This is a genomic window from Streptomyces griseiscabiei (assembly GCF_020010925.1).
GTDB classification, from domain to species: Bacteria; Actinomycetota; Actinomycetes; order Streptomycetales; family Streptomycetaceae; genus Streptomyces; species Streptomyces griseiscabiei.
Genome location: NZ_JAGJBZ010000001.1, coordinates 3,832,919 through 3,947,696 on the forward strand (window position 1 = coordinate 3,832,919; position 114,778 = coordinate 3,947,696).

Below are 114,778 nucleotides of genomic sequence, written 5' to 3' on the forward strand. Positions count from 1 at the left end.
GGCAACAACGAGCGGTTCATCGCGGACCAGAAGGCGAACCCGGACGCGCAGTCGGCGGCCCGGATCGCCAACCGCGAGGCGGTCATCGCCCAGATCAAGGTCCAGCAGGGCGCGTCGGACTGCGTCGTCGGGGAGTCGGCTCAGGGCTCCCAGGCGGCACAGCCCGCGCAACCCGCACAGCCGTCCGCGCCGGCCGCGGAGACCGGGGGGTCGGCTCAGGACCCCCAGGCTCCCGGGGGCGACGAGGCGGCCGGGAACGCGGGCGGCGCCGGTGACACGGGGAACGCCGGGGCCGGTGAGCAGGTCTGCAACGGGTCCACCGTCACCCTCTCGGGCGAGGGCGGGGCCCCGGCGGCGTCCAGCAACCAGTTCCCGGCCGGCACCAAGCTGCGGGTGACCAACCTGGACAACAACAAGTCCACGACGGTCGAGGTCACCTCGGTCTCCGGCAGTTGCGCGCTGCTGAACAACGCCGCCTTCGAACAGGTCCGGGAACCGGGCAAGTTCCTGATCCGCCGCGCGCTGATCGAGAAGGTGGGCTGACCTGACCCCGGTCGGCCGACCCCAATCGGCCGGCCCCGGTCCGCCTGAAAGGCCGGTCACCGCGCCCAGCGGTGGCCGGCCTCATGCGCGCCTTCGACCAGCGGCTCCGCCCGCATCGCCGACTCCCGTCGCGGGAGCGTGAGTCGTGCCACAGAGACACCAGGTAACACGGGGTTCACATTCGAGCAACGACCGGGAAATCGCGCGTTGACAGGCTGCCCGGCATCAGCGGCGTTTCAGTGCCGCAGCGCCGCAGCACCCGCACATGCGCCTAGTGACCCACCCCGAAGGATGTGTCCCGTGACCTTCAAGGCTGAGTACATCTGGATCGACGGCACCGAGCCGACGGCCAAGCTCCGCTCGAAGACGAAGATCTTCGCCGACGACGCCAAGGGTGCGGAGCTGCCGATCTGGGGCTTCGACGGGTCCTCCACCAACCAGGCCGAGGGGCACTCCTCGGACCGTGTGCTCCAGCCGGTCTTCTCCTGCCCGGACCCGATCCGCGGCGGCGACGACATCCTCGTGCTCTGCGAGGTCCTCAACATCGACATGACGCCGCACGAGTCCAACACCCGTGCCGCGCTGCGCGAGGTGGCCGAGAAGTTCGCCGCGCAGGAGCCGATCTTCGGCATCGAGCAGGAGTACACCTTCTTCGACGGCGAGCGCCCGCTCGGCTTCCCCAAGGGCGGCTTCCCGGCCCCCCAGGGCGGCTACTACTGCGGTGTCGGCGCCGACGAGATCTTCGGCCGTGACATCGTCGAGGCCCACCTGGAGAACTGCCTGACGGCCGGTCTCGCCATCTCCGGCATCAACGCCGAGGTCATGCCCGGCCAGTGGGAGTTCCAGGTCGGCCCGGTCTCCCCGCTGGAGGTCGCCGACCACCTGTGGGTGGCCCGCTGGCTGCTCTACCGCACCGCCGAGGACTTCGAGGTCTCCGCGACGCTGGACCCGAAGCCCGTCAAGGGCGACTGGAACGGCGCCGGCGCGCACACCAACTTCTCCACGAAGGCGATGCGCGAGGGCTACGACGCGATCATCACCGCGTGCGAGTCGCTCGGCGAGGGCTCGAAGCCGCTCGACCACGTCAAGAACTACGGCGCCGGCATCGACGACCGTCTGACCGGTCTGCACGAGACCGCCCCGTGGAACGAGTACTCCTACGGTGTCTCCGACCGCGGCGCCTCGGTCCGTATCCCGTGGCAGGTCGAGAAGGACGGCAAGGGCTACATCGAGGACCGCCGCCCGAACGCCAACGTCGACCCGTACGTCGTGACGCGGCTGATCGTCGACACCTGCTGCACCGCGCTCGACAAGGCCGGCCAGGTCTGAGCCACCCCGCCGCTCCACGAGGGCGCCCACCGTCACGGTGGGCGCCCTTCGGCGTTGTCAGTGGGGCATGCGATCGTGAGGGCATGAAGATCGACGGGGGCGACTCGCACGACATGTCCGAACTGGCCGTCAGGGTCGACACGGAGAACTGGGAGAAGCACGCCCGGATCACGGGCGGGCGGCTGCGTGAGCTGGTGCTCCGGATCGGGGACCACGGCGACCGCTTCCTGGTCGTGCAGCGGATACCGGACGTGCCGGACGTCTTCGTCCAGGTCTGGCACCAGCGGGCCGACGACGGCACGGCCGGCGAGTACCAGCTGGAGCACCGCGAGGGCCGCGACCGGTTCTTCGGGGCGGTCCTCACCGACCCCGAGCGGGTCGCCGAGGCCATGACCGGCTGGGCGCGGCGGGCGGCGGGCTGGGACACCGGCATCGAGTGGACCCCGGTCGAGCACGACGCCCCGGAGGAGGTGCCGGACCTCCCGGACGACGTACGGGACCAGGTCGAGGAGCGGGTCCGGGAGCTGCTGCGCTGCGGCTACGACGACCGGGCGCGGCTGAGCGAGACCGCCGAGGAGTATCTGGTCGACGGCGACGAGCGGCCCGTCTCCCCCGCGCAGGCCCGGCAGCTCGTCGACCGGCTCTGGGTGGAGCGGCTCGCCGAGCAGGAGACCTGGGACGGCGTCACCGACCCCGAGCGGCTGACCCGGGCCTTCGAGACGCTCCGGGCGGCGCACGGCATCACCGCCCGGGAGCACTTCACCTGCTGCCGCAGCTGCGGCATGAGCGAGATCGGCGCCGAAGGGCCGCCGGACGCCCCGGGGTTCGTGTTCTTCCACACGCAGTGCACGGAGGGCGCCGCCGCCGGGCACGGACTGATGCTGCTCTACGGCGGGTTCGACGGCTCCGCCGAGACCACCGCGGCGGTCGGACACCAGGTCGTGGCCGCGCTCGCGGCGGAGGGGCTGTCCACCCAATGGGACGGCGATCCCGGGACGGCGGTCGCCGTCACCCCGCTGGACTGGCGGAAACGGCTGGTGGGGTGAGGTCATGACACACCCCCGTCATGTCGAAGAAGCGTCCAAGCAGTGAGAGGAGACTCCTGCGGCGGGCGTGTGTCTGCTTCAATGGGGCCATGGCCAGCTTCCAGAACCGACGTGCGACGGGTCGCCATGACCTCGAGCCCTTCTGGCCTTCCCGTCAGCACCACGACTTCGACCGGGTGTGTTGCCGCGCGATGAACGCGCCGGCCCTCTAAAGCCGTACACCCCGGCCTTCGGTCGGCGCGGAACGACGTACGTCCCTCGGCGGGTCACCGACCACGAACTCGGTCGCCGAGGTCTCCCGGACGAACCTCTCGCGCGAAAGAGCTGACCTCTCATGGCGAACACCCGTTCACTGTCGACCGCGACCCCGCTGACCTCCGCGCCGGGCTCCGTCCCCGTCGCCGTCCCCGCCCCCGGCGCCGCCCCCCGGCACCGGCTGCGTGCCGTGGGGCGGGACGAGGTCGTGGACATCACCGACTTCCTGCCGCCGGGCGCGACCTGGCTGCCCGCTCCCCAGCACACCCTGCCCACGCTGCCGGGCCGGCCGCCGATGGTCGGGTACCTGGTGCTCGTGCCGGCGGACCAGCAGCCGCCGCCGGCGCCGTTCGCCGTCGCGGACGAGAAGCCGGACGGCCACCTCGGTGCCGGTGGGGACGAGCTGGTCCGCGTCGACACCGTGCAGCGCACGGCCCAGGTCGGCGGGCGGCCGCTCGACCTCACCTATCTGGAGTTCGAACTCCTCGCCCATCTGGTCGCGCATCCCAACCGGGTGCACACCCGCGACCAGTTGGTCACCACGGTGTGGGGCTACGGGCATGTGGGCGACGGTCGTACGGTCGACGTCCACATCGCCCGGCTGCGCCGCAAGCTCGGCGCGGAGTTCCGCCAGGCGATCCAGACGGTGCGGCGGGTCGGGTACAAGTACACGCCGCCGCTGAACCGCTGACCGACCGAGCGGCTGTGCCGCTGTGCCGCTGTGCCGCTGTGCCGCCGACAGCGGATCTCCTGAGAGCAGATTTCCGTCCGTGGCCGCCGCCCGGCGGGCAGAGTCGGCGGTATGAGACTTCTGATGCTGGGTGGTACGGAGTTCGTGGGTCGCGCCGTCGTGGAGTCGGCGCTGACCCGCGGCTGGGAGGTGACCGTCTTCCACCGGGGACGGCACGCGCCTTCGGCCGGGGTGCGGTCGTTGCTGGGCGACCGCACCGCACCGGACGGGCTCGCGGCGCTCGCCGCCGCCTCCACCGCCGGTTCCGGTTCCGGCGGGGGCGGGTGGGATGTCGTCGTCGACACCTGGTCGGCGGCGCCGCGAGCCGTCCGGGACACCGCGCGACTGCTGTCCGGCGCGGCGAAACGGTATGTATACGTGTCGAGTTGCTCGGTGTACGCCTGGCCCCCGGCCGCCGGGTACGACGAGGGGGCGCCCGTGGTGGAGGGCGCGTCGGCGGACGCCGGGCAGACGGACTACGCGCGCGACAAGCGGGGCGGGGAGCTGGCCGCCGTGGAGGCGTTCGGCGCCGACCGCTCGCTCCTCGTACGCTCCGGGCTGATCCTCGGGCCGTACGAGAACATCGGCCGGCTGCCCTGGTGGCTCGACCGGACCGCCCGGGGCGGACCGGTCCTGGCACCCGGCCCCCGGGACCTCCCCCTGCAGTACGTCGACGTCCGCGATCTCGCCGACTGGGTGCTCGGCGCGGCGGAACAGGAGCGGTGCGGCGCGTACAACCTGGCCGGTCCGCCGGGCATGACGACGATGGGCGAGCTGCTCGACGCCTGTGTGCGGGTGACCGGCGGGGCCGCCGAACTCCGCTGGACCGCACCGGAGTCGGTGCTCGGCGCCGGGATCGAGCCGTGGACGGGGCTGCCGGTGTGGGTGCCGGAGGGAAGCGAGCTGCATGACGCGCTGCACCGCGCGGACGTGTCCCGGGCCGTGGGGCACGGACTGCGCTGCCGGGGCGTGGAGGAGACCGTACGGGACACCTGGGCGTGGCTGAGCGGGCTCGGCGGAGTGGCGCCGCACCGCCCGGACCGGCCGCCGGTGGGACTGGACCCGGCGGTGGAGGCGAAGGTGCTGGGTCTCTAGGGCGTGGCAGGACCGACGCGGGGCAACGGCAGAACGGGCAATCGGCACGCGTGCGGCGGTTCTCGCGTATGTTGGCCAGGGCCGCCGAAAGGCGCCCTTCACGGACTCCGCCAGGGACCTTCACAGTGCACCCGCCGTAGGGGATCAGCAACTCCCGGTGTTTCATGGGGCGTTGAAACCAGTTTGTCCCACGAATCTCTCATCAATTTGTGAGTCGCCTGAACACTCCTGGGACTCGCCGCGTATTCGATGGAGCCGCTTCACTCCTGTCGGGCGCCTCGATGCCCCGCAAGGAAGTCAGAGGAGTTCCATGGGACGCAACACACGCAAACGACGTTCGCCGCTGGCCGTCCGGGCCATCGCCGCATCCGCGGCGCTCGCGGTCGCGGGCGGCGGCCTGGTCTGGGCGAACTTCTACGCCTCAGCGGGCGAGTCGAAGTCCAAGCAGAACAGCACGCTGGCCTCCGCGCAGGTGGCCACGATCGACTGCCCGGACGTCGGCCAGCAGCTGACCAACGTGCCCCAGAAGGCGCGTAAGAACGTCGCCAAGGAGTTGGCGCTGCTGGATCAGCAGGTCACCGAGGCCTACAAGCGCCTCGCGGACACGCGCCAGGCCCAGGCGGGGGATGCCGGCTTCGTCAACAACGCCATCATCGGCCCGCTCAAGTCCAAGCGGGTCGCCACCCTCGACCGGATCGGCATCAACATCCGGAACGCGGGCGGCAAGACCCCGCAGGGCATGGACCAGCTCGCCAACTGCCAGGGCGTCGCGGACCAGAACCAGACCAACGCCGGTGGCGGCCAGGGCCAGGGTCAGGGCAACAACGGCCAGGGCAACAACGGCAACAACAACAATGGCAATGGCCAGAACCAGGGCGGCAACGGCCAGGGCAACGGTCAGAACCAGGGTGGAAACGGCCAGAACCAGGGCGGCAACGGCCAGGGCCAGAACCAGGGCAACAACGGTGGCGGTCAGGGCGGCAACGGCCCGGTCGCGGCCGACTTCATCGACATCAACCAGGTCCAGCCGAACGGCGGCCCCAAGGGTGTCGGCGGCAACGGTCTCGCCGCGAACGGCGACGGCGGTTCGACGGGTACCTTCACCACGAACTGCGGCACCAACGACAACGAGCTCCGCAACTCGGACAACGTGATCGTCGCCCCCGGTGTCAGCAACGGTGCCCAGCACCAGCACGACTACGTCGGCAACCAGAGCAACAACGCCTTCGCGAGCGACCAGGACCTGGCGAACGCGCAGACCACCTGCCAGAACCAGGGTGACAAGTCGTCCTACTTCTGGCCGGTCATCCGTCTGCAGGACGGCTCGAACGACATCGACGCAGGCGCCCCCGGCGGTGGCCAGGACGGCAACGTCGGCAAGATCGTCGAGCCCAGCCAGGCCGAGCTGAAGTTCGTCGGCAACAAGCAGGGCAACGTCGTCGCCATGCCGACCGCGCTGCGCATCATCACCGGTGACGCGAAGTCCTTCGTCAACGGCCTGAACAACGCCAACACCAACTGGAGCTGCACGGGTCTCGAGGACCGTGTCGTGACGGACAAGTACCCGATCTGCCCGCAGGGCAGCTCCGTGGTCCGGACGTCCTTCTTCCAGAGCTGCTGGGACGGCCAGAACATCGACAGCGCCAACCACCGGACGCACGTCGACTTCGTCGAGCAGAACGGCAGCTGCTCCAACGGCTTCCAGGCCATCCCGCAGCTCCAGGTCCGCCTGGTCTACGACATCCCGGCGCCGTCCATCCAGAACGGGCAGCTGCAGAACGCCTACGCGATCGACTCCTTCCCGGACCAGCTCCACAAGGCGATCACCGACCACAACGACTTCATCAACTTCTTCGACCAGAACACGATGAACCAGGTGGTCGACTGCATCAACAGCGGCCAGGACTGCCAGTAGCAGCACTGACGCGGCAACGCGACACACGAGGAAGCCGGCGGTGGGATCTCCCACCGCCGGCTTTCGGTTTCCCTCGCGGCCGGCCGCCGTGACCGCGGTCAGCCGCTGTGGCCGCCCTTGTTGTGGCTGCCACCGGGGTTCATGTGCGCGGACCCCTCCTGCACCTCGCCGCCGAGCGCGCCCTGCAGCCCGCCCACGGTCTTCTTCTCGCCGACGGCGACCCACTTGCGGCCGACGAGGTAGTAGCCGCCGTAGTCCTTGGCACCGGCCAGCCACTCGGCCTGGCCGCGGTCGGTGGCGAAGGTCGCGAGGACGAACTTGCCGTCGAAGTCGCCGTCCTTGTTGGTGCACAGCGCCTGGCGGATCGTGTCGGCGTCCGTCTGCATGTCCGGCTTGCAGCCCACCTCGCCCGCGATGTGCTCCAGGGTCCCGGTCGCGGTCTTCGGGACGGCGGCCTCGGCGTCGTCGCCCGCGCCGCAGCCGGTCAGCATCAGCAGGGCGGCGACCGCACCGGCCGCGCTTCCCGCAAGGCTCTTCCTCGTCACACTCATCCGTTCCTCCGGGTCCGTTCCGGCGACGTGAACTCGCCAGCTCCGTGCGCACCGTTGTTCACGGACGGTCGTCCGGTTAGCGTGCCGCCACTGTCGACACAGGGGGCACACAGACATGAACAGTCCGTCGCGACGCACGGTGCTGGGCTCGGCCGGTGTCATCGGCCTCGGAACCCACCTGAAGTGGTCGGCCCCGGCCCACGCCGCTGAGAGCCCCGGCGAGGGCCCCGCCTTCGATACGGCTCCCGCGCGCTCCGCGCTCAATCGGCTGCTGCCCGGTCATGCCGGACAGTTCCGGCTCAGTCTGCTCGACCGCAGCGGCACCGTCGACCGGTTCCGTGTCACAGGCACCACCGGACGCGTCCAGGTGCGGGCCACCACACCGGCCACCCTGCTCATGGGCGTGCACTGGTACCTCAAGTACGTCTGCGGGGCGCACCTCGCCTGGAACGGCGGTCAACCGGACCTCCCGAAGCGCCTGCCCGCGCCCGCCCGGCCCCTGGAGAGATCCACCGCGCTCCCCCACCGCTTCGCGCTCAACGACACCAACGACGGCTACACCGCCCCGTACGCGGACTGGCCGTACTGGGAGCGCCAGATCGACCTGCTGGCGGCGCACGGCTGCAACGAGGTGCTGGTCGTCGCCGGTATGGAGGCCGTCTACCACCGGCTGCTCAAGGACTTCGGCTACTCCGACGAGGAGTCCCGGGCCTGGCTCCCGGCCCCCTCGCACCAGCCGTGGTGGCTGCTGCAGAACCTCTCCGGCTACGGCGGCCCCCTCTCCCCCGGGCTGATCGCCCGCCGGGCCGCGCTGGGCCGGCGGATCGCCGACCGGCTGCGCGAGCTGGGCATGTCCCCGGTGCTGCCCGGCTACTACGGCCATGTCCCCAAGGAGTTCGTGGAGCGCAACGGCGGGGACGCGCACGTCGTCCCGCAGGGCGTCTGGCACGGCTTCGAACGCCCCGACTGGCTCGACCCGCGCACCGACGCGTTCGCCCGGGTCGCCGCCTCCTTCTACCGCCATGTGAAGGACGTCTTCGGGAAGGCGTCCCACTTCAAGATGGACCTCCTGCACGAGGGCGGCACGGCGGGCGACGTACCGGTGCCGGACGCGGCGCAGGGGGTGGAGCGCGCCCTCCGGAAGGCGCGGCCCGGTGCGACCTGGGTGATCCTCGGCTGGCAGGAGAACCCGCTGCCGGAGCTGCTGGACGCCATCGACCGGTCGCGGATGCTGATCGTGGACGGTGTCTCCGACCGCTACGCCAGTGTCACCGACCGCGAACGCGACTGGGGCGGCACCCCGTACTGCTTCGGCACGATCCCCAACTTCGGCGGCCGGACGACGATCGGGGCCCGCGCGCACCTGTGGAACGACAAGTTCTTCGCCTGGCGGGACAAGGCGGGCAGCGCGCTCGCCGGTACGGCGTATCTGCCGGAGGCCACCGACCGCGACCCGGCGGCCTTCGAGCTCTTCTCCGAACTGGCCTGGACACCGCGGAAGCCCGACCGCGCGGCCTGGTTCTCCTCGTACGCCGACTTCCGCTACGGCGGCCGTGACGCCTCCGCCCGCGCGGCGTGGCGGGCGCTGCACGACACCGCCTACCAGCAGCGGGCCGTGGAGCGCAGCGACCCGCACGACTCCCTGTTCTGCGCCCGCCCCGACCTGGCCGCGAGCCGGGCCGCCGAGTACGCGCCGCGGACCCTGACGTACGACCCGGGCCGCTTCGACGCGGCCCTCACCGGGCTGCTGGGCGTGGCGGGCGGGCTGCGCCGCAGCCCGGCGTATCGGTACGACGTGGTGGACGTGGCCCGGCAGGCGCTGGCGCACCGCAGCCGGCAGTACCTTCCGCAGCTGCGGGAGGCCTACCGGCGGGGGGATCTCGCGACCTTCCGCGCCCTCGCCACACTCTGGCTGCGGCTGATGCGGCTGTCCGACGAGGTGACGGGCACGAACGGGGCGTTCCTGCTCGGGCCGTGGGTGAACGACGCGCGAGCGCTGGCGACGAACGACGCCGAGCGGGCGGAGTTCGAGCGGACGGCGAAGGTGCTGATCACGGTGTGGGGCGGGCGGGCGACCTCGGACGCGGGCACGCTGCACGAGTACGGCAACCGGGAGTGGAACGGCCTGATGGCCGACTTCTACGTGCCGCGCTGGCAGAAGTGGCTCGACGCCCTGGAGGACGCGCTCGCCACGGGGACCGCACCGGCGCCCGTGGACTGGTTCGCGTTCGAGGAGCCGTGGACGCGGGAGCGGAAGGACTATCCGCTGCGGCCGGTGGGGGACGCGTACCGGGCGGCGGCGCGGGTGCGGGACGTGCTGGCGCGGGCGCCGTACCAGGGAACGCTGACCGTCACCGCGGAGCCGCCGGTGCTGCCGCCCGGCGGGCGCGGACGGCTCTCGGCGGTCCTGCGGAACGTCAACGGGCTGCGGGCGACGGGGCGTGTGGACTTCGCGCTCGACGGGTTCGACGGAACGGCCGAGCCGGAGGGGCCGACATCGTTGCCGAGCGTCGCGGCGGCGGGCACGGGGACCGCGCGCTGGCGGGTGGGCGCCCCGGGGGCACCGCTGGACCGGCCGCTCCGGCCGCTGCCGTACACGCTCACCGCGGCGTACGGGCCCCGGGGCGAGGACCGGGTGGAGGGCCGGTTCGACGGGACGCTCTTCGAGGCCGGGCCGTTGGGGGCCGGGTGGAGCACGTACACCAGCAACGGGGCCGTGTTCGGGCAGCTGGGGTCGCGGTTCGCCATCGACGGGGGCGGGGCGGATCTGTGGCGGGGTACGTCGGAGTTCGGCACGGCGTATCGGGCGGGGGCGCTGCGGGAGGGTACGGCTGCCACGCTTCGGGTCGACGCGCAGGCGGCGACCGGGAACTGGGCCCGGGCGGGGATCGTCGTGCGGAACCGGCTGGGGACCGCCGGGGCGGCGGGGTTCCTGAATCTGGCGGTCACTCCGGCGAACGGGGTGGTGTTGTCGTACGACAGTACGGGGGACGGGACGCTGGACACGTATCGGCGGATCACGGGGGTGAAGGCGCCGGTGGTGTTGCGGTTGAGGCGGGTGGGGGTGGGGGCGTATGTGGGGGAGTTCTCCGTGGATGGCGGGGGGAGCTGGCGGGAGGTGGCGTCCGTGAGTGTGCCGGGGGCGGTGGGGGCGGGGCAGGATGTGGGGTTGTTCATGAGTGCGACGAACGGGGGGAGTGGGGGTCGGGGGCTGGTGGAGTTCAGTGGGTGGTCGCTCGCGTGACGGGGTGGGGGTGCCTGATGCGTCGGCGGGTGCGGGTCCGGTGGGGCTTCTCGCGCAGTTCCCCGCGCCCCTGAAAAGCACGGGCTGCGCCCCGTGCTTTTCAGGCCCGCCGCCGCTCGCCTTCCAGGGCCGCGGGGACCTGGTCTTCCAGGCCCGCAGGGGCCTGGTTTTCTAGGGGCGCGGGGAACTGCGCGAGAAGCCCCACCGGGCCGCACCCGCCGACGAATCCCGCACCCCCCGAGCTACCGGGCGCCCCAACCCATGACCATCCGACCATTCGCTCGTTTTGCTGAACGTGCAGTCACAGGATGTCGCCCCGCCCCCCGCCTCCTCCCGCGCCCAGGAGCGGCTCGTGGCCGTCGAGGACGCGGAGGCCGCGCTCGTCGAGCACTATCCGCGATTGGTCCGGCTGGCCTATCTGACGTTGCCGCCGAGCCTGGGCCGCAACCGCCGGGTGCTGACGGCGCACGCGCTGACGCAGCGGGCGTTGCCGAGGGGGCGCAAGTCCTCGGCGTCCCTCATCCCGGCGCAGGCGACGGGGCGCGAGCGCAACCCCGGGTACGCCTACGTCCGGCTCCAGGTCGTCCGCACCGCGCTGGAGGCGGGCCTGCCGCTGCGGCGCAGGGCGTGGCCGAAGCGCTCGCAGCTGCCGCCGCTGCTGCCGCAGGTGTGGGGGCTGCGGCTCTTCCCCCGCTCCGGCGGCGCCGACGAACTCGCCCTGGACCAGCGGCTGTCGGCGCTCTCCGCCCCGGCGCGGGCGGCCTATGTCCTACGGGGGCTGGAGAAGCTCCCGGACACGGCGGTCGGGGCGCTCCTCGAAGAGGTCGGCGTCGGTGATCCGGCCGCCGCGCTGCAGGAGGCCGACGCCGTCCCGGCGCAGGAGTACCCGCTGCTCTCCTCCCCCGAGTTCGACCCCTGTTCGCTGCACGCCCGTCCCACGGATCTGATGCGCCGCCGCCAGCACACGAAGGCCGCGCTGGCCGCCACGGCCGCGGTGGTCGTGTGCGGGGCGCTGCTCGGGCTGCCCGGCGAGGGGTGGGGGCCCGACGGCGCGGCGGCACCGCCGTACGCGCTGAACCCCGCGTCCCAGGCCGCCCTTGATCCCCAGCAGTTGACGACGGCCTCGGCCACGGCGTGGCAGGCGACGGGGCGGACCGACTTCACCACCTGGCCCGCGCGCGGCGATCTCGTCAAGGACCGGGCCCTGTTGCGGCGGGCCCTCGCGGTCTGGGCCCGCCCCGGCGAGTCCGTGCAGGTCGCGGTCACCCTCGGGACCCAGGCCGGTCCCCCGCCGGGCCCGCCGCAGCTGCTGTACGCGGGCCGGGTCGACAACCTCCGGGTCGTCCTCCTGCACGACGGTCTGCGCATCGCGCGGTACGCCGAGCCCTTGGACGACCCGGGCCTCGCCGCCCTGGACCTGACCCGGGTCGACGGGGCGACCGGCGCCGGCGCGAGCGCCCTGGTGCTGGGCCGGTCCGACGGCAACGTCCGCTATCTGACGGCGCCCTGGGTGCGCGGGGCGGCCGTACGGGATCTGGCGAAGCCCGAGGCGCCGGTGCGGAAGCTGGCGCTGACGAAGGACGGCACGACGGCACCGTTCGCCAGCCCGGCGCTGCGGACCGGGGAGTGCCGGTCGTGGGACGTGCTGCAGCTGACCGACGCCACGGGCGGTACGCGGCTGCTGACCGACCTGTCCGAGGTGACGCCGGCGGCGCTCACCGTGGGCCGCCCCTCGAAGGGGCCCGCCCGGGACGCCTCCGCCTCCCCCGCGACCTGGGCGCCCTTCGCCTGCTCCCTGGCCGCCGTGCGGTCGGGGGGCGTGCGGGCCGTGAACGCCTGGCAGTTCGCCCGGCAGCCGCTGCCCGACGGCAGCGGCCGGGCCGACTGGGTGTGCACCCGCACCGAGACCTGGCGGGGCGCGGGGACCCGGGCGATGACCCAGTTCAACACCCCGGCCGGCGCGTTCATCACGGCCGCCGCCGACGAGGTGCCCGCCTGCGGTCCGGCCGATCCGTACGTCCTCGCCGGCGGCCCCTGGAAGTCCGCCGCCGGTGACGCGTATCTGCTCGCCGCCGGCAGCAGGGGCACCGCCTCCCTCGAACTGAGCGGCGGGGTCAGCGGATCGGCGACGGGCAACCTCCTCGCCGTACCGGCCGAGGAGGGCGCGCAGGCCGAGTTGACGGGCAGGCTCGCGAGCGGCCGGGAGATCAAGGCGCTGCGGTCGGCCCCGTAGCCGAAGGGCCACTGGTCCGCACGGTGCGCACATCTCCATGTGATCCAGCCGTCGGCGGGCTGGAATCAATCGGTAAGGTGTTCGCATGCGAACCGGTGCGCGCCGCAGGATGGGTGTGGAGGAGCGGCGGCAGCAGTTGATCGGGGTCGCCCTGGAACTGTTCAGCCGGCGCTCGCCCGACGAGGTCTCCATCGACGAGATAGCGTCGGCGGCGGGCATCTCACGCCCGCTCGTCTACCACTACTTCCCGGGCAAACTCAGCCTGTACGAGGCCGCGTTGACGCGTGCCTCGGACGATCTCGCGACCCGGTTCGTGGAGCCCCGGGAGGGCCCGCTCGGTGCCCGGCTGCTCCGGGTCACCCATCGCTTCTTCGACTTCGTCGACGCGCACGGCCCCGGTTTCTCGGCCCTGATGCGCGGCGGTCCGGCCGTCGGCTCGTCCCGCACCAACGCCCTCGTCGACGGGGTGCGGCAGGCCGCGTATGTCCAGATCCTGTCGCACCTGGACCCGGAGGCGGACACCGACGCCGTACCCGCCCGCCTAGAACTCGTGATCCGTTCCTGGATCTCCCTCGCCGAGTCCACGGCCCTCATCTGGCTGGACGGCCGCCGTATCCCGAGGCGCGAGCTGGAGATCCAGCTCGTCCACGACTTCGCGGCCCTGGCGGCGGTGAGTGCCGCCCAGGACGAGGAGATGGCGGCCCTGCTCCGCCGGGTTCTCGCCGACGAGCCGACGGACGGTCCGTTCAGCGACCTGGCAGGGCGCCTGGTGGCGTTGGCCGGCTACTGAGGGGCATCGAACTTCCGGTACGAGGGGTCGAGGTCCCGCACCTCCGCCGACGCGTGCAACGCCAGTCCCACCGAGGGCTTCACATGCGCCCGGACCAGCTCCAGCACGTTCTCGGTCAGTGTCACCTTGGTGTCGTCGCTCCGCCCGGCGAGCAGCCCGAGCGTGACGTGGACGATCCCGTGGCCCTCCGTGTCGGGCCCGACCACCGTGTCCGCGGTCGGCCGGAACTGCGTCTTGCACGCCTCCGGCTTCGCGGCGGCGGTCCGTACGACCTCCTCGTGCAGGGCCTTGGCGAACGCGGGCCGGTCGAAGCCCTCGGCGAGGACGGCGGAGTAGTCAACAGTGATCTGCGGCATGAGGTCACCCTAACCGCAGCCGCAACGCCAGCATCGCGATGTCGTCCTCCCGGTCCCGGCCGAAGCAGTGCAGCAGGGTGTCGCACAGCGCGGCCGTCCCGGCCGGGGCGTCCGCCGCGGCGGCCCGCAACTGCTCCAGGGAGAGCGAGAGATCGATGCCCCGGGTCTCCACCAGCCCGTCCGTGACCATGAGCAGCCGGTCCGTCGGCCACAGCACCGTCTCCGTGGGCTCGGGCCGGTCGAGGCCCAGCCCGAGGAGCGGCCCGGCGGCCTTCACATACTCGGCCTCGCCGGAGTCGCGGACGATCAGCGGCGGGATATGGCCCGCGTTGGCGATGCGTACCCGTCCGGTGCCCGGCTCGACGAGGGCCAGGCAGACGGTCGCGGTGGCCTCGGGGTGGTAGTGCTGCAGCATCCGGTCGAGCCGCAGGGCGAGCGCCGCCGGGTCGGACCGCTCCACGCAGTACGCGCGCAGGGCGTGCCGGATCTCCACCATCACGGTGGCCGCGTCCAGCGAGTGCCCCACGACGTCGCCGACGGCGGTGAGGAGGCCGTCGGGGGTGGACAGGGCCGCGTAGAAGTCACCGCCGATCTCGGTCTGCCGGGACGCGGGCACATACCGGACGACGACTTCGAGGCCGGGGAACTCGGGCACCCGCTTGGGCAGGAAGCTGTGCTGGAGGGTGAGCGCGACATGCCGCTCGACCTGGTACATGAGCAGGGGCTGCGCGGCCAGCGCGGTGGCCTGGGCGAGCCGGGCGACCAGACCGGCGGCGTCCGACGCCGTGCTCCGGGCGCCGCGCACGGGGGTGGCGACGCAGACCGGCGTACCGCTCTCGGTGCGGGCGAGGACGAGCCGGGCGTCCTCGGTGACACCGGGCCGGAAGAAACCGGCGGGCCACAGGGGTGCGGGCACGACCGTGTCGTCGGGTCCGGGGTCGCCGTCGGTGACACCGCGGATGAGCCGGGCCACGGTCTCGTGCGCGCCGGCGTCGGGGAGGGTGGTGCGGGCGCGGGCCCGGGAGGTGCCGCTGTAGAGGTGGCCGTCCTCGCCGAGCACGAACACGGCGGCGGGCGAGCGGGTGAGCCGGGCGGCGCCCTCGGCGGCGGCCCCGGCCAGCTCCTCCAGGGTGCGGGCGGCCTGGACGTCGACGATGGTCTCGGAGAGCAGGGTGAGCCGTCGTACGAGGGCCTCCGCGCCGCCCCGCATCCGGGCGCCGCGGACGGCCGCGCGGACGACCGCCTGGATCTCCTCCGGTTCGGCGGGGACCGTGAGATAGGCCTCGCCGCCCGCGTCGAGTCCCCGGCAGCGGTCGCCGGGTGCGACGGAGGCGGCGGAGAAGTGGACGACGGGCAGGGCCGCCGTCGGGGGCCGGGCCTTGAGGCGGCGGCAGAGCTCGAAGCCGCTCATGTCGGGCAGGCCCACGTCGACCAGGGCCACATCGGGCAGGGCTCCCGAGCGGAGCCGCTGTTCGAGTTCGGCGAGGGCCTCACCGGCGCTGGCGACGGGGACGACGCGGTGTCCGGCCCGGCGCAGCACCGCGCCCATCGCGTACCGGCCGGCGGGCGCGTCGTCGACCACCATGACCGTGGTGCTTGCAACGTCGGCCGGCAGGCTCATGAGGCTCTCGTCGTCCCTGGAGGTGGGGTGGCGCGGGCCGTTCCCTCTCCGCCCGCGCCACCCAAACTAGCGCTCTACCGGTCGGACCGTGCGAAGACCGCCACGGTCCGCCCCGGAACGACGAACGTCCCCGATTCCACTTCGTACGACGAGTCCCGGACGGTAGAGTCCGCCCCCGCCTTCTGTACCTGGTGCAGGGTGTATCCCGTCCCGGCCAGTCCGGTCACGGTCTGCTTCCGCTTCTCGGGGGTCGCGTTGAAGACGACGACGAGGTCACCGAGTTCCATGGTGATCACGCCCGGGGTCTCGTCCTTGCCCGACAGCGGGAACGACAGCGCCGACTGCACCTGCCCGGCCGTGCCGAGGGAGAACACGTCCTCCGTCGTACGGATCCGCAGCAGGTCCCGGTACGCGGCCGAGGCCCCCTCGATCTGCTCGCAGCCGACCTCGACGGAGGTCAACAGGGGCTTGGCGTAGGGCCACTTGGACTGGTTGTCGGCCGCGAGGGGCAGCCCGCGGCCGAAGCCGTTGCCGCCGTCCCGGCAGTCCCAGTGGATCGCGTTGAACCAGTCGCCGCTGTCGTAGGAGTTGCGGTCGAGGGACTTGGAGCGCAGCAGGTCGGTGCCCGCCTGGGAGAGCGCCGGGCCCTGCGAGAGGGCGGCCGTCGCCATGGCGAGGACCTGCATACGGGCCCGGTCGGCGGCGCTCGTCGACTTCGGGAGCTTGAAGGCGAGCGCGTCGAACAGGGACTCGTTGTCGTGGGCGTCGACATAGGCGAGGGCGTCGCCGGGGGCGTCCGCGTATCCGGCGGCGGCCCCGTTGTAGTCGACCTCGGAGCCCTTGACCTCGTTGCCGTCGGTGTCGGTGAAGCGGTAGTCCGCGAGGTTGCCGCTGAGCCCGACCTTGATGAGGTCCTGGTAGTGCAGCAGCCGGGCCTTCTGCTCGGCCGGAGTGCCGTTGTCGTCCGAGGAGTTGGGCTCGGTGAAGAGGCCGGAGGCGAAGCCCTGGACGCCCGGGTCCTCGTCGAAGGGGCCGCCGCCGCGCACCGCGTCACGGGCCCGGTCGGAGAAGGTCGCGATGCCCGTCCCGGCCATGTTCTTCTGCGTGGCCTGGACGAAGCGCGCGTCGTCGGCGACCTCGCCGAAGTTCCAGCCCTCGCCGTACAGGATGATCCGCTTCCCGTCGACGCCGTCCTTCTCGAGGGTCAGCGCGTCGAGGGCCTTCCGTACGGCCAGGATGTTGGCCTTCGGGTGGTGGCCCATGAGGTCGAAGCGGAAGCCGTCGACCTTGTACTCCTTGGCCCAGGTGACCATCGAGTCGACGACCAGCTTGCCCATCATGATGTTCTCGGGCGCGGTGTTGGCGCAGCAGGTGGAGGTGGCGACGGAACCGTCGGCGAGGAGCCGGTGGTAGTAGCCGGGGACCACCTTGTCGAGGACGCTCTTGTCGGCCTGGCCGCTCGCCGGGGTGTGGTTGTAGACCACGTCCAGCACGACGCCGAGGCCGTCGTCGTTGAGCGCCCGCACCATCTTCCGGAACTCGACCGTGCGCCGTGTGCCGTCCGGGTCGGTCGCGTACGAGCCCTCGGGGACCGTGTAGTGGTACGGGTCGTAGCCCCAGTTGAAGGCGTCCTTCGCGGCGGCCTTCGCCACGCACTCCTGCTGCTTCTCGGAGTCGGCGGGGTACGCGGCGAGGTCGCAGTCGACGGTCGCCTGGTCGGCCTTCCGCTCGGGGACGGTGGCGATGTCGGCGACGGGCAGCAGATGGACGTACGAGGTGCCGGCCTTCGCCAGCTTCCGCAGATGCCTGGAGCCGTCGCCGCTCTTGTCGGTGAAGGCGAGATAGGTGCCCTTGTCCTTCTCGGGCACGGCCTTGTCGTCGATGGAGAAGTCCCGGACGTGCAGTTCCTGGATCTGCGCGTCCTTCAGCGGCACGGCCTTCGGCTTGGTGTACGACGACCAGCCGGACGGCGCCAGCGACTTGTCCGCCAGGTCGACGACGAGGCTGCGCTCGGAGTCGGCGGTCAGGGCGACGGAGTAGGGGTCGGTGACCTTGTTGGTGACGATCTCGCGGACGCTGGGCGCCCAGACCTTCACGACGTACCGGTAGGGCTTGTTCCTCCAGGACTTCTCACCGGTGACGGACCAGACGCCGGTGGCGTCGTCCCGCTTCATGGGGAGGGTCCTGCCGTCGAGGTCGAGCTTCACCGACTGGGCGGTGGGCGCCCAGACGGCGAGTGTCGGGCGGCCCTTGGCGAACGTCGGCCCGAGGTCGGCGTGCGCCGCCTTCCCGCCGTAGAGATCGTCGAGCACACCGGCGATCTGCACGCCCGTGGCCGCGAGCACGGCTCCGTTCGCCGTCCGCTGGGAGGCGACCAGCTGGCCGCGCAGGGCCTCGCGGACCCGGTCGCGGTCGCGGGGGTCGACCGTCCACGCGGTGTACGCCTTCAGATGCGGGAACCTCGCCTTCTGGGCGTCGGTGAGCGCCGACTTGGAAAGACGCAGCCACCGTTCGTCGGTGCTGGTGAGGGCACCGTCCTTCGCCTTGATCGAGCCGGTGCGGGAGTACAGCAGCTGGGTGGAGGCGGCGGTGTCGTTCCCGTTCCAGGCGACGGTGTTCCGGTCGATCCAGACCGCCTTGGAGGTGGTCAGGTCGAGGGCGGCGGCGGACCCGGCCGGCTGCGGGAGCAGGTACTTCTCCTGGCCGTTCAGCAGCCACACCTCGTACCCATGGGTCCTGAGGTCGAGCGCCTGGTCGGTGGAGAGGTCCTTCTCGTCCCCCTTGTGGATGATGTAGCTGAGGCTGGTGGCCCCGTCGGTGAGGGGTACCTCGAAGACCGCGCCGTAGGCGTCGGTCCGCACCGGCTCCAGGGGCTTCGACCAGTCCGTGGGGTTCGCGGCACCGGACCAGACGTGCAGGCCCCAGCCGTCGTAGTTCCCGTCGGCGCGGTGGTAGTGCAGGACGGCCTTGCCCTTGTCCTGCTCCGGGTGGTCGGCGGTGGGCTTCTCCGTGCGGACGGCTTCCTTGCCCTGCTCGACCCAGATCTCGCCCGTCCTCGTGACGTCGATCGACCGGTCGGCGGAGACGTCCTTGTTCCCGTCCTTGTCGATGACGAGGTAATTCACCTGGGAGGCCCCGGGCTTGAGCTTGACGTACGCGAAGGCGCCGTACGCGTCCCGCCCGGTGAAGTCATGGCCCTCCGGCCAGGTCGTCCCCTCCCCCTCGGCGATGTCGCCCCAGGCGTAGAGCCGCCAGTCGGTGTAGTCGCCGTCGGCCCGCTGGTAGTGGACGACCGCGTAGTCGCGCGAGGAGGCGGTGGGGGCCTCGGGGGCGGGCGGGGTGCCGGTGGTGGAGGACGCGGTGGCGCTCGCCGTGCGTCCGGTGCGGTCGATCACCACTGCCTTGTAGCGCAAGGCGGTTCCGGCCGCAATGTCCTCGCCGATGGTCTGGGTGACCTTGTAGGGGGCGTGGTCCGCCGATCCCAGCGTCCTCCACTCGCCGTTGCCGACCTGGGCGGCGAAGACGACGCGGTTGAGCTGTCCGCCTCCCCCACTCTCGGCTTCGCTCGAGCGGGAGGTGCCCCCATCATCGGCGACGATCTCGACCGTGCCGGTGGCGCCGGCCGCCGGGGCCTCAAGGGTGAGGGACGGCTTCGTCGCGGGCTTCGCGAGCTTGCCGGCGGCCTTGAGGACGATCGCGGAACCGGCCGGGACGGTGACGGTGATCTTCTTGTCCGTCCCGCTCGTCACCTTCCGGTCGGTCCCGTGGATTCCCTTGAAGACCATGCGCGGTGAACCGGTCGTGAAGGTCGCCGACCTGGCCTCGGCCGCGTTGTTGAAGGCGACGACGTACTCGGTGCCGGTCGCGGCGTCGGTCCGCGAGAAGGCGTAGACACCCGCCCCGTCGGCCGCGTAACGCTCGGTCTGGACGCCGTCCGCGAGGGCCGGGTGGGCCCTGCGGAGCTTGGCGAGGGCGCTGATCTGCCGGTAGAGGGGCGCCTTGGTGTCGTACGCGTCCAAGGCGTGCGTACGGTCCGTGCCGAGCTGGTCGTCGTCGAGGTAGTCGGCGACCTTGGAGGCGAAGAGCGTCTGCCGGGCGTCCTTGTCGCCGCCCGCGCCGGTGAAGCCCTGCTCGTCGCCGTAGTAGACGACCGGGTTGCCCCGGCCGAGGAACATCAGCTCGTTGGCGAGCTCGGCCTTCTTGAGCAACTCGGCGTCGCTCGCGTCCTTGTCGTCCTGCTTCAGGAAGGTCCCGATACGGCCCATGTCGTGGTTGCCGAGGAAGGTGACCTGCTCGTACGCGTTGGCCTTGTCGGTGGTGTACCGGTAGTCGTCCCCGAAGACCGAGGCGAGCCTCTGCGCGCTGCCGCCCTGGGAGACGTACGCCCGGGCCGCGTCCTGGAAGGGGAAGTCGAGGGTGGAGTCCAGGCGGCCCTGGGTGACGTACGGGGAGGTCACGGCCGTGTCGGCGGAGTAGACCTCACCGAACATGAAGAAGTCGTCGCGGCCCTTCCTCGCGGCGTACGCGTCGAGCGCGGTGGCCCACTGGGTCCAGAACTCCATGTTGACGTGCTTCACGGTGTCGATCCGGAAGCCGTCGATCCGGAAGTCCCGCACCCATTTCTCGTAGATCTTCTCCATCCCGGAGACGACCTCGGGGCGCTCGGTCCACAGGTCGTCCAGGCCGACGAAGTCGCCGTAGGTGGCGGACTCTCCGGCCCAGGTGGAGTCGCCCCGGTTGTGGTACATCGTCGGGTCGTTGAGCCAGGAGGGGACCTTGGTGTTCTTCCTGGCGGCCGGGACGACGGGGGTGCGGGGGAAGGAGTCCCGGTCGACACCCGGGAAGTCCTTCGTCCCGTCCGCGTAGGCGGCGTCGTCGAAGGGCTTTCCGTCCTTGGTCAGGTAGGGGAAGGCGCCCTTCGACAGATAGTCGTAGGACTTCTCCTCGTAGTCGACGACGTCGGCGGTGTGGTTGGTGATGACGTCGAAGAAGACCTTCATGCCCTTGGCGTGGGCCTTGGAGATCAGGGTCTGAAGGTCCTTGTTGGTGCCGAAGTGCGGGTCGACCTGGGTGAAGTCGGTGATCCAGTAGCCGTGGTAGCCGGCCGAGGCGTCGGCCCCCGTCCCCTGCACGGGCTGGTTCTTGAAGATCGGGGCGAGCCAGATGGAGGTCGTGCCCAGGCCCTTGATGTAGTCGAGGCGCTGGGTGAGGCCCTTGAGGTCGCCGCCCTGGTAGAAGCCCTTGTCGGTGGGGTCGTAGCCGGTGGCGAGGCGCGAGCCGGTGAGGCCGCCCTTGTCGTTCGCCCTGTCGCCGTTAGCGAAACGGTCCGGCAGGACGAAGTAGAACTGCTCGCGGGTGAGCTCGTGGCGGGCGGCGGTCTTCGCCAGCTTCGCGTCCGACGGAGGTGCGGGCGGAGTCGCGGCCCGGGCCGCGAGGGGCTGGACGAGCGCTGCGGTCAGCGCGGTCACGGTGACCGCGCTGAACCATCTCGGTATCACAGATGGACTCCTTGCGATGACGGCTCTGGTGGGTCCGACCCCGCGCGACCGTATCGCCGCCGAAAGGTTTTCAGCAAGAGTCTTGAAAGTAACGGTAAGTGCTTTCAGATGCCTTCGGGCGGCGGGGAAGGCGCCGACACCCCGCCCGCGCGTTGCCGGACACCGCAACGCGCGGGCGGGGGTGGGGAGGTGACGGAACCGTCAGCAGCTGGACTTGCCGCTGTAGATCGCCAGGGCCGTGTTGGAGCCGAGGGTGGCGGTGAACTGGCCCGAGCCGTTCACGGTGACCGTCGTGTTGTTCTGCACGTTGCAGTAGGTGCCGGCCGCGAGGGAGGTCTGGTAGGTGCGGCTGAGGCTGCCCGACTCGTGGTTGATGGCCACGAAGCCCTTGCCGCCGCGGCCGAAGGCGATCGCGTCGCCCCCGTTGTCCCACCAGTTGGTGACGGCCTCGCCGCGGGTGGCGTTGCGGAAGGGGACCATGCGCATGATCTCCGGCCAGGCGTGCTGGCACTTCCAGCCGTCCTGCCAGCAGGCGTTGACCGTGCCGCCGTTGGGCGGGCCCGCGTCGTGGTCGGTGAACTCGTAGCCGGAGTTGATGTCGGGCGCGCCGTACGGGTAGGCCAGCATGAAGACGTTCGCCATCGTGTAGTTGGCGTTGTCCTTGTAGCTGAGGGTGGAGCCGTTGCGCTCGGTGTCGTGGTTGTCGACGAAGACGCCGGCGACCGAGCTGTTCATGTACCCCCAGCCCTCGCCGTAGTTCTTGAGGTAGGCGAGGTTCTCGTTGTTGAAGACCCGCTTGAGGTCGAAGGCGTACCGGAACTCCTGCACGTCCCCGTTGCCCGTGTACTCGCTCGGCTGCACGGCCTCGCCGGCGCCGTAGATGGCCTCCTGCTTCCAGTACACGGACGGGTTGCTCAGCCGCGACTTGATGTTGGCGAGGTCGGCGGCGGGGATGTGCTTGGCGGCGTCGATCCGGAAGCCGTCGACGCCGTGGCCGAGCAGGGTGTTCATGTAGCCGGCGATGGCCGACCGCACGTACTCCTCACCGGTGTCGAGGTCGGCGAGGGTGACGAGCTCGCAGTTCTGGACGTTGGCGCGGTTGGTGTAGTCGCTGATGGTGGCCGTGCAGTCGTCGAAGTCGAAGGAGGAGTACAGGCCGGGGTAGTTGTACTTCGTGTACGACGAGCCGCCGGTGCCGGTGCCGCTGCCCGCCGACATGTGGTTGACGACGGTGTCGACGACGACCTTGACGCCGGCCGCGTGACACGTGTCGATCATGTTCTTGAAGGCGGTGGCGTCCCCGAGCCGCCCGGCGATCCTGTAACTGACGGGCTGGTACGAGGTCCACCACTGCGAGCCCTGTATGTGCTCGGCGGGCGGTGAGACCTGGACGTACCCGTACCCGTTCGGGCCGAGGGTGTCGGTGCACTCCTTGGCGACCGAGGCGAAGCGCCACTCGAACAGGACGGCGGTGACGTCCTTGGTGCCGGGGGGTGAGGCGTACGCGCTCCCCGTGGGCACCGCGAGCGCGAGCGACGCACCCGCGGCGAGGGCGAGGGCGCCGGAGAGGGTTCTGCTGGCCATGTGTGGGGTCCTTCTCCGTTGAAGGGGTCCGAAGGATCGGCCGACGGGCCCTGCGGATCGGGAGGGGCTGGGGACCCGGAGCGATCCGCGCGAGATCCGTTGCCGGTTCTTGCTGCAAGATGGCTGAAAACTTTCAACCGACAGGAAGGTACGAGTCCACTTGTCGAACGGTCAACCCTCCGGACACACCTTCTTCACGTCCTCGAAATCTCTTCACGGGGTGGGGTGTTGGGATGTCGGGGCGTCGTCGGTCCAGCCGTCCGCCTCGGTCCTGGCCCGGGTTCGGCCCGGTGGTGTCAGTGGTGGCGGTTAGTCTGCGCACGTGATCGAGACGACAGTTGACGACCGCCGTTTTCCGCCCGCTCTGGCCGAGGTGGCCGAGGTGGAGTTCGAGTTCGACGACGACGGTGAGGGCGTGGACTTCGAGCCGTACGAGGACTTCGAATCCGCCGAGGAGACCACCGACTGGCTGCGTGACTGGACGGGGAACCACGAACTCGACGGCGACGCCTACCGGCTCTTCGGAATGGACGGAACCGGCGGTCAGGCCGCCATCTGGTGCGCGCGGCCGGGGCGGCCCCTCGCCGAGCAGCCCGTGGTGTTCATGAGCTCGGAGGGCGAGTGCGGTGTGGTCGCCGGGGACCTGTCCGGCTTCCTGTGGGTGCTGGCCGATGGCATCGGACCGATGGAAGCCGCCCTGTACGACACGTACGACGTGCGTCCCGACGCGGTCCTGACCGCGCTCGCCGAGCGGCACGCGACCACCCCGCGCCGGCCGGCCGAGGAGATCATCACGGAGGCCAAGACCCGGTTCGCGCGCTTCGCCGCGGACCTCGACGAACTCTGCCGCCATCAGTAGCCGTTGTCGTTGCGATCTTGAGCGGTGTCCGTCATGAACATGGATGAATGGTGGGGGTTGGTCGACAGGGCTCGGGCCGCGGTCGGTGACCGCGCCGACGATCGTGACCTGCCGGATGATCCACTGCCTGCGGCGCTCGTCGATGTCCTTGCCACGCTGGAGCCGGCCGAGATCGTGGACTTCTACGTCAAGTACGTCGAAGTGGAGGATTCGGCCTACCACTGTTCGTTGTGCATGGCCGCCTATGTGATCGAGGGCAGCTACTCGGACGACGGCTTCATGGACTTCCGTGGCGGGCTGATCCTGCTCGGGCGGGACGTCTTCAGCCGTGCGGTGGCGCATCCCGATTCCCTTGCCGGCCTGTCCACGGTTGCCCGCATGAGCCGCGGCGAAGGGGGCTGGATCGGCTACGAGTCGGTGAGCTGTCTGATCTCGGATGCCTACGGAAGGGTCCAAGGGGAGACCGACTCACTCGATACGGCGGTCGCGACCGCGCTGAGCGGCATGGCGCGTCCGGAGAAGCCGCGGGGCGAGAAATGGAACGGGGACCCCGAGGACGAAGCACAGCTGAGGCGCCGCCTTCCACGGCTCGCGGCGCTCTTCCTCGACTGAAGTCGTCTGAATCGCCCTTGTCGCGGAAAGGCCCGCCACCCGGCCGAAGCAGGTGGCGGGCCCTCAGGTCCCGTCAGGGGGAAGCGGACGCGCTCAGCCCGTCGTCCACCACACCGTCGTGTCCCCCGGCAGCTTCGCCTCGTCGTCCGCCACCGTCACCTCGCCGGTGGCGATCAGGACATGGCCGTACGCGGGGATCGTGACCGCCTCGCGGGTGGTGTTCGCGACGCAGACGACGTCGCCGCGGCGGAAGGCCAGGACGCCGGAGGGGGACTTGAGCCATTCCACCGCGTCGCCGGCGCCGAGGGCGGGCTGTTCGCGGCGGATGGTGAGGGCCGTGCGGTACAGCTCCAGGGTCGAGTCCGCGACGCCGGTCTGCGCCTCCACGCTCAGGTCGGCCCATTCGGCGGGCTGGGGCAGCCAGGAGCCGCCCGCGCTGAAGCCGTACGACGAGCCCGTGCGGGTCCACGGGATCGGCACCCGGCAGCCGTCGCGGAAGCCGTCCTGGCCGGCGCCCCGGAAGTACGCGGGGTCCTGGCGCACCTCGTCCGGGAGGTCGACGACATCGGGGAGGCCCAGTTCCTCGCCCTGGTAGACGTAGGCCGAGCCGGGCAGCGCCAGCATCAGGAGCGAGGCGGCGCGGGCGCGGCGCAGGCCCAGTTCGCGGTCGCCCGCGAGGCGGATCTGGGTGCCGAGGCCCGGTTCGTTGGCGAAGCGGGTGGCGTGGCGGGTGACGTCGTGGTTGGACAGCACCCAGGTCGCGGGGGCGTTCACCGGGCGCATCGCGTCCAGGGTGCGGTCGATGACGGTCTTCAGCTCCGCGGCGTCCCAGTCCGTGCCCAGGTACTGGAAGTTGAAGGCCTGGTGGAGTTCGTCCGGGCGGACGTAGTTCGCGGTGCGTTCGATGGTCGGGGTCCATGCCTCGGCCACGAAGATGCGCTCGCCCGCGTACTCGTCCAGGACGAGGCGCCATTCGCGGTAGATCGCGTGGACGCCGTCCTGGTCGAAGAAGGGCATGACATCGTTGCCCAGCAGCTTCAGCTGGTCGTGGGCGCCGAGATCGGGGAGTCCGTCCGCCTTGACCATGCCGTGGGCGACGTCGATCCGGAAGCCGTCGACGCCCATGTCGAGCCAGAAGCGCAGGATGGAGCGGAACTCGTCGCCGACCGCCGGGTGGTCCCAGTTGAAGTCGGGCTGCTCCGGGGCGAAGAGGTGGAGGTACCAGTCGCCGGGGGTGCCGTCCGGTTCCGTGATCCGGGTCCAGGCCGGGCCGCCGAAGATGGACTCCCAGTCGTTGGGCGGGAGTTCGCCGTCCGCGCCCTTGCCCTGGCGGAAGTGGTAGCGGTCGCGCAGCGGGGAGCCGGGGCCCTCCGCCACCGCCCGCTTGAACCACTCGTGCTGGTCGGAGGAGTGGTTCGGGACCAGGTCGACGATGATCCGCAGGCCCAGCCCGTGGGCGTCGCGGATCAGCGCGTCCGCGTCCAGCAGATTGCCGAACATCGGGTCCACCGCACGGTAGTCGGCGACGTCGTAGCCGGCGTCGGCCTGCGGGGAGGCGTAGAAGGGGGACAGCCAGACGGCGTCCACACCCAGATCACGCAGGTACGGGAGTCGGGAACGTACGCCCGCCAGGTCGCCCATGCCGTCGCCGTTGCTGTCGGCGAAGCTGCGCGGATAGACCTGGTAGATCACCGCGTCCCGCCACCAGTCGCCGCGCTGGGCTTTGGCGGAGTTCGGTGCCGGGGCGGTGGCGTAGTGCTGCTGGCTCATGGCGTCCTTGGTACGTAACAGGGGCGTGGGGTCAGAGGTGTCGGTGTCGGGTGTCGTTCGAGACGGTCGCGGTGACAGCGGGGTCGGATGGTCACCGCGACCGCCTCGGGTCCGGGGAGGGGCGTCACCCCTTGGTGCCGCCCGCGGTGAGGCCCGTCACCAGGTTCTTCTGCACCAGGTAGAAGAACGCGGACACCGGTACGGCGACCAGGACCGCCGTCGCCGCCATCAGGTTGCGCTGGGCGTCGTGTTCGCTGACGAAGCTCTGCAGACCGACGGCGAAGGTGTACTTCGTGTCGGACAGCATGAACGTCGAGGCGAAGGCGACCTCGCCGAACGCGGTGATGAAGCTGTAGAACGCGGCGACCGCGAGCCCCGGCTTGGCGAGGGGCAGGATCAGCCGGGCGAACGTGCCGAAGGGGGTCAGCCCGTCGACGCGTCCGGCCTCGTCGATCTCGAAGGGGATCGTGTCGAAGTAGCCCTTGAGCAGCCAGGCGCAGTAGGGCACGGCCGTCGAGCAGTAGACGAGGACGAGGCCGAGGTAGCTGTCGACGAGCTTCAGTTCCGAGAGGATCTCGTACATCGGCACCATCAGGACGGCCACCGGGAACATCTGCGTGAACAGGAGCACCCACATGAACTTCCGGTAGCCCGGGAAGCGCATACGGGAGACGGCGTAACCGGTGGTCGCCGCGATCAGCACCCCGAGGACGGTGGTGCCGAGCGAGACGACGAGGGTGCTGACCAGCCAGTCGAAGAACGGTGTCTCCTGGAGCACGTGCGAATAGTTGGCAAGGGTCATTTTGCCGAAGATGCGCCCGGGATGCAGGTAATCGTCCTTGTCCGGGCCGAGGGACAGGAAGACCAGCCAGGCGATCGGGAAGAGCGCGGCCAGGCTCGCCACGATCAGGATGCCGTGGGAGGCGAGGGAGCCGGCGAGGCTGTTCTCGCCGCGTCGGCGGCTGCGGCGCGGGGCCGTCTTCGTCGTCGGCGTCGCGTCCGCCGGAGCCGTGGTCCCGACAGGGGTCGTGCTCGTGGTCGTACTCATGGGGGCTCCTGCCTCAGATCGCGAGCTGCTGCTCATCGCGGTTCAGCCAGCGGCGGTAGACGGAGGTGAAGACGATCAGGATGGCCAGCAGCAGGATGCCGTAGGCCGCCGACTGCGCGAAGTCACGCGGCTGCTGTCCGAAGCCGAGGTAGTAGGCCCAGGTCACGAGGATCTGCGCCTCGGGCGCGGTGTCGCCGAACAGCAGGAAGATGACGGCGAACTGGTTGAACGTCCAGATGATGCCGAGGAGGACGACGGTGGAGCTGACGGAGCGCAGGCCCGGCAGGGTGACGTACCGGAAGCGCTGCCAGGCGCTCGCGCCGTCCATCTCGGCGGCCTCGTAGAGGGAGGTGTCGATGGACTGGAGTCCGCCGAGCAGCGAGAGCATCATGAACGGCACCCCGCACCAGGTGTTGACCATGATCGCGGCGAACCGCTGCCAGAAGGTGTCCTCCAGCCACAGCGGGGCCGGCAGATGCAGCGCTTCGAGGGCGGTGTTGATGACCCCGCCGTCGGCGAGCATGAACCGCCAGCCGAAGACGGTGACGAAGGTGGGCACGGCCCACGGCAGGACCAGGATCAGCCGGTAGAGGGTGCGTCCGCGCAGCTTCTGGTTGAGCAGCAGCGCGAGACCGAGGCCGATGGAGAAGGTCACGGTGACGCAGAGCGCCGTCCAGACGATCGTCCAGACGAAGTGCGACCAGAAGCGGTCGTAGGAGGTGGGGCCCCAGAGGATGTCGGCGTAGTTGCCGAAGCCGATGAACTCGTAGGTCGCCTCGATGTGGTTGGCGCCGATCGTGCGCGCCGAGTTGAGGCTGTTGGCGTTGGTGAGGGTGAGGTAGAAGCCGCGCGCCAGCGGATACAGCACCAGGACGCCGAGCACGACGACGACCGGGGCGATCATCGCGTACGCGTACCAGTACCGCTGGTACGACTGCCTCAGACGCGTCAGCCGGCCGGGGCGCCCGCCCGGTTCACCTCGGCGCTTGCCGGTCGCTCGGTCGATGGCGACTGTCATCGTTCGACACCTTCTGGAAGATCACTGCCCATCACCGGCAGTGCGGGGGCTGGGACTGCTCTGGGGGACGGTCCGGTGGCCGCCGCGTCCGTCCCCCGAGGGCCGGGGCGGACGCGGCGGCCAACCGGGGTCACTTGCTGAAGTCCGGGACCAGCTTGGCGATCGCGGTCTCCGCGTTGCCGAGGCCCTTGTCCAGGGACTCCTTGCCGCCGGCGATCGCGAGCAGCTCGGTGTCGAGCGGGCCCCACAGGGAGCTGTACTCGGGCAGCTCGGGGCGCGGCTGGGCGGCGGCGAGCACGGTCTGGTAGCCGGCGATGCCCGGGTCGGCCTTGACCTCGGCGGTGTAGGCGTCGTCACGCGTGGGCAGCGTGGAGTTCTTCAGGGCGATGGTCTCCTGGGACTTCGCCGAGGTCATGAAGTTGACGAACTTCAGCGACGCCTCCTGCTTCGCCTTGTCCGAGCCGGCGTAGATCGACAGGTTGTGACCGCCGGTCGGGGCGCCCGCCTTGCCGGAGGAGCCCGCCGGGACGGTGGCGATGCCCAGGTTGGCCTTGTCCTTGAACGCGGCGCCCTTGTAGAAGTTGGTGATCTCCCACGGGCCCTGGATGATCGAGGCGACCTTGCCGTTGACGAAGGCGTCCTGGATGTGGGCGTAGGCGTCGGCGGTGGTGTCCGCCTTGTGCAGGCCCTTGCCGTCGAAGAGCTCCAGCCAGGTGCCGTACGCCTTCTTGGCCTCGGCGGAGTTCACGGTGATCTTCTTCTGCGCGACGTCGACGGTGTCGGTGCCGTCGCCGTAGAGGAAGGACTGGGCGTAGTAGGCCTGGGTGGAGCCCCAGTAGCCGTCGACGCCGGTCTCGTCCTTGACGGTGGCGGCGGCCTTCTTCAGGTCGTCCCAGGTCTTCGGGGCCTCGACGCCGGCCTTCTCGAAGAGCGCCTTGTTGTAGACGAGCGCGAGGGTGTCGGTGACGAACGGGACGCCGTAGGTCTTGCCGTCGTACTGGGCCTGCTTGATCAGATTGGGCTGGAACTTGTCCTGGTCCTTGAGGGCCTCGGTGCCGTCGAGCGGCAGGAAGAAGCCCTTCTTGGCGAAGGCGGGGGTCCAGCCGACCTCGGAGCGCAGGATGTCCGGGGCGCCCGTGGCGCCGGCGGCGGTGTCGAACTTGTTCTGCGCCTGGTCGAAGGGCACGTTGACGTACTTGACCTTGATGTCCTTGTTGGCGGCCTCGAACTCCTTGACCAAGGCCTTGTACGTCGGTGCCTCATTGGTGGCGTTGGAGGTGTCCCACCAGGTGATGGTGACCGGACCGTCGGCCGAGTCGCCGCTGTCGCTTCCGCCGCAGGCCGTCGCCGTGAGGGCGATCGACGCCACCAGCGCGGTGGCCGCTATGCCACGCCGCATGAGATCTCCTTGAGGGTGAAAGCCCGTGTGCCGGGCGGGAGGGCCCCGTCTGCCGTCCCGCCGAGTTGCCGCCGCGCCGTCGCCGCCGCCGGGCGTGGCCGAACGTAACAGCGTTGTAAGCGCGACGAAAGACCTTGCTGCAAAAAATTGCAACAACAGGCGATGGTTACCGGCCCGTGACCTGTGCTCGACTTGGCCGAAACCTGACATCAGGGCCGGTCAACTGGGGTCCACAGCACCATGCAAGACTCTGCAAGCTCTTGCCACCACCGACCGGGGCCGCCATCATCGGCCTGTCAGCGCCTTGCGAAGGCCACCCCTTCCGTATGCGGGGCGCCCCCACGGACACCGACCAGAATCACGAGGGACCGCGATGACGCAGCAGCCCGCGGCGGGCCGCATCCACGCCCGCACCCGGCGCAGGGCCGGTGGGCAAGCGCAGGCCCGGCCGGTACAGTCCAGTGCTGTGACCACACGGCTTGCCGACATCGCAGCCCAGGCGGGGGTCAGCGAGGCGACTGTCAGCCGCGTCCTGAACGGGAAGCCGGGCGTCGCCGCGACCACTCGCCAGTCCGTCCTGGCCGCCCTCGACGTCCTGGGCTACGAGCGGCCCGTACGGCTGCGGCAGCGCAGCGCGGGCCTGGTGGGCCTCATAACCCCGGAGCTGGAGAACCCCATATTCCCGGCCCTGGCCCAGGTCATCGGCCAGGCGCTGACCCGGCAGGGCTACACGCCGGTGCTCGCCACGCAGACCCCCGGCGGTTCGACGGAGGACGAGCTGACGGAGATGCTCGTCGACCGGGGCGTCGCCGGCATCATCTTCGTCTCCGGGCTGCACGCCGACACCTCGGCCGACATGCAGCGCTACGAGCAACTGCGCGCCCAGGGCGTGCCGTTCGTCCTCGTGGACGGCTTCTCCCCGAAGGTGCAGGCCCCCTTCATCTCCCCGGACGACCGGGCGGCGATGGCCCTCGCGGTGACGCATCTGGTGTCCCTCGGGCACACCCGGATAGGCCTGGCCCTCGGACCGAAGCGTTTCGTGCCGGTCCAGCGCAAGATCGAGGGTTTCGTGCGGACCATGCAGGACCAGCTGGGGCTGGCGGCCGCGACGGTCGAGTCCGAGCTGGTCCAGCACTCGCTGTACACCCTGGAGGGCGGCCAGGCGGCGGCCCTGGCGCTCATCGACCGGGACTGCACGGCGGTGGTGTGCGCGAGCGACATGATGGCGCTGGGCGCGATCCGGGCGGCCCGGCAGCAGGGTCTTCAGGTGCCGCGGGACGTCTCGGTCGTCGGCTTCGACGACTCCCCGCTGATCGCCTTCACGGACCCGCCCCTGACGACCGTCCGCAAGCCGGTCCCGGCCATGGGGCAGGCGGCGGTGCGCACGCTGCTGGAGGAGATCGGCGGGACTCCGGCGCCGCACAGTGAATTCGTGTTCATGCCGGAACTGGTGGTGCGGGGATCGACCGCCTCGGCTCCTGGGGAACGGAACCGTACCTGAACTCGTACCTGAGGCGGAGAAGTGGGGAACGATGCGATACGTACGGAGGAGAGTCCCCTCAGCCCTACCCCGACGGACGTGCGTGACGAACCCGACCAGAGGATGATCGGTGGGGTACCGCTTTTCTGGCAGACTCTGTGCCCATGGGTGACTCGACCGTGACGACACTGGAGGAAGGCCGGGAGCAGGCCGCTCCGCGGTCCGTCACGGATGCGCCGGGGCAGGGGTTCCTGCACCGGCTGAGGGTTCCGCGCAGGCCGCGTCTCTGGTTCGAGATCCTGCTGATCGCGGTGAGTTACTGGACGTACTCACTGATCCGCAACGCGGTCCCCGAGCAGAAGACGCAGGCACTGGAGAACGCCGACTGGATCTGGAAGGTGGAGCACCACCTCGGGATCGCGGTCGAGGAGACGATCAACCACTCCGTGAACTCGGTGACATGGCTGATCGTCGGCATGAACTACTACTACGCGACCCTGCACTTCATCGTCACGCTCGGTGTCCTGGTGTGGATCTACCGTAGCCATCCGGGCCGTTACGCGGCGACCCGTCTGGTCCTCTTCGCCACCACCGCCGTCGCCCTGGTCGGCTACTACTTCTATCCGCTGGCCCCGCCCCGGCTGATGACCAACGAGAACTTCATCGACACGGTCGTCGTCCACCAGACCTGGGGCTCGATGGCCTCCGGCGATCTGAAGAACATGTCCAACCAGTACGCGGCGATGCCCTCGATGCACATCGGCTGGTCGCTGTGGTGCGGGCTGACGATCTTCGCGCTGGCGTCGGTGCCGTGGGTGCGGGTGCTGGGCCTGCTCTACCCGGCCCTGACCCTCGTCGTGATCGTCGCCACCGCCAACCACTTCTGGCTGGACGCGGTCGGCGGCATGCTCTGCCTCGCCTTCGGCTTCGCGGTCGCCCGCCTCTGGTACGGCGCGCTGCCGTACGCCCTGCCGCGCCAGGTGGCGGGCCGGGGCGGGGAGCCGGAGCTGGAGCCGGTCAAGGCCTAGGGCCTGTCTTCACATTCCCGCCGTCGCCCGGAGGGCGGCCCCGCGGCGTCAGGTGCGTGCTCTCGGCGTGCCGGGCCCTGATCCGCGTACTGGACGTACTCGGGTCAGGGCCCGGTGCGGTGAGAGTGCGTGCATGGCGTCGCGGGGCAGGCGGGAATGTGAAGACAGGCCCTAGCCGTGCGCCCGGGTGCCGTGTGCCCTTGTGGCGCCGGCCACGGCGGCCCCGAGGCCTCGGCGGCCTCCCGCAGCGCCTTGACGAACGTCCGCAGGGCGGGCTGCGGCGGAGCCGTCGCGCGGACGGCCGCGTGGATCGAGCGCCGGGGTTGCGGGCCGGTGAACCGGCGTACGACGACATCCGGGTGCGGGCTGCCCAGGCCGAGGCGCGGGACGAGGCCGACGCCGAGGCCGGCGGCGACGAAGCCCTGCGCGGTCGCGTAGTCCTCGCTCTCCACCGCGAACCCGGGCCGGAACCCGGCCTCGGCACATGCCTCCAGCTGCGCGTCCAGACACGGGCCCGGCCACTCGCTGCCGACCCAGGGCTCGTCGGCGAGGTCGGCCAGGGCGAGGGCGGGCCGGTCGGCGAGGGGGTGCCCGGCCGGCAGGACGGCGAAGTAGGTGTCGTCGAGCAGATGCAGCAGCCGTACGCCCTCGGGGTCGGCCCCGCGCGGCCGTACGACGAGCGCGAGGTCGGCGCGGCCCTCCTTGACGGCCGGGAGCGGGTCGCCGGGGTCGATCAGCTTCAGCTCGATCCGTACGCCGGGGTGCTCGGCGCGCAGCCGGGCGACGGCGGGGGCCACGAGGGGAGCGCCCGCCGTGGCGAAGTAGCGCACGGCCAGCCGTCCGGTGCGGCCCGCCCGCAGATCGGCCAGCGCGGTCTGCGCCTCGGCGACCTGCCGGCCGATGGTGTCCGCGTACTCGGTGAGCAGCAGTCCCGCCTCCGTGGGCCGCACCCCGCGCCCGACCCGCTCCAGCAGCGCGGTCCCGGCCTCCTTCTCCAGCGCGGCGATCTGCTGGCTGATCGCGGAGGGGGTGTAGCCGAGGGCGGTCGCCGCGGCCGTCACCGAGCCGCTGGTCACCACGGTCCTGAGCACCTGCATACGCCGCACGTCGAGCATCATGCGGCCATCTTAAAGGTGAGCTTAAAGGTGTGTGTACGATCCTTCGCTTGTCCTTATGTGTTCCGGTGCCCGACCGTGGAGCACATGCCTCTCTCGTCGACTCTCCGCATGGCCGTGCTCGCCCTCCTCTGGGGCTCCGGCTTCCTCTGGATCAAGCTCGCCCTCAACCACGGCCTGTCCCCGCTCCAGATCACGGTCGCACGGTGCGCGCTGGGCGCGGGGGTGCTGCTGGCGGTGGCCCTGGCCGCGCGCCAGCGGCTGCCGCGCGACCGGCGGACCTGGGGCCATCTGCTGGTGGCGGCCTTCTTCTGCAACGCCCTCCCCTTCGCGCTCTTCAGCATCGGCGAGCAGACCGTCGACTCGGGCACGGCCGGCGTCCTCAACGCGACGACCCCCCTGTGGGCCCTGCTCCTGGGCCTCCTTCTCGGCACCGACCGCCCCCTCTCCCCCGCCCGCCTCACCGGACTGCTGCTCGGCTTCGCCGGAGTGCTGCTGATCTTCGCGCCCTGGCAGCGGGCGGGGCTGATGACCGGCGGGGCGCTCGCGCTGCTCGGGGCGGCCGTGAGCTACGCGGTGGCCTTCGCCTACATGGGCCGCCATCTGACGGGCTCCGACGCCCCGCTCGCCGTCTCCGCCGCACAGCTCCTGGCCGCGACGGGCTGGGCGGCCCTCGCCCTGCCCGCCGGGAGCACCGGTGCGACCGGGCCGGACCTCACCGCACTCCTCGCGGTGACCGTCCTGGGCGTCCTCGGCACCGGGGTCACCTTCTACCTCAACTACCGCCTGATCGCGGACGAGGGCGCGACGAACGCGGCCACGGTCGGCTACCTGCTGCCGGTCGTCTCGGTGGCCCTGGGAGCGCTGTTCCTCGACGAGCGGGTGGGTCCGCGGGTGATCGCCGGGATGGCGGTGGTGCTGGCGGGGGTGGCGCTGACACGGGTGCGGGTTCGGGTGCGGCGGGAGGGGCGCGTGCCGTCGCCCCGGCCGGTCTCGGCCCCGGCGACGGCCACGGCCACGGGCGACCGGGCGGTCGCGCCGCGGTGAGGGCCGGGTCCGGTGCGTCGGGCTAGGGCGCGTCCGGTACGTCGAGGTACCGGGCCAGTACCGTCATTCCGGCCGGCAGCGCGACCAGGTAGCCGACGAGGAGCGCGATGCCGCCGTCGGCCACCGTGGGAAGGGCCCGGTGCGTGGCGGCGGCCCCGAGCAGGCTCACCGTCACCAGCGTCGCCAGGGCCGCGGCGACGGCGAACCGGCGCGGGGGGCGCCCCGCTCGGTACAGCTCGGCCGCGGGCCCGACCGCGGCCATGCTCGATGTGAGCGCGGCGAGATGAGGGTCGGGCAGCCACCCGAAGAACCACCCGACGAGCGCCACGGCTCCGTACAGCGCGAGACCGGCGAGTTCCAGCAGCACGGTGGAGGCCACCGGTTCCGACGACACCGCCGCCGCCCATGAGCGGCGCCGCGCCGAGCCGTTCCCACCGTCCTCGCCACCCTGTTCGTCGGCCACAGCGGCAGAGTAGTCGTGGACACGACGAATGGGGCCCGCCGGGACAGCCGTACCTGGCCTGCCGACCGGCCGACCGGCGCTTCTTCCGGGCACTCCGGCTAGGCTCATGCCCGTACGACCTTGATCGATCGGCCTTGATCGATCGGCCTCGGCCGATGGAGTCGGGTGACCGGGTGGGCGGATGACTGCAGTGATCGATGCGCGGCTCGATGGGCGGGCTCGATCCGACGGGAGGCCTGGATGATGACGCCGGGGCGCAGGAGCAGTACGTACTCGCGACTGCTGCGGCACGGTTTCACCGATCCGAGCGCCGCCGAGCGGCTGCTGGAGAGCGAGGAGCTGTCGGCCGTACGGAACGACCCGGTGCTGCTGGACGCGCTGGGGGCGAGCGCCGACCCGAATCTCGCGCTGCTGGGGCTCGTACGGCTGCTGGAGGCGCAGCCGGACCGTACGGCGCGGCGGGAGGTGCTGGACACGCTGACGGCGGCCAAGCCGCTGCGGGACCGGCTGCTGGGGGTGCTCGGCGCGTCCGCCGCGCTCGGTGACCATCTGGCCCGGCACGCGCGGGACTGGCAGGCGCTCGTCACGTACGAGGCGCAGGATCTGCACCCGGGGGTCGAGGAGTTCGAGCGGGGGCTCGCCGAGGCCGGCGACCCGGTGTCGCTGCGCGTCGCCTACCGCCGCTGTCTCCTCTCGATCGCCGCCCGGGACGTCTGCGGGACGACCGATGTCGCCCAGGCCGCCGCCGAGTTGGCCGACCTCGCCACCGCGACGCTGCGCGCGGCGCTCGCGATCGCCCGCGCCGCCGCGCCCGAGGACGCGGCGCTGTGCCGGCTCGCGGTGATCGCGATGGGCAAGTGCGGCGGCCACGAACTGAACTACGTCTCCGACGTCGACGTCATCTTCGTCGGGGAGACGGCGGACGGGGCCGACGAACAGCAGGCGATCCGGGCGGCCACCCGGCTCGCCTCGCACATGATGCGGATCTGCTCCGAGACGACCGTCGAGGGCAGCATCTGGCCCGTGGACGCCAATCTGCGGCCGGAGGGGCGCAACGGCCCGCTGGTCCGCACCCTCAGCAGCCATCTCGCGTACTACCAGCGCTGGGCCAAGACCTGGGAGTTCCAGGCCCTGCTGAAGGCCCGGCCGGTCGCGGGCGACCTCGACCTGGGCGAGGCGTACGTCGCCGCGCTGGAGCCGCTCGTCTGGCAGGCCGCCGAGCGCGAGAACTTCGTCCCCGATGTGCAGCGGATGCGGCGCCGGGTGATCGAGAACATCCCGGCCGCCGAGATCGACCGGCAGCTCAAGCTCGGGCCGGGCGGGTTGCGGGACGTCGAGTTCGCCGTCCAGCTGCTCCAGCTGGTGCACGGGCGCGGGGACACGTCGCTGCGCAGCGGGACCACGCTCGACGCGCTCGGCGCGCTGGCCGCCGGCGGCTATGTGGGGCGGACGGACGCGGCCCAACTGGACGCCGCGTACCGCTTCCTGCGCTCGATGGAACACCGCATCCAGCTCTACCGGCTGCGCCGCACCCATCTCGTCCCCGAGGACGACGACGACCTGCGGCGCATCGGCCGTTCGCTCGGCCTGCGCACCGACCCGGTCGCCGAGCTGAACCGCGAGTGGCGGCGCCACGCGGCCGTCGTACGGCGGCTGCACGAGAAGCTGTTCTACCGCCCGCTCCTCGACGCGGTCGCCCAACTCGCGCCCGGCGAGACCAAGTTGAGCGCCGACGCGGCCCGTGAACGGCTCGTCGCCCTCGGCTACGCCGACCCGGCCGCCGCCCTGCGCCATCTGGAGGCGCTGGCGTCCGGTGTCTCCCGCAAGGCGGCCATCCAACGCACGCTGCTGCCCGTGCTGTTGGGCTGGTTCGCGGACTCCGCCGACCCGGACGCGGGCCTGCTCAACTTCCGCAAGGTCTCGGACGCGCTCGGCCGGACCCCCTGGTATCTACGGCTGTTGCGCGACGAGGGGGCCGCCGCCGAGAACCTCGCCCGGGTCCTGTCCGCCGGCCGTCTCGCCCCCGACCTCCTCATGCGCGCCCCCGAGGCCGTCTCGCTGCTCGGCGACGGGGACGGTGTCGCGGGCGGCGCCGGCGGGCTCGAACCCCGCACACGCGCCCACCTGGAACAGGAGATCCTGGCCGCCGTGAACCGCGCCGACGGCGCGCAGCAGGCCGTGACGGCGGCGCGGGGCGTCCGCCGCCGCGAGCTCTTCCGTACGGCCGCCATGGACATCGTCGGCTCCTACGGCACCGAGGCGTCCCCCGCGACCGCGGACCAGGGCGCCCTGGTCGACCTCGTGGGCGGCGCGGTCTCCGACCTCACCGCCGCGACCCTCGCGGGCACCCTGCGGGCGGTGGTCCGCGACGGCTGGGGCGACACCCTCCCCACCCGCTTCGCCGTCATCGGCATGGGCCGCTTCGGCGGCCATGAACTGGGCTACGGCTCCGACGCCGACGTCCTGTTCGTCCACGAGCCCCGGGAGGGCGCCGACGAGCAGGAGGCGGCCCGCGCCGCGAACACGGTCGTCTCCGAGATGCGCCGTCTGCTCCAGCTCCCCAGCGCCGACCCGCCCCTCCTCATCGACGCCGACCTCCGCCCCGAGGGCAAGACCGGGCCCCTCGTACGGACGCTGAAGTCGTACGAGGCGTACTACCGCCGGTGGTCGCTGGGCTGGGAGTCACAGGCCCTGCTGCGCGCCGAACCGGTCGCCGGGGACGAGGAGTTGGGCCGCCGCTTCATCGAACTCGTCGACCCGCTGCGCTATCCGGCGAACGGGCTCGGCGACGACGCCGTGCGCGAGATCCGGCGCCTCAAGGCCCGGATGGAGTCGGAGCGGCTGCCGCGCGGCGCCGACCCCACCCTGCACAGCAAGCTCGGCCGCGGCGGGCTGTCCGACGTCGAGTGGACCGTCCAGCTTCTCCAGCTCCAGCACGGCCGACGCGAACCGGGCCTGCGCACCACCCGCACCCGCGAGGCCCTGGCCGCGGCCCGCGAGGCGGACCTGGTGAGCGCCGAGAACGCGGCCGTCCTGGACGAGGCCTGGGTCCTCGCCACCCGCGTCCGCAACGCCGTCATGCTCGTCCGCGGCCGCGCGGGCGACACCTTCCCCTCCCACGGCCGCGAACTCGCCGCCGTGGGCCGCTACCTGGGCTACGTCCCCGGCCACGTCGGCGACATGCTCGACGACTACCGCCGGATCACGCGGCGGGCTCGGGGGGTGGTGGAGGAGTTGTTCTACGGGGGGTGAGTACGGGCGGACCGCTCGCCCGCGTCCGGTATCCGGTGACCGGTGACAGCAGGAAGTGACGGCCCATGTCGAACCCCAGCGCCCCGCGGACCCGGCTCGACCCTCGACCCTCGACCCCCGCCACAGCGATCCCGCCGCATTTCCGTACGGGGCCGCAGGAGCGCAGGGCGAGGAATCTCGCGATGAACCGGCACGTCGTGCTGACGACCGGGACGAACACCTGGGACGCGGGGTACGACCTGGTGGTGGAGGGCGAGGCCGTACGCGTCACGGACGACGGGCGGCTACGGGAGCCGGCCGCCGCGTGGCAGCGAAGTACGGCAGTCTCTGGCGCTTCGACGTACGGGACGGGTGTTTTCAGCACGGCGCCGGGTCGGCTTTCGTCTTCGCGGTGGCGCCCGCCACGGTTTTCGGCTTCGGTAAGGGTGAGCCCTTCAGCCGGACGCGTTGGCGGTTCGGCTGAGGTGCAGAGGTGACAGGTGCACAGGTATGGCGCACAAGCGTCGGTGACTTGGAGGACCAGGGATGCAGTACACCCTCGAAGTGATTCCGCTGCCCGTGAGCGACATCGACCGGGCCCGGGACTTCTACCGGGACAAGGTCGGGTTCCATGTCGACATCGACCAGGAGGTCATGCCGGGCATGCGGATCGTCCAGCTGACTCCGCCGGGCTCCGGCTGTTCGGTCGCGCTCGGTGACGCCATCTGGGACATGGCCCCGGGGTCCAAGCCGGCCCCCGGCTCCTACCAGGGCCTCCAGCTCTGCGTCGCCGACATCAAGGCCGCCCACGCCGAACTCCGCGAACGCGGCCTCGACGTCTCCGAGCCCGTCCAGTACGCCCCCGACGACGGCGCCACCTTCATGTACTTCAAGGACCCGGACGGCAACGGCTGGGCGATCCAGGAGTACCGGCGCCGGGTCACGGAGCCGCTGCACCAGCTGCTGACGGACCTGGCGGAGGCGGCGGAGAAGCAGGGGTAGACCCGCCTCAGGGGTAGAACGACCCCTGGGGTCAGGCCCTTCCGAACAGGTACATCCCGACGATCTTTCCCTTGATCGCCACCCGTTGCCCCGACGACATCCACTTGTCCCGGGACTCCTCGCCGAGCTGGACGTAGAGGTACTGGGCGGTGTGCAGCCGCCAGCCCACGTCCTCGATCCGCGAGAGCAGGTCGCTGCGGGGAGCGGGCGGCGACCCGGGGTCGTCGGTCCCGAGCGCGGAGCGGACCGGGGCCGACCGGTGCAGGTCCAGTCCGGTGCCGCCGTACGGGTTCAGGCCTCCCGCCTCACGCTGGTCGATCTCGGTCTCGAACCAGCCGTCACCGCGTACGTACGCCTCGCGCGCCCGTTCGAGAATGGGCTGCCACAGGCTCTCGACGTACTCGTCCCACTGCCGGGCGGCCTTCGCCTCCCGGGCCTCCCCCTGGGCCACCAGCTCCGTCTGCCGGCTCTGCCACCGCTCCTGGAACCCCATCGGTCCCCCTCATGCTCCGGGCGACGCCCCGGTCACCGTGATCCGGGGCCCACCGCGGGGCCGGCGGTCCATGACCACCGGCCCCGCGGCGTGAAAACAGCGGTCCCCCCACCGGGACCCACAGCACCGGGCCCTACAGCACCGGCAGGTTCTTCCGCAGCTCGAAGGCCGTGACCTCGGAGCGGTACTCCTCCCACTCCTGACGCTTGTTGCGCAGGAAGAAGTCGAAGACGTGTTCGCCGAGGGTTTCGGCGACCAGGTCGCTGCGTTCCATGAGGGTCAGGGCCTCGCCGAGGTTCTGGGGGAGCGGCTCGATGCCCATCGCGCGGCGCTCCGCGTCGGAGAGGGCCCAGACGTCGTCCTCGGCGCCCGGCGGCAGCTCGTAGCCCTCCTCGATGCCCTTGAGGCCGGCGGCCAGGAGCATGGCGTACGCCAGGTAGGGGTTGGCGCCGGAGTCCAGCGAGCGGACCTCGACGCGGGCCGAGCCGGTCTTGCCGGGCTTGTACATGGGGACGCGGACCAGGGCGGAGCGGTTGTTGTGGCCCCAGCAGATGTACGAGGGGGCCTCGCCGCCGGCGCCGGCTGTGCGCTCGGAGCCGCCCCAGATGCGCTTGTAGGAGTTGACCCACTGGTTGGTCACGGCGGCGATCTCGGCCGCGTGCTTCAGCAGGCCCGCGATGAAGGAGCGGCCGACCTTGGAGAGCTGGTACTCCGCGCCGGACTCGTAGAACGCGTTCCGGTCGCCCTCGAAGAGGGAGAGGTGGGTGTGCATGCCCGAGCCCGGGTGCTCGGAGAACGGCTTCGGCATGAAGGTCGCCTGGACGCCCTGCTCCAGCGCCACCTGCTTCATGACCAGGCGGAACGTCATGATGTTGTCGGCCGTGGAGAGCGCGTCGGCGTAGCGGAGGTCGATCTCCTGCTGGCCCGGCGCGCCCTCGTGGTGGGAGAACTCGACCGAGATGCCCATGGACTCCAGCATGGTGATCGCCTGGCGGCGGAAGTCCATGCCCACGTTCTGGGGGGTGTGGTCGAAGTAGCCCGAGTTGTCGGCCGGGGTCGGACGGGAGCCGTCCGTCGGCTTGTCCTTCAGCAGGAAGAACTCGATCTCGGGGTGGGTGTAGAAGGTGAAGCCCAGGTCGGAGGCCTTGGCCAGGGCCCGCTTCAACACATACCGCGGGTCCGCGAAGGACGGGGAGCCGTCCGGCATGAGGATGTCGCAGAACATCCGGGCGGTGCCGGGGGCCTCCGCGCGCCACGGCAGGACCTGGAAGGTCGACGGGTCCGGCTTGGCGATCATGTCGGATTCGTACACCCGGGCGAAGCCCTCGATGGCCGAGCCGTCGAAGCCGATGCCCTCGTCAAACGCCTGTTCCAGCTCGGCGGGGGCCACGGCGACGGACTTCAGGAAGCCCAGCACGTCCGTGAACCACAGGCGTACGAAACGGATGTCGCGCTCCTCCAAGGTACGGAGCACGAACTCCTGCTGCTTGTCCATCTTCCGCTTCCACCCATTCCTTGCTGGTCAGGCCGCCTTGCTCCCGAGCCACGGGAGGCGGTCGGGCACCTGAGCATCCCACCACAACACCATTTCACGCGCGTTGCGCACCTTGATCGACAGAGCGACCTCCGGTCGAACGCCCGGCGTACACGAGGTGTACGTCCCGCTCCGCGGGAGTACCTCGCGCTCGGCCGCTCAACCGCTCTGCCGCCCATATTGCCTGCTCGCGCCGACATCCGTAACGCCCGTGTCGTTCCGTGGGCGGACCGCGGGGCCGGCGAGGCAGCATGGGAGGCGGGATCCCTCGTTTACGAGAGGGAGCGGATCAAATTACGATCAGTCGATCCGACCGCTTCACCCGTCTCACCAGACCCACCTGACCAGACCCACGGTCAGGCCCACGGCTAGACCCGTCTGACTGTCCGACCATCCGATCCATCCCCCACTAAGGACACACCCCATGGCCGCCAAGACCAACAGCAGCGCGGAGCGCAAGGCGCGCATCGAGGCGATGCGTCGCGCCGAGCGTTCTCGTGAGCGCCGGAACCGGATCCTCATGACCGGCGCCAGCGTGCTGACGGTCGCCGGCCTCGTCGTGGGCGGGACGGTCCTGATCCGCTCGCAGGCCGACGACAACGGCAGCGACAGCGTGGCCAGTGACTCCAAGTCCTCGGGCAAGTGGAAGACCGGGTCGGACGGCGTCAAGACCTGGAGCACCAAGCTCACCCAGAACCATGTCACCAAGAGCGTGAAGTACCCGATGGAGCCCCCGGTGGGCGGTGACCACAACCCGGTCTGGCAGAACTGCAACGGCGACGTCTACGACGAGGCGATCAAGAACGAGAACGCCGTGCACTCCCTGGAGCACGGCGCGGTCTGGGTGACGTACAACAGCAAGGCCTCCGAGGCCGACGTCAAGGCGCTCGCGGAGAAGGTCAAGAAGACCCCGTACACCCTGATGAGCCCGGTCGACGACCAGAAGGACCCGATCATGCTCAGCGCGTGGGGGGCCCAGCGCACGGTGACGAGCGCCACCGACCCGAACCTGGACAAGTTCTTCGAGACGTACGTCCAGGGCAAGCAGACCCCCGAGCCGGGTGCCGCCTGCACCAACGGCGTCTCCTGACGACGGCGGCACTGGCACAGTGGGAAGCATGAAGCACATCGGTTGGATCGCCTCCGGGGCCGCGGCGGTACTCGTCGCGGCCGGGGCGATCACGTACGCGGTCGCCGACGGCGACGAGTCCGGGCTGAAGGCCCCCGCCGCCGACTCCGCCGACGCGGGGTTCGCCCGGGACATGGCCGTCCATCACCAGCAGGCCGTTGAGATGTCGTACATCGTGCGGGACCGCACGGACGACGAGGAGGTCCGGCGGCTCGCGTACGACATCGCGCAGACGCAGGCCAACCAGCGCGGCATGATGATCGGCTGGCTGGATCTGTGGGGTCTGCCGAAGGTGTCCTCGCAGAAGCCGATGGCCTGGATGGGCATGGAGGGGATGGCGTCCGGCGAGGACGGGGCGCTGATGCCGGGCATGGCCACCAACGCCGAGATGGAGAAGCTCGGCAAGCTCAACGGCAAGCAGGCCGAGATCTTCTTCCTCCAGTTGATGACCGACCACCACCAGGGCGGCATCCACATGGCGCAGGGCTGTGTCTCCAAGTGCACGGTCGGTGTGGAGAAGAAGCTCGCCCAGGGCATGGTGAACGCCCAGGAGTCCGAGATCTCCCTGATGACGGGGATGCTCAAGGAGCGGGGCGCCGCGCCGCGGTGACCCGGTAATTCCGGTACGCGCACGGCTCTTTGGGGCTTCCATACGCTTCCATACGTGCGCTTGGGCGGTTCTTGGTCCAGCCGTGTCCGCGCCCATTCCCTGGCATGAACGGTTCATCGCGAGAGTTGCGGCAACCGCATTCCAGGGAGTTCATCCATGCGAACCAAGAGGTACGGGCGTGCCGCGCTGCTCGCCGCCGGTGTGCTCGTGCTCGGCATCCCCGCCGCACACGCCTCCACCGCCTCGGCCGACCCCGGCCGGGACACACTGCAGGGCACCAGACCCGCGTGGGCCACGGCCCGGGCCGACGCGGGGGCCACCGCCGACAGTTCCAAGGTCTCCGCGCGCGTCTATCTGGCGGGCCGGGACGCGGCGGGGCTCGCGGCGTACGCCAGGGCCGTGTCCGACCCGGCGTCGAAGTCCTACGGGAAGTTCCTGAGCGCCGCCGGGACCCAGGCGCGCTTCGGGGCGAGCGCGGCGCAGGTCACGGCCGTGCAGAAGTGGCTGACGGGCGCCGGGCTGACCGTCACCGGCACGAACCGGCGCTATATAGCGGTGACCGGTGAAGTCGCCGACGCCGAGCGGGCGTTCGGCGCCCAGCTGCACAACTACCGCAAGGGCGGGCACACGTACCGCGCCCCGGCGAAGACGGCCTCCGCGCCCGCCGGTCTCAACGGGGCCGTGCTGACCGTGACCGGCCTGGACACGGCACCCCACCGGGCCACCCACGACGATCGACTCCCGCCGCCGGACACGGTGTTCCGCAACGCCGGGCCCTTCTCGTCGTACTACGGCTCGAACAGCGCGAGCGCGCTGCCCGACGCGTACGGCACGAAGATCCCGTACGCCGTGAAGGGGTACACGGGCAAACAGCTGCGGGCGGCGTACGGGGCCGGGAGCCGGACGGGCAAGGGGGTGCGGGTCGCCATCACGGACGCGTACGCCTCGCCGACGATCGCCTCCGACGCGGCCACGTACGCGCGGGGGCACGGTGACGCGGCCTACCGGAGCGGGCAGTTGAGGCAGGTGCTGCCGAAGCGGTACACGGCGACGGAGGAGTGCTCGGCGGCCGGCTGGTACGGCGAGGAGACGCTCGACGTGGAGGCCGTGCACGCGGTCGCGCCGGCCGCGGACATCACCTATGTCGGGGGCGCGTCCTGCCACGACGACGATCTGCTCGATGCGCTCGGGACGGTCGTCGACCGGCATCTCGCCGACATCGTCTCCAACTCCTGGGGCGACATCGAGGCCAACCAGACCCCGGACCTGGCCGCCGCCTACGACCAGGTGTTCCAGCTGGGCGCGGTCGAGGGCATCGGCTTCTACTTCTCCTCCGGTGACGACGGCGACGAGGTCGCCAACACCGGGACCAAGCAGGTGGACACCCCGGCCAACTCGGCGTGGGTGACGGCGGTCGGCGGTACGTCGCTGGCGGTCGGCAGGGGCGACTCGTACCTGTGGGAGACCGGCTGGGGCACGCTGAAGGCCAACCTGGCGGCCGACGGCACCGGTTGGACGGACTTCCCCGGCGCGTTCACCTCCGGCGCGGGCGGCGGGACCAGCCGGACCGTGCCGCAGCCCTTCTACCAGCGCGGGCTCGTCCCGAAGGCCCTCGCCACGGCCAACGGGGGCGCGCCGATGCGTACGGTCCCGGACATCTCGGCGATCGCCGACCCGAACACCGGGTTCCTGATCGGGCAGACACAGACCCTGCCCGAGGGCGGGCAGGCGTACGGCGAGTACCGGATCGGCGGCACCTCGCTGGCCGCGCCGGTGATCGCGGGCGTGCAGGCGCTGGCGCAGGAGGCGCACGGCGGGCGCCCGCTGGGGTTCGCCAACCCGGCGATCTACGCCCGGTACGCGGCCTCGTCGTACGGGACGCCCCACGGCGCGAAGGTGTTCCACGACGTCACCGACCGCCCCACGGCCGCCGCCGGGCTCGCGGTGGCCCGGGTGGACTTCGTCAACGGCTACGACTCCGGTGACGGGCTCGCCACCTCCGTACGCACCCTGGGCGCCGACAGCTCGCTGCACGCGGTGCGCGGGTACGACGACGTGACCGGGGTGGGCTCGCCCGCGAAGGGCTACGTGGAGTCGTACCGCCGGTAGGGAGCGGGCGAGGGGTGTGGGGCGCCGCGAACGTGGGGCGCCCCACACCCCATTGCGTCGCTCTGACGATTACACTGGACGACGTGCCTCAACTTCGTCTCGCCTTGAATCAGATCGACTCGACGGTCGGCGACATCGCCGCGAACGCCGAGGCGGTGGTCCGCTGGACCCGGCACTCCGCCGAGCAGGGGGCGCATCTCGTGGCGTTCCCCGAGATGGTGCTGACCGGGTACCCCGTCGAGGACCTGGCCCTGCGCGGGTCCTTCGTGGAGGCCTCGCGCGCCGCGCTGAGGTCGCTGGCCGCGCGGCTCGCCGAGGAGGGCTTCGGGGAGCTGCCGGTGATCGTCGGCTACCTCGACCGCTCCACGTCCGCCTCGCCGAGGTTCGGCCAGCCGGCGGGCGCCCCGCGCAACGCCGGGGCGGTGCTGCACCGGGGCGATGTGGCGCTCACCTACGCCAAGCACCACCTCCCCAACTACGGCGTGTTCGACGAGTTCCGCTACTTCGTACCGGGCGACACCATGCCGGTCGTCCGGCTGCACGGCGTCGACATCGCCCTCGCCATCTGCGAGGACCTCTGGCAGGACGGCGGCCGGGTCCCGGCCGCCCGGTCCGCCGGGGCCGGGCTGCTGCTCTCCATCAACGCCTCGCCGTACGAGCGCGACAAGGACGACACCCGGCTGGAGCTGGTCCGCAAGCGCGCCCAGGAGGCGGGCTGCACGACCGCGTATCTGGCGATGATCGGCGGCCAGGACGAGCTGGTCTTCGACGGCGACTCGATCGTGGTCGACCGGGACGGCGAAGTGGTCGCGCGGGCGCCGCAGTTCGCGGAGGGCTGTGTGGTCCTCGACCTGGACCTGCCCGCGGCAGCCGCCGACCCCGTGACCGGTGTCGTCGACGACGGTCTGCGCGTCGACCGGCTCGTGATCTCCGAGGAGCCGCTGCCCGCGTACGAGCCGGAGCTGGCCGGCGGGTACGCGGAGCGCCTCGACGACGACGAGGAGGTGTACTCCGCGCTGGTGGTGGGCCTGCGGGCGTACGCGGCGAAGAACGGCTTCTCGTCCGTCCTGATCGGGCTCTCCGGCGGTATCGACTCGGCGCTGGTCGCGGCGCTCGCGTGCGACGCGCTGGGCGCGCAAAACGTGTACGGCGTGTCCATGCCGTCGAAGTACTCCTCGGACCACTCCAAGGGCGACGCGGCGGAGCTGGCGCGCCGCACGGGCCTCAACTTCCGTACGGTCCCGATCGCCCCGATGTTCGACGCGTACATGTCGTCGACCGAGCTGACCGGCCTGGCCGAGGAGAACCTCCAGTCGCGGCTGCGCGGCACGCTGCTGATGGCGATCTCCAACCAGGAGGGCCACATCGTGCTGGCCCCCGGCAACAAGTCGGAGCTGGCGGTGGGGTACTCGACGCTGTACGGCGACTCGGTGGGCGCGTACGGCCCCATCAAGGACGTGTACAAGACGTCGGTCTTCCGCCTCGCCGAGTGGCGCAACCGGGCGGCGGCGGAGCGGGGCCAGACCCCGCCGATCCCGGAGAACTCGATCACCAAGCCGCCGAGCGCGGAACTGCGCCCCGGTCAGGTGGACACGGACTCCCTGCCGGACTACCCGGTCCTGGACGCGATCCTGGAGCTGTACGTCGACCGCGACCAGGGCGCCGACGCGATCGTGGCCGCCGGGTTCGACCGCGACCTCGTCGTCAAGACGCTGCGCATGGTCGACACCGCCGAGTACAAGCGGCGCCAGTACCCGCCGGGCACGAAGATCTCCCCGAAGGGCTTCGGCAAGGACCGCCGCCTGCCGATCACGAATCGGTGGCGGGAGCGGGCGTAGCGGGCGAGGGCGTAACGGGCGCGGCGGGGGCGGGCACCGCCGGGTCCGGTCCGGGGGCGGCCGGCCCCGTCGGTGACGGTGTGCGGTAGGCGCGCAGGGCGGGGTTGGCCGCGGCCACGGCGGCGATCGCCAGGGTCGCGGTCAGGCCGCCGGTGACCAGCGCGACGGGGGCGGAGGTGACCGACGCCAGCAACCCGCCGCGGAAGTTGCCGAGTTCGGGACCGGCGACACCGATGACGTGCTCCACGGAGGAGACGCGGCCCCGGTACGCGTCCGGGGTCTCCAGCTGGACCAGGGCGCCCCGGGTGATCACGGACACGGTGTCGGCGGCGCCGGCCACGGCGAGACAGCCGAGGGCGAGCCAGAGCGGTCCGGCCAGGCCGAAGCCGGCCAGTGCCAGGCCCCAGACACCGGCCGCCGTCAGCTGGACCAGGCCGCCCCGGCGCCACCGTGTCACCGTGCCGGAGAGCAGTCCGGCGGTGATCCCGCCGACCGCGACGGCGGACAGGAACAGCCCGAGGGTCCGTGGATCGCCGTCGAAGCGGACCTCGTTGACCAGCGGGAAGAGCGCGACGGGCATGGCGAGCAGCGTCGCGGACAGGTCGGTGGCCAGCGCGCCCCACAGCGTCGGGCGGCGCAGGACGATCCCCCGGACACCACGCTGCGCCGAGCGCTCGCGGCCCGCCGTCGCGGTAGGGCCCGCCGTTTCGTTGCCCTCGGGCCTCATGGCCGGCAGGCGGAGCACCGAGAGCACCGAGACCGCCACGGCGAGGGCCTGGGCGGCATAGGCGGCCGGGAAGCCCCAGCGGGCGATGACGAGACCGGCCAGCGCGGGGCCGGTGAGCATCGCCGCCTGGAAGGAGACATTGGCGAGGGCGAGTCCGGCCGCGACCTGGTCGGGGGGCAGCAGCCGGGCCGGGAAGGTGCGCCGGGCGGGGGCGCCGAGCGCGCCGCAGGCGGTCGCCGTGGCGACCAGGGCGAGCAGGAGCCATAGGTTCCGGTTGCCCGCCACGGCCTGGACGCACAGTCCGGCGGCGGCCAGGAGCTGCCCGGCGGTGGCGGCCCGCACCAGTGCCCGGCGGTCGACGGTGTCGGCCAGGGTGCCGCCGAGCAGCCCGAACAGCACCATGGGCAGCCCGGTGGCCAGCCCGATCACGCCGGTCCCCACCGGGCTGCCGGTCAGGTCCCAGACCTGGGCGAGCACCGCCACCATGGCCATCTGCCCGCCCAGTTGGGAGGCGGAGGAGCCGATCCACAGGGCGCGGAACGGCCGGCTGTCGCGCAGCGGACGGATGTCGAGGAACCGGTTCCACCGGCTCATCGCGGTGGCTCGGCCAGATGGTCGAGGACACGGCGGCGCATCGGCCGGCGTTCCAGCGCCCGCCGCAGCTCCTCGACGACGGCGGTCATCGCGTACGGGATCTCCGCGTCCAGTTCGGCGACCGTCGCGTGGGTGGCACGCCACTCGCTCTCCAGGAACGGCACCAGCGACCGGCCCCGCTCGGTCAGGTCGATCCGCCGGGTGCGGGCGTCGGGCCCGGGCTCGGAGGTCACCAGTCCTTCCTTGCGCAGGGCCGCGACGGTCTGGCTGACCGCGGAGTGCGAGCGGTCCAGGGACTCCGCGAGTTCACGGATGGTCAGGGGTCCGGTGTGGGCGAGGCGGATCAGCGGATAGGCGAAGCGCGGTCGTACGCCCTCGATGCCGCGCTCGACGTAGACCTGCTCGATCTCGGCGTCCATGGCGGCCAGCAGCTTGTGCAGCGCGTGCCAGGGATCGGGCACGGCGGTGGGGTCGGCTAATGTCACAGCACTAATATAACAGCGCTAATACAATAGCGCTGTGACAATCTGCCCGGGCGGGCCTCAGACCCGTACCGCCTCCGACTCCCCCGGCACATGGGACGCCACCACGCGCCCCGGCCGCGACGGGGCGACGGTCGTACGGCGGATGTCGACCGCGTACGCCACGCCCGCGACGGCCAGGCCGATCACCGCGAGGCCCGCGCCCACGACGGCCGGGGCCGTGGCGCCGAGACCGGCGGCGAGGGCGAGGCCGCCGATCCAGGCGCCGCCGGCGTTGGCGAGGTTGAAGGCGGCCTGGTTGGCGGAGGAGGCGAGGGAGGGCGCGGCGGCGGCCTTCTCCATGACCATCAGCTGGAGGGGCGAGCCGGTGGCGAAGGCGGCGACCCCGAGGAGCAGGACGGCCAGGGCGGCGCTCCACTGGGCGGACATCAGGGCCGGGAAGAGGGCGAGGACGAGGATCAGGGACGCGAGGCCGCCGAAGAGGGTGCCCCGCAGGGAGTGGTCGGCGAGACGGCCGCCGGCCAGGTTGCCGATGGTCGCGCCGACGCCGAACAGCGCCAGCAGCAGGGTCACGCTGGACCCGGCGTACCCGGCGGAGTCCGTGAGCATCGGCGTGATGTAGCTGTAGGCGGAGAAGAGGGCGCCGAAGCCGGCGACGGTGGTGCCGAGGGCGAGCCAGACGGGCAGGGAGCGCAGGGCGCCCAGTTCGCCGCGCAGTCCGGTGGAGGCGTGGGCCTCGGCCCGGTCGCCCGGCAGCAGGAGCGCCAGCGAGGCGATCGCCGCGAGGCCGATCGCGCTGACGCCGAGGAAGGTGATCCGCCAGCCGAAGTGCTGGCCGACGAGGGTCGCGGCGGGGACACCGGCGACGTTGGCGATCGTCAGGCCCAGGAACATCAGCGAGACCGATCGGGCCTTGCGCTCCGGCGCCACCAGGCCGGTCGCGACGACCGCGCCGACACCGAAGAAGGCGCCGTGCGGCAGTCCGCTGAGGAAGCGGGCGGCGAGCAGCCAGTGCTCGTCGGGGGCGAGGGCGGACAGCGCGTTGCCGACGACGAAGAGCGCCATCAGCCCGATCAGGACCTTGCGGCGGGGCAGACGGGCGGTGACGGCGGCGAGCAGCGGGGCGCCGATGACGACACCGAGCGCGTACGCGGAGACGAGGTGGCCGGCGGCGGGGATCGTGATGCCGAGGTCGGCGGCGACCTCCGGCAGCAGGCCCATGATGACGAACTCGGTCGTACCGATTCCGAAGGCGCCTACGGCGAGAGCGAGCAGGGCCAAGGGCATGGCGGGGAGACCTTTCAAAGGGTGCGGGAGGGCAGGGGGAGGGAAAGGAAGGAATCGGGTCGGTTCCATCGTACGTTCTATATGTTCACCGACGGAACAAACTCGGCCCCGTGATCTGTTCCCTCGGCCCTCTCCCCCGCCCCACCAGCGCCGTCAGCTCCCTGACGTGTCGAGCCTCACCCGTGCGCTCAGCCGTGCGACGACTTGTCCGAGGGCTCGATCGTCACCCGTGCCGCCACCGGCAGATGGTCGCTGCCGGTCTCCGGGAGGGTCCAGGACGCCGTCGGTTCCATGCCGCGGACCATGATCTGGTCGATCCGGGCCATCGGGAACGAGGCGGGCCAGCTGAAGCCGAAGCCGTTGCCCGCGGCGCCCTGGGTGGAGCGCATCTGGGCGGTGACGGCGTTCAGGGCGCGGTCGTTCATGGTGCCGTTGAGGTCGCCGAGGAGGGCGACCTGCTGGATCGGCTCGTCGGCGATGGCCTCGCCGAGCGCGTTGGCGCTCTTGTCGCGCTGGCGGGCGGTGAACCCGGCCTCCAGCTTCACCCGCACCGAGGGCAGATGGGCGACATACACGGCGACCGGCCCGTCCGGGGTCGCCACCGTCGACCGCATCGCGCGCTCCCAGCCGAGCTTGATGTCGACGGGCTCGGTGCCGCTCATCCGGTACTTGCTCCACATCCCGACGGTGCCGACGACCTCGTGGTACGGGTACGTCGCCGCCAGCGCCTTCTCGTACACCGGCACCGCGGTCTCGGTCAGCTCCTCCAGGGCGACCACGTCGGCGCCGGAGGAGGCGACCTCGCGGGCGGTGCCGGACGGATCGGCGTTGTCCGCGTTGACGTTGTGGGTGACGACGGTGAAGTCGCCGCCGACGCCGGTCTTGCTGGTGACGAGTCCGCCGAAGGTGTTCAGCCAGACGACGGTGGGCACCAGGAGCGCGATGAGCGCGGTCGCCGACTTCCGGACCAGCGCGAGGATCAGCAGCAGCGGGATCGCGACGCCGAACCAGGGCAGGAACGTCTCCGTCAGACTGCCGAGGTTGCCCACGGCGTTGGGGACCTGGGCGTGCAGCAGCATCACGAGAGCGGCGAGGACCGCGAGAACGGCGAGGACGATGCCGCGCCGCCAGATCCGCCGGTCCCCTCTCCAGCCGCCGAAGAGGCGGCCCAGCAGGCGCCGGAGCCGGGATCGTTCGCGGTCGTGGCCCGTGCCGCCGCCGCCCGTCTCCGTCATGTACGCCTGCGCCATACCGTCGCCTCACTGCCTGCCGTGCACTTCTTCCCCGCGACTAAAGACCCTAGGGGATGATCGCCGCGGTTCCCGCCGCCATCCGGCGGCCCATGGGTACGAGGACGAACAACCCGCTGTTCGGAGTTCCGAACCGGCGGACGGGTCACGCGGTCTGTAACGAAACGCGCACATTGAACGCGCCCACTGACTGTGACTCACTTCGCAGGCGGGCGCAGCCCTTCGAGCACCGTGTCGACGATGTTCGCCGCGAGATCCTCGGGGAGGGAGGCGTCCGGGCGCATGACCGTGCGGACGAGCATGGGGCCGAAGACGAGATCGCCGGCGAGGTCGATGTCGACGTCGGCGCGGAGTTCGCCGTTGTCGCGGCCCCGGCGCAGCACGTCGGCGAGGGTCCGGCGGCGGGGGGCGACGACGTCCGCGTGGTAGGCGTCCCAGATCTTGGGGCTGCTCTTCATCTGGGCGATGACGTTGTGCAGGATCGCCGAGGGGCGGTTGAGCAGTCCGCGCCTGCGGGCCGCCTCCATCAGGACGACGAGGTCGTCGCGCATGGAGGTGCCGGGCAGGACGGGGTCCGGGGGTTCGGCGGCGCGCAGCACGTCGACGAAGAGCGCCTCCTTGCCGCTCCAGCGGCGGTAGATGGTCGCCTTGCCGACACCGGCCGTGCGGGCCACGCGTTCGATCGACAACTCCGCGAGCGGGACGCCCTCTTCGAGGAGCTTCATCGCGCCTTCGAGGATGGACCGCTCCACGGCCTCGCTGCGGGGCCGCCCGCGCCCGGGACTGCCGTCCCGGACCCGCCCGTCTCCGGCATGACTCTCGGCGAGGCTCAAGGTCGACTCCGTCTCTGTGGTGGGGGCTCCGATTCTCCGTCAGTGGTCGGCGGCCACCAACTCCGGCTCCTCCTTGCCCTTTTGGCCGTCCTTGCCGCGTCCCGGCAGGAACACCGCCATGGCCACCGCGCCGAGCAGGGCGATCCCGGCCCCGCACAGGGCGGTCACATGCATGGCGTGCAGGAAGGCGTCGTGGGCGGGCTCGACCAGGGCCTCGCCCCGGGCGCCGAGCCGGGCGGCGAGTCCGAGCGTGGCCTCGATGGACTCGGCGGCGGCGTGCGGGGCACCGGCCGGCAGCTTGTCCTCGATGCCGCCGCGGTAGGCGGTGGAGAGGACCGAGCCGAGGACGGCGATGCCGAGGGCGCCGCCGACCTGGCGGAAGGTGTTGCTGAGCGCGGACGCGGAGCCGGCCTTCTCGCGCGGCAGGGCCTGCATGATGAGGACGCTCAGCGGGGTCATCACATGGGCCATGCCGACACCCATGAGGAAGAAGATGACTTCCAGCACCCAGATCGGGGTGTCCGCGTCCAGCACGGCGAACGCGGCCAGCATCCCGGCGATGAGGGTCATACCGGCCGTGCACACCGCGCTGTTGCCGAAGCGGTCCACGACGAGGCGGGCGCGGGGCGCGAAGACGAGCTGGGCGATGGCCAGCGGCAGCATCAGCAGACCGGTCTGGAGCGGGGAGTAGCCGCGTACGGTCTGGGTGTAGAAGACGGAGAAGAAGGTCACGCCCATCAGCGCGAAGAAGACCACGCCGATGACACCGATGGCGGTCGAGAAGACCTTGTTCTTGAAGAACGACATGTCGATGGACGGGTGGTCGCTGCGCTTCTCGAAGACGACGAAGGCGGCGAGGACCGCAAGGCCGGCCGCGATGGTGGCGAGGACCGTGGCGTCGGTGAAGTCGGCGAGCTGGCCGCCGCGGATGATGCCGTAGACGAGGAGCACCAGGCCGACGACGGAGAGCAGGACGCCGACGGGGTCGATACGGCCCGGGTTCGGGTCGCGGGAGTCGGGGACCAGCCAGAGCATCAGGCCGAGCGCGAGGGCGACGATCGGCACGTTGATCAGGAAGACCGAACCCCACCAGAAGTGGTCCAGCAGGACTCCGCCGGTGATCGGGCCGATGGCGATGGCGAGGCCGACGCCGCCCGCCCAGATGCCGATGGCCTTCGGCTGCTCGTCGCGCTCGAAGACGTTCATCAGGACGGCGAGGGTGGCGGGCATCACGAAGGCGGCGCCGAGGCCCATCACCGCGCGGAAGACGATCAGCTGGGCCGGGGAGCCCGACATCGCGGCGAGCGCGGAGCCCACCCCGAAGACGACGAGCCCGCCGAGCAGCACCTTCTTGCGGCCCAGGCGGTCGCCGAGGAGGCCCGCGGAGAACAGCAGGCCGGCGAAGACCAGTGTGTAGGCGTTGATCGCCCACTCCAGCTCGCTCTGGGTGGCGCCGAGACCGGTGGGCGCCGGGGTGGAGATCGTCTTGATGGCGACGTTGAGGATCGAGTTGTCGAGCACCACGATCAGCAGGCTCAGCATCAGCACACCGAGGATCACCCACCGGCGGCGGTGCACGGCCGCCGGTATGCGGGAGCGGGAGTCGTCAGGCCCTGCGGTAGTCATACGGTCGAGCGTAGACCTATTTCGATACGGGACCGTCTCGTATCGTAAATCCTTGGGAATCTTTTACCCGGCTCTTACGTGCCGGAGGTCCCGGCTCCCGCGCGCGGGCTGCCTGAACCGTCACACGCACCCGCCCTGGCCCTCCCCCGCCCGAGGTGCCACCATGGAAGCGGTCCGGGGACACCGTCAGGGTGCCTCGAGATGACATGAAGGAGCTGTAGCGATGACGCAGCTTTCGGCTGCCCAGAGCAAGTCCTCCGACGGCAGCAAGGCGCTGTACGGAGGCAAGGGCACACGCCGTATCACCGTCCGGGACCTCGCCCTCGCCAAGGAACGCGGCGAGAAGTGGCCCATGCTCACCGCCTACGACGCGATGACCGCGTCCGTGTTCGACGAGGCCGGCATCCCGGTCATGCTCGTCGGCGACTCCGCGGGCAACTGCCACCTCGGGTACGAGTCGACCGTGCCCGTCACCCTCGACGAGATGACCATGCTCTCGGCGGCCGTCGTACGGGGCACCGGCCGCGCCCTGATCGTCGGCGACCTGCCCTTCGGCTCCTACCAGGAGGGCCCGGTGCAGGCGCTGCGCTCGGCGACCCGGCTGGTCAAGGAGGCCGGGGTGGGCGCGGTCAAGCTGGAGGGCGGCGAGCGCTCGCATCGGCAGATCGAACTGCTGGTCGAGTCCGGCATCCCGGTGATGGCCCACATCGGCCTCACCCCGCAGTCCGTGAACGCGATGGGCTACCGCGTCCAGGGCCGGGGCGAGGAGGCCGCGCAGCAGCTGCTGCGCGACGCCAAGGCCGTCCAGGACGCCGGCGCCTTCGCGGTCGTCCTGGAGCTGGTCCCGGCGGAGCTGGCGGCCGAGGTCACGCGGGTGCTCCACATCCCGACCATCGGCATCGGCGCGGGCGTCGAGACCGACGCCCAGGTGCTCGTGTGGACCGACATGCTCGGGCTGACCGGTGGGCGCGTGCCGAAGTTCGTGAAGAAGTACGCCGATCTGCGCGCGGTCATGAGTGACGCGGCGAAGGCGTTCGCGGAGGATGTCGTCGGCGGGACGTTCCCGGCGGAGGAGCACTCCGTCCACTAGGCCATTGCGGTACCACCACTGCGGCCCGCCGATCTTCCCCCGTCGGCGGGCCGCGGCATTGTCCGTGGACCCGCACCCGACAACCCACCCCCTATCGGCCCCCCGTCGGCCGTGTCGGTGGGCTGTCGGTGGTTTGTCGGTGGGGGCTGGGACCGTCGTCCGCATGACACGAATCGACAAGAACGCCAGCGGCGCGAAGGGCGCTGTCACCGTGCGGGGGCTGGTCAAGCACTACGGCGAGACCAGGGCGCTGGACGGTGTCGACCTGGATGTGCGTGAGGGCACCGTGATGGGGGTGCTCGGACCGAACGGGGCGGGCAAGACCACGCTCGTACGGTGCCTGTCCACGCTGATCACACCGGACGCGGGGCACGCCACCGTGGCCGGCTACGACGTCGTACGGCAGCCCCGGCAGCTGCGCCGGGTGATCGGGCTGACCGGGCAGTACGCGTCCGTGGACGAGAAGCTGTCCGGCTTCGAGAACCTGTACATGATCGGCCGGCTGCTGGACCTGCCCCGCAAGGAGGCGCGGAGCCGGGCCACCGGTCTGCTGGAGCGGTTCTCGCTGACCGACGCGGCCAAGCGCGCGGCGGGCACGTACTCCGGCGGTATGCGGCGGCGGCTCGACCTGGCCGCGTCCATGATCGGAAGCCCGGCGGTGCTGTATCTGGACGAGCCGACGACCGGACTGGACCCGCACACCCGCAACGAGGTGTGGGCCGAGGTGAAGCGGATGGTCGGCGACGGGGTGACCGTGCTGCTGACCACCCAGTACATGGAGGAGGCCGAACAGCTGGCCTCCGAGCTGACCGTGATCGACAAGGGGAAGGTGATCGCGGGCGGCCGGATCGAGGCGCTGAAGGCCCAGGTCGGCGGGCGCACCCTCCGGGTCCGGCCGGCCGATCCGGTGCAACTGCGGCCGTTGGCCGGGGAGTTGGACGGGCTGGGCATCACCGGGCTGGCCACGACCACCGTGGACACCGAGACCGGCACCCTTCTCGTACCGATCCTCAGCGATGAACAACTGACCGCCGTCGTCGGCGCGATCACCGCGCGTGGCGTCACGATCGCCTCGATCAGCACCGAACTGCCCAGCCTGGACGAGGTGTTCCTGTCGCTCACCGGCCACCGGGCCAGTGCGCCGCAGGACGCCGCTCCGTCCCCCGCCTACGAGGAGGTCGCCGTATGAGCACCGCCACCGTGCCCGCCACCTCACCCGCCACGTCGCCCGCCACGGGCGAGGCCGACGGCCGGATCGGGCTGCGGGCCCACGCCCGGCACACCGGCGCGCTGGTCCGGCGCAATCTGCTGTGGATCCGGCAGGACCCGGAGTCGATGTTCGACGCGGTCCTGATGCCGATCGTCTTCACCCTGCTCTTCGTGTACGTCTTCGGCGGCTCCATCGGGCAGGCGCTCGGCGGCGGCCAGGAGCAGTACGTGCAGTACGTGGTGCCGGGGCTGATGGCGATGATGGGCATGAACATCGCCATGGGCGTCGGCACGGGCTTCAACGAGGACTTCCAGAAGGGCGTCATGGACCGCTTCCGGTCCCTGCCGATCGGCCGGTCCTCGGTGCTGCTCGCGAAGATCTCCGTCGAGTTGCTGCGCATGCTGGTCGCCACGACGATCCTGCTGACCGTCGGGGTCCTCATCGGCTTCGACATCACCAGCTGGTTGGGGCTCCTCGGGGCGGTGGGCCTGGCCGTCGTGTTCGGCTCGTCCCTGATGTGGATCTTCCTGGTGCTGGGCGTGACGATGAAGAACGCTCAGTCCGTGCAGGCCATGGGCTTCCTGGTGCTGTTCCCGCTGCAGTTCGGGTCGTCGATCTTCGCACCGACCCAGTCCATGCCGGGCTGGCTGCAGACCTTCACCGACTACAACCCGCTGTCGGCCCTCGCGGACGCCGCGCGCGGACTGATGACCGGCGGGCCGATCGCCCACGATCTGATCGTCACGCTCTGCTGGTCGGTGGGGCTGACGGCGGTGATGGCACCGATCGCGATCCACAAGTTCAAGACGAAGAGCTGAGGTTCGGGACGGAGAACCGGCCGCCGGGCCCGGGCACCGGCGGCCGGGGTCAGACGAGGGCGGTGGCCTCCTCCGGGGTGAGGGCGCCGCCCTCGGCGTACGCGCGGTCGTACGCGGCGGCGTCCAGCCGGGCCCGGACCACGGCATCGGCCTTGGCGCGGGCCTCCACCTCCATGGGGCTGGAGAAATGGCCCGGCGGCAGCAGCGCGTCGGCGGCGCCCAGGAGACGGGCGGCGTCGAGGGCACGGGCCCCGTCGTCGACCTCCGCGACGGAGATGGCGGCGGTCACCAGATGGATGGCGGGCATATGGGGCGCGACCATCCGGGACAGTCGGTCCAGGCTGCGGTCCAGCGCCTGCCGCATCAGCCGCAGCGCCTCCTCGTGGCACCCGTCCATCATCTCCAGCCAGCCCTCGACACCGAGGACGAACCCGGCGAAGAGCACGAAGCTGGCCGCGGCGAAGTCCTCGCGGAGCAGCGTGATCTGTTCCCGGGCCTCGGCCATGCGCCCGCTGCGGCCGAGCCGGACCGCGAGGAAGAGCCGGGCCGCGGGCACCGCCTCTCGGGCCACCCTGCGCCCGGTGTCCAACACCTCGAACAGCATCTTCTCGCCGCGCTCGACGTCGCCGCTCTCGATGTACACACTGCCGAGCCGGACCCCGAGCACCCCCGACTGGGCGTGGGCGCCGAGCCGTTCGGCGTACGCGATGGCCCGCTCGAAGTCGGCGGCGGCCAGCGCGAACTCGCCCCGGCGCTCCAGGGACTCCCCGCGCGCCGACAGCGCCTCGGCGGCGCCCCAGGCGTCCCCGAGCCGGTCGAAGATCTCGAGCGCCTCGTCGGCGTCGGCGATGGCGTCGCCCGCCCAGTCGGTGCGGTTGGCGAGGATGTTGGCCCGCATCTGCAGGGTCTGCGCCAGCTCCCAGGCGAACCCGAGGTCGCGGCAGGTGCGGATGTTGGCGTCCAGGACGGCGCGCAGCCGGACCATGTCGCCGGTCAGCAGGACGGCGTAGAACCACATGAACCCGGGGAAGCGGCAGGTCTGCGGCTGGCCGGGTTCGTAGGTGGCGCTGATGACCCGCAGTTTCTCCTGGCTCTCGGGGGTCTCCCAGGCGGGCAGCTCCATGTCCATGCAGGCCAGATGGACGAGATGCACCCCGCGCCGGGCCTCGTCGAGGACCTGCGGGCTCATCGGCGGCGGACTGTCCACGGTCCGTCCGCGCAGGTCCGGGACGGGGCGGGCGGGCGCGGTGAACGGGTCCGGGCCGAGATCCTTGACCTGGGCGGACCAGTGCCGGGCCTCGGTCTTCAGATCACGCATCTGCCAGTACCAGCACAGCGACAGCGACAGACAGAGCGCCTCCTGCTCGTCCCGCTCGGCGACGGCGTACCTGAGGGCGGTACGGATGTTCTCGTACTCCAGCTCCAGCAGCTCGATCGCGGCACGCTGGCCGGAGCCGCGCAGCAACGGGTCGGTGGCGCGGGCGAGTTCGCGGTAGTACGTGAGGTGGGCGCGGGCGGCGGCGGGGCGGGTGCCCGTCTCGTCGAGGCGTTCGCCGGCGTACTCGACGACGGTCTCCAGGAGCCGGTAGCGCATTCCGTCGTCCGCGCCCGTGCCCGAAGGGGCGGCCACGACGAGGGACTTGTCGACGAGCGAGCCGAGCGCCTCCAGCGCGGCCGGTCCGCAGACGGCCTCGGCGGCGGCCAGGTCGCAGCCGCCTGCGAACACCGACAGTCTTCGCAGGACGTCCCGTTCCTCCTCGTCGAGCAGTTCCCAGGACCAGTCGACGACCGCGCGCAGCGTCTGCTGCCGGGGCAGGACGGTACGGCTGCCGGAGGTGAGCAGCCGGAAGCGGTCGTCGAGCCGGTCGGCGATCTGGCGGGGGGTCAGCATCCGCAGCCGGGCCGCCGCCAGTTCGATGGCGAGGGGGAGCCCGTCGAGGCGGCGGCAGATCTCGGCGGCGGCCTCCGGGTCGGCGTCCACGGTGAAGCCGGGCCGGGCCGCCGCTCCCCGGTCGGCCAGCAGCCGCAGGGCGTGGGGCTCCGTCAGCGGTTCCACCGGGCGCAGCAACTCCCCCGGTACGCCGAGGGGTTCGCGGCTGGTGGCCAGGACGGTCAGTTCCGGGCAGCGCTGGAGGAGCTGGTCGACGAGGTGGGCGGCGGCGTCCACGACGTGTTCGCAGTTGTCGAGGATCAGCAGCATGCGGCGCCGGGCGCAGTGTTCGGCGAGCCGGGTGAGGGGGTCGTCCTGGCGGTCGGCCGCGACGCGCATCTCCTCGGCGCCGGCGCCCCGCAGGACGGTCTCGCGGGCGCCGAGGGCGGTGAGGACGGCTTCGGGGACGTTCGCGGGGTCGTCGACGGGGGCGAGTTCGGCCAGCCAGACGCCGTCCGGCACGGTCTCGGCGAGCGTCTCGGCCGCCTCCTGGGAGAGGCGGGTCTTGCCCGCGCCGCCGGGGCCGAGGAGGGTGACGAGGCGGGTGGTGGTGAGGTCGTGGCGGAGGGTGTCGATGTCGGTGTCGCGGCCGACGAACGAGGTGAGGCGGGCCCGGAGGTTGCCCGGAGGGCGGGCGGGGTGCGGGGCGCTGCCGCTTGGGCCCCGAGGGGGCGCCTTGTCGGGTGCGGGTTCGTGGGGTTTCTCGCGCGGTTCCCCGCGCCCCTTTCGAGGCGCCTCGGTGAGCAGGTCCGCGTGCAGGGTGCGCAGGGCCCGGCCCGGGCTGGTGCCCAGGCGGGCCGACAGGAGGCGGCGGACCTCCTCGTACGCGGCCAGGGCCTCCGCCGTGCGGCCGGTGTCCCTGAGTGCCTGGAGGCGGAGCGACTGAAGGGGTTCGTCGAGGGGGTGGGTGTCGCAGAGGGCGGTGAGGTCGGGCAGGGCGGTCTCGGGCCGGCCCAGGGCGAGGGCGGCGGCGAGGCGGGCGCGGTGGGCGTCGAGGCGGCGGGTCTCCCAGCGGGCTGCCTCGGCGGCGCGGTCGGGGAGGTCGGCCAGGGGCGGGCCCTGCCAGAGGGCGAGCGCGTCGTCGAGGACGGAGGCGGCCCTGGCCGCGTCGCCGTCGGCGAGCGCGCGGGCGCCGTCGTCCGCGAGACGCTCGAAGCGGTGCAGGTCGATGTCGTCCGGGGCCGCCGTCAGACGATAGCCGCCGTTGAGCGAGGCGACCGCGTCCGGGCCGAGGGCTCTGCGCAGTCGGCCGACCAGCGCCTGGAGCGCGGCCGGGGCGTCGGCCGGCGGATCGTCGGCCCACACCTCGTCGACGAGCGCGGACGCGGGGACCGTACGCCCCGGCCGCAGGGCGAGCACGGTCAGCAGGGCACGCAGCCGCGCGCCCCCGACGGGCACGGGGGTGCCGTCGGCCTGCAGTGCCTGGGTGGTGCCGAGGATGCGGTAGCGCACGGATCCATTGTCTCTGCCGGAATCTCTCTGTCCTCACCCACCTTGCTAGGAACTCCGGGGCGACCGCGAGACGTTTTCGCCGTGTGCCCGGTACCGTCGGGGCGTCCGTACGAGTGATCGGCACCGCTGATCGATACAGCTAGGAGCCCCATGACCACCGCCGCGTCCCGCCGGAGCGACCGGAGGATCAGTCCTGTCTTCGTGGGGATCGTGGCCGTCATGGCGGTCACGGGCTGGGCCACCTGGACCGGCTTCGCCGAGCAGCCCGGTCTGGCCGTCTTCCTGTTCGTGACGTCCGCGTGGATCGTCTCGCTGTGTCTGCACGAGTACGCGCACGCCCGTACCGCCCTGCACAGCGGTGACATCTCCATCGGCGCCAAGGGCTATCTCACCCTGAATCCTCTGAAATACACCCATGCCCTGCTCAGCATCGTGCTGCCGGTCGTCTTCGTGATCATGGGCGGGATCGGTCTGCCCGGTGGCGCGGTGTTCATCGAGCGGGGGCGGATCCAGGGGCGCTGGAAGCACAGTCTGATCTCGGCGGCGGGCCCGCTGACGAACGTCCTCTTCGCGGCCGTCTGCACCGCGCCCTTCTGGCTGGGGGTCACGGACGGCGTCCCGGCGGCCTTCCTCTTCGCCCTGGCCTTCCTGGCGATGCTCCAGGTCACGGCGGCGATCCTGAACTTCCTGCCGGTGCCCGGCCTGGACGGCTACGGCGTGATCGAGCCCTGGCTGTCGTACAAGATCCGCCGTCAGGTGGAGCCGCTCGCGCCCTTCGGGCTGCTGCTGGTCTTCGCGGTGCTGTGGATCCCGGCGGTGAACGGCGTGTTCTGGGACGTGATCGACGCGTTCATGCGGGGCCTCGGCATCGAGGACCAGCTGTCCGACTGCGGGTACTGGCTCTACCGCTTCTGGCGCGAGGACAGCGACATCTGCCTCACGGGGATGTGACGGCCTCGCGCCCCTGCCTGGCCTTGCGGACGTAGTACCAGGTCATGTTGGACGACAGGCCCGCCATCAGCACCCACACCACACCCAGCCAGCTGCCCCGGGCGAAGGAGACCACGGCGGCGGTGACGGCGAGGAGACAGACGACGAGCGTGTAGACGGCGAGTCGGGGCATGGGGGTCGGCTCCTGACAGGGCGGTCGGGTCGGACGTCGGACGAGGCGTACGGCGTCCGACCAGTGTCCCCCATGCCCGAGGGCGTACATGCGTCGGCTACACGTCCGTGAGGCGGATGCCCGCGTGGGCCTTGTAGCGGCGGTTGACGGAGATCAGGTTGGCGACCAGGGACTCGACCTGGTGGGCGTTGCGCAGCCGGCCGGCGAAGATGCCGCGCATGCCGGGGATGCGGCCGGCCAGTGCCTGCACGATCTCGACGTCGGCGCGCTCCTCGCCGAGGACCATCACATCGGTGTCGATCTCGTCGATCTCCGGGTCTTCGAGGAGGACGGCGGAGAGGTGGTGGAAGGCGGCGGTGACCCGTGAGTCCGGGAGCAGGGCGGCGGCCTGCTCGGCGGCGCTGCCCTCCTCCGGCTTCAGCGCGTAGGCGCCCTTCTTGTCGAAGCCGAGCGGGTTGACGCAGTCGACGACGAGCTTGCCCGCCAGTTCCTCGCGCAGCGATTCGAGGGTCTTGCCGTGGCCGTCCCAGGGCACGGCGACGATCACGATGTCGCTGCGGCGGGCGGTCTCGGCGTTGTCGGCGCCCTCGACCCCGTGGCCGAGTTCCGCGGCGACACCCTGTGCGCGGTCGGCGGCCCGCGAGCCGATGATCACCTGCTGGCCGGCCTTGGCGAGGCGGTAGGCGAGGCCCTTGCCCTGCGGCCCGGTGCCGCCGAGCACGCCGACGACGAGTCCCGACACGTCCGGCAGGTCCCAGGGGTCCTTGGCCGGAGCCTTCGCGGGAGCCGTCGCGGCGGGCTGCTGTGCGCTGTCAGTAGAGGTCATGGGCCGACTTTACGTGCGGGCCCCACGGCGGTGGCGGTGAGGTGCGCGCGGTCACGGGCGTCCGGCCGGTTCGGGCGGGTTCAGGCGAGGCTCTCGACCGGGATCCGCCGGAACGTGATCGTCTCGTACGCGCTGAAGTCGCCCGTCTCGTAGAGCAGTCCGACGGTGTCGCCGTCGACGCGGACGAGGTCGGAGTAGGCGGCGGGCAGGCCGTCGACGGTGTGGACGGGGCGCCAGGTGACGCCGTGGTCGGTGCTGGCGCGGACGGTCAGCAGGGCGCGGAATCCGGGGTCGGCCGGGCCGGAGTAGAGCAGCAGGTCGGGGTCGCGGAGCTGGAGGACGCTGCCCTCGACGACCGGACCGACGAGTCCCGCCTGCGGGCGGAAGGGTTTGGTGAGGGTCTCACCGCCGTCCGGCGAGTACGCGTCGGCGCGGGTGCCGGGGGCCGGGGAGTCGTTGCGGGTGTTGAAGTAGACGCGGCCGTCGGGGAGTTCGGTGGCGGTGGTCTCGTTGGCGTTGATGTGGCCGTCGGTGTTGTCGTCGACGTAGCCGATGCGCCAGGTGGCGCCCTCGTCGTCGCTGAGCAGGCAGTGGCCGCCGTTGTACCTGCCCTCGGTGCCGTTGTCCGTGCCGGTGGGCGGGAGGGAGTGGTTGGCGGGGACGACGACCCGGCCGGTGGAGAGTCTGAGCGCGTGGCCGGGGGTGGTGGCGTACCAGCGCCACTCGGGCCTCTTGGTCTGTGCGGTGATCTCCCGGGGGCCGGCCCAGGTGGTGCCCTCGTCGTCGCTGTGCCGCACCCAGACCCGGCGGCCGTCCGCCGCGCTCACGGTGCCGCGCCGGATGGCGTCCTCGGTGGCGTCGGCGGCGTTGCGGACGTGGACCAGCAGGATCCGGCCGCCGCCGAGGACGACGGGGGCGGGGTTGCCGGCGAGGGAGTCGCCGTTCGTGGCGGCGACCTGGAGCGGGCCCCAGGTCCGGCCGCCGTCCGTGGACCGCTTCAGCACGATGTCGATGTTCCCGAAGTCCTCCCGCCCGCCGACCCGTCCCTCGCAGAAGGCGAGCAGTGCGCCGGAGGCGGTGGCGACGACCGCAGGGATCCGGAAACTGGCGTAGCCCTCGTGGCCGGCGCGGAAGGGGATGCTGGTCTCGGGGGTGAGGGTCACTGGGGCTCCTGGGGTGGGGGGTGCGGCTCGGTTCCGCCGGTGGGGCGTGCGTGCCCGGCGCGGGCCAATTCCGGGTGAACACCGGGTCACGAGTGTCCGATTGCGGCAGGATGCGGGCGCATGGATGCCGTACGGGTCGCTTTGTTGCGTGACGTGCTCGCCGGGACCGAGTGGCTGGGGGCCACCCGGCGGTTCGCGGGAGCGCTGCGGGGGTCCGTGGTGTCCTACGGCGGTGGACTGCTGCTCGTGGGGACGGCCGCGTACGAGCCCTGGCATCTCGCGGCGCATCTCGTGGACGAGGCGGCCTGGTCGGGTACGCCGGAGCTGTCCCCCACGCTGGTACGGCACTCCGCGCGCCCCTCGGATCCGGCGCATCTCGCGGTGGGGCTCGGCCGGTTGTCGGCGGCGCGGCGGGGCGAGACCCTGCTCGTGGTGGCGCCGGCCGCGCCGGGTGCCGCCCTGCTGGAGCGGGTGCACGACGCGCGGCGGGCCGGGGCGACGGTGCTCGCGCTGGACACCGGCGACCGGGAGCTGGACGCGCTGGCCCACGAGGCGCTGGCGGCGCCCGAGGAACCGGACGTCGATCTCGACACCGTGCAGCATCTGGTGAGCGCGGCCGTCGGGGAGAACGCGCTGCCGGTGCCGCGCGGGCGGCGGCGCTTCCGTGACCGCCTCTCCCGCCTCACCGACCAGCTGACCTCGCCGCCGCCGACCCACTGGTGACCCGGTTCCGCCCCGCCCACGGTCGTCCCTGATTCAACTAATGATCATCTCTGTGTGAGGGGAACGTGCGCACAGTGTGATTGAATCGTGCCACCTCGGCCAGGTGGCTGGAATTGACTCCTTGGACCGCCGACCGAGCCGGATCTCATGTGCGCCAGGGGAGGGCCCTACATGAACGCCACCGTCTCCAACTTCTATTACGGCGCCGCGACCCCGGTCGCGGCCTATCTGATGGCCTGCCTCGGGGCGGCGCTCGGACTGCGGTGCACGACCCGGTCACTGAGACGCCCGCACCGCAGAGCCGGGTGGTTGACCCTGGGGGCCATATCCATCGGCTGCGGCATCTGGACCATGCACTTCATCGCCATGATCGGCTTCAGCGTCCAGGGCGCCCTGGTCAGCTACGACACGACGAAGACCCTGCTCAGCCTCGCGGTCGCCATCGCCGTCGTCGCGGTCGGCGTGTTCCTCGTCGGCTACCGGGGCGGTTCCCCGCTCACGCTGGCGACGGCCGGCGCGGTCACCGGGCTCGGTGTCGCGGCGATGCACTATCTCGGCATGGCCGCCGTGCACACCAACGGCACGCTGCACTACGCCATCCCGACGGTCGTCCTGTCCGTCGTCATCGCCGTCGCGGCCGCCACGGTGGCGCTGTGGGTGGTGGTCTCCATCCACACGCTGTGGGCCAGCATCGGGGCGAGCATGGTCATGGGGGTGGCCGTGACCGGAATGCACTACACCGGCATGGCCTCGGTCTCCGTCCACCTCACGGGCCGGTCCGCCGTCTCACAGTCCTCCGCCGACCTGCTGTCGTTCCTGCTGGCCATGCTCGCGGGGCCGCTCGTCGTCCTGCTGGTCGCCGCCGTCATCGTGATGTTCGACCCCGACATGGTGCTCGGCGACGCCGGGGACGAGCGCACGCCGCCCGCACCGCGCGCGGGCGACGCCGGCACCCCCGCGCGGCACCGGACCCCGTACGCCGGGACCCCCTACGACGGGACCCCGTACGACGGCCGTCCCTCCACCCGCATGGAGCGGTGAAGGGACGGCCGGGGGATCAGGCGTCGGGCTCCCCGGACGGGGAGTCGTGCCAGCGCGGGTCGGTCTCCCACTCCGCGTTGCGCTCCCGGGCCGTCTCCATGGCCCGGGTGGCTTCCTCACGGGAGGCGTAGGGGCCCATACGGTCCTTGCCGGGGCAGTCGGGCCCCTCTTCGACCTTCTTGTGCTCCAGGCAGTAGAACCACTCACCGGGCTTACCGACCGTGCGCCGCTTGAACAGGGGCATGACCTTCAGTTCCCTTCACCAGTCGTCACCGTCATGGTCCCCCACGGCCGCTGGTTAAACTCGCTGGCATGTCTGGCCAGTCGCTGCTCGCACCGGGGAAGCTCTCCCCCGCCCGCCCCGTGCCGGGGAACATCCGCCGACCCGAGTACGTGGGCAAGCCCGCCCCGACTCCGTACACCGGGCCGGAGGTGCAGACGCCCGAGACGGTCGAGGCGATGCGGACCGCCGGCCGGATCGCGGCGCGGGCGATGGCCGAGGCGGCGAAGCACATCGCCCCCGGGGTGACCACGGACGAGCTGGACCGGGTCGCGCACGAGTACATGTGCGACCACGGTGCCTACCCGTCGACGCTCGGCTACCGCGGCTATCCCAAGTCGCTGTGCACCTCGGTCAACGAGGTCATCTGCCACGGCATCCCCGACTCGACCGTGCTGAACGACGGCGACATCGTCAACCTGGACGTGACGGCGTACATCGGCGGCGTCCACGGCGACAACAACGCCACGTACCTGGTCGGCGACGTGGACGAGGAGTCGAGGCTGCTCGTGGAGCGGACCCGGGAGTCGCTGACCCGCGCCATCAAGGCGGTCAGGCCGGGGCGGCAGATCAACATCATCGGGCGGGTCATCGAGTCGTACGCGAAGCGGTTCGGGTACGGGGTCGTGCGCGACTTCACGGGGCACGGGATCAACTCGTCGTTCCACTCCGGGCTGATCGTCCCGCACTACGACTCCCCGCACGCCACGACCGTGATCCAGACCGGGATGACGTTCACGATCGAGCCGATGCTGACGCTCGGGTCGTACGACTACGACATGTGGGACGACGGCTGGACCGTCGTGACCAAGGACCGGAAGCGGACCGCGCAGTTCGAGCACACGCTCGTGGTGACGGAGACCGGCGCGGAGATCCTCACGCTGCCGTAGCTCCGCCGCCCCCGTCTCACCACAGCCCGCCGTCGCCTCCGGCCGACGGCGGGTTTTCCGTTGCGCGGATTCCCTGTGGGACTTGTGCGGATCCGGGGTAACGTTTTTACCGACAGGGAGTCGGGAACCTGTTGACTTAGGTAAGCCTAACCATAGAAAATGACCGCAGGTTCTCGTCCATCCCTCGTATCGGCCCGGAGGCCTTCATGCACGCGATGCCCGCGTCGGACAGTGACGCCACGGCGTTCTCCACGCTCATCCGCACCGCTTCGCACGAGCAGCACACCGAGGCGGAGTCCACGACGTTCATGGGCGACATGCTGGGCGGCAAACTCGGCGTCGAGGCGTACACGCGGTACACCGAGCAGCTGTGGTTCGTGTACGAGGCGCTGGAGGGCGCCGCGCCGGGGCTGGCCGATGACCCGGTCGCCGGGCCGTTCATCCGGCCCGAGCTGATGCGGCTGCCCGCGCTGGAGCGGGACCTGGAGCATCTGCGCGGCCCCGGCTGGCGGTCCACGCTCACGGCGCTCCCGGCGACCGAGGAGTACGCGGGGCGGGTGGCCGAGTGCGCGCGTACGTGGGCCGGGGGTTATGTGGCCCACCACTACACGCGGTATCTCGGGGACCTCTCGGGCGGGCAGATCATCCGGGACCGGGCGGAGAAGACGTGGGGGTTCGCCAAGAAGGGCGACGGGGTCCGGTTCTACGTGTTCGAGGAGATCGGCAACCCGGCCGCGTTCAAGCGGGGGTACCGGGAGCTGCTGGACGGGGTGCGGGCCGACGAGCTGGAGAAGCAGCGGATCGTGGGTGAGTGCAAGCGGGCGTTCGCGCTCAACACCGCGGTGTTTCTTGCCCTGGGGGACGAGTTTCCCTTGAGTGCGTAGGCGCTGCGCTTGCTTGGCCGTGGGGGTCGGGGGCGCTTGGGTCGTGGGCTCGGTGCGGGTGGGTGGGGGCTGGTCGCGCAGTTCCCCGCGCCCCTTAGAAGCAGGGGGCACCCCCTGCTTCGGCAAGCTCCCTAGCGCTCCAGGAAAACTCGTCCGCCAACCTCCACCCAGCCGTGTGGCTGCGGGGCCGTCAGGAGTTGGGAGCCGGTGCCCTGGGTGATGTTCAGGGCGCGGCCCAGTCGGGCGGTGAGCTGGAGGGCCGCCGCGCCGGTGGCCTCGTCCTCGTCGATGCCGTCGTCGCGGCCGGGGAAGGCGCGGGCGCGGACCCGGCCGGCGGCCTCGTCCTCCCAGGCCCAGGCGTAGATCCACTCGCCGGGCGGGGGCACGCGCAGGTCGTCGATCTCGGCGGCGGTGCCGTACTGGCGGAAGGTGCGGGGCGGGGCCCACTCCGGCAGGGCCTCGATCCAGCTGAACTCCCCGTCCAGCCGGGCCCCGACCACACCGGCCGGGGTGACCAGTTCGGGTACGTCGAGCAGCCAGGCCGCGCCCACACACGGGTAACCGGCGAACGGCAGCCGCCGCGAGGGGGTGTAGATGTCGATGACACCGCGCTCGGGGTCGTCCACGAACACGGTCTCGCTGAAGCCGAGTTTGGCGGCGAACTCCTGGCGCTCGACGCGGTCGGGCATGACGGAGCCCTCGCGGACGACGCCCAGTTCGTTGCCGTATCCGCCACGGGGCCCGCAGAACACGCGCAGTACGTCGAAGTCGGTCACCCCCGCATTCAAGCATCCACCGGCCCCGGGTCGTACCAGGTCACCGCAGTGCGGGACGGCGACCGGGCCGGGCCGATCCCACCCATGAGAGGACCAAGTGACCGTACTGGACAAGCCGGTCGGGCCGGAGAGGTCCGGCGGGCCCGCGGGGGCCGGCGGGTCACGGGCCCCCGTCCCCTCCGCCGCGACCGCTCCCGCCCGGCGGCGCGCCCCTCTCCTGCTCACCGCCGGCCTCGTCGCCGCCCTGCTCGTCCTGGTCCCGGTCGCCGGTGGGCTCGGGGCCTATCCGATCCCGACCGGGGACGTGATCGCCTCGGTGGCGCACCGGATCGGGCTCGGCGGGGCGGAGCTGGAGCGCGTCCCCGAGTCGGTGCTGTGGAACGTACGGTTCCCGCGGGTCGTGCTGGCGCTGCTGATCGGGGCGTCGCTCGGGTGCGCGGGGGCGCTGATGCAGGGCGTGTTCGGGAACCCGCTGGCGGAGCCGAGTGTCATCGGGGTCTCGCTGGGCGCGGCGGTGGGCGCGGTCGCCACGATCGCGTTCGGGATCACCTTCCTCGGGAACTGGACGGTCTCCGTCTTCGCGTTCGTCGCCGGTCTCGTCACCGTGTTCGTCGTGTACGCGATGTCGCGGTCGGGCGGGCGTACGGAGGTCGTGACGCTGATCCTCACCGGGATCGCGGTGAACGCGTTCGCGGGCGCCACCATCGGGCTGTTCATCTTCCTGGCGGAGGACACCGCGGCCGTCAACCAGATCACGTTCTGGCAGCTGGGCTCGCTCGCGCAGTCGACATGGCCGAAGGTGCTGGCCGTGCTGCCGTGCGCGGCGCTCGGGCTGGCCGTGGCGCCCTTCTACGCGCGGAAGCTGGACCTGCTCGCGCTGGGCGAACGGCCGGCGCGGCATCTCGGGGTGGACGTGGAGCGGCTGCGGATCGTGCTGATCCTGGTGGTCGCGCTGCTGACCGCCGCCGCCGTGAGCGTGTCAGGGGTCATCGGGTTCGTGGGGCTGGTCGTCCCGCATCTGCTGCGGATGGCGGCGGGGCCCGGGCACCGGTTCCTGATCCCGGGCAGCGCGCTCGCCGGTGCGGTCGTGCTGCTGGCCGCGGATCTCGCGGCCCGCACGATCGTCCAGCCCGCCGAGCTTCCCCTCGGTGTCCTCACCGCCCTGATCGGCAGCCCGTTCTTCTTCTGGCTGCTGCGCAGGACCCGTCGCAAGCAGGGAGGCTGGGCATGACGACGTCCAGGAGCGGCATCACGAGCGGCATGGCGTCGCTGCGGGCGCTTCTCCGGGGGCGCCTCACCTCGGGTGCCCCCACTCCCCCGGCCCCGGCCGCCGCCGGTGACGTCCTCGCCGAGGCGGAGGACGTGACCGTACGGCTCGGCGGCCGGGAGGTGCTGCGCGCGGTCCGCGTCGTGGCCCGCGCGGGCGAGGTGCTCGCGCTCGTCGGGCCCAACGGCGCGGGCAAGTCGACGCTGCTGGGCGCGCTGGCGGCCGATCTGCCGGTGGCCGGCGGGGTCGTACGGGTGCACGGGCGGCCGGTGGGCGAGTGGTCGGCGGCCGAACTGGCGCTGCGGCGGGCGGTGTTGCCGCAGTCGGCGGCGCTGTCGTTCCCGTTCACCGTGGAGGAGGTCGTCCGGATGGGGCGGGCGCCCTGGGCGCGGCGGCCCGAGACGGACGACGCGGACGACTGCGACGACACGGTCGTGGCGGAGGCGATGGCGGTCACCGAGGTCACCGGGTTCGCGGCCCGGCCGTTCTCCGCGCTGAGCGGCGGTGAGCGGGCCCGGGTGGCGCTGGCGCGGGTGCTGGCGCAGCGGGCGCCGCTGCTGATGCTGGACGAGCCGACGGCCGCGCTGGACCTCCGGCATCAGGAGCTGGTGCTGCGGGTGTGCCGGGAGCGGGCGCGGGCCGGGGACGCGGTGGTCGTCGTGCTGCACGATCTGGGGCTCGCGGCGGCGTACGCGGACCGGGTGGCGGTGCTGCGGGACGGGCGGATCGCGGCGGACGGGCGGCCGGCCGAGGTGTTCGAGGAGGAGCTGCTGTCGGAGGTGTACCGGCAGCCGGTCGAGGTGTTCCCGCACCCCCGGACCGGCGGTGTCCTGATCACACCGAAACGGGGGTAAGGGGCTTCTTGACCGTGGAATGGGGCTCTTGACCCGCTCTTGACCGGACTATGGGGGCTGTTTTGAGCCACCGTGACCGGGCTGTGCTCGTACGGCTCCGGGGAGCGGGCTTCACTGGGAGGACAGCGATCGGTGAGGTAAGCCTTACATAACCAGGGCTCGCCTCGCCTTCTCTGTGCGTCCCCTGTGTACTCCCTTGGAGCCGAAATGCGCCCCCTCAGTCGCCCCTTCAGACTCTCCGCCGTCACCGCCGCCACGACCGTGGCGGCCCTGACCGCGCTCACCGGTTGCACCGAGAAGAGCGGCGGCGGCGCGGACGGGGCGATCGCGGTGACCGCGACCGACACCACCTGCGAGGTGTCGAAGAAGGAGTTCCCGGCGGGGCACGTCGAGCTGGACATCGAGAACAAGGGCTCCAAGGTCACCGAGGTCTATCTCCTCTTCCCGGACGACCGGGTGGTCACCGAGCGCGAGAACATCGGCCCCGGCACCAGGCAGAAGGTCACCGCCGAGGTGAAGGAGGGCGACTACCGGATCGCCTGCAAGCCGGGGATGAAGGGCGACGGCATCCGGCAGGACGTCACCGCCACCGGCTCCGGCAAGATCGCCGAGCGGGACCCCCGGCTCGACGAGGCCGTGGCCTCGTACCGCAAGTACGCGCAGGAGCAGGCCGACGAGACCGTCCCGCTGGCGAAGGTGTTCGCCGAGGCCGTCAAGGACGGGGACGTCGAGGCCGCGAAGAAGGCGTACGCGCCCTCCCGGATCGGCTGGGAGCGCACCGAGCCGGTCGCCGAGTCCTTCGGGGACATCGACCCCAAGGTGGACGTCCGCGAGGACGGTCTGGAGGAGGGCCAGGACCCGGAGAAGGACTGGACGGGCTGGCACCGCCTGGAGCGTTCGCTCTGGCAGGACGGCAAGCTCACCGACCGGGACTCCGCGCTGGCCGACCAGCTGGTGACCGACCTGGAGGACTGGCAGAAGCGGGTCGGCAAGGCCGAGATCACCCCGACCTCCATGGCCAACGGCGCCAAGGAACTCCTCGACGAGGTCGCCACCGGCAAGGTCACCGGCGAGGAGGAGCGCTACTCGCACACCGACCTCGTCGACTTCAAAGCGAACGTCGAGGGCGCCGAGAAGTCGTACGCGCTGCTGAAGTCCGTCGCCGCCGAGAACGACCCGGAGCTGACGAAGGAACTCGACCAGCAGTTCGCGGCCCTGAACACGCTGCTCGACAAGTACCGCGAGGACAAGACGGGTTACGACTTCGTCTCCTACGACAAGGTCGGCAAGGCGGACCGCAAGGAGCTGTCGGACGCGGTGAACGCGCTGGCCGAGCCGTTGTCGCGGCTCGCGGCAGCGGTGGTGAAGTGACGATGGCCCCCGAGGACCCCTCCTCCGAGGCCCCCGGCACCCGTGCCCCCTCCCGGCGGGCGCTGATCGGCTGGGGCGGGGCCGGGCTCGCACTCGGTGCCGCCGCGGCCGGTGGCGCGGTGGCGGTGGCCCGTACCGGCGACGACCGCGCCGCCCCGGACGCGGGCGCCGCGATCGCCTTCCACGGCGCCCACCAGGCCGGGATCGCCACGCCCGTGCAGGACCGGCTGCACTTCGCCGCGTTCGACGTGGAGACCGACGACCGGGCCGAGTTCGTGGCGATGCTGAAGGAGTGGACGGCCGCCGCGCGCCGGATGACCGCCGGGAAGGCGGTCGGTGACGGTGGGTACGGCGGGCTGCCGGAGGCCCCGCCGGACGACACCGGCGAGGCACTGGGGCTGAAGCCGTCCCGGCTGACGCTGACGGTCGGCTTCGGACCGGCGCTGTTCGACCGGTTCGGGCTGGCCGGGCGGCTGCCCGAGGCGCTGGTGGACCTCCCGCGGTTCGCCGGCGACAACCTGGACAAGGCCCGCAGCGGCGGCGACCTCTGCGTCCAGGCCTGCGCCGACGATCCGCAGGTCGCCGTGCACGCCGTCCGCAACCTCGCCCGCATCGGCTTCGGCAAGGTGTCGGTGCGCTGGTCGCAGCTCGGCTTCGGCAAGACCTCCTCGACGACGCCCGAGGCGCAGACCCCGCGCAACCTCATGGGGTTCAAGGACGGCACCCGCAACATCGCGGGCACGGAGACGGACCGGCTGAAGAGGTTCGTGTGGGTCGGCGAGAAGGACGTCGACGCGAACGCGGCCTGGATGAAGGGCGGTTCGTACCTCGTCGCCCGGCGCATCCGGATGCACATCGAGCCCTGGGACCGGACCTCGCTGCGGGAGCAGGAGGACATCTTCGGCCGGGACAAGGGCGAGGGCGCGCCGGTGGGCAGGGCGAAGGAGCGGGACGAGCCGTTCCTGAAGGCGATGCTGCCGGACGCGCACGTACGGCTCGCGCACCCCGACTCCAACCACGGCGCGACGCTGCTGCGGCGCGGCTACTCCTTCACCGACGGCACAGACGGGCTGGGCCGCCTCGACGCGGGCCTGTTCTTCCTCGCCTACCAGCGCGATGTGCGCACCGGGTTCATCCCGGTCCAGCGCAATCTGGCCACGGACGCGCTCAACGAGTACATCCAGCACGTGGGTTCGGCGGTCTTCGCCGTCCCGCCGGGCGTCCGGGACGCGGACGACTGGTGGGGCCGGGCGCTGTTCACCGGACCGTCGACGAAGGACTGAGGCCGTGTTCGCGAACTATCTGATCGGGCTGCGCGAGGGCCTGGAGGCGAGCCTGGTCGTCTGCATCCTCATCGCCTATCTGGTGAAGACGGACCGCCGGGACGCCCTGAGGCCCGTCTGGGCCGGCATCGGCGTCGCCGTCGGGCTGGCGCTCGCCTTCGGCTGTGTCCTCGAATTCGGCTCCCAGGAGCTGACGTTCAAGGCGCAGGAGGCGCTCGGCGGCTCCCTGTCGATCATCGCGGTGGCTCTGGTGACCTGGATGGTCTTCTGGATGCGGCGCACCGCCCGCCATCTCAAGGCCGACCTGCACGGCAAGCTGGACGCGGCCCTGCGGATGGGCACGGGCGCGCTGGTGGCGACCGCGTTCCTCGCGGTGGGCCGGGAGGGCCTGGAGACCTCGCTGTTCGTGTGGACGTCCGTACGGGCGTCGGGCGACGGCACCGAGGGGCCGCTGGCCGGGGTCCTGCTGGGCCTGGCGACGGCGGTGGTGCTCGGCTGGCTGTTCTACCGGGGCGCGCTGCGCATCAACCTCGCCCGGTTCTTCACCTGGACCGGCGGCATGCTGGTCGTGGTCGCCGCGGGCGTGCTCGCGTACGGCTTCCACGACCTCCAGGAGGCCGACTTCCTGCCCGGCCTCACCGACAAGGCGTTCGACATCACCGGGACGATCCCGCCGGACAGCTGGTACGGCACCCTGTTGAAGGGCGTGTTCAACTTCCAGCCCGACCCGACGGTCCTCCAAGTCACGGTCTGGCTCTTGTATCTGGTCCCGACGCTCGCGCTGTTCCTCGCCCCGGTAGGGTTCGCCTCCGGGAAGGGGAAGGTGAAGATTCCTGATGAGCAGGGGCAGGGTGCGCGGGGTCCGGAGTCCACGAAGGCTCCGTGAGGGACGCGGGGTTCGTGAGGTTCGTACGACTCGTACGGCTCGTACGCTGGTGACCACGGCGGTGGCCGCGCTGTCGCTGACGGTGAGCGGGTGTGTCGTGGTCCGCGGCGACCTGGAGGTCGTCCCCGCGGCGACCCCGGGTGAGGCGGCGCGGGCGCTGGAGGACTTCACCGCCGCGTACAACAAGGCGGACAAGGCGTACGACCCGTCCCAGGACGCCTCCCGGGTCACCGGCGCGCTCGCCGACATCGACGGCGGCAAGCTCCGCTCGGGCGCGAAGCTCACCCCGGGCGGCAACCCCAACCATGTGGCGCTGAAGCTGTCCGACGTCCGGTACACGATCCCGGAGAAGGCGGCCTGGCCGCGCTGGTTCGTGGCCGACGCCACCGCCAACAAGGGCAACGCGACGGACCGTTGGCTGTTCGTCTTCACCCGGGACGGGCTGACCGATCTGTGGGAGGTGTCCTTCCTCACGGTCGTGCCCGCCGACGACATGCCCGAGTTCCAGAAGGACGCGGACGGCCACGCGCAGGTCGTCCAGCCCGACGACGCGCAGCTCTCCGTCGAGCCCGCGCAGCTGCCCGACCGGTACGTCACCTATCTCAAGGAGGACAGCGCCCTCTTCGCGGACGGCCCGTACACCTCCGAGGAGCGTTCCCGGCGCCAGAAGAACGCGGCGAAGCCGGGGCTGGCGCGGCAGTACATCGACGAGGCCCTCACCAACGGCGACTACGCGCCGGTCGGTCTGCGCACCACGGACGGGGGCGCGCTGGTCTTCTTCACCACCCGCACCTACCAGAAGCAGACCGCCGCGCCGGGCGTGAGCATCCCCGTCAGGGACGCGGCCGTACGGGCGCTGATGACGGGCGAGCCCAAGGAGTCCCTGACCCTGGAGTTCGTGAACAACCAGGCGGTCCTCGATCCGGCGAAGACCGAGTCGGACCAGCAGGTGAAGGTCCTGAGCCAGGTGGGCGGGCTCACGGGGGCCAAGGGCGAGTGACGCGGGGCGGGTGAGGCGGGGCGGGTGACCGCCGGTGGCCCTGGGGCGTCAGCCCCGGGAGGGCCAGGCCGTGCCCGCGTGGTCCGACTGCTCGCCCACATGGCGGGAGCAGGCGTCGGTGAGGATCTCCAGCAGGCTCAGCGGGTCCGGCAGCGGGTGTTCCGGGCCGCGTACCCAGTGGACCGTGAGATCACCGGGGAGCCGGGCCGGCGGGACGAGGACGTAGGACCCCCGGCAGTGCCAGCGCAGGCCCGGGTGCTCGTCCATGGTCTCCGGATGGCAGTCCAGCTCGCAGGGCCACCACTCGTCCTCGTCCTCGGGAGTGCCCCGGGTGAGGGTGAAGAAGAGCAGCCGTCCCTCGCCGGACTCGGACTCGGACTCCGCGACGGGCCCCACCTCGATCCCGGCGGCGAGCAGCCGCTCCAGGGCCTCGCTGCCGGCGGCGAAGGGTACGTCCAGCACGTCGTGGACCATGCCGGTCGCGGTGATGAAGTTGGCCCCGGGCTGGTGCCGGGCCCAGCGCTCGATCTGGGCGCGGTCGGTGGTGGACTGCGTCTGCCAGGCGAAGGACACCGGGTGCCGGGCCGGGGTGGGACAGCCCACGCGGTCGCAGGAACACCGGTAGCCCGAGGGGTGCGCGGCGGGCGCGAGCGGGAGTCCGGCGGCGGCCGCGGCGAGCAGCAGCTCCTCACGGCCGGTGTCGTCGGCGGCCCCGTCGAGCGGGCGGCCGGTACGACGGGCACGCAGCCACTCGGAGATCCTGCCCTGCCGACCGCTCCGGCCGCCGAACGTCGCGCTCATCTATCGCCTCGCCTCGCTGTGGTGCGGACAGCATGCTTCATCGTCGCACCATCCTGCGCCGAGGGTGGCCGGAGCCCCCATCCGGGGTAGGTGGGGCGATGCCGGGGTGCGGACAGCGATGGTGTGCTATGGCGCGCTTTGGCGGGATTTAGGGGCCGGTCGCGGGTACCGCCCGGACGCCCTTTGGGCGCCACTTGGTCGGATTGATCACACTCGGGCGGGGAGTTGACAGGGCTCAGCGGGGTGCGAGGCCGTACAGGGCGTACTCAACGAGGGTGTCCGTGTAGTCGTACGAGATGGGGCCCGTGTGCTGCAGCCAGCGCTGGGCGAGCGGGGAGACGAAGAGCTCCAGGGCGATACGCGGGTCGATCTCGGCGCGTACGGCCCCCCGCTCCTGGGCCGCGCGCAGCCGCTTCACATACAGCTGGAGCTGGGGTTCGAGCAGTTTGCCGACGAACTCGACACCGAGCTCGCGGTTGACCACGCCCTCGGCGGCCAGGGCGCGCGAGGGGACTTCGAACCGGGGGTCGAGGAGTTCGTCGACGGTGGCGCGCAGGACCGCCTTGAGGTCGGCTTCGAGGTCCCCGGTGTCCGGGATCTCGTACTCGGCCCCGTCCCCGATGACCTCGGGCCGGGCCGCGGCCTCCGCCGCCTGGGCGCTCAGGTCGATGAACGCCTCCAGCAGCACCTCTCCCTTGGAGGACCACCACCGGTAGATCGTCTGCTTGCCGACACCGGCGCGGGCCGCGATGCCCTCGATGGTCGTCTTCTGGTACCCGACCTCGCCGACGAGGGCGAGGGCGGCGTCGTAGATGGCGCGGCGCGACTTCTCGCTGCGCCGGGCGGAATCAGGGGCGGTCTTGTTGGCCATGCCCCGAATTTATCAGGTTGACAAGACGGTGCGTCTCGCCACACAGTGGAGGAGTCTTACGAGACGAACCGTATCGTCGCAGTGAAGGGGAGTGTCATGACCCGAGGTGGAGCAGGGAACATGCTGGGAGTCGGCGGCTCCCGTCGGAACCTGGGCCGCGACGCCCTGCGCGGCGGCCCCGCCGACCGCCGCGTCGGCGGCGGGCTCGACGCCCAGGCCCAGAAGCGGGAGCTGCTGCGCAGGTTCCAGGAGAAGCAGGCGCGCCGAGGCGAACAGGAGGAACGCCGGGGCGACCGCACAGCCGGTGACCGCGCGGCCGACGAGTCCTCGTGATCAGATGCGGCCCCGGGCCCGGACCACCCGGAGGGTGAGCCCGTCCGGGCTGGTCAGCCGTAGTACGGAGCGGTCGGGGTCGTCGGGCCACGAGGCCCGGCCCCGACCGTGCGCGTGCACCCGCGCGGCGACGGCGGTCGGGTCGTCCGCCCCGACCGTCAGCTCCCACCGCGGGGCCGCGGACCCGGTGGCGGCGGCGGTGAAGTCCGCGTGGGCGACGTCCGTGCCGGTCACCTCGCGGTAGAAGTCCCGGGCCCGGTCCGGCCGTTCACAGGTCAGGACCATGCGGTGCGGGGTGCCGGGAGAGCCCGGCGGGAACCGCCACCCGCCGAACCGGTAAGGCTGCCAGAGCGAGACGGCGGCCCCCACCGGATCGACCAGGGTGGCCAGACGGCCCTGGTCTCCCGCGTCGAAGGGCGGGACGACCAGCTCGGCCCCGCGCGCCACCGCCCTGTCCGTACGGCGGTCGAGGTCGTCGACCGCCAGGTAGTAGGCGATGTGGGCGGGGGTCCCGGGCGGGTAGACGGGCTGGGCAAGGTCGCTCACCCCGCCGACCGGGTGCCCGTCCGCCGTGCTGATCTTCGTCGCCCGGCGCCAGTCGTCCTCGTCGACGGCACAGCGCCAGTCCAGGGCGGCGGCGAGGAAGGCCCCGGTGCCGGGCAGGTCGCGGGTCTTGATGTCCAGCCAGCAGAACCCGGTCGGGGCGGCGGGGCCGGCGGTCATCCGGTCAGCTCCAGCACCCCGACCGTCTGGTCGCCGCTGGTCTCCCCCGTCGTACGGAAGCCGAGGCCGAGGTAGAAGGCCTCCGGGCCGTCGGGCCCGGGGTGCCAGGTGACGAAGAGGCGGTCGCCGCCGCGGCGGCGGATCTCGGCGGCCACCGCCTCGACGGCGAACCGGCCGTAGCCCATCCCCTGCGCGTCCGCGGCGATGTTGAGCCGCCAGAGCCCGGAGCGGATGTCGGTGCCCGAGCCGTCGCCCTTCCAGTCGATGTCGAGGAAGGCCATCAGGAAGCCGACGGCCCGGTCACCGTCCAGGACGAGCCGGGGCCAGGCGACACCGGGGTGCACGTACGCCTCGGCCAGCGACTTCTCGACCGGCTCCACCAGGTGTTCCTGGTCGGGGCGGATGCGGACGCCGAGCGCGGCGTCGAGGTTGGCGGGGGTTATCTCGGCCAGCTGTGGGGTGGTGGACATGATCGACGAGTTAGCCGGAACGGGTGTGCGGGCCGCAAGTGATTTACGCGGCCTCGTCAGGCACGGTCCGGCTGCTCGTCAGGCCCGGTCCGGTGGTTCGTCAGGCACGGTCCGGCTGCTCGTCGTCCCCGGCCGGCGGCCAGGAATCGCCCCACTCCGCGTCGCGGGCCGCCCGGTAGAGGAGGCCGTGGCGCTTGGTGACGGTGGTGCGGCCGAGGGCGGGCTCGGTCTCGCAGAGGTCCAGCAGGACCTGGCCCTTGCGGATCTGCGGCTTGCGGACGATGCGGGCGGGGGCCGGGACCGGGGCGAAGCGGGTGGCGGCGACGTAGCTGAACTTCTCGTCCTCGTACGGCAGCGAGCCGCCCTTGACCCGGCGGTGCAGGGAGGAACGGCTGACCCGGGCCGAGAAGTGGCACCAGTCCTCGCCGGGGACGATGGGGCAGGCCGCGCTGTGCGGGCAGGGGGCGGCGATGTGGAACCCGGCGGCGATCAGCCGTTCGCGGGCCTCGATGACGCGGGCGTAGCCGTCGGGGGTGCCGGGCTCGATGATCACGACGGCCTGGGCGGCGGTCGCGGCGGCCTCGACGACGGCGGTGCGGTCGGCGGCGGTCAGCTCGCCGAGGACGTAGGAGACGGTGACCAGATCCGTGCTCTCGACGGTGAGCGCCGAGCCGATCCGGGCACGCCGCCACTCGGCGGCCGTCAGCTCCGGGTTCGCCGCGGCGATCTCCCGGCCGAGCGTCAGCGCCGGTTCCGCCCAGTCGAGCACCGTCACCGGACGGCTTCCGTCCCAGGTCGCGTGCACCGCCCAGGTCGCCGCGCCCGTGCCCCCGCCGACATCCACATGGTCCGCGGGCACCCACCCGGGCACCGCCGCCGCGAACGCCTCCAGCGCCGAGCACACCGCCTCGAACGTCGCCGGCATCCGGTACGCCGCGTACGCGACCACGTCCGACCGGTCCCGCAGCACCGGCGCGTCCGTCGGCGTCCGGCCCCGGTAGTTCGCGATCAGCCGCTCCACCGCCCGCGCGGCCGACTTCGGCGGCAGTCCGTCGAGGAGCCCGGCGAGCGCGCCACGGAGGGTGTCGGCGGAGGAGGCGGCGGCAGAGGTGGGGGCGTTCACGCGGCGATTCTACGAGGCCCCCGGGCACCTCTCGCCGTGCCTGCCCCCTCCCCCTCACGTCCGCCTCACATCCCCCGCACCGCCCGCGCCACCCGTGTCCCCGCCGCCGCCCGGGCCGCGTTGAGGGGGGCGCCCCGGCGGGGGTGGACGGCGTTGGTGAGGAGGACGAGGAAGGTGTCCGTGGCCCGGTCGAGGACCAGGGACGTGCCGGTGAAGCCGGTGTGGCCGGCCGCGCCCCGGCCCGCCAGCCCGCCCATGAACCAGGGCTGGTCGAGGGCGAAGCCGAGGCCCGGTGGGGTGAACATCAGCTCGACGAAGTCGGGGCCGAGGATGCGGGCGGGCCCGTAGGAGCCGCCGGCCAGCAGGGTGCGGCAGAAGACCGCCAGATCGCGGGCGGTCGAGAAGAGGCCCGCGTGACCGGCCGCGCCGCCGAGGGACCAGGCGTTCTCGTCGTGGACCTCGCCGCGCACCATGCCCCGGTCCGCCTTCGCCCAGGGCCGGCGCTGGTCCTCCGTCGCGGCGGCGGCCGGGCAGGGGCCGAAGGTCGTCGACACCATGCCGAGCGGGTGGGTGATGCCGTCGCGGATCAGGACGTCGAGGGTCCGGCCGGTGAGGCGTTCCAGGACGTGCTGGAGGAGCAGCAGGTTCAGGTCGGAGTAGAGGTGGGCCCCGCCCGGCGGTGTCGTCGGGGCCTCCGCGCGGAGCATCGCCAGCCGGGCGGCGGCGGACGGGCAGTCGTACAGCGGGAGTTCGGGGCGGAGCCCGGAGGTGTGGGTGAGGAGGTGGCGGACGGTGAGGCCGTGTGTGGCGGCGCCCGTGAAGTCGGGGAGGTACGCCGCCACCTTCGCGTCGATGCCGAGGGTGCCGCGTTCCAGTTGCTGGACGGCGGCCACGGCGGTGAACAGCTTGGTGAGGGAGGCCAGGTCGAACGGGGTGTGGGGGGTCGCCGGGACGCGGGCGTCCGGCGGCAGTTCCCGGCCCCGGCCGGCGCGTTCGTCGTAGGCCTCGTAGCGGACCGCCCAGCCGGCCGCCTCCTCGACGGCGACGACGGGGCCGCGCCCGGCGAGGACCACGGCGGCGGGGGCCCGGGGCGGGTCCCCCTCCGTCAGTGCGCGCACGTCCTCCACGAGGCGGCGCAGTTCCTCGGGGTCGAGTCCGGCCCGTTCCGGGGTGTCCGTGCGCAGTCTCGGCGCGCTCAGCTCTCCGCTCCCTCCGTCGTCGGGTCCGACGCCCTGCCCGCCGGCGCGTCCGCGGCCGGACCCTCCGGACCCTCCGGACCCTCCGGGCCCTCCGGATCCGCCGAAGTGCCCGTCGTCGTACGCCTGTTCCAAGGACGGCACAGTGCCACGAAGCAGGCCGCGGCCACCAGGGTCGCGGTCACCTGGACGACGGCCATGGGCACGGCCGTGTCCTCGCCCGCGACGCCGACCAGGGGGGACGCTATCGCGCCGATCAGGAAGGACGAGGTACCCAGCAGCGCCGACGCGGAACCCGCCGCGTGCCTGACCCGCATCAGGGCGAGGGCCTGGGTGTTGGGGAGGGTGACGCCCATGGCGGACATCAGCACGAACAGGGCCGCCGCCACCGGGGCGAGACCGACCTCGCCGAAGACGCCCAGGGACATCAGCAGCAGCGCGGTCGCGGAGACGGCGACGACCGCGAGGCCCACCGCGAAGACCTTGTCCAGGCTGACGCGGCCGACCAGGAGCTTGCCGTTGATCTGGCCGACGACGACGAGGCCGACGGAATTGACGCCGAAGAGCAGGCTGAACGTCTGCGGGGAGGCGCCGTAGATCTCCTGGATCACGAACGGGGAGGCGCTGATGTAGGCGAAGAGGGCGGCGAAGGCGAAGCCGCCGGCGAGCGTGTAGCCCATGAAGACCCGGTCGGTGAGCAGCCCGCGCATGGCGCCCAGGGTCTCGCCGATGCCGCCGGCGTGGCGTTCGGCGGGGTCGAGCGTCTCGGGGAGCCGCGCCCAGACGACAGCGAGGAGCGCGATGCCGATGCCCGTGAGGACGACGAAGACGCCCCGCCAGTCCGTGACCCGCAGGACCTGGCCGCCGATCAGCGGCGCGATGATCGGGGCCACCCCGGAGACCAGCATCAGGGTGGAGAAGAACCGGGCCATCGCGTCGCCGTCGTACAGGTCGCGGACCACGGCACGGGCGATCACGATCCCGGCCGAGCCGGCGAGGCCCTGCACCAGCCGGAAGGCGATGAGGGTCTCGACGGTGGGGGCGAGGGCGCAGAGCGCGGTGGCGACGATGTAGACGGCGAGGCCGAGGAGCAGCGGGCGGCGGCGGCCGAACCGGTCGCTCATCGGGCCGATCAGCAGCTGGCCGAGCGCCATGCCCGCGAGACAGGCCGTGAGGGTGAGCTGGACCGTGGTGGCGGGGACGCGCAGGGAGTCGGTGACGTCCGGCAGGGCCGGGAGGTACATGTCCATCGCGAGCGGCGGGGTCGCGGTGAGCCCGCCGAGGATGAGGGTGACGAGGAGACCGGTGCGGCGGAGTGCCGCGGGGTTCGCGGGCGGCGCCTGTGGCCGCGCGGCCTCCCCCGCGACCGTCGTGTCCGGCCCGGCCTGCGCCGAGCCCGGTATGTGCCCCTCGGGCATGTGCCCCTCCCTCTCCGTTCGGTCCGCCGCCTATGCTCTCAGCTCGTACGACGTGGGTGGGGTCACATTCCCGCCCCGGGGCCGAGGACAGGGGTGGCGATGCCGAACGACGGACGACCGGGCGACGGACGAGCGGGCGACGGACGGTCGAACGACGGCCGTGTGCGGTGGGGGATCCTGGCGACCGGCGGGATCGCCGCGGCCTTCACCGCCGACCTCGTCGACCTGCCGGACGCCGAGGTGGTGGCGGTGGCCTCGCGCACCGAGGCCTCGGCGAAGGCCTTCGCGGAACGGTTCGGGATACCGAGGGCGTACGGCGACTGGCGCGCGCTCGCCGAGGACACGGACGTGGACGTGGTGTACGTCGCCACTCCGCACTCGGCGCACCGGGTGGCCGCCGGGATGTGTCTGGAGGCGGGGCGGGCCGTGCTGTGCGAGAAGCCGTTCACGCTGAACGTGCGGGAGGCGGAGGAGTTGGTCGCGCTGTCCCGGGAGCGCGGGCGGTTCCTGATGGAGGCCATGTGGACGTACTGCAATCCGCTGGTGCGGCGGCTGACGGAGCTGGTGCGGGACGGCGCGATCGGTGAGGTGCGGACCGTGCAGGCCGACTTCGGGATCTCCGGGCCGTTCCCGCCCTCGCACCGGCTGCGGGATCCGGCGCAGGGCGGGGGCGCGCTGCTCGACCTCGGGGTGTACCCGGTGTCGTTCGCTCAACTGCTGCTCGGGGAGCCGTCGGACGTGACGGGGCGGGCGGTGCTCTCCGAGGAGGGCGTCGACCTCCAGACCGGCATGCTGCTGTCGTGGGAGAGCGGTGCCGTCGCCTCGCTGCACTGTTCCATCGTGGGCGGTACGGGCACGTCGGCCTCGGTGACCGGTTCCGAGGGCCGTATCGACGTTCCGTCCGGCTTCTTCTTCCCGGACCGGTTCGTCCTCCACCGTGACGGCCGTGACCCGCAGACCTTCGCCGCGGACCCGGCCGACGGGCCCCGCAACAGCTTCCGGCACGAGGCCGGGGAGGTCATGCGGGCCCTGCGCGCCGGCGAGACGGAGTCCCCGCTCGTCCCCCTCGACGGCACCCTCGCCGTGATGCGCACCCTGGACGCGATCCGGGACCGTATCGGGGTGCGCTATCCCGGCGAGGAGCGGCAGAACGAAGGTTCGTTCGCGTAGGACGGGCCGCCGGCAAAACGAAGGTTCGTTCGCGGCCCACCCCGCCTCCCTACGCCGGTGTGAGCCCCGGGCTGCCCGCCTCGACCGCGAAGGACGCCACCGTGGAGATGCCGGCCCCGGGGGTCGTCACGTACGGGACGGCCCTGAAGTCGGCGCGGGCGGCCTCGCGGTCGAGGGCGACGGTGAGGTATCCCCGGCGGCCGTGGTAAAAGCGCATGTGGGGGTTGGCGGTCATATAGGTGTCCCAGTTGGCGGGCCTGTCGGAGCCGTTGCCGCCGCTGCTGATCGAGGTGGCGACGAGTTCCGTGCCGACGGTGCGGGACGAGCGGTCGTCGAAGTCGCGTTTGATGTCGAAGGCGTAGCCGACGTGGACGTCGCCGGTGAGGACCATCAGGTTCTCGACGCCGGCGGCCTCCGCGCCCGCGAGGAGGCGTTCGCGGGAGGCGGTGTAGCCGTCCCAGGCGTCCATCGCCACCCGGTAGACGTCGCCGACGGCGTTGCGGCGCTGGGAGAAGGTGACCTGCTGGGGGACGACGTTCCAGACGGCGTCGGACCGGTCCCAGCCGTCGAGGAGCCAGCGTTCCTGTGTGGCCCCGGTCATCGTGCGGGCGGGATCGTGGGACTCCGGCCCGGGGATCTGCCAGCCGTCGCCCTGTGCCTGGTTGGAGCGGTACTGGCGGGTGTCGAGTATGTCGAACTGGGCCAGGCGGCCCCACCGGAAGCGGCGGTAGAGCTTCATGTCGGGGCCCTCGGGGCGCTGCGGGCGGCGCAGCGGCTGGTTCTCCCAGTACGCGCGGTAGGCGGCGGCGCGGCGCAGCAGGAACTCCTCGGAGGGCTCGCCGCCGTCGGGGTTGTCGCCCGCGTAGTTGTTCTCGGTCTCGTGGTCGTCCCAGGTGACGACGAAGGGGTGCGCGGCGTGGGCGGCCCGCTGGTCGGGGTCGGTCTTGTGGAGGGCGTAGCGCAGCCGGTAGTCCTCCAGGGTGACCGTCTCGTGGTTGAAGACGTCGGGCAGGACGCGGTCGGTGTAGTTGCGGGCGCCGCCCACCGAGTTGACGGCGTACTCGTACAGATAGTCCCCGAGGTGGAAGACGACATCGATGTCCTCGTCCGCGAGGTGCCGGTAGGCGGTGTAGTAGCCCTGTTCGTAGCGCTGGCAGGAGACCGCGGCGAAGGAGAGGCCGGTGGCGCCGGTCAGATGGCCGCGGCCGGGGGCGGTGCGGGTGCGGCCGGTCTCGCTGATCCAGGCGCCGGTGCGGAAGCGGTAGTGGTAGACGCGCCCGGGAGCGAGGTGGGCGACCTCGACGTGGACGGTGTGGTGGAACTCGGGGTGGGCGGTGGCGGTGCCACGTCTGACGATCCGCCGGAAGTTCTCGTCGTGGGCCAACTCCCAGTGGACGGCGACGCGTTCGGCGGGCAGTCCGCCGTCCGGCTGGTACGGGGCCGGGGCGAGCCGGGTCCACAGGAGCACGGAGCCGGGCAGCGGGTCGCCGGAGGCCACGCCGAGGGTGAACGGGTCCTCGGTGATGCGCCGAGCGTCGAGCGTGGCGGCGGCAGCGGCGCCGGCGGCCGGGAGGTTCGTCGCGAAGGCGAGCGCGGCGGCGGCGCCCGTGACGGTGAGGAAGCGACGGCGGTCGAAGTGCCGGGCGGCTGCGCGGAGTTCGGAGGCGTGCGACGAACGGGGCTGCGTCGGTCCGTGGGCTGCGCGTGTCATCTGGCCCTCTCCTGACGGTAGTTGTCGTAAGTCATTGGAGTGGCCAGGTTCGACGATCTTGTGTCACGTACACAACAGCCAGGTGGCGGACGTATGAGTTCCGGATGTTCCGACCGTTCCGGATGTTCCGGATGGCCCGTTTTCCCCGGACGGCCCGGTCGTTCCGGACGGCCCGGTCGTTCCGGACGGCGGGCCCTTCCTCCGCGGCCGGACTCATCACCTCCCTTACGCTGCGAGGCCATGAACGCTATGCGAACCAAGATCGCGATCGTGACAGGCGCCGGCTCCGGCATCGGCCGTGCCGTGGCCGTGGAACTGCTGCGCACCGGCTGGTCGGTGGCGCTGGCGGGCCGCCGCGAGGACCGGCTCGCCGAGACGGCGGCCGAGGCGGCGGCCGAGGCGGGCGCCGGCCCGCACGGCGGGTCCCCGGAGGCGCTGTGCGTCCGTACGGACGTCTCCCGCCCCGGCGACGTGGAGGCGCTGCTCGCCGCCGTGCGCGACCGGTTCGGCCGGCTGGACCTGCTGTTCAACAACGCGGGCACCTTCGGACCGGGCGGGGTGCCGGTGGAGGAGCTGGACTACGCGGCCTGGCGGCACGTCGTCGACACCAACCTCAACGGGGCGTTCCTGTGCGCCCAGGCGGCCTACCGCCAGATGAAGGACCAGGACCCGCGGGGCGGCCGGATCATCAACAACGGCTCCATCTCCGCCCACACCCCCCGCCCGCACTCCGTCGCCTACACCGCCACCAAGCACGCCCTGACCGGCCTCACCAAGTCCCTCTCCCTGGACGGCCGCCCCCACGGCATCGCCGTCGGCCAGATCGACATCGGCAACGCGGCGACGGACATGACCGAACGCATGGCGAAGGGAGTCCCCCAGGCGAACGGGGAACCGCTCCCCGAGCCCGTGATGGACGTCGCCGACGTGGCCCGCACGGTCCGGCACATGGCGGAGCTGCCGTTGGAGGCGAATGTGCAGTTCGCGACGGTGATGGCTACGACGATGCCGTACATCGGGCGGGGCTGAGGCAGCCGCGGCGGGACTCGTCCACACCTCAACTTGCACAAACGGAAGACTCCCCTCCGGTCCATTCGGGCACGTGGGAGGCATATGCTCAGGACTCGTCTCCACGAGAGCTTCACACTTGGAGGCGGCGGCTTCCGTGGCCAACCCGAGGGGGGTGGCGGGCGGCCGTTCCGTGGTCCGGAAGGGGGCGGACCTCGCGTGGGACCGCGAGGTAAGCACCGGAGCACGGAACGGCCGCCCGCCGACATTCACCCCCGGTACGCGCTTCTCCGGGCGGTATCCAAGCCGCGTTTCCTGGCAATGGCCCATGGGTGGCCCAGGAATGGGCTGTCTTATCGAAATCTGATCCCGGGCGCCGATTTCTCAGGCCTCACACATTCCTTACTCAGGGCCCCTCAAAGGTTCCTCCCTAGCTTGTGACCGCGCCCACAGCGGGCGCCAAGAACCTTTGAGGAACGGGATGTTTGGCATCTATCTCAAGCGGGAGCTGAGCCGGCGGAAGAAGGCGGCTCTGGTCATCGCCATGGGTCTGGCGCTCGGAATCGCGCTGGTCATCACCGTCAACTCGGTCTCGGCGGGGATGCGGCAGGCGCAGGACAAGGTCCTTCAGTCGCTCTACGGTCTCGGCACCGACATGACGGTCACCAAGGCCAGGGAGGCGCCCTCCGGGGACGACGGGGAACAGGGCGGGCCCAGATTCGAGTTCGACGCCACCGCCGACGGCGACGACGGGGAGGAGCAGAGCTCGGACCGGGTGATGACCCAGGGCGGGCAGACCCTGAAGTCCTCGCTCGTCGCCGAGGTCGCGAAGCAGGACGGGGTCGCCGAGGCCGTGGGCGCCCTCAGCCTCAACGTCACCAAGGTCGACGGCTCCTTCACCCAGGGCGAGGCCCGCACCGACGACACCTCCCAGCAGCAGGGCCAGGGCGGCGGCCCCGGCGGCGGCACCACCCAGGGCGGCTCCGGCCAGCCCCGCGTCGAGGGCGGCGGCGCCTCCTTCGGCGTCGACAGCTACTCCGTCGCCGGTGTCGACGTCACGGACCAGGACCTCGGCCCGCTCGCCACCTCGAAGATCACCAAGGGCGGGACGTTCACGGCAGCGCAGACGAACGCCAAGGTCGCGGTGGTCAGCAAGTCGTACGCCAAGGAGAACGAGTACACGGTCGGGGAGAAGATCAAGATCTCCGGGACCAAGTACGAGATCATCGGGATCGCCACCCCCGACAGCAGCGAGTCCACCACCGACGTCTATCTGCCGCTGAAGCAGGCGCAGACGCTCGGCGACGCCAAGAACACCGTCACCACGATCTACGTCAAGGCCACCGACTCGCAGCAGATCGACGCGGTCAAGGCGACCATCCAGAAGAACATCTCGGGGACCACGGTCACCACCTCCGCCGATCTCGCCGAGACCGTCTCCGGCTCGCTGACCACCGCCTCCAACCTCGCCACCAGCGTCGGCAAGTGGCTGTCCCTCGCCGTGCTCGCCGCCGCGTTCCTGGTGGCCGCGCTCCTCACCTCCTCGGCGGTCTCCCGCCGGGTGCGCGAGTTCGGCACGCTGAAGGCGCTCGGCTGGCCCAGCCGCAAGGTCACCCGGCAGGTCGTGGGCGAGTCCATCGTGAACGGTCTGCTCGGTGGCGCCCTCGGCATCGCGCTCGGTCTCGCCGCCGCCTACACCGTGACCGCCATCAGCCCGACCCTCAAGGCGGAGCTGGGCAACACCGGCGGCATGGGCGGGGGCGGCATGGGCGGCGGTCCCGGCGGGGGCGGCGGCCCCGGCCAGCAGAGCTCGAACGCCCTGGAGATCGCGCTCTCCGCGCCCGTCTCCCTCTCCACCATCGCGCTCGCGGCCGGCCTCGCCATCGCCGGCGGTCTGATCGCCGGGGCCATGGGCGGCTGGCGCGCCTCCCGGATGCGGCCCGCGGACGCGCTCCGCAGCGTGTCCTGACCCCCGCCCGCCATCCCGGACCTCACGCCAGACCTACGGAGTAACCCATGTACAAGCTCACCGGCGTCACCAAGCGCTACAAGCGGGGCAAGGAGACCATCGAGGCGCTGCGCGGCATCGACCTCGTCATCGAGGACGGCGACCAGCTCGTCATCCAGGGCCCCACCGGCGGCGGCAAGTCCACCCTCCTGCAGATGATCGGCGGCCTCGACCGCCCCTCCGAGGGCGGCGTCGAACTGGACGGTGTGGACCTCGGCTCCATCAGCGAGGCCAAGCTGACCCGGCTGCGCGCCGAGAAGATCGGCATCATCTTCCAGGCGTTCAACCTCATCCCCACCCTGACCGCGCAGGAGAACGTCGAGACCGCGCTCGTCCCGCTCGGCGTCAAGCCCGCCGAGCGGCGCGAGCGGGCCGCCGAGGCACTGCGCTCGGTGGGCCTGGGCGAGCGCCTCACCCACGCCCCGTCCGAGCTGTCCGGCGGCCAGCAGCAGCGCGTCGCCATCGCCCGCGCCCTGGTCAAGCGGCCCAAGGTGCTCCTCGCCGACGAGCCCACCGGCAACCTCGACGAGGGCACCCGCGACGAGATCATGGCCCTGCTGGAGGGGCTGTGGCGCGAGCAGGGCCTCACCTTCGTCCTGGTCACCCACGACTCGTCGATCGCCCGCCGCGCGCCCCGGCTCGCCACCATCAGGGCGGGACAGCTGACGCTCACGGAGCAAGCGCAAGCGCATACAGAGGCACAGACGCAGACGCAGTTCGCGGGCTGAGGCCCCCGCCGGGGCTGCCGTGCGGGCCGTTCACCGCCCCAGGATCCGGTCGATGTCGGCCACCTGGTCCGCGGTGAGCGGCCCCTTCGCGAGGGCGCCCGCGTTCTCCTCGGCCTGGGCGACCGAGCGGAAGCCGGGGATGGGCACGGTCCGCGGACTGCGGGCCCAGATCCAGGCGAGGGCGCCCTGCGCGAGCGTACGGCCCCCGCTGGTGAGGATCTCGCGCAGTGCCTCGACCCGGCCGAGCCACTGCGGGTCGGCGCCGGAGTCGGCGGTGAAGCCCGGCAGCCAGGCGGGCGGCGTGGAGCGGATGTCACCGGCCTCCAGGGCGCGTCCGGCGGAGTGCTTGCCGGTGAGCAACCCCATGGCGAGGGGGCTGCGGTTGATGCTCGCCAGCTCGAACCGCTCGCACAGCGCGAGGAGTTCGGGCGCGTCCTGGAGGATGTTCAGCCGGTGCTGCACGGCCGCGCAGTGTGGCCCCTCGGCGAACACGGCGGCCCGGTCCGGGTCGTCGGTGCTCCACGCGTACGCCCGGATGAGGCCCTCCCGTACGAACTCCTCGCAGGTCTCGCGGAGTTCGGCCGCGCGCTCGGGGTCCGCGTCGGAGAGGTGAAGCTGGTACAGGTCGACGTGGTCGGTGCCCAGGCGGTCCAGGGAGGCGGTGAGGGCGCGCCGGGCGTGCGCCGGGGTGTCGTCCTGGCCGGTGAGGGTGCGGGTCGGCTCGTCGAAGACGTTGCCCCACTTGGTGGCCACGACGACGTCCGCGCGGCGCCTGCCGAGGGCGCGGCCGAGCACCCGCTCGCTGTGCCCGGTGCCGTACGCGTCGGCGGTGTCGAAGAAGGTGACGCCGAGGTCGAGGGCGCGGCGCACCGCCCGTACGGACTCCTCGTCGTCCACCTTGCCCCAGCCGAGCGGCTGCCCGTCGGGGGTCCGCCACTCACCGCCGATCGCCCAGCAGCCGAAGCCGAGGGCGCTGACCTGGATCCCGCTGCGGCCCAACGACCTCGTGGACGTGCTCGTGCTCGTGTTCGTCTCCATGGGCCTGGACGTTAGAAGGTGGAGTGCACACGAACGCAAGCCCCGGGCATCGAGGACGTGTGGGGACGCGTGGGGACCTGTTACGCCTGGCCCGTCTCGAAGCGGCTGATCCGGCCGTCCTCCGAGACCGTGAAGCGCCACGCGGTGCGCATCTCGCCCCAGGTGTCGTTGCGGTAGTTGGCGACCAGGGAGCGGCCGCCCGCGGATTCGCGCTGGACCTCCATATGGCCGTGGGAGGAGAAGATCTCCCGGTCGGTCCAGTCCGCGACATCACGGTCGGAGCCGTCGTCCGACATGGTCGCGTCGTCCGTGAGGAGCGCGAAGAACGCGGTCTCGTCGTGGGCGTTCACCGCGGCGACGAAGGCGCGGACGGCCGGGTCGCTGAGTTTGGCGGGTGCGATGGTCATGGCGGTCAGCCTCACACCGTCGGCAGGGGTACGCCACCGGAGGCGCGCCGGAATCCGGGCGGCCCCGCCCGCCACCCGAACGGGCGCGCGAGCGGGTCGGGCAGGTGTGACCGGTGCGACGGTGGATACGCGGGAGGGGACCCACCGGATCCACCCACGTGCTGCCCAGGGAGTGTTCATGACCTCGTTCGACCGACGTGATCTGGGGCTGTTGCTGCTGCGGCTGGGCACGGGCGGTGTGCTCGCCGCGCACGGGACGCAGAAGCTGTTCGGCTGGTTCGGCGGGCACGGCATCGAGGGGACCGGCCAGTTCATGGAGTCCGTCGGGTACGCGCCCGGCAAGGCCAGCGCCACCGCCGCCGGACTGGCCGAGCTGGGCGGCGGCACCCTCCTCGCCCTGGGCCTCGCGACACCCGCGGCCGGTGCCGCCGCGGCGGGCGCGATGGGCGGGGCGACCGCGATCCACGCGCCCAACGGCTTCTTCAACGCCGAGGGCGGCTACGAGTACGCCGCGACGCTGGGTCTCGCCGCCGCGGGCCTCGCCGTCACCGGGCCCGGACGGCTCTCCCTCGACCACGCGTTCCGCCATGTCGTCGACCGGGGCTGGATGGTCCCGGTGGCGCTCGCCGGTACGGCGGCTGTGACCGCCGTGGTCGTGGGCATGCGCAACCAGCGGGTGCGCAGGGCGAAGGAGGGCGAGCAGGAGGCGCTGTTCGAGGAGTGACGTCACTCCTCTGCCACGGATGCGGAGATCGGCCGTCGCTGTCAGAGGGGCATGACAAGCTGCGCCCATGAGCGAGCATCCCCGGCGATCCCAGGTCCCCGACGACCTCTGGCAGTCCGTCTCCCTCCTCCACGCCTGGCTGGAGGCCGACCAGCCGCACGGCGGCCAACAGGGCGTGCTGTTGCGGATGTTGAAGCTGCAGGAGGAGGTCGGCGAGGTCGCGCAGGCGGTCATCGGGGTGACCGGGCAGAACCCGCGCAAGGGCGTCACGCACACCTGGGAGGACGTCCAGTCGGAGCTGTGCGACGTGGTCGTCACGGCCCTGGTCGCGCTGCGCACCCTCACCCCGGACGCCCGCGCGGTCTTCGCCGAGCATCTCGCCGGGGTCACCGCCCGCTCGCTGGACGCCCGCCGTGGCTGACAACGCGTTCTGGATCGCCTCGCTCACCGCCGGTACGGCCGTGCTCGCGAGCTGGGTGACCAGCCGGGGGACCGCGCGGGCGGCCCGTATACAGGCGGACACGACGGCGGACGCGCAGCGCGTGGAGCGGCTGCGGGCGGCGCGGCGGACGGCGTACGCGGAGTTCATGGAGCAGGCGCAGCGGCTGAACGACGTGCACTGGAAGGTGTCCGACGTGGTCCGGGGCGCCGAGGAGGGCGGGCTGGACCCGGAGCGGATCGAGGAGCTGCGGCGGCTGCGGGAGCGGCAGCGGGACGAGTACGCCGCGCTGCGGAACCTCACCTGGGTCGTCTCGCTGGAGGGACCCGAGGACGTCGCCGAACTCGCCAACACCGTCCGGCGGGCGACGAGCCCCTTCCACAAGGCGATCGAGGCCATGATCGCGGGCGACACCGGCGCCGTGGCCCGCTTCGACGGCTGCTACGCACCGTTCTGGGACGCGCTGAGGGTCTTCATCAAGGCCTCCCGCGACACCCTGCACGCCATGTAGGCCGCGTGCGGGCCGATCCGCACGCCATGTGGGGCCGATCTCGGGTCCTACCCCGGTGACGCCCCGGTCATACCCCGGGGTGACCCGGCCCCCGCGTCGTACTGCGTACTGAGTACCCGCGATTGTCGGCAGCCGCACGACGACGGGACGGGCCCCCGAACGGGATTCTGAGCAGGCATCCGAGACCTCTCACGTGGAGACCTGCGACCCATGGCAACCTTCCTTCATCGGCTGGGCCGGCTGGCCTTCCGCAAACGCTGGTACGTCCTGCTGGTATGGGCGGCCGTGCTGGCCGCCGTAGGTGTCGGCGCCCTCAAGGCCCCCGGAGCCTCCGACGAGGAGTTCTCCATGCCGGGCATCGAGTCCCAGAAGGCGTTCGACCTGCTGGAGCAGCGCTTCCCCGGAGTCACCGCGGACGGCGCGACCGCCCGGGTGGTGTTCGTCGCGCCGAGCGGTGAGAAGGTGACCGCCGCCGAGAACAAGAAGGCGATCGAGGACACCGTGGCCGAGCTGGCCGACGGCTCGCAGGTGGCGAGCGCGGTCGACCCGTTCCAGGCACAGGCGGTGAGCCAGGACGGTACGACGGCGTACGCGACCGTCACCTACAAGGTGACCGCGAACGACCTCACGGACGCCGCCAAGGCCCATCTGGAGGACACGCTCCACAAGGCCGAGGACTCCGGGCTGACCGTGGAGGCGGGCGGCACCGCGTTGGCCGAGCAGGGCGGTGCGGGCGGGATGGCCGAGGTGATCGGTGTCGCCATCGCCGCCGTCGTCCTGCTGGTCACCTTCGGCTCGCTGGCCGCGGCCGGGCTGCCGCTGCTGACGGCGCTGGTCGGGGTCGGCTTCAGCATGGCCACGATCCTCGCCCTGTCCGACGCCTTCGGCCTGTCCACCACCACCGGCACCCTCGCGATGATGCTGGGCCTCGCCGTCGGCATCGACTACGCCCTGTTCGTGGTCTCCCGCTACCGCGAGGAGCGCGCGAAGGGCCGTTCGCCCGAGGAGGCGACCGCCCTCGCGACGGGTACGGCCGGCTCGGCGGTCGTCTTCGCCGGGCTCACCGTCGTCATCGCGCTGGCCGGGCTGTCCGTGGTCGGTATCCCGATGCTGACGAAGATGGGGCTGGCCGCCGCGGGCGCGGTCGTCGTCGCCGTACTGATCGCGCTGACCCTGGTCCCGGCGCTGCTCGGCTTCTGGCCGAACGCCGTGCTGACACGCAAGGCGCGCAAGAGCGGCCGGATCGAGGAGGGCGGCGCGGACAACGGGGGCACCCGCTGGTCCCGGTTCGTGCTGCGCCGGCCGATACCCGTCCTGGTCCTCGGTGTCATCGGCCTGGGCGCGCTCGCGGTGCCGATGACCGATCTGCAGCTGGGCATGCCCGGCGACGAGGCCAAGGCGACGTCGACCACCGAGCGGCGGGCCTACGACGCGCTGGCGGAGGGCTTCGGGCCCGGCTTCAACGGACCGCTGACGATCGTGGTGGACGCCAAGGGCGCCGACGACGCCAAGGGGGCCGCCGACACGATCGCCAAGGAGATCGGCGCGACGAAGGGGATCGTGTCCGTCTCCCCCGCCCGCTTCAACGAGGCCGGTGACACCGCCGTCTTCTCGGCGATCCCCTCCACCGCGCCGACCGACGAGAAGACCAAGGACCTGGTGACCGTCATCCGCGGCGAGCGGCCCGGCGTCGAGACGGAGACCGGGGCGACGTTCGAGGTCACCGGCACCACCGCGCTGAACATCGACATCTCCGACAAGGTGCAGTCCGCGCTGGTCCCGTATCTGCTGGTGGTGGTCGGTCTGGCCGTCATCCTGCTGCTGGTCGTCTTCCGCTCGCTGCTCGTCCCGCTCAAGGCGGCCCTCGGCTTCCTGCTCTCGGTGCTGGCGTCGCTCGGTGTGGTCGTCCTGGTCTTCCAGCAGGGCCACGGCGCGGAGCTGCTGGGCGTGGAGCAGACCGGCCCGATCATGAGCCTGATGCCGATCTTCCTGGTGGGCATCGTGTTCGGCCTGGCCATGGACTACGAGGTGTTCCTGGTCTCCCGGATGCGGGAGGCGTACGTCCACGGCGACCCGGCCGACGAGGCGATCACCAGCGGCTTCCGGCACAGCGCCCGGGTGGTCGTGGCCGCCGCCCTGATCATGATCGCGGTGTTCGCCGGATTCATCGGCGAGAGCGACTCCATGATCAAGATGATCGGGTTCGGGCTGGCCTCGGCGGTCCTGTTCGACGCGTTCGTGGTCCGGATGGCGATCGTGCCGGCCGTGCTCGCGCTGCTCGGCGACAAGGCGTGGTGGCTGCCGAAGTGGCTGGACCGGATGCTGCCCCGGGTGGACGTGGAGGGCGAGGCGCTGACCCGGCGCGCCGAGGCGGAGGCCACCCAGGCGGATTCCGCCGACCCGGCCGAGCTGGCGGGGACCCGCACCTGATCCACCCCCCTCCCCCACCGGGGGCCGTCCGTGGCGAAGGACACGGACGGCCCTCGGGGCGTTCGCGCCCGACGTCGACCACCATGGTCCCCAGTCCCACCGACCGGAGCCCCGTATGACCATCAGCCGGGAACGGCGCTACGCGGATCGCATCGAACACCTCCACGACCGCCACCCCTTCCTCGTCGATCTGGTGCTGGTCAGCGCCCTGATGGGCTGCGCGACCCTCGGCAGCGCGCTCACCCTCCCGGGCGCCGAGCCGCCGGACCAGGACAGGTTCGGTGTCGCCCTCATGGGTGTGTCCTGCCTCGCCCTGCTCAGACACCGCACCAACCCGCGCTCCGCCCTCGCCGTGACCGCCGTCTGCACGGTCATCGCGGTGGCGATGGGCTATCTCCTCACGCCCCTGCTGCTGGCCCCGCTCATGGCGGCGCTGTACTGGCTGGCCTCGCTCACCGACCGCAGGACCACCCGCGCCCACGGGTGCACCGTCGTCGCGGCGATGACCCTCGCCGCGATGTTCTCCGACTCCATGGACCAGCTCTCCCTGGTGCTCCGGACGATCGGCCCCGCCTTCTGGCTGCTGCTGCCCATCGCCGCGGGCCGGGGCGCCCAGGTGCGGCGGGCCTATCTGAGGTCGGTGCAGTCCCGCGCCGAGCACGCCGAGCGCACCCGGGAGGAGGAGGCCCGGCTGAGGGTCACCGAGGAGCGGATGCGGATCGCCCGCGATCTGCACGACGTGGTCGCCCACCATCTGGCCCTCGCCAACGCCCAGGCGGGCACCGCCGCGCACCTCACCCGTACCGATCCCGAGCAGGCCCACCGCATCCTCACCGACCTGACCGCCACCACTTCCGCCGCCCTGCGCGAGCTGAAGGGCACCGTCGGTGTGCTGCGCCGCCCCGACGACCCCGAGGCGCCCCTGACCCCCACCCCCGGGCTCGGCCAGCTCCCGGAGCTGACGGCCGCGTGCGAGTCCGCCGGTCTCACCGTCACCGTCACCACCGAGGGCCCGCCCGGCGCGCTCGACCCGGGGGTGGACCTCACCGCGTACCGGATCGTGCAGGAAGCCCTCACCAACGTCAGCAAGCACGCCGCCGTGGACGCGGCGCGCATCCGCCTGGCGTACGAGGAGTCCCATCTGACGATCACGGTCACCGACGACGGCACGCCCCGCCCCACGGGCCCCGCCGAAGCGGGCCGCGGCTTCGGTCTGATCGGGATGCGGGAGCGCGCGCAGTCCGTCGGCGGCTGTCTGAGCGCCGGTCACCGGCCCGAGGGCGGCTTCGAGGTCACCACCGACCTCCCGCTGCGCCCCCGGCCCCGGCCCCGCCCACCGGAGCCGGACCTGACGGCGGACCTGGAAGCGGACCCGGAAACCACCCCTGACCTGCGGAAGTAGACCAGCCCCATGACCATTCGCGTCCTGCTCGCCGACGATCAGGCCCTGCTGCGGGCCACCTTCCGGATCCTCATCGACTCCTGCACGGACATGGAGGTGGTCGCCGAGGCCACCGACGGCCGGGAGGCGGTCGACCTCGTCCGGGTCCACCGCCCCGACGTGGTCCTCATGGACATCCGGATGCCCGGCACGGACGGGCTCACCGCCACGGCCGTGATCTGCGCCGACGAGGAACTGGCCGACACCCGCGTCCTGATCCTCACGACCTTCGAGATCGACGAGTACGTCGCCCAGGCGCTGCGCTCCGGCGCCAGCGGCTTCCTCGGCAAGGACGTCACCGCCGACATCCTCCTCGACGGCATCCGCACGGTGGCCGCGGGCGACACACTGCTCTCGCCCGCGGCCACCCGCACACTCATCACGCGTTTCCTGGCCGCCCCCGCGCCCGGCAGCCGTCTCGCCACCCCCGACCAGCTGACCATCCTCACCACCCGGGAACGCGAGGTCATGTCCCTGGCGGCCGAGGGCCACTCCAACGACGAGATCGCGGAGAAGCTGTACGTCAGTCCGCTGACGGTACGCACCCACATCCACCGGGCGATGACGAAGCTGGGGGCCCGCGACCGGGCCCAACTGGTCGTCATGGCGTACCAGTCGGGCCTGGTGCGGGTCACCCCTGAGGGGTGACCCTCCTCAACTCCTGTCCACTCCTTGTGGAACTGTCCACTCCTTGTGGAACTGTCTACTCCTTGTAGAAGGTGGCGTCCTGCCGGTCGAGGGTGGTGCTGACCGGCTGGGTGTAGAGCAGGTTGTTGAAGTGGCGGATGTACCGGCCGGGGAAGTTGAACGACTCGTACGAGACGCCGGCCGCGGTGTCGGCGAGGCCGGCCCGCTGGAAGAAGGAGGCGTCCGCGTCGAACAGGGCCGTGCCGTCGTCCTTCTCCACCCACAGCTCGTTGTTCTTGTGGCGGAGGTAGTAGCCGGGGAAGTTCGCCGACTCCAGCGAGACCGTGCCGCTGCCGGTCAGACCGGTGACGATCCGGAACTGCGAGTCGGCCAGGTTGGTGACGCCGGCCTCCAGCTTGGCGCGGTACTCCCAGTGCCGGATGAACCTGTCCGGGAAGTTGAACGAGGAGAGCCGGACGGGGGTCGCGCCGTCGGCGACGGGGATGCCGAAGTTGGGGGTGCCGTCGGCGTTCCAGTACAGCTTCTGGTAGCGGGTGCGGCGGTTGGGGTCGTTGAGCGGGTCGCCGCTGATGTCCTTGTAGTTGCGGTCGTGGTAGACGAGGATGTCGGACTTTCCGTCCTCGGACGTGGTGAAGGTGTTGTGGCCGGGGCCGTACTGACCGGTGGCGGCGTTGCTCTTGAAGACCGGTGTGGAGGTCTTCACCCAGGACGCCGGGTTCATCAGGTCGGCGGTGTCGGAGGCGGTCAGCAGGCCGAGGCAGTAGTTGGCGTCGGTGGCGCTGGCCGAGTAGGCCATGAAGACCTTGCCGTTCTTCTGGATGACGGCCGGGCCCTCGTTGACGCGGTGGCCGACGGTCTCCCAGGAGTACTCCGGCTTGGAGATCATCACCGGACTGCCGCTGATGGTCCAGGGGTTGGACATCCTGGCCAGGTACAGGTTGGTGCCGGTGCCGACCGCCGGGTCGTTCTGCGCCCAGCTGAGGTAGCGGGTGCCGTTGTGGGTGAAGGTCGTGGCGTCCAGCGAGAAGGTGTCCAGCGGCAGGGCGATCCGGCCCTTCTCGGTCCAGGTGCCGGTGAGCGGGTTGGCGGCGCTGGTCTCCAGCACGTACGGCCGGATCTTCCAGATGTCGTTCGTGGCACCGGCGGCGAAGTACACGTACCACTTGCCGTCGATGAAGTGGATCTCCGGGGCCCAGATGTGGGCGCCCATGTCACCGCTGGCGTGCTTGGTCCAGATCGTGGTCTCCGTGGCCGTGGCGAGGCCCTGGAGGGTGGTGGCCCGGCGCATCACGATCTTGTCGTACGCGGGGACCGTGGCCGTGAAGTAGTAGAAGCCGTCGGTGTGCTTGTAGATGTGCGGGTCGGCCCGCTGCTCGGCTATCGGGTTGGTGAAGGTGACGGCCGGGGACGCCGGGGCGGCGGCCTGCGCGGGGGTGGTCACGGTGGTGAGCACGGCGAGCGCCGCCGCGGCGGCCACGATGACTCGTCGGACGAGTCGTCTCATGTTCTCTGTCCCTTCGGGGATCAGGCGGTGGTGGGGACGAGGCGCCACTGCTGGCAGTTGTTGTTCAGCCAGGTCCACTGGCGTACGTCGGTGCCGTTGGCGGTACCGCAGTTGGCGACGTCGGCGACCTTGCCGGTGGCGGCGTTCACGATCCGCACGTAGTCGCTCCCCGTGTAGACGAGGCGCGACTTCTGGCAGTTGTTGTTCAGCCAGGACCACTGCCGGATGTCCGCGCCGTCGGCGGCGGAGCAGTCGGCGGTGTCCATCACCTTGCCGGTGGCGACGTTGACCAGCCGGCTGGTGTCGTCGGCCATGTCCTCGACCCGCCACTTCTGGTTGGCGCCGCCGGTGCAGGTCCACTGGAAGATGTTGGTGCCGTCGGCGGTGCTGCCGTTCTCCACGTCCAGGCACTTGCCGCTGTTGCGGTTGACGATCGTGTACGCGGTCGGGGTCGTCGCCGTCTCACCGGAGGGCCCGGCGAGGGTGGTCCCGAGCGCGACCGGGGTGCCGAAGTTCGGGGTGCCGTCCGCGTTCCAGGTGAACTTCTGGGCGCGGGTCGTACGGCCGTTGCCGCAGCCGCCGTTCGCCGCGCTGTTGCCGTGGTAGACGATCCAGTTCTCGGTGCCGTCCGGCGAGGTGAAGAACCCGTTGTGGCCGGGGCCGTAGACCCCGTTCGCGTCGCTGCGCTGGAAGACCGGGGTCTGCTTCTTGGTCCAGGAGGAGGCGAGCAGCGGGTCGCTGCCGGTCAGCTCCAGCTGGCCCAGCTTGTAGTCGGCGGTCTGGCAGTGGCTGGCGGAGAAGCTCACGAAGGTCCGGCCGTCGTGGTAGAGCGGCTCCGGCCCCTCGTTGACCGCGCCGCCGGAGGTCTCCCAGCTCAGGGTGGGGCTGGAGATGATCGAGAAGGTGTTGCCGGCGAGCGTGTACGGGTTGGTGAGCGGCGCGATGACGAGGCTCTGCGTACTACCGCCGATGAAACCGCTGCCCATCAGGTACAGCTTGTTGTCGTGCTTGAGCACGCTGGCGTCGATGAGCCAGCCGCCGGGCGTGAGGTTGGACCCGGTGAGGGTGTTCTTGTGGGTGTACGGGCCCAGCGGATCGGTGCCGGAGCTCTCCAGCACCTGGGTGCGCTGGGTGTCGCAGCACGCGGCGCCGCTCTGCGCGGCCGAGTAGTAGAGGTACCACTTGCCGTCCAGGAAGTGGATCTCCGGCGCCCAGATGTTGGCGTTGCGCCCGGCGGTGGTGTCCGACCAGATCTCCACACTCGGGGCGGTGGCGAGACCGGCCAGCGTGGGGGACTTACGCATCAGGAGCTTGTTGGTGAAGGTGGTCGTCACCAGGTAGTAGTTGCCGTTGTAGTACTCCAGCCAGGGGTCGGCGCCCTTCTGGGACTTGACCGGGTTGGTGTACGGCTTGCCGTCGGCCGCGGCGGCGGGCGACGCCGGCTGGACGGCGAGGAGTGACGCGAAGAGGGCCAGCAGTGCGGCCCCCGACGTCACCCAGCGACGGACTTGAATGCGGAACACGGCAAGTCCCTTCGGGGAGCGGCTCTGGAGGGGATCAGGGGGAGCGACAAGGAGGACAGGGGAGGACAAGGGGGAACGGGGGCGAACGGGAGGGGAGATTGTTCGAAATTGCGAACGTTGTGCGTAACTTCGGCCAGAAGGTAAAGGTGAGGCAGGAGGGACGTCAATGGATGCGACACGATTTGGTGCCGAAGAGCCCGCCGGAATGGATCACGGAGGGAGGCGAGTTGGCGTTTGCATGGTGAAACCGAAGAGCGCGGGGCAGATCGGCCGGTACGGGATCCGGAGCAGCGGGCTGCGCGGCGAGGACCCGGCCTGGGGGGTGAACTCGCCTATGCGGCAGCCGAGTTGGAGGAGCTGAGCGTCGGTGCGAGCCGGCTCGGGGGCCGTACGCCGGCCCGGCACACCGTCCCCCTCATCGAACGGGAAGCCGCCCACCCCGGCCGCTTCCTCCTCGGCCTGGGCGTGAGCCACGCGGAGCTCGCGGAGCAATTCCGGCGGCTGTACGCCGCGATGGTCGACTACCTCGACGCCCTCGACCCGGCCGGCGTCCCCACCGAGCGCCGGGTGCTGGCCGCGCTCGGCCCCGGATGCCCCGCCTCGCCCGCGACCGGGCGGCGGGCAGCCATCCGTACCTGGTGACCCCGGAGCACACGGCGGAGGCCCGCGAGACGCTGGGCGAGGGCCCGCTGGTGGCGCCGGAGCTGAAGGTGCTCCTGGAGACCGCTCCCGGCCCCTCGGCTTCACGGACTCCGACCTCACGGACGGGGCAGCGACCGGCTGACCCGCCCCCGCCTCCGCCTCCACCCGCAGGTCAGCTCAGTTCAGTTCAGTTCAGTTCAGTTCAGCTGATCGTACGGACGAAGACATCCCCGATCAGATTGGTGTCCTCGGGCACGAGGCCGGGATAGTAGGAGTCGAAGACGACCGTGGACTCGTCCGTGCTCAGCCCCGCCTTCCCCACGGTGAGGGGTCTGCCGTCCTGCCCCGGCGACAGCAGTTCCTCCGCTCCGGTGCCCGGATCGCGCAGGATCAGCCCGAGCGAGGTGCGGTTGGCGTCGGCCGTGTTGAGCAGCAGCCGGGAGCCGTCGGTGGACAGGTCCGACAGCAGGGTGAGATCGGTGGGCGTGTGCCCGTCGTACCGCTGGAGCGTCCCGGTGTCCAGATCGCGGACAAAGGCGTTCCAGGAGGTGGCGCTGTTCCCGTTGGGATCGGTACCGGGCACCAGGTTGGTGGCGATGGAGTTGAACCCGACCTTGGACCCGTCGGCGCTCAGCACGGGTGCGATCGCGGACCTGTCGGCCGCCGCCCCGTCATGGGTGGCGTCGGCCTGCACGGTGCCTCCGCTCTCCCGGTCCCAGACGAGGATGTCGCCCTGGTCGTCGGCGGCGGGCCCGGAGTAGCCCTCCAGGTAGGCGACCTTGCGTCCGTCGGCACTCATCGAGACCTGCTCGCACCGATGGACGTTCTTGGACCCGTCCGAGTCCCGGCTGACCCGCCGCACCTCCTGGGTCTCCCGGTCCAGCAGCATGACCCGGCAGGAGAAGGCCCCGTTCGGATCGACGGCGGGCCGGGCGACGAAGGCGACGTACCGCCCGTCGGCACTGATGGGCGCGATGCCGTACGACACCTCGTAGCCGTCGTCCATCGCGGGCGCCAGCCGCTCGACGACCCCGGTGCTCAGGTCCAGCAGCCGGACGGAGGAGACGCCGGTGGCGGTCGAGTACGAGCCGAAGGTCAAGTACCGCCCGGAATCGGAGAGTTGAGGCGAGGACGTGGTCTCCCCCGGCACCACCACCCGCCGCAGCGGCTCCCCGGGCCCCGTCCGGTAGTACACGCTGTTCCGCACATCGGTCGCCGGGACCAGATTGGTCGCCGACGACATGAAGGCCACGACCCGCCCGTCCGCGCTGAGCACGGGGTCGGTGGAGTGGCCATTGCCACCGGTGACGCCGTCGGGGGCCACGCTGATCCGTTCGGTGTGCGGAACGAGGGCCGCCGCGGATGACGCGGACGGTGCGGACGGCGCGGAAGCGGATGACGCGGGTGGGACGGCGGCGGCAGCCACCAGAACGGACCCGACGGCACCCACCCACATCCGTAACACAGGTCTCTTCACTGGACTGGCTCCCCCTCGGACAGACCGGACGACGATGAAAGCGCGCTCCGGGCGAAGGGTCAATGCCTTGAACTACCTTGCCTGGGTGGACCTCTTCTCACACTCCTGGGCAGCGTTGCGCACGACGGTCGCCGACCTCAGGGACAAGGACTTCGCACAACCCTCGGGCTGCGCGGGCTGGCTGGTGAGGGACCTCGTCTGCCACCTGGTCATCGACGCCCAGGACGTCCTGATCACCCTGGCCACCCCCGCCGGAACCGCGCCCCCGACAGCCGACGCGACGACGTACTGGCAGGTCACACACGAACCCCCGCCCGGCGAGGACCCCCTCGCCGCCCTGACGGTCCGTCTGGCCGCCGCGTACGAGGACATGTCCCTCCTCAAGTTCCACCTGGACGACGTGGGCTCGGCGGCCGGCCGCGCGGCGGAACTGGCCGACCCCGCCGCCCGGGTGAGCACCCAGGACAAGGTCCTCACCATCGCCGACTACCTCACGGCGTACGTCCTGGAGTGGACCTTGCATCACCTGGACCTGACAGCCCACCTCCCGGCCGCACCGGGCCCGTCCCCGGAGAGCCTGTCCCACTCCCGTACGGCGCTGGAACGGATCGCGGGCGGATCGTTCCCCACGTCCTTCACCGACACGGACGTGCTACTGATCGGGACGGGGCGACGGGAGCCGACCGAGGCGGAGAGCGCCGAAATCGACTCCTTGGCAGTGAAGTTGCCACTGGCCCTGGGCTGAGACCTCGCTCGGTGAAATGACGCGATCACCCCGAGCGGGGCCACCGCCCCAGCCCCGTCCGGGAGTTCGGGAGTTTGGGACACGGTTTACCTCTTCCACACGCGGGGGACAAATCGCTCAAGCAGAACGGGGAGCACTTGATTTGAGCGATCAGCAGCATGTGATCTCGATATCGGTCATCGCCGACCCGGATGGTGAGCAGGCCCGGTCACTGAGCCGATGGCTGCAACGCGACAACAAGGTGGTCACGTCACCGGACATCACACCGGGTGCCGGGAAGCCGGACCCGGAGGCGATGAGCGGCGGACTCGACTGGCTGAACTTCGGTGTCTCCACGGCGATCGGCCTGAGCAGCCTGATCGTCAGCATCGCGACCTGGTGCTCGACGAGGGGCTCCGGGCAGCAGGCCCGTATGTCCAGCGACCGGGGCCGCTCCGTGGACGTCTCCCGGGCGGAAGCCGTACCCGAACGCGCCGACGAGCGCGCCGAAGAGATGTTGGGCGACGCCGATCCAGAACGGTAGCCGGGGCATGAGCGGACGGCTGCGCGATCCGCACCGGTCGGCGGCGGTCATAGCCGGGGTCTTCCACCAGACCTCCGGCAGCGACCTGCTGAACCTCCCGGCGGTCGAGAACAACGTCCGCGATCTGGCCCGGGCCCTCCGCGACCCGGGCATCTGGGGTCTCCCCGGCGAACGATGTGTCGAGCTTCCCCAGCCGACCAGGGAGCAGTTCCTGAGCGCGGTCGGGGAGGCCGGCGCCACGGCGACGGACACGCTGTTCGTCTACTTCGCGGGGCACGGCATCGTCCACCCGGCCACGGACCGGCTCTATCTGGCGTTGCCCGACTTCAACAGCGAGGGCGAGTTCGGGACCAAGGCCATCAGGTACGCGGACCTCCAGGATCTGCTGTGGGAACCGCGCGTCAAGGCCCGCCACAAGGTGATCGTCCTCGACACCTGTTTCAGCGCCAGGGCGTTCGACGACTCCATGGGCGGGAGGAACGCCGTCTACGACATGCTGAGGACACGGGGAGCGTGCACCCTGGTGTCCTCGGACGTCACGGAGACCTCCAGAGCCCCACAGGGGACCGACTACACGGCGTACACCGCCCGCGTGATCTCCACCCTGCGACACGGCATCGAGGACGAGGAAGAGACGCTCACCCTCCAGGCCGTACACGGACACATCCGCGAGCGGCTCCGCTCGGCGAACATCTCCACCCCGCGCATCCTGGGCGCCGACGACACCCCTCTGATACGCATCGCCCGCAACCGCGCCTTCGACGGCGGCTCCACGGAGCCCGGCGGCACGAGCACCCCGTCCCCGGGTGAGCAATGGCAGGATTTCCAGGACGAGTTGTTCCGTCTCCTCAAGGCGGAACTCGGAACCGGCCGCGCGGATGTGCGGGTGGAGTACTCGCTTCCCTGGGACGTCCGCCTCGGCCCGCGGCAGGAGGGGGAGCGCCTGCTCGCGCTCTTCGAGCACCGCACGCTGCTGGCCCACCGGTTCACCGCCTTCACGACGAAGGCCGTGAAGTTCCGCCACTCGGGAAACGGCGACAGCGTCGCGCAGGTCGCCTACACCGATCTGCACCGGTGGTCCGTCAAGATCGACCAGGTCAAGTCACTCTGGCACGACTTCAGGGAGGCCCGCGCCGACTGGTACGGAAGGCCGGCGTACGCACGGCCCACCCTCAAGTACGACGTACTGCTGACCTGCGATGAGACCACGTTCTACGTACCGCACGGCGAAGTGGGGGACTATCCGCTCCGCAACCTCCTCGCAAAGGTGCGGGACTTGACCCGGAAGTACGATCTCGACCTCCCGGAGTGAGTGCGCCGACGAGCGCTTCACGTCCCCCATCAGCCGTTCCGCAGGGTGCTCTTGATCGGCGAGGACCTTCCGTCCGCGGTGGATACTGTCCGGCGCTTCACTGTCTCGGCCACTGCCAGAGTGACGGGCACCCGGACGTTCAGGCTGCGCCGACACCCTGAGGGCCGCTGCTCGAAGTCCCGGAGTCATAGGGCCGGATAGCGACGCGTTGGTGAGCATGTCCGATACCCCGACAATGATCAGCCCTCTTTCCCAGTTCACCATCTCAAGCTGCCGCGACAACCCATCCGGGTTCTGCGCGAAGGGCTCGATGTCCTGCCAGGGGGATCCACCGGGGAAATGACCGGGTCCGTATTCTGCATCGCAGATCTTCTTCCCCGGGACGAGCCCGGCTTGCCGCGACTCGCTCTCCTGGTCAGGGTTGGGGAAGATCGGATCCCCGTGTGTATTGAGCTTTCGCCCGCCACCTTGCTTGTCGACCCAGGACTCGGCAGCCCGCCGTTCAGGATGCGGGTGCCGCGTCATGAGCAGGGGTGTCCCACTCCGGACACCCCTGCCGAAACCCGTCACCCCACCGGCATCATCGAGCGGCAGCGGCTCAACGCCCCGAGTCGAGGAACTCCTTCGCCTTCTTCGGGTGGCCGCCGTCCTGCTGCTGCACGTACAGGTGGGGCCCGTCCTCGCGGTCGGGGTTGGCGGGGCTGTCCTTCACCGCGACGGCCGTCCCCTCGTCGAGTTCCTCGATGCGGTACGCCGTGAACGACTGCGCGTCAGTCGGGTCCGACGACCCGTCGCCCGTGTCGTCACAGCTGTTCTCCTGTGCGCCGTCGGCCGTGTCGCCCACGGTGAAGTCCCGGTGGGACACGCGGGTGTAGAGCTCGCCGTCGAACTGGACACCGACGGCGCAGGCGGCGGAAGGGCAGGACGTCGCCTCGGAGGCCGTGGCGACGGCTACCTGGCTCTGCGTCAACAGGAGAAGCGATGCGGCGACGCCCCCCAGACCGACACCGGGCACGGGTTTGCTTCGGCGCCCCTTGCGTACGTTGCGTATCCGTTTGATCACTCAAGCGCAAGTAAAGGTCGTGCAGATATCAGGTCAAGGCACTTACGAACACCTGTGAACATCATGTGAAGCAAAGGTCGTTGGAGGTCCGTCGCCGCCGAAACAACCTGTCGGCGGCGTCTCCGATCAGCCGTTTCTCGCCAACGCCTGCCAGGTTTTCGGAAACAGAGGCGCCCGCTGTCGGACCCGCCGACTAACGTCAGCCGCTCACGCCTCCGTCAGGAGCGCACGGCAATCGAGGGGAAGCGCTGTGACCACCATGCCCGAGGAACGGACCGGGTACCGGATCTCCATCGTCGACGAGGACCCGCTGCGTGCGCGCAAGGAGGCTCGTGAGCTGCTCGCCGGGATCGTCGACGTCGACCCCGGGGCCGTGCTGGACGTTCCCGGCCGGAGCACGGGCGCGGCGAGCGACGGAACCCTCAAGGGCGGGCTCACCGCCGACACCGTCGGTGTGCTGATCAGCGCCGGTTCGCTGGTCGCCGCCGGGGTGCAGATCTGGCTGGCGCGGGTGCCGCAGCGGACGGTCGTGGTACGGCGACCGGACGGGGCGACCCTGCACATCACCGGCAAGGAGGCCCGCGAGGACGACGGCCGCATCGAGCGTTTCCTCGCGGGTGGCGGTGCGGCGACACACCCCACGGACCCGGACGGCCTCGGCGACACCCCTGCGGCAGGCTGAGCGCGGATGACCGACAACGACCGGTTCGCGATGCTCGTCGGCGTGTCCACCTACGACAGCGACGCGTACCACGACCTGCCGCCGGTACGTGCCGACCTGCACTACATGCGGGCGGTACTGCAGAACACCGAGATCGGCATGTACAACGACTGCGAGATGGTCCCCGAGCCGACCCGCGCGGAGATGCTGCACGCCGTCGAGTCGTTCCTGAACGCGCGCCGGCCCAGTGAGACGGCCCTGCTGTACTTCAGCGGGCACGGGGAGTTCTGCGAGGACGACAACCAGCTGTATTTCCTGACCCGGGACACCGATCCGGACGATCTGCCGGGTACGGCGGTGCCGGCGGAGTTCCTGGAGCGGATGCTCCAGTCGTGCCGGGCCGCTTCGAAACTGGTGCTGCTGGACTGCTGCTCCAGCGGTTCCGTCGTACAGGGGTGGACCGCCAAGGGTTCGGGGGAAGAGCCCGTACGGCCCGCGCCGAGCACGCTGCTGCGGCCGACAGGCGTGTACTTCATCACGGCCTCAGACGCTCTCCAGTCCGCGTCCGCGATGGCGCCGCCCGGGTCGAGCCTCGGTACGTCCCGGTTCACCGGGGAGATCGTGGAGGGGCTGCGCAACGGGCGGATCAAGGGCGGCGGCTGGATCACTCCGGATGACCTCTTCGACTACCTGACAGCGCAGATGACCCGGGCCGGCGTACCGGAGGAGCAGCGACCCACCAAGTCCACGTTCAGGGCCACGAACAGCCTGCCCTTCGCCCGGTCGGTGGCACGCCCGGTGCACCTCCCGGCGCAGCCGCGCGAAGCGGCCGAGGCTGCCCGGCGGTCCCCCACCCTGTTGAAGGCAAGGGAACTGGCCGCGCGGGACGCGCGGGACGGCCTCGACCGGGAGCGGCTGCTGCGGTACTACGCGCACTGTCTGACCGCCCAGTCGGCGGCCGGTATGCGGCCCGACCGGGACGGCGGACGAGGCTCGAAGTACTTTCTGCTGGGCCAGGGCGAGGAAACCATCCAGTCCGGCCGGGGCTCCGCCTTCCCCGCTCCCGGTGGGCTGCCCAAACCGCACGGCGCGGCTGCTGGTGACTCGGGGACACAGCAGGAGTACTGGTACGGCTATCCGGCGATCACGCTGCCCGTGCGGGACGGCGGGGCCCGGGGACGTCGTACCACCGTGGAGCTGGCGCCGCTGCTCATCCAGCAGATGGAGCTGGCGCCGGACGAGGAGGGCCGGGACATGCTCCGGCCCAGCGGTGTGCCGTCCCTGCACACGGGTGTCGTGTCGGAGCTGTTGGACGCGGGCGACGCGGCCGATCTGGTCGCGCGCTGGCAGCCGTCCTGGCAGGAGGGCAACGACGCGCAGATGCTGCAGGCCGTGCGGGAGTTGCTGGACGAGCTGGGGCTGCCGGAACTGGAGCCGCTCGACCCGTCGGCTCTCAGCGAGCGCACGGTGATGCAGGCGCTGCGACCCGGCGCGCACAACGCGGCAGTACTGCTGGTGCCGTCGGGTGCGGAGGCCAAGGCCACCCAGGCCCTGGTGAGCAACCTGCTGGAGATGTCGACGCGGACCGGGCAGATTCCCGGCACCGCCCTGGACGCGCTGCTGAGCGGCGGCGGGAGTGGCGAGGGCGATGCGCGGGACGCGTCCGTCACCGTGGTGGCTCCGGGGCCGTGCAACGAGAGCCAGGAGCTGGTGATCTCCTCCGCGATGACACGGCCCCTGACGGTGGCGACCGGGCCGCCCGGGACGGGCAAGAGCGAGGTGGTCACGGCCGTCGTCACCACCTGTGTCGCCGCCGGCCAGTCCGTGCTGGTCGCCTCCACGAACAACGAGGCCGTGAACGTCGTCGCCGAACGCTGCGACGACATCGCACCGGGCCTGCTGATGCGTACGGGCAACGTCGAGGCGTTGGAGCGGGAGGCGACGAAGCTGGAGCGGCTGCTCGGCGAACACGCCCAGGCACCGCGACGCGGATCGGCCACCGTGGGCGGGCAGTTGCGCGTGGTCGGCAGGACGGCCGACGGGCTGCGGGCGGAGGCCGCAGACCACGTCGGTGAGGAGAGTCGGCTGCTGGAGTTGCTCGGAACCCGGGAGGAGCTGGCGACCGCGCTGGAGTTGCCGCTGCCACTTCTGGAGGCGGTGTGGGCGACCGACGAGAACGGTGTGGCCGCACTGGGGCGCTGGGAGGACAGAGCGCGGAAGGTCGCCGCAGCTCGCTGGTGGCTGCTCGGCCCCTGGCGCCGGGGGCGGGCACTCGCCGCGTTGGTCTCGTCGGTGGCGCATGCCCAGGAGGGTGACACCACAGGCCACACAGGTCTCCCAGACCTCCCGGACCGGCCGTCGTGGCCGGAGTGGGCGACCTCTCGGCCGGTGCCGTCCGAGCTGCTGGAGTCGCTGGCGGACGCGGTGGCCGTGGAACGGGAAGTACGCGAACTCGTGCCCCGGCACCTGAGCTGGGACGAGGACGGACTACGGCGGGCGCGGCTCGACGCGGCGGGCGCGCTGTCCGAACTGTCGTCGGAGCTGTCCCAGGCGTTGTCCGCCGAGACACTGATCCGGGCGCGCGGGCTCATGCAGCAGCGGCTCCAGGCGCTCCGGAGCCGCCGGGGTTACCGGCGCAGCCAGAAGAACCTGATGGCGCACATCAAGGGCTGGGCCACCAGCACCCACTCGGTGGGAAAACTGGAGCTCACCCCGAAACTGTTCGACCTCGTCGTCATCGACGAGGCGAGCCAGTGCTCCATCCCCTCGGTGCTGCCGCTGCTGTTCCGGGCCCGCCGCGCGCTGATCATCGGCGATCCGATGCAGCTGGGCCACATCCCCGGGGTGTCACCCCAGCAGGAACAACAGGCGCGGGTCCGGTCCGGCCTGAGTGCGGCACAGCTGGAGGACCACAGACTCACCTACCACGTGTACTCCTCGTACCACGCGGCCGAGCAGCACGGTGACTCCGCGCTCCTCCTCGACGAGCACTACCGCTGCCACCCCCGGATCGCCGACATCGTCAACGGCTACTGCTACGCGGGCCAGTTGCGGGTGCTCACCGACGTACGGCGGCAGGTCCCGGCCCTGGACCCGGTGGGGGCGGCCGATCCGGCGCCGGCACTCGGCTGGGTCGACGTACGGCACGGCGAGTCGTCGCGCGGCGGCGACGGGCGGTCCTGGCGCAACGCGGCGGAGGCGGATGCCGTACGACAGGTGGTGGACGAACTGCTGGCAGGGCTGCCGGAGGACGCCACGGTGGGGGTGGTCACGCCGTTCCGGGCGCAGAAGGAGACACTGGCGCGGGTGTGGCGCGACGACGACCGCGTCCGGGTCGGCACCGTGCACGCCTTCCAGGGCGGGCAGCGCGACGTGATGGTGCTGAGCCCGGTGGCCACGTACAACACCCCGCCCAGGACGGCCCATTGGGTCGCGAGCCAGGTCAACCTGTGGAACGTGGCGGTGACCCGGGCCAAGTCGCAGCTGATCACCGTGGGCGCGCATACCTTCTGGCAGGGGCAGAGCGGACTGCCGACCCTGCTCGCGGACCGCTCGGCGCCGCTGGGAACGGACACGGACGAGGCCGACGGGCAGGCGGTGACGGCCGCCCCGGCCACCGGGTTCCGCGAGGAACTCGCCGACCGGCTCCAGCAGTACCTCACCGAGCGCGGTATCACCGATCTGGAGCGTACGGCGATGGTCGGCGGCCACCCGGTGGACCTGTTGTTCACCGAGGCCGGCGAGAACACGGCGGTCCTGATCGACCCCGGCCGGCCGCCGGGGGCCGACCCGGCACGGCACCTGCGGCTGACGCACGCGCGGGGCGATCTGCTGACCGGACTGCCGTCCGGGGGCTACGGGGCGAAGGCGTGCCCGGTGGGGCGGACGGTGCGGGTACCGGCGTGGCGGATCCTGGCGGGCGACAGGGTGATGGCGCCACTGTTCGACTGAGCGTGGAGATACCTGCACCGGGTGAGCGGGAGCCGGTTCGGGTTCCGGGCAGGCAGCGGACGACGTACGTCATGTGCCGGACGTTGCCTGCCCAGAGCCACTCCGTGGGCCCGCCCGTGCTCTCGCCTGACGTGACGGGCCCCGTCCGCGCAAGCGCGCCGGGCGGGCCCCCTGCTGCGTGGGCGGATCCCCGAGGAACTGCGTTGGTCCGGAGGGATCGACTTTTCAGGGACTTCCGAGAGACTTTTCGCCGCCTGGCGCGACAAGCCCCTGAAAAACCGGCAAGGGCCTCCGACACAGGTCAGAGGCCCTTCCCAGGCAAACCCGCAAGTGGCGGCAGACGAGCAGGGCTGTACGCCGGGTTCTGTCCCACGGGTCCTCGCGGCGCCCGTGGTGACGGCCATCCATCTAGGGTCGGCGTTGCCGCCGGCCTCGTGCGGTCTACCCGCGGACTCGGGCGGGCAGCCCTCGAACGTCCGCGCAGGGTCGCCCTTCTTTCGAAGAGGTGGCCCCTCTTGACCTTGCTCCGGGTGGGGTTTACCTAGCTGCCCAGGTCGCCCTGGGCACTGGTGGTCTCTTACACCACCGTTTCACCCTTACCCGGCGCCGAAGCGCCGGGCGGTTTGTTTTCTGTGGCACTGTCCCGCGGGTCACCCCGGGTGGCCGTTAGCCATCACCCTGCCCTGTGGAGCCCGGACGTTCCTCGGGGAGCCCCCTCAGGGGGAATCCACGCGGCCGTCCGCCCGGCTCGTCTGCCGTGTGGACCATGCTACCGGGCGCCCACCACCCCTCGGTGCCGTCGATGCCGTTGCCAGGAACGAGCCCGTGAGGATCAGGGCGAAGGAGGCCAGGATCGTGGGGGTGAGGTGTTCGTCCAGGATCAGGGCGCCCGCCGCCACCGCCACCGCCGGGTTGACGTACGTGAAGACCGTCGCCCGGGTCGGGCCCACCTCCCGGATCAGTTCCAGGAAGGCGACAAAAGCCAGTGCCGTGCAGATCACGCCCAGGGCCACCAGAGAGATCAGGGCCGACGAGGAGGGGAGTGCCGACGGTCGGGTCAGGGCCGCCGCGGGGGCGTAGACGATCGCCGAGAGGAGCAGGACCGGGGCTATCAGCTGGAGCGTGGGGACCTGTTTCAGGTGGCGGGCCATGATCAGGGGTGCGGTCGCGTAGCCGATCACCGTGATCAGGACCTCGGTGAGGGAGAGGATGTTGCCGCCGGTGAGGTGCGGGACGGTGAGGACTCCCACGCCTCCCAGGCCCAGCGCCAGGCCCGTCATGCGGCGGGCTCCGAGGCGTTCCGCGTCGCCGAAGTAGCGGGCCAGGAGCACGCTCACGATCGGGACGCCGGCGATCAGCAGGCCCGCCGTGGAGCTGGAGAGGTGGCGTTCGGCGTCGGTCAGGGTCCACCAGGGGCCGATGACCTCGATCACCGCGAAGGCGAGCATGGGGCGCCAGTGGCGTCGCACCACGCCGGTCAGATTCCCCTGGCGGATCGCGAAGGGGAGCAGGAGGGCCGCGCCCAGGGCACAGCGTACGAACACGACCATGGACGGGGAGACCTCGTCCACCGCCACTTTGATCATCAGATAGGGGATGCCCCAGAGGACTCCCATCAAGGAGAACAAGGCCCAGCCGCGTGCAGTCATGGAAGGAGTCTCGGCCAGGTCAGCGGCCTGCGTCTTGAACGCTGTTGCGGTACGCCGCCGGGGTCACCCCCAGCACCTTCCCGAACCAGCGCGTCATGTGCGCCTGGTCCGCGAAGCCCACCTGGACCGCTGCTTCCGCCGGGCGCGCGCCCGCCTCCAGCAGGCCCCGGGCCCGGGCCACCCGGTGCTGGGCCAGCCAGGCGTACGGGGGCATGCCCATCGTCGTACGGAAGGCCCGCAGCAGCTGATAGCGGGAGAGGCCCAGGTCGGAGGCGAGATCGGCCAGGGAGGGCGGGGTGGCGAGTTCGTCGGCCAGGCGGTCCCGTACGGCCAGGGCGACGGTGTTCGCGCCGGGGAGGCTGTCGGAGGTCGGGCGGGACGTCGAGTGGCGGCGGGCCAGGGCCGTGAGCAGCCAGGGGAGGCGGGACTCGGCCTCCAGCGGGTCGGGGCAGGTGCTCAGCTCGGTGTGGGCGATGCGCAGGGCGGCGGCGAGTTCCGGGTCGTGGAGGAGGGGCTCGCGGAAGTGCGGGGTGCCGCCGAGGACGCCGTCGGTGAGGAGGGTGGGGGCGGGGTAGAGGGCGCGGTAGGCGTAGGTGCCGTAGGCCGATTCGCCGGTGTGGACCTCGCCCGGGGCCAGGACGACTATCGAGCCCTCGCCGACCCTGAGGCCGCCGCCCCGGTAGTCGATGCAGGAGGCGCCGAGGACGCAGATGCCGATGCTGAATTCCTCGTGTGTGTGCGGGGCGTAGCGGTGGCTGTCGAAGCGGGCGGTGAGGAGGTCGAGGGGGCGGTCGGGGTGGCCGAGGGTGGTGCGGGTCCACCGGGTCTGTCCGCTCCCGTTCACTGTGCCTCGCCCCGTTCCGCCTCGCGCCCCCACCGTCGCTTCAGGCTACGCCCGGCGGATCGATCAAAGAGGAAGTCCGATGTCTCCAGGTCGAAGGCGAAGGGGTCGGGGAGGGTGAGTGCTTTGCCGAAGGGGACGGTGCAGCGTCGGCGGTAGTCGTCTCCTCGCGGGTCGCTGAGGAGTGTCGTCTCAGATGTGTCGCGGTCGATGAGCAGGTGGAGCGGGATACCGCCGCGGGCGTAGCAACGGCGTTCGACCTCACGGTCGGCCTTCGGCCTGGTGGATGTCACTTCCAGCACCGTGGAGACACCCTGGCAGGGCATCCAGGGGTCCGCCCCCCGGTAGAGACGCAGGGTCCTGGGGGCACATGTGCCGTCCGGGATCACGTGGTCCTTCGGGCATCCCTCCGCTTTCCCCGGCTTCAGCCCCTTGTTCCCGGAGAACTGCATGTCGGTCCGGGACCGCCTGTACACCTGCTGCACGATCAGCTCGATGTAGTCCTCGCTTCCTGCGAGAGCGGTTCGTGGGCCATGGCAGTCATGTCACGCCCCTCCTTCTTCGGTCGCTCGCCGGACTGGGACATCGGCTGATCACCTGGCCCTGAGATCGGGAACCGTTCCCCCGATCGTGGCACATGATCCCGATCACCGTCAGTCGCCACCCGTCACCGGATCCGTCGCTTGACCCTGCCGCAGCGTCAACGTTTCTACTGGTCGTATGCGGATCGGAGAACTCGCCGCGGCCGTCGGGGTCACCCCGCGGGCCGTGCGGCACTATCACCATCTCGGGCTGTTGCCGGAGCCGGAACGGCGGGCCAACGGGTATCGGGACTACACGTTGCGGCACGCGGTCGTGCTGGCGCGTATCCGGCGGCTGACGGAGCTGGGGCTCGGGCTGGCGGAGGTGCGGGACGTGCTCGCGGACGACGCGGGGCGTGAACTCGTCGAGGTGCTGGGTGAGTTGGACGAGGATCTGGCGCGGCAGGAGGAGGAGATCCGCGAGCGGCGGGGGCGGTTGCGGGTCCTGATGGCGGACGCGCGTGCCGGGCGGCTGCCGGCCGAGGGGCCCGTATCGCCCGAACTCGCCGCGCTCTTCGGGAAGTTCGGGATGTTCGGGACGTCCGGGGCCGCGCCGCACTCCCCCATGGCCGCCAAGGACCGGGAGGTGTTCGCCCTGCTGGAGACCACCGCGACGCCCGCGGCACGGGCGGAGATGCTCGCCTCGCTGGAGAGCATGATGGCGGCCCCCGGCGCGGTGGAACGGGCCCACGAGGCGTACGCGCTGCTCGACGCGCTCGCCGACGTCGAGCCCGACGATCCCCGTGTGGAGGAGGCGGCCCGTGTCCTGGCCGGCCTGGTCCCGCCGGAGATGGTCCCGCAGGACACCGGTCTCGACCTCGACGACACCAGGGGCGGCGGGAGGGGCACCGGCAGTTTCCTGCGCGCCTTCTACGCCGACTTCGCCCCGGCCCAGGCGGAGGCCATCCGCCGCACGCTTCGGATACTGACGGAGGACCGCCCATGAGGAGCTCCCACCGGATCGCCCACTCCCTCGTACGTCATGAACTCCTGCTGCTGGCAAGCCTGTTGCGCTGGGTCGCGCGGCGGCCCCACGGGGTCGGGGAGGAGGGCGCGCGGGTCTTCGGGTACGCGCGGGGGCAGGGGGCCATGATGTTCGGGTTCGGGTTCGTGTGTGTCGTCGAGACGGTGACCATGTCCGTCCTGCTGCGCGACTTCCCGCTCGTGCACTCCGTCTTCCTCGTCCTCGATCTCTACACGATCCTCATCGTCGCCGGGCTGCACGCCGCCTCCGTGACCCGCCCGCACGTCCTCACCGGCACGACCCTGCGGCTGCGCCGCTTCGCCACCGTGGATCTGCGCGTGCCGCTGAGCGCCGTCGCCTCCGTCCGCCGCGAGCTGCGTATGACGCACGAGAAGCGGGACGGGGAGCTGAACATGGAGGTCGGGTCGCAGACGACGGTCACCTTGGAACTGGCCGAGCCGGTGAGCTGCTCGACCTTCTTCGGGCGTCGCCGGGAGGTGCGTCTGGTGCGCTTCCACGCCGACGAGGCCGATCAACTCGCCAGGGAGCTCCAGGAGTTCACGCCGGTACGAAACGCACCTTCGCCGCTCCCGGCTCGGCCTGTGTGAGCCGTACGCGCAACCGCTCGCCCAGCGGCAGCCGGCCGCCGCCCTCGGCCGCCACCAGCCGGCCGATGACCGCCGGGGACACCAACTGCACCTCCCCCAGGGCGGGTCGGCCCTCCTTCGCCTCCTCCACGTCCACCACGTATCCCTCGAAGATCTCCCCCACCCGGTCCCTGAGCAGGGCGGCCTCGACGAGGTCCACGCACTCGCGCTCGACGCGTCCGGCTCGTCGGCCGCCCTCCGCCATCTCGTCGGGGAGCGCGGCGAAGGACGCCAGGACCCAGTCGGGGGTCGGGGCGCCGGCCGCCGCCGCGAGGCAGATCTCCGAGGTGTAGCGGTCCACGAGGCGGCGCAGTGGGGCCGTGCAGTGGGTGTAGGGGGCGGCGACGGCGGAGTGCGTGGTGATCGCGGGGAGGTCGCCGTCGCGGAACGGGGTGTAGTGCGCGCCGCGCAGCAGGGTCGTGCACTCCAGGAGGAAGGCCGCGTGGCGGGGGTCGTGCGGGTCGAGGGAGCGGATCAGCGCCGCGTACGAGACGTGGTGCGGCCAGTCGATGCGCAGGGCTTCGGCGGTACGGCGCAGGCGGCCCACCTCCCCCAGTCTCGGCTTCGCTCGACCGGGGGGACCCCCATCGTCCGGGGCGGCGGGGAGGGTGCGCAGGACGCCGGTGCCGTGGGCGAGCATCAGGTCGGCGGCGGCCATGCCGGTGAGGAGGGAGATCTGGGCGTTCCAGCCCTCGGCGGGGAGCGGGGCGCGGTAGGTCAGCTCGTAGGTGCCACCCGCGTCGCCGGTGCCGCCCGCCTCGCCGGTGTCTTCGGTGTCGCCGGTGTCGTGGGCGTCGTCGGCGTGCTCGGTGATCTCCTGCTCGGGGACGGTGAGGGAGATGCCGCCGCGTTCGACCTCCAGGCGCTCGCGCAGCCGCCCGATCTCCTTCAGCAGGGCGAGAGGTTCCTCGGCGGTGCCCGCGTCGATCTCCTTCTGTACGCCCGCGTAGTCCAGCTTGGCGCGGCTGCGGACCAGGGCCCGGCGGACGTCGACGCGCTCGGTACGGCCGTCCGCGTCCAGGTCCAGCGTCCACAGGACCGCCGGGCGGGTGTGGGCCGGGAGGAGGCTGGCGGCGCCCTCGGAGAGGCAGGCCGGGTGGAGGGGGACCTTGCCGTCGGGGAAGTAGAGGGTCGTCACCCGGCGGTGGGCCTCGGTGTCCAGGGCGCTGCCGGGGGTGACGAAGGCGGCGACGTCGGCGATGGCGTACCGGACGCGGTAGCCGCCGGGGCCCGCGCCCGAGCCCCGGCCCGGCCGC

At 71.4% G+C, this 114,778-nt stretch carries 93 protein-coding genes, 1 other RNA gene and 4 pseudogenes (2 of these 98 cut by a window edge); 54 read left to right on the top strand and 44 right to left on the bottom strand.

The features are described 5' to 3' along the window. From J8M51_RS16735 to J8M51_RS16760, 6 genes are all read left to right on the top strand, one after another. Positions 1–543: the 3' portion of an RlpA-like double-psi beta-barrel domain-containing protein gene (locus J8M51_RS16735; protein ID WP_086758966.1), read on the top strand. 159 nt of this gene lie to the left of the window's left edge; 543 of the gene's 702 nt are visible here — the last part of the coding sequence; its start codon lies off the left edge, out of view; it ends in the stop codon at positions 541–543. A gap of 300 nt (positions 544–843) precedes the next feature. Then, positions 844–1,872 (top strand): glutamine synthetase, encoded by a 1,029-nt coding sequence (gene glnII / locus J8M51_RS16740; RefSeq protein WP_086758968.1) that lies wholly within the window; start codon positions 844–846, stop codon positions 1,870–1,872. 83 nt (positions 1,873–1,955) lie between these two features. Then, positions 1,956–2,918 (top strand): DUF6891 domain-containing protein, encoded by a 963-nt coding sequence (locus J8M51_RS16745; RefSeq protein WP_216591138.1) that lies wholly within the window; start codon positions 1,956–1,958, stop codon positions 2,916–2,918. Between the two features lie 334 nt (positions 2,919–3,252). Continuing rightward, positions 3,253–3,864 (top strand): winged helix-turn-helix domain-containing protein, encoded by a 612-nt coding sequence (locus J8M51_RS16750; protein ID WP_267299247.1) that lies wholly within the window; start codon positions 3,253–3,255, stop codon positions 3,862–3,864. A gap of 111 nt (positions 3,865–3,975) precedes the next feature. Beyond that, complete coding sequence (locus tag J8M51_RS16755) at positions 3,976–4,998, top strand: NAD-dependent epimerase/dehydratase family protein (RefSeq protein ID WP_179203427.1); 1,023 nt, start codon at positions 3,976–3,978, stop codon at positions 4,996–4,998. Between the two features lie 310 nt (positions 4,999–5,308). Beyond that, positions 5,309–6,913 carry a DUF1996 domain-containing protein gene (locus J8M51_RS16760; RefSeq protein ID WP_086762318.1) on the top strand — a complete coding sequence of 535 codons (1,605 nt, stop codon included), beginning with the start codon at positions 5,309–5,311 and terminating at the stop codon, positions 6,911–6,913. 98 nt (positions 6,914–7,011) lie between these two features. On the opposite strand, the gene J8M51_RS16765 is transcribed toward J8M51_RS16760, so the two are convergent. After that, positions 7,012–7,464, bottom strand: a complete 453-nt coding sequence (locus J8M51_RS16765; RefSeq protein ID WP_179203428.1) for a hypothetical protein — start codon at positions 7,462–7,464, stop codon at positions 7,012–7,014. Positions 7,465–7,579: 115 nt separating this feature from the next. Here J8M51_RS16765 and J8M51_RS16770 point away from each other — a divergent pair, with 115 nt between their 5' ends. The 3 genes from J8M51_RS16770 to J8M51_RS16780 all read left to right on the top strand — a co-directional run bounded on the left by J8M51_RS16770 (position 7,580) and on the right by J8M51_RS16780 (position 13,731). Continuing rightward, complete coding sequence (locus J8M51_RS16770; RefSeq protein WP_267299248.1) at positions 7,580–10,708, top strand: alpha-N-acetylglucosaminidase; 3,129 nt, start codon at positions 7,580–7,582, stop codon at positions 10,706–10,708. A 295-nt stretch (positions 10,709–11,003) separates the two neighbouring features. After that, positions 11,004–12,941: a hypothetical protein gene (locus tag J8M51_RS16775; protein WP_086762042.1), complete on the top strand. Its 1,938-nt coding sequence runs from the start codon at positions 11,004–11,006 to the stop codon at positions 12,939–12,941. Between the two features lie 85 nt (positions 12,942–13,026). After that, positions 13,027–13,731: a TetR/AcrR family transcriptional regulator gene (locus J8M51_RS16780; protein WP_086762040.1), complete on the top strand. Its 705-nt coding sequence runs from the start codon at positions 13,027–13,029 to the stop codon at positions 13,729–13,731. On the opposite strand, the gene J8M51_RS16785 is transcribed toward J8M51_RS16780, so the two are convergent. From J8M51_RS16785 to J8M51_RS16800, 4 genes are all read right to left on the bottom strand, one after another. Then, positions 13,725–14,087 (bottom strand): 5-carboxymethyl-2-hydroxymuconate Delta-isomerase, encoded by a 363-nt coding sequence (locus J8M51_RS16785; RefSeq protein ID WP_086762038.1) that lies wholly within the window; start codon positions 14,085–14,087, stop codon positions 13,725–13,727. The genes J8M51_RS16780 and J8M51_RS16785 overlap by 7 nt on opposite strands. A 4-nt stretch (positions 14,088–14,091) precedes the next feature. Then, a complete protein-coding gene (locus J8M51_RS16790) occupies positions 14,092–15,708 on the bottom strand; it encodes a fused response regulator/phosphatase (protein ID WP_086762036.1) in 1,617 nt (538 codons plus the stop codon). A 74-nt stretch (positions 15,709–15,782) separates the two neighbouring features. Then, positions 15,783–21,206, bottom strand: coding sequence for a pullulanase-type alpha-1,6-glucosidase (gene pulA, locus J8M51_RS16795; RefSeq protein WP_267299249.1), 5,424 nt, complete (start codon positions 21,204–21,206; stop codon positions 15,783–15,785). A gap of 201 nt (positions 21,207–21,407) precedes the next feature. Then, positions 21,408–22,790 carry an alpha-amylase gene (locus J8M51_RS16800; protein ID WP_086754927.1) on the bottom strand — a complete coding sequence of 461 codons (1,383 nt, stop codon included), beginning with the start codon at positions 22,788–22,790 and terminating at the stop codon, positions 21,408–21,410. Between the two features lie 322 nt (positions 22,791–23,112). On the opposite strand from J8M51_RS16800, the gene J8M51_RS16805 reads away from it, so the two are divergent. Continuing rightward, entirely contained in the window at positions 23,113–23,649 is a 537-nt protein-coding gene (locus tag J8M51_RS16805) for an SMI1/KNR4 family protein (RefSeq protein ID WP_086754926.1), read from the top strand. Positions 23,650–23,682: 33 nt separating this feature from the next. Then, on the top strand, positions 23,683–24,261 hold the full coding sequence (locus tag J8M51_RS16810) for a DUF4240 domain-containing protein (protein WP_086754925.1): 579 nt from the start codon (positions 23,683–23,685) through the stop codon (positions 24,259–24,261). 93 nt (positions 24,262–24,354) lie between these two features. On the opposite strand, the gene J8M51_RS16815 is transcribed toward J8M51_RS16810, so the two are convergent. From J8M51_RS16815 to J8M51_RS16830, 4 genes are all read right to left on the bottom strand, one after another. Then, complete coding sequence (locus J8M51_RS16815) at positions 24,355–26,031, bottom strand: glycoside hydrolase family 13 protein (protein WP_086754924.1); 1,677 nt, start codon at positions 26,029–26,031, stop codon at positions 24,355–24,357. 124 nt (positions 26,032–26,155) lie between these two features. Further along, a complete protein-coding gene (locus tag J8M51_RS16820; protein ID WP_086754923.1) occupies positions 26,156–27,079 on the bottom strand; it encodes a sugar ABC transporter permease in 924 nt (307 codons plus the stop codon). Between the two features lie 13 nt (positions 27,080–27,092). Then, positions 27,093–28,097, bottom strand: coding sequence for a carbohydrate ABC transporter permease (locus J8M51_RS16825; protein ID WP_086754922.1), 1,005 nt, complete (start codon positions 28,095–28,097; stop codon positions 27,093–27,095). Positions 28,098–28,227: 130 nt separating this feature from the next. After that, positions 28,228–29,496, bottom strand: coding sequence for an extracellular solute-binding protein (locus J8M51_RS16830; protein WP_086754921.1), 1,269 nt, complete (start codon positions 29,494–29,496; stop codon positions 28,228–28,230). Positions 29,497–29,962: 466 nt separating this feature from the next. On the opposite strand from J8M51_RS16830, the gene J8M51_RS16835 reads away from it, so the two are divergent. Continuing rightward, positions 29,963–30,997, top strand: coding sequence for a LacI family DNA-binding transcriptional regulator (locus J8M51_RS16835; RefSeq protein WP_264761015.1), 1,035 nt, complete (start codon positions 29,963–29,965; stop codon positions 30,995–30,997). Between the two features lie 143 nt (positions 30,998–31,140). Continuing rightward, positions 31,141–32,004: a phosphatase PAP2 family protein gene (locus J8M51_RS16840; RefSeq protein WP_086754930.1), complete on the top strand. Its 864-nt coding sequence runs from the start codon at positions 31,141–31,143 to the stop codon at positions 32,002–32,004. Between the two features lie 104 nt (positions 32,005–32,108). On the opposite strand, the gene J8M51_RS16845 is transcribed toward J8M51_RS16840, so the two are convergent. Beyond that, on the bottom strand, positions 32,109–33,119 hold the full coding sequence (locus tag J8M51_RS16845) for a LysR family transcriptional regulator (RefSeq protein WP_086754929.1): 1,011 nt from the start codon (positions 33,117–33,119) through the stop codon (positions 32,109–32,111). Between the two features lie 87 nt (positions 33,120–33,206). On the opposite strand from J8M51_RS16845, the gene J8M51_RS16850 reads away from it, so the two are divergent. Continuing rightward, on the top strand, positions 33,207–34,166 hold the full coding sequence (locus tag J8M51_RS16850; RefSeq protein WP_267299250.1) for a DMT family transporter: 960 nt from the start codon (positions 33,207–33,209) through the stop codon (positions 34,164–34,166). A gap of 22 nt (positions 34,167–34,188) precedes the next feature. Here J8M51_RS16850 and J8M51_RS16855 read toward each other — a convergent pair whose 3' ends face one another. Beyond that, a complete protein-coding gene (locus tag J8M51_RS16855) occupies positions 34,189–34,629 on the bottom strand; it encodes a hypothetical protein (RefSeq protein ID WP_267299251.1) in 441 nt (146 codons plus the stop codon). Positions 34,630–34,869: 240 nt separating this feature from the next. Here J8M51_RS16855 and J8M51_RS16860 point away from each other — a divergent pair, with 240 nt between their 5' ends. From J8M51_RS16860 to J8M51_RS16870, 3 genes and pseudogenes are all read left to right on the top strand, one after another. Continuing rightward, positions 34,870–37,881, top strand: a complete 3,012-nt coding sequence (locus J8M51_RS16860; RefSeq protein WP_216589022.1) for a bifunctional [glutamine synthetase] adenylyltransferase/[glutamine synthetase]-adenylyl-L-tyrosine phosphorylase — start codon at positions 34,870–34,872, stop codon at positions 37,879–37,881. Between the two features lie 65 nt (positions 37,882–37,946). After that, a pseudogene (locus tag J8M51_RS16865) lies at positions 37,947–38,344 on the top strand (pyridoxamine 5'-phosphate oxidase family protein). A 62-nt stretch (positions 38,345–38,406) separates the two neighbouring features. Further along, positions 38,407–38,862, top strand: coding sequence for a VOC family protein (locus J8M51_RS16870; protein WP_086751914.1), 456 nt, complete (start codon positions 38,407–38,409; stop codon positions 38,860–38,862). A gap of 31 nt (positions 38,863–38,893) precedes the next feature. Here J8M51_RS16870 and J8M51_RS16875 read toward each other — a convergent pair whose 3' ends face one another. Next, positions 38,894–39,355, bottom strand: coding sequence for a hypothetical protein (locus tag J8M51_RS16875; protein WP_086751912.1), 462 nt, complete (start codon positions 39,353–39,355; stop codon positions 38,894–38,896). 133 nt (positions 39,356–39,488) lie between these two features. Next, the gene (locus J8M51_RS16880) at positions 39,489–40,850 is read right to left on the bottom strand and encodes a glutamine synthetase family protein (RefSeq protein ID WP_086751909.1); all 1,362 of its coding nucleotides are present in this window, start codon (positions 40,848–40,850) and stop codon (positions 39,489–39,491) included. A gap of 463 nt (positions 40,851–41,313) precedes the next feature. Here J8M51_RS16880 and J8M51_RS16885 point away from each other — a divergent pair, with 463 nt between their 5' ends. The 4 genes from J8M51_RS16885 (at position 41,314) to J8M51_RS16900 (ending at position 46,575) form a co-directional block, all read left to right on the top strand. After that, complete coding sequence (locus J8M51_RS16885; RefSeq protein WP_086751907.1) at positions 41,314–41,979, top strand: DUF3105 domain-containing protein; 666 nt, start codon at positions 41,314–41,316, stop codon at positions 41,977–41,979. A 28-nt stretch (positions 41,980–42,007) separates the two neighbouring features. Further along, positions 42,008–42,628, top strand: a complete 621-nt coding sequence (locus J8M51_RS16890) for a DUF305 domain-containing protein (RefSeq protein ID WP_086751905.1) — start codon at positions 42,008–42,010, stop codon at positions 42,626–42,628. A 156-nt stretch (positions 42,629–42,784) separates the two neighbouring features. Beyond that, positions 42,785–44,737 (top strand): S53 family peptidase, encoded by a 1,953-nt coding sequence (locus J8M51_RS16895; RefSeq protein WP_086751903.1) that lies wholly within the window; start codon positions 42,785–42,787, stop codon positions 44,735–44,737. An 83-nt stretch (positions 44,738–44,820) separates the two neighbouring features. Then, complete coding sequence (locus tag J8M51_RS16900) at positions 44,821–46,575, top strand: NAD+ synthase (protein ID WP_086751901.1); 1,755 nt, start codon at positions 44,821–44,823, stop codon at positions 46,573–46,575. On the opposite strand, the gene J8M51_RS16905 is transcribed toward J8M51_RS16900, so the two are convergent. From J8M51_RS16905 to J8M51_RS16930, 6 genes are all read right to left on the bottom strand, one after another. Beyond that, positions 46,547–47,896, bottom strand: coding sequence for an MFS transporter (locus tag J8M51_RS16905; RefSeq protein ID WP_086751899.1), 1,350 nt, complete (start codon positions 47,894–47,896; stop codon positions 46,547–46,549). The two genes, J8M51_RS16900 and J8M51_RS16905, sit on opposite strands and share 29 nt — an antisense overlap. Beyond that, positions 47,893–48,381 (bottom strand): MarR family winged helix-turn-helix transcriptional regulator, encoded by a 489-nt coding sequence (locus J8M51_RS16910; RefSeq protein WP_086751897.1) that lies wholly within the window; start codon positions 48,379–48,381, stop codon positions 47,893–47,895. Before J8M51_RS16910 ends, J8M51_RS16905 begins: the two co-directional genes overlap by 4 nt. A gap of 57 nt (positions 48,382–48,438) precedes the next feature. After that, on the bottom strand, positions 48,439–49,665 hold the full coding sequence (locus tag J8M51_RS16915; protein ID WP_086751895.1) for an MFS transporter: 1,227 nt from the start codon (positions 49,663–49,665) through the stop codon (positions 48,439–48,441). 188 nt (positions 49,666–49,853) lie between these two features. Next, on the bottom strand, positions 49,854–50,915 hold the full coding sequence (locus tag J8M51_RS16920; protein WP_086751893.1) for an endonuclease/exonuclease/phosphatase family protein: 1,062 nt from the start codon (positions 50,913–50,915) through the stop codon (positions 49,854–49,856). A 197-nt stretch (positions 50,916–51,112) separates the two neighbouring features. Continuing rightward, positions 51,113–51,748, bottom strand: coding sequence for a TetR/AcrR family transcriptional regulator (locus J8M51_RS16925; RefSeq protein WP_086751891.1), 636 nt, complete (start codon positions 51,746–51,748; stop codon positions 51,113–51,115). A 39-nt stretch (positions 51,749–51,787) separates the two neighbouring features. Beyond that, the gene (locus tag J8M51_RS16930) at positions 51,788–53,374 is read right to left on the bottom strand and encodes an MFS transporter (protein ID WP_216589015.1); all 1,587 of its coding nucleotides are present in this window, start codon (positions 53,372–53,374) and stop codon (positions 51,788–51,790) included. A 223-nt stretch (positions 53,375–53,597) separates the two neighbouring features. On the opposite strand from J8M51_RS16930, the gene panB reads away from it, so the two are divergent. The 3 genes from panB to J8M51_RS16945 all read left to right on the top strand — a co-directional run bounded on the left by panB (position 53,598) and on the right by J8M51_RS16945 (position 56,492). Beyond that, positions 53,598–54,464, top strand: coding sequence for a 3-methyl-2-oxobutanoate hydroxymethyltransferase (panB, locus tag J8M51_RS16935; protein WP_267299252.1), 867 nt, complete (start codon positions 53,598–53,600; stop codon positions 54,462–54,464). 163 nt (positions 54,465–54,627) lie between these two features. Then, entirely contained in the window at positions 54,628–55,653 is a 1,026-nt protein-coding gene (locus J8M51_RS16940; protein WP_256966324.1) for an ATP-binding cassette domain-containing protein, read from the top strand. Further along, complete coding sequence (locus J8M51_RS16945; RefSeq protein ID WP_179203517.1) at positions 55,650–56,492, top strand: ABC transporter permease; 843 nt, start codon at positions 55,650–55,652, stop codon at positions 56,490–56,492. Before J8M51_RS16940 ends, J8M51_RS16945 begins: the two co-directional genes overlap by 4 nt. 49 nt (positions 56,493–56,541) lie before the next feature. Here the strand turns inward: J8M51_RS16945 and J8M51_RS16950 are convergent, their stop codons facing one another. After that, entirely contained in the window at positions 56,542–59,874 is a 3,333-nt protein-coding gene (locus J8M51_RS16950) for an AfsR/SARP family transcriptional regulator (protein WP_216589012.1), read from the bottom strand. Between the two features lie 150 nt (positions 59,875–60,024). Here J8M51_RS16950 and J8M51_RS16955 point away from each other — a divergent pair, with 150 nt between their 5' ends. Next, positions 60,025–60,825, top strand: a complete 801-nt coding sequence (locus tag J8M51_RS16955; RefSeq protein ID WP_037704628.1) for a site-2 protease family protein — start codon at positions 60,025–60,027, stop codon at positions 60,823–60,825. Here J8M51_RS16955 and J8M51_RS16960 read toward each other — a convergent pair. From J8M51_RS16960 to J8M51_RS16970, 3 genes are all read right to left on the bottom strand, one after another. Then, positions 60,812–60,997: a hypothetical protein gene (locus tag J8M51_RS16960; RefSeq protein WP_086764052.1), complete on the bottom strand. Its 186-nt coding sequence runs from the start codon at positions 60,995–60,997 to the stop codon at positions 60,812–60,814. The genes J8M51_RS16955 and J8M51_RS16960 overlap by 14 nt on opposite strands. Positions 60,998–61,094: 97 nt before the next feature. Next, positions 61,095–61,823, bottom strand: a complete 729-nt coding sequence (gene npdG / locus J8M51_RS16965) for an NADPH-dependent F420 reductase (protein ID WP_086764054.1) — start codon at positions 61,821–61,823, stop codon at positions 61,095–61,097. A gap of 80 nt (positions 61,824–61,903) precedes the next feature. Next, on the bottom strand, positions 61,904–62,986 hold the full coding sequence (locus tag J8M51_RS16970) for a sialidase family protein (RefSeq protein ID WP_267299253.1): 1,083 nt from the start codon (positions 62,984–62,986) through the stop codon (positions 61,904–61,906). Between the two features lie 120 nt (positions 62,987–63,106). On the opposite strand from J8M51_RS16970, the gene J8M51_RS16975 reads away from it, so the two are divergent. Together J8M51_RS16975 and J8M51_RS16980 are read left to right on the top strand one after the other, a co-directional pair. Continuing rightward, positions 63,107–63,709, top strand: a complete 603-nt coding sequence (locus J8M51_RS16975) for a hypothetical protein (protein ID WP_216589010.1) — start codon at positions 63,107–63,109, stop codon at positions 63,707–63,709. 171 nt (positions 63,710–63,880) lie between these two features. Continuing rightward, on the top strand, positions 63,881–64,750 hold the full coding sequence (locus J8M51_RS16980; RefSeq protein WP_086764267.1) for an MHYT domain-containing protein: 870 nt from the start codon (positions 63,881–63,883) through the stop codon (positions 64,748–64,750). A gap of 16 nt (positions 64,751–64,766) precedes the next feature. Here J8M51_RS16980 and J8M51_RS16985 read toward each other — a convergent pair whose 3' ends face one another. Then, on the bottom strand, positions 64,767–64,994 hold the full coding sequence (locus J8M51_RS16985; protein WP_086764269.1) for a hypothetical protein: 228 nt from the start codon (positions 64,992–64,994) through the stop codon (positions 64,767–64,769). 68 nt (positions 64,995–65,062) lie between these two features. Here J8M51_RS16985 and map point away from each other — a divergent pair, with 68 nt between their 5' ends. Both map and J8M51_RS16995 read left to right on the top strand, forming a co-directional pair. After that, entirely contained in the window at positions 65,063–65,920 is an 858-nt protein-coding gene (map, locus tag J8M51_RS16990; RefSeq protein WP_086764271.1) for a type I methionyl aminopeptidase, read from the top strand. Positions 65,921–66,126: 206 nt separating this feature from the next. After that, positions 66,127–66,804 (top strand): biliverdin-producing heme oxygenase, encoded by a 678-nt coding sequence (locus J8M51_RS16995; protein ID WP_086764273.1) that lies wholly within the window; start codon positions 66,127–66,129, stop codon positions 66,802–66,804. A 131-nt stretch (positions 66,805–66,935) separates the two neighbouring features. On the opposite strand, the gene J8M51_RS17000 is transcribed toward J8M51_RS16995, so the two are convergent. Further along, positions 66,936–67,580, bottom strand: a complete 645-nt coding sequence (locus tag J8M51_RS17000) for a PhzF family phenazine biosynthesis protein (protein ID WP_216588982.1) — start codon at positions 67,578–67,580, stop codon at positions 66,936–66,938. A gap of 97 nt (positions 67,581–67,677) precedes the next feature. Between J8M51_RS17000 and J8M51_RS17005 the strand changes: the two genes are divergently transcribed. The 6 genes from J8M51_RS17005 (at position 67,678) to J8M51_RS17030 (ending at position 74,241) form a co-directional block, all read left to right on the top strand. Then, positions 67,678–68,811, top strand: coding sequence for an iron chelate uptake ABC transporter family permease subunit (locus J8M51_RS17005; RefSeq protein ID WP_398856215.1), 1,134 nt, complete (start codon positions 67,678–67,680; stop codon positions 68,809–68,811). A gap of 29 nt (positions 68,812–68,840) precedes the next feature. After that, the gene (locus J8M51_RS17010) at positions 68,841–69,701 is read left to right on the top strand and encodes a heme ABC transporter ATP-binding protein (protein ID WP_267299303.1); all 861 of its coding nucleotides are present in this window, start codon (positions 68,841–68,843) and stop codon (positions 69,699–69,701) included. Between the two features lie 207 nt (positions 69,702–69,908). Beyond that, positions 69,909–71,072 carry an iron uptake system protein EfeO gene (gene efeO / locus J8M51_RS17015; RefSeq protein ID WP_267299254.1) on the top strand — a complete coding sequence of 388 codons (1,164 nt, stop codon included), beginning with the start codon at positions 69,909–69,911 and terminating at the stop codon, positions 71,070–71,072. Positions 71,073–71,074: 2 nt separating this feature from the next. After that, positions 71,075–72,355 carry an iron uptake transporter deferrochelatase/peroxidase subunit gene (efeB, locus tag J8M51_RS17020; RefSeq protein WP_086763716.1) on the top strand — a complete coding sequence of 427 codons (1,281 nt, stop codon included), beginning with the start codon at positions 71,075–71,077 and terminating at the stop codon, positions 72,353–72,355. A gap of 4 nt (positions 72,356–72,359) precedes the next feature. Continuing rightward, positions 72,360–73,241 carry an iron uptake transporter permease EfeU gene (gene efeU, locus J8M51_RS17025; RefSeq protein ID WP_086763714.1) on the top strand — a complete coding sequence of 294 codons (882 nt, stop codon included), beginning with the start codon at positions 72,360–72,362 and terminating at the stop codon, positions 73,239–73,241. Then, the gene (locus tag J8M51_RS17030) at positions 73,192–74,241 is read left to right on the top strand and encodes a hypothetical protein (RefSeq protein ID WP_086763712.1); all 1,050 of its coding nucleotides are present in this window, start codon (positions 73,192–73,194) and stop codon (positions 74,239–74,241) included. Before efeU ends, J8M51_RS17030 begins: the two co-directional genes overlap by 50 nt. A gap of 48 nt (positions 74,242–74,289) precedes the next feature. Here the strand turns inward: J8M51_RS17030 and J8M51_RS17035 are convergent, their stop codons facing one another. Both J8M51_RS17035 and J8M51_RS17040 read right to left on the bottom strand, forming a co-directional pair. Next, positions 74,290–75,042, bottom strand: coding sequence for a bifunctional DNA primase/polymerase (locus J8M51_RS17035; protein ID WP_086763710.1), 753 nt, complete (start codon positions 75,040–75,042; stop codon positions 74,290–74,292). A 235-nt stretch (positions 75,043–75,277) separates the two neighbouring features. Continuing rightward, the gene (locus tag J8M51_RS17040; protein WP_086763708.1) at positions 75,278–75,913 is read right to left on the bottom strand and encodes a TetR/AcrR family transcriptional regulator; all 636 of its coding nucleotides are present in this window, start codon (positions 75,911–75,913) and stop codon (positions 75,278–75,280) included. Positions 75,914–76,009: 96 nt separating this feature from the next. On the opposite strand from J8M51_RS17040, the gene J8M51_RS17045 reads away from it, so the two are divergent. After that, on the top strand, positions 76,010–76,246 hold the full coding sequence (locus J8M51_RS17045; RefSeq protein ID WP_179203504.1) for a DUF6243 family protein: 237 nt from the start codon (positions 76,010–76,012) through the stop codon (positions 76,244–76,246). Here the strand turns inward: J8M51_RS17045 and J8M51_RS17050 are convergent, their stop codons facing one another. The 5 genes from J8M51_RS17050 to J8M51_RS17070 form a co-directional block, all read right to left on the bottom strand. Continuing rightward, entirely contained in the window at positions 76,247–76,969 is a 723-nt protein-coding gene (locus J8M51_RS17050; protein ID WP_086763704.1) for a VOC family protein, read from the bottom strand. It lies immediately after the preceding gene. Next, entirely contained in the window at positions 76,966–77,439 is a 474-nt protein-coding gene (locus tag J8M51_RS17055) for a GNAT family N-acetyltransferase (protein ID WP_086763702.1), read from the bottom strand. The genes J8M51_RS17050 and J8M51_RS17055 overlap by 4 nt, the downstream gene beginning before the upstream one ends. A gap of 100 nt (positions 77,440–77,539) precedes the next feature. Further along, positions 77,540–78,562: a small ribosomal subunit Rsm22 family protein gene (locus tag J8M51_RS17060; protein ID WP_086763700.1), complete on the bottom strand. Its 1,023-nt coding sequence runs from the start codon at positions 78,560–78,562 to the stop codon at positions 77,540–77,542. Between the two features lie 65 nt (positions 78,563–78,627). Beyond that, on the bottom strand, positions 78,628–79,680 hold the full coding sequence (locus J8M51_RS17065) for a serine hydrolase domain-containing protein (protein ID WP_267299255.1): 1,053 nt from the start codon (positions 79,678–79,680) through the stop codon (positions 78,628–78,630). A gap of 77 nt (positions 79,681–79,757) precedes the next feature. Further along, positions 79,758–81,176, bottom strand: coding sequence for a multidrug effflux MFS transporter (locus J8M51_RS17070; protein WP_256965287.1), 1,419 nt, complete (start codon positions 81,174–81,176; stop codon positions 79,758–79,760). Between the two features lie 99 nt (positions 81,177–81,275). Here J8M51_RS17070 and J8M51_RS17075 point away from each other — a divergent pair, with 99 nt between their 5' ends. Further along, positions 81,276–82,346: a Gfo/Idh/MocA family protein gene (locus tag J8M51_RS17075; protein WP_256965285.1), complete on the top strand. Its 1,071-nt coding sequence runs from the start codon at positions 81,276–81,278 to the stop codon at positions 82,344–82,346. A gap of 49 nt (positions 82,347–82,395) precedes the next feature. Here the strand turns inward: J8M51_RS17075 and J8M51_RS17080 are convergent, their stop codons facing one another. Beyond that, positions 82,396–84,057: an alkaline phosphatase D family protein gene (locus tag J8M51_RS17080; RefSeq protein WP_086757852.1), complete on the bottom strand. Its 1,662-nt coding sequence runs from the start codon at positions 84,055–84,057 to the stop codon at positions 82,396–82,398. Positions 84,058–84,297: 240 nt separating this feature from the next. Here J8M51_RS17080 and J8M51_RS17085 point away from each other — a divergent pair, with 240 nt between their 5' ends. The 3 genes from J8M51_RS17085 to J8M51_RS17095 all read left to right on the top strand — a co-directional run bounded on the left by J8M51_RS17085 (position 84,298) and on the right by J8M51_RS17095 (position 87,801). Further along, entirely contained in the window at positions 84,298–85,086 is a 789-nt protein-coding gene (locus J8M51_RS17085) for an SDR family oxidoreductase (protein ID WP_086757850.1), read from the top strand. 460 nt (positions 85,087–85,546) lie between these two features. After that, positions 85,547–87,034, top strand: coding sequence for an ABC transporter permease (locus J8M51_RS17090; protein ID WP_216588989.1), 1,488 nt, complete (start codon positions 85,547–85,549; stop codon positions 87,032–87,034). 47 nt (positions 87,035–87,081) lie between these two features. Next, complete coding sequence (locus J8M51_RS17095) at positions 87,082–87,801, top strand: ABC transporter ATP-binding protein (protein WP_267299256.1); 720 nt, start codon at positions 87,082–87,084, stop codon at positions 87,799–87,801. A gap of 30 nt (positions 87,802–87,831) precedes the next feature. Here J8M51_RS17095 and J8M51_RS17100 read toward each other — a convergent pair whose 3' ends face one another. Then, the gene (locus J8M51_RS17100; protein ID WP_086762967.1) at positions 87,832–88,839 is read right to left on the bottom strand and encodes an aldo/keto reductase; all 1,008 of its coding nucleotides are present in this window, start codon (positions 88,837–88,839) and stop codon (positions 87,832–87,834) included. Positions 88,840–88,919: 80 nt separating this feature from the next. Continuing rightward, positions 88,920–89,246 carry a nuclear transport factor 2-like protein gene (locus J8M51_RS17105; RefSeq protein WP_086762965.1) on the bottom strand — a complete coding sequence of 109 codons (327 nt, stop codon included), beginning with the start codon at positions 89,244–89,246 and terminating at the stop codon, positions 88,920–88,922. A gap of 178 nt (positions 89,247–89,424) precedes the next feature. On the opposite strand from J8M51_RS17105, the gene J8M51_RS17110 reads away from it, so the two are divergent. The 6 genes from J8M51_RS17110 to J8M51_RS17135 all read left to right on the top strand — a co-directional run bounded on the left by J8M51_RS17110 (position 89,425) and on the right by J8M51_RS17135 (position 95,439). Beyond that, positions 89,425–89,970: a DoxX family membrane protein gene (locus J8M51_RS17110; protein WP_086762963.1), complete on the top strand. Its 546-nt coding sequence runs from the start codon at positions 89,425–89,427 to the stop codon at positions 89,968–89,970. 67 nt (positions 89,971–90,037) lie between these two features. Then, positions 90,038–90,391, top strand: a complete 354-nt coding sequence (locus J8M51_RS17115) for a MazG-like family protein (protein ID WP_086762961.1) — start codon at positions 90,038–90,040, stop codon at positions 90,389–90,391. Next, positions 90,384–90,920: a hypothetical protein gene (locus J8M51_RS17120; RefSeq protein ID WP_086762959.1), complete on the top strand. Its 537-nt coding sequence runs from the start codon at positions 90,384–90,386 to the stop codon at positions 90,918–90,920. The genes J8M51_RS17115 and J8M51_RS17120 overlap by 8 nt, the downstream gene beginning before the upstream one ends. Before the next feature lie 210 nt (positions 90,921–91,130). After that, positions 91,131–93,350: an MMPL family transporter gene (locus J8M51_RS17125; RefSeq protein WP_086762957.1), complete on the top strand. Its 2,220-nt coding sequence runs from the start codon at positions 91,131–91,133 to the stop codon at positions 93,348–93,350. A 115-nt stretch (positions 93,351–93,465) separates the two neighbouring features. Then, the gene (locus J8M51_RS17130) at positions 93,466–94,752 is read left to right on the top strand and encodes a sensor histidine kinase (protein WP_267299257.1); all 1,287 of its coding nucleotides are present in this window, start codon (positions 93,466–93,468) and stop codon (positions 94,750–94,752) included. Between the two features lie 9 nt (positions 94,753–94,761). After that, positions 94,762–95,439 (top strand): response regulator transcription factor, encoded by a 678-nt coding sequence (locus J8M51_RS17135; protein WP_216588994.1) that lies wholly within the window; start codon positions 94,762–94,764, stop codon positions 95,437–95,439. A gap of 55 nt (positions 95,440–95,494) precedes the next feature. On the opposite strand, the gene J8M51_RS17140 is transcribed toward J8M51_RS17135, so the two are convergent. Both J8M51_RS17140 and J8M51_RS17145 read right to left on the bottom strand, forming a co-directional pair. Then, positions 95,495–96,943, bottom strand: a complete 1,449-nt coding sequence (locus J8M51_RS17140; RefSeq protein WP_179203015.1) for a family 43 glycosylhydrolase — start codon at positions 96,941–96,943, stop codon at positions 95,495–95,497. Positions 96,944–96,963: 20 nt separating this feature from the next. Then, a complete protein-coding gene (locus J8M51_RS17145) occupies positions 96,964–98,466 on the bottom strand; it encodes a family 43 glycosylhydrolase (protein WP_086754887.1) in 1,503 nt (500 codons plus the stop codon). Positions 98,467–98,704: 238 nt separating this feature from the next. On the opposite strand from J8M51_RS17145, the pseudogene J8M51_RS17150 reads away from it, so the two are divergent. Beyond that, positions 98,705–99,197: pseudogene (locus J8M51_RS17150) on the top strand (LLM class F420-dependent oxidoreductase); the annotation flags it as partial. Positions 99,198–99,310: 113 nt separating this feature from the next. On the opposite strand, the gene J8M51_RS17155 reads toward J8M51_RS17150, so the two are convergent. Next, a complete protein-coding gene (locus tag J8M51_RS17155) occupies positions 99,311–100,432 on the bottom strand; it encodes a TolB-like translocation protein (protein WP_256964262.1) in 1,122 nt (373 codons plus the stop codon). A gap of 238 nt (positions 100,433–100,670) precedes the next feature. Here J8M51_RS17155 and J8M51_RS17160 point away from each other — a divergent pair, with 238 nt between their 5' ends. From J8M51_RS17160 to J8M51_RS17170, 3 genes are all read left to right on the top strand, one after another. Further along, positions 100,671–101,330: a maleylpyruvate isomerase N-terminal domain-containing protein gene (locus J8M51_RS17160; protein WP_086754890.1), complete on the top strand. Its 660-nt coding sequence runs from the start codon at positions 100,671–100,673 to the stop codon at positions 101,328–101,330. A gap of 142 nt (positions 101,331–101,472) precedes the next feature. Then, positions 101,473–101,853, top strand: a complete 381-nt coding sequence (locus J8M51_RS17165; RefSeq protein WP_143673135.1) for an effector-associated constant component EACC1 — start codon at positions 101,473–101,475, stop codon at positions 101,851–101,853. A 7-nt stretch (positions 101,854–101,860) separates the two neighbouring features. Next, a complete protein-coding gene (locus tag J8M51_RS17170; protein ID WP_086754884.1) occupies positions 101,861–103,165 on the top strand; it encodes a caspase family protein in 1,305 nt (434 codons plus the stop codon). Positions 103,166–103,763: 598 nt separating this feature from the next. Here the strand turns inward: J8M51_RS17170 and J8M51_RS17175 are convergent. Further along, entirely contained in the window at positions 103,764–104,135 is a 372-nt protein-coding gene (locus J8M51_RS17175) for a DUF6281 family protein (protein ID WP_143673134.1), read from the bottom strand. A 352-nt stretch (positions 104,136–104,487) separates the two neighbouring features. Here J8M51_RS17175 and J8M51_RS17180 point away from each other — a divergent pair, with 352 nt between their 5' ends. Together J8M51_RS17180 and J8M51_RS17185 are read left to right on the top strand one after the other, a co-directional pair. Then, positions 104,488–104,910: an effector-associated constant component EACC1 gene (locus J8M51_RS17180; protein WP_086754889.1), complete on the top strand. Its 423-nt coding sequence runs from the start codon at positions 104,488–104,490 to the stop codon at positions 104,908–104,910. A 6-nt stretch (positions 104,911–104,916) separates the two neighbouring features. Next, positions 104,917–108,840, top strand: coding sequence for a caspase, EACC1-associated type (locus J8M51_RS17185; RefSeq protein WP_086754882.1), 3,924 nt, complete (start codon positions 104,917–104,919; stop codon positions 108,838–108,840). Positions 108,841–109,177: 337 nt separating this feature from the next. On the opposite strand, the gene rnpB is transcribed toward J8M51_RS17185, so the two are convergent. The 4 genes and pseudogenes from rnpB to J8M51_RS17205 form a co-directional block, all read right to left on the bottom strand. Then, an RNA gene (gene rnpB / locus J8M51_RS17190) (RNase P RNA component class A) lies at positions 109,178–109,591 on the bottom strand. 118 nt (positions 109,592–109,709) lie between these two features. Beyond that, a pseudogene (locus J8M51_RS46285) lies at positions 109,710–110,489 on the bottom strand (DMT family transporter); the annotation flags it as partial. A 19-nt stretch (positions 110,490–110,508) separates the two neighbouring features. Then, entirely contained in the window at positions 110,509–111,333 is an 825-nt protein-coding gene (locus J8M51_RS17200; RefSeq protein WP_216589000.1) for an AraC family transcriptional regulator, read from the bottom strand. Positions 111,334–111,404: 71 nt separating this feature from the next. Continuing rightward, positions 111,405–111,836 (bottom strand): annotated as a pseudogene (locus J8M51_RS17205) (Uma2 family endonuclease); the annotation flags it as partial. A gap of 214 nt (positions 111,837–112,050) precedes the next feature. Here J8M51_RS17205 and J8M51_RS17210 point away from each other — a divergent pair. Continuing rightward, complete coding sequence (locus tag J8M51_RS17210) at positions 112,051–112,857, top strand: MerR family transcriptional regulator (protein ID WP_086764279.1); 807 nt, start codon at positions 112,051–112,053, stop codon at positions 112,855–112,857. Next, positions 112,854–113,483: a hypothetical protein gene (locus J8M51_RS17215; protein WP_086764277.1), complete on the top strand. Its 630-nt coding sequence runs from the start codon at positions 112,854–112,856 to the stop codon at positions 113,481–113,483. The genes J8M51_RS17210 and J8M51_RS17215 overlap by 4 nt, the downstream gene beginning before the upstream one ends. Here the strand turns inward: J8M51_RS17215 and J8M51_RS17220 are convergent. Beyond that, a protein-coding gene (locus J8M51_RS17220) for an RNB domain-containing ribonuclease (protein ID WP_267299258.1) crosses the window boundary here: on the bottom strand, positions 113,434–114,778 show its 3' portion. 236 nt of this gene lie beyond the right edge of the window; 1,345 of the gene's 1,581 nt are visible here — the last part of the coding sequence; the start codon falls outside the window, past its right edge; the stop codon is at positions 113,434–113,436. The two genes, J8M51_RS17215 and J8M51_RS17220, sit on opposite strands and share 50 nt — an antisense overlap.

What these genes read in the sequence shown, in the direction of transcription:
- J8M51_RS16745 (WP_216591138.1), top strand. Translation starts at nt 1,956, where the DNA reads ATGAAGATCGACGGGGGCGACTCGCACGACATGTCCGAACTGGCCGTC.
- J8M51_RS16750 (WP_267299247.1), top strand. Translation starts at nt 3,253, where the DNA reads ATGGCGAACACCCGTTCACTGTCGACCGCGACCCCGCTGACCTCCGCG.
- J8M51_RS16755 (WP_179203427.1), top strand. Translation starts at nt 3,976, where the DNA reads ATGAGACTTCTGATGCTGGGTGGTACGGAGTTCGTGGGTCGCGCCGTC.
- J8M51_RS16760 (WP_086762318.1), top strand. Translation starts at nt 5,309, where the DNA reads ATGGGACGCAACACACGCAAACGACGTTCGCCGCTGGCCGTCCGGGCC.
- J8M51_RS16765 (WP_179203428.1), bottom strand. Translation starts at nt 7,464, where the DNA reads ATGAGTGTGACGAGGAAGAGCCTTGCGGGAAGCGCGGCCGGTGCGGTC.
- J8M51_RS16770 (WP_267299248.1), top strand. Translation starts at nt 7,580, where the DNA reads ATGAACAGTCCGTCGCGACGCACGGTGCTGGGCTCGGCCGGTGTCATC.
- J8M51_RS16780 (WP_086762040.1), top strand. Translation starts at nt 13,027, where the DNA reads ATGCGAACCGGTGCGCGCCGCAGGATGGGTGTGGAGGAGCGGCGGCAG.
- J8M51_RS16785 (WP_086762038.1), bottom strand. Translation starts at nt 14,087, where the DNA reads ATGCCGCAGATCACTGTTGACTACTCCGCCGTCCTCGCCGAGGGCTTC.
- J8M51_RS16790 (WP_086762036.1), bottom strand. Translation starts at nt 15,708, where the DNA reads ATGAGCCTGCCGGCCGACGTTGCAAGCACCACGGTCATGGTGGTCGAC.
- J8M51_RS16800 (WP_086754927.1), bottom strand. Translation starts at nt 22,790, where the DNA reads ATGGCCAGCAGAACCCTCTCCGGCGCCCTCGCCCTCGCCGCGGGTGCG.
- J8M51_RS16810 (WP_086754925.1), top strand. Translation starts at nt 23,683, where the DNA reads ATGAACATGGATGAATGGTGGGGGTTGGTCGACAGGGCTCGGGCCGCG.
- J8M51_RS16815 (WP_086754924.1), bottom strand. Translation starts at nt 26,031, where the DNA reads ATGAGCCAGCAGCACTACGCCACCGCCCCGGCACCGAACTCCGCCAAA.
- J8M51_RS16820 (WP_086754923.1), bottom strand. Translation starts at nt 27,079, where the DNA reads ATGAGTACGACCACGAGCACGACCCCTGTCGGGACCACGGCTCCGGCG.
- J8M51_RS16825 (WP_086754922.1), bottom strand. Translation starts at nt 28,097, where the DNA reads ATGACAGTCGCCATCGACCGAGCGACCGGCAAGCGCCGAGGTGAACCG.
- J8M51_RS16830 (WP_086754921.1), bottom strand. Translation starts at nt 29,496, where the DNA reads ATGCGGCGTGGCATAGCGGCCACCGCGCTGGTGGCGTCGATCGCCCTC.
- J8M51_RS16840 (WP_086754930.1), top strand. Translation starts at nt 31,141, where the DNA reads ATGGGTGACTCGACCGTGACGACACTGGAGGAAGGCCGGGAGCAGGCC.
- J8M51_RS16845 (WP_086754929.1), bottom strand. Translation starts at nt 33,119, where the DNA reads ATGCTCGACGTGCGGCGTATGCAGGTGCTCAGGACCGTGGTGACCAGC.
- J8M51_RS16850 (WP_267299250.1), top strand. Translation starts at nt 33,207, where the DNA reads ATGCCTCTCTCGTCGACTCTCCGCATGGCCGTGCTCGCCCTCCTCTGG.
- J8M51_RS16860 (WP_216589022.1), top strand. Translation starts at nt 34,870, where the DNA reads ATGATGACGCCGGGGCGCAGGAGCAGTACGTACTCGCGACTGCTGCGG.
- J8M51_RS16870 (WP_086751914.1), top strand. Translation starts at nt 38,407, where the DNA reads ATGCAGTACACCCTCGAAGTGATTCCGCTGCCCGTGAGCGACATCGAC.
- J8M51_RS16875 (WP_086751912.1), bottom strand. Translation starts at nt 39,355, where the DNA reads ATGGGGTTCCAGGAGCGGTGGCAGAGCCGGCAGACGGAGCTGGTGGCC.
- J8M51_RS16880 (WP_086751909.1), bottom strand. Translation starts at nt 40,850, where the DNA reads ATGGACAAGCAGCAGGAGTTCGTGCTCCGTACCTTGGAGGAGCGCGAC.
- J8M51_RS16885 (WP_086751907.1), top strand. Translation starts at nt 41,314, where the DNA reads ATGGCCGCCAAGACCAACAGCAGCGCGGAGCGCAAGGCGCGCATCGAG.
- J8M51_RS16890 (WP_086751905.1), top strand. Translation starts at nt 42,008, where the DNA reads ATGAAGCACATCGGTTGGATCGCCTCCGGGGCCGCGGCGGTACTCGTC.
- J8M51_RS16895 (WP_086751903.1), top strand. Translation starts at nt 42,785, where the DNA reads ATGCGAACCAAGAGGTACGGGCGTGCCGCGCTGCTCGCCGCCGGTGTG.
- J8M51_RS16905 (WP_086751899.1), bottom strand. Translation starts at nt 47,896, where the DNA reads ATGAGCCGGTGGAACCGGTTCCTCGACATCCGTCCGCTGCGCGACAGC.
- J8M51_RS16915 (WP_086751895.1), bottom strand. Translation starts at nt 49,665, where the DNA reads ATGCCCTTGGCCCTGCTCGCTCTCGCCGTAGGCGCCTTCGGAATCGGT.
- J8M51_RS16920 (WP_086751893.1), bottom strand. Translation starts at nt 50,915, where the DNA reads ATGGCGCAGGCGTACATGACGGAGACGGGCGGCGGCGGCACGGGCCAC.
- J8M51_RS16930 (WP_216589015.1), bottom strand. Translation starts at nt 53,374, where the DNA reads ATGACTACCGCAGGGCCTGACGACTCCCGCTCCCGCATACCGGCGGCC.
- panB (WP_267299252.1), top strand. Translation starts at nt 53,598, where the DNA reads ATGACGCAGCTTTCGGCTGCCCAGAGCAAGTCCTCCGACGGCAGCAAG.
- J8M51_RS16940 (WP_256966324.1), top strand. Translation starts at nt 54,628, where the DNA reads ATGACACGAATCGACAAGAACGCCAGCGGCGCGAAGGGCGCTGTCACC.
- J8M51_RS16945 (WP_179203517.1), top strand. Translation starts at nt 55,650, where the DNA reads ATGAGCACCGCCACCGTGCCCGCCACCTCACCCGCCACGTCGCCCGCC.
- J8M51_RS16955 (WP_037704628.1), top strand. Translation starts at nt 60,025, where the DNA reads ATGACCACCGCCGCGTCCCGCCGGAGCGACCGGAGGATCAGTCCTGTC.
- J8M51_RS16960 (WP_086764052.1), bottom strand. Translation starts at nt 60,997, where the DNA reads ATGCCCCGACTCGCCGTCTACACGCTCGTCGTCTGTCTCCTCGCCGTC.
- npdG (WP_086764054.1), bottom strand. Translation starts at nt 61,823, where the DNA reads ATGACCTCTACTGACAGCGCACAGCAGCCCGCCGCGACGGCTCCCGCG.
- J8M51_RS16975 (WP_216589010.1), top strand. Translation starts at nt 63,107, where the DNA reads ATGGATGCCGTACGGGTCGCTTTGTTGCGTGACGTGCTCGCCGGGACC.
- J8M51_RS16980 (WP_086764267.1), top strand. Translation starts at nt 63,881, where the DNA reads ATGAACGCCACCGTCTCCAACTTCTATTACGGCGCCGCGACCCCGGTC.
- J8M51_RS16985 (WP_086764269.1), bottom strand. Translation starts at nt 64,994, where the DNA reads ATGCCCCTGTTCAAGCGGCGCACGGTCGGTAAGCCCGGTGAGTGGTTC.
- map (WP_086764271.1), top strand. Translation starts at nt 65,063, where the DNA reads ATGTCTGGCCAGTCGCTGCTCGCACCGGGGAAGCTCTCCCCCGCCCGC.
- J8M51_RS16995 (WP_086764273.1), top strand. Translation starts at nt 66,127, where the DNA reads ATGCACGCGATGCCCGCGTCGGACAGTGACGCCACGGCGTTCTCCACG.
- J8M51_RS17010 (WP_267299303.1), top strand. Translation starts at nt 68,841, where the DNA reads ATGGCGTCGCTGCGGGCGCTTCTCCGGGGGCGCCTCACCTCGGGTGCC.
- efeO (WP_267299254.1), top strand. Translation starts at nt 69,909, where the DNA reads ATGCGCCCCCTCAGTCGCCCCTTCAGACTCTCCGCCGTCACCGCCGCC.
- efeB (WP_086763716.1), top strand. Translation starts at nt 71,075, where the DNA reads ATGGCCCCCGAGGACCCCTCCTCCGAGGCCCCCGGCACCCGTGCCCCC.
- J8M51_RS17030 (WP_086763712.1), top strand. Translation starts at nt 73,192, where the DNA reads ATGAGCAGGGGCAGGGTGCGCGGGGTCCGGAGTCCACGAAGGCTCCGT.
- J8M51_RS17035 (WP_086763710.1), bottom strand. Translation starts at nt 75,042, where the DNA reads ATGAGCGCGACGTTCGGCGGCCGGAGCGGTCGGCAGGGCAGGATCTCC.
- J8M51_RS17040 (WP_086763708.1), bottom strand. Translation starts at nt 75,913, where the DNA reads ATGGCCAACAAGACCGCCCCTGATTCCGCCCGGCGCAGCGAGAAGTCG.
- J8M51_RS17045 (WP_179203504.1), top strand. Translation starts at nt 76,010, where the DNA reads ATGACCCGAGGTGGAGCAGGGAACATGCTGGGAGTCGGCGGCTCCCGT.
- J8M51_RS17050 (WP_086763704.1), bottom strand. Translation starts at nt 76,969, where the DNA reads ATGACCGCCGGCCCCGCCGCCCCGACCGGGTTCTGCTGGCTGGACATC.
- J8M51_RS17055 (WP_086763702.1), bottom strand. Translation starts at nt 77,439, where the DNA reads ATGTCCACCACCCCACAGCTGGCCGAGATAACCCCCGCCAACCTCGAC.
- J8M51_RS17070 (WP_256965287.1), bottom strand. Translation starts at nt 81,176, where the DNA reads ATGCCCGAGGGGCACATACCGGGCTCGGCGCAGGCCGGGCCGGACACG.
- J8M51_RS17075 (WP_256965285.1), top strand. Translation starts at nt 81,276, where the DNA reads ATGCCGAACGACGGACGACCGGGCGACGGACGAGCGGGCGACGGACGG.
- J8M51_RS17080 (WP_086757852.1), bottom strand. Translation starts at nt 84,057, where the DNA reads ATGACACGCGCAGCCCACGGACCGACGCAGCCCCGTTCGTCGCACGCC.
- J8M51_RS17085 (WP_086757850.1), top strand. Translation starts at nt 84,298, where the DNA reads ATGAACGCTATGCGAACCAAGATCGCGATCGTGACAGGCGCCGGCTCC.
- J8M51_RS17090 (WP_216588989.1), top strand. Translation starts at nt 85,547, where the DNA reads ATGTTTGGCATCTATCTCAAGCGGGAGCTGAGCCGGCGGAAGAAGGCG.
- J8M51_RS17095 (WP_267299256.1), top strand. Translation starts at nt 87,082, where the DNA reads ATGTACAAGCTCACCGGCGTCACCAAGCGCTACAAGCGGGGCAAGGAG.
- J8M51_RS17100 (WP_086762967.1), bottom strand. Translation starts at nt 88,839, where the DNA reads ATGGAGACGAACACGAGCACGAGCACGTCCACGAGGTCGTTGGGCCGC.
- J8M51_RS17105 (WP_086762965.1), bottom strand. Translation starts at nt 89,246, where the DNA reads ATGACCATCGCACCCGCCAAACTCAGCGACCCGGCCGTCCGCGCCTTC.
- J8M51_RS17110 (WP_086762963.1), top strand. Translation starts at nt 89,425, where the DNA reads ATGACCTCGTTCGACCGACGTGATCTGGGGCTGTTGCTGCTGCGGCTG.
- J8M51_RS17115 (WP_086762961.1), top strand. Translation starts at nt 90,038, where the DNA reads ATGAGCGAGCATCCCCGGCGATCCCAGGTCCCCGACGACCTCTGGCAG.
- J8M51_RS17125 (WP_086762957.1), top strand. Translation starts at nt 91,131, where the DNA reads ATGGCAACCTTCCTTCATCGGCTGGGCCGGCTGGCCTTCCGCAAACGC.
- J8M51_RS17130 (WP_267299257.1), top strand. Translation starts at nt 93,466, where the DNA reads ATGACCATCAGCCGGGAACGGCGCTACGCGGATCGCATCGAACACCTC.
- J8M51_RS17135 (WP_216588994.1), top strand. Translation starts at nt 94,762, where the DNA reads ATGACCATTCGCGTCCTGCTCGCCGACGATCAGGCCCTGCTGCGGGCC.
- J8M51_RS17140 (WP_179203015.1), bottom strand. Translation starts at nt 96,943, where the DNA reads ATGAGACGACTCGTCCGACGAGTCATCGTGGCCGCCGCGGCGGCGCTC.
- J8M51_RS17170 (WP_086754884.1), top strand. Translation starts at nt 101,861, where the DNA reads ATGAGCGGACGGCTGCGCGATCCGCACCGGTCGGCGGCGGTCATAGCC.
- J8M51_RS17180 (WP_086754889.1), top strand. Translation starts at nt 104,488, where the DNA reads ATGCCCGAGGAACGGACCGGGTACCGGATCTCCATCGTCGACGAGGAC.
- J8M51_RS17185 (WP_086754882.1), top strand. Translation starts at nt 104,917, where the DNA reads ATGACCGACAACGACCGGTTCGCGATGCTCGTCGGCGTGTCCACCTAC.
- J8M51_RS17210 (WP_086764279.1), top strand. Translation starts at nt 112,051, where the DNA reads ATGCGGATCGGAGAACTCGCCGCGGCCGTCGGGGTCACCCCGCGGGCC.
- J8M51_RS17215 (WP_086764277.1), top strand. Translation starts at nt 112,854, where the DNA reads ATGAGGAGCTCCCACCGGATCGCCCACTCCCTCGTACGTCATGAACTC.